Raw genomic sequence first — 91,132 nt, 5'->3', positions numbered from 1 at the left:
CGTGTGGGGGGGGGGGGGGGGGGGGGGGGGGGGGGGGGGGGGGGGGGGGGGGGGGGGGCCCCCCCCGGCCGGGCGGCCCCCCCCCCACCCCTGCATGTCGGTCCTCGGGCGGCGACGCGCGCGACCCGCTCCGCCCGCTCGCTCTTCCAGAAGCCCGAGAAGGTGATCCGGTCCTTCGGCAGGCCCGCGCGGACGAGGTGGCGGCGGCCCTCGGTGGCGAGGGTGGACTCGCCGACGACGTAGGCGTACCCGGCCGCGTCCACGGTGTCGTGGCGGCGGAGCTCCTCCAGGGCGGCGGCGCCGGGCACCGCGATCGCGTCGTCGCGTACGACCCAGGTCACGGAGACGCCGGCCGGTGCGTCGAGCGGGCGGCGGTCCTCGGCGCGCGGGATCTCCTGGATGACCCGTCCCACGGTGTCGCGCGGGAGCGAGCGGAGGATGCCGGCGGTCGACGGCAGGCCGCTCTCGTCCGCGACCACCAGTACCTCGGTGGCGTCGTCCGGGCGGTCGAAGATGCCGCCCTGGTCCAGCAGGGCGACCGGGTCGCCGGGGCGGGCCGCGCACGCCCAGATCGCCGCGCCGCCCTCGGGCTCGCCCCCGGGGCCGCAGTGCACCACGAAGTCGATGTCCATCTCGGCCGCCCCGGGCCGGAAGTCGGCCACGGTGTAGTTGGCGCAGTGCGGCCGTACGTCCTCGGGGAGGGCGAAGTACGGGTCCCACCAGCGCTTCGCGCCGGCGAGCTCCGGCATGACGAACTCTTCCTGGTGCGGCCGGCGCAGGAAGAGCCGGAACCAGTGGTCGTATCCCCGCCAGGGGAAGTCCCCGAGATTGGCGCCGGTGATCGTCACCCGCTGCATGGACGGGGAGAAGCGCACGCTGCGGACCACTTCGCCGCGGAACAGAACGGGATGCTTCGGCATGAGCCTGGGGGTTTTCGCCACGAAGGAAGGTTAGCCTAAGTTAACTCGTCGTCAACAGGGGGCGAGGCCTTTTCCCGCGGCGCGCGCCCACCCCCGCCCGCGCTACGCGTCCGCCCCCGCCTGCCCCGCGCGCCTGCTTTGCCCGCACCCGGCGCCCACTCCGGCCCGCACCTTGCGCCCGCCCCCGCCTGCACCACACGCCCGCCCCGGTTCGCCCTCCGGCGTCCCGGCGTGCTCCTGCCACCTGCAACGAACCATCAAAGCGCCGCAAAAACCCAATGGGTCCATGCGCGTTGAACGAGAACAGACAGAAAAACCTCACGCACGAACCTTGTGGCGGCCCCCGACGGGTCCCTACTGTCGCCTCACCTCACGACGCCCGATCCGCCTCGAACGTCCAGGGCGGTTCGCGCCCGACACGAGAATCGAGCTGGGGATGGCACGGATGGCACGGAGCAGTGGACGAAGGGCGGGGCGGAGAACCATGGCGGCCGTCGCCGCCACCGCGGGGATCTGCCTCGGTCTCGGCGGCGGTACGGTCGCCCAAGCGGACGTCCCCGGCCCTCGCACCGGTACGACCGGAACGGACGCCCCCGGCCCTCGCACCGCTACGACCGGAACGGCCGCCCCCGTGGTGACCCGCGCCGGGTTGGACCCGGCGCTGGTCGCAGGGGCCGGCGCGGACCTCGGTACGGCCGAGCAGGAGGCGGAGAACGCCGTCACCGACGGCCGTCTCATCGGCCCCGACCGGCGCGCGTACACCCTCCCGGCGGAGGCGTCCGGGCGGCGGGCGGTGACCCTGGAGCCGGGCCAGTACGTCGAGTTCACGCTGCCGAGCGCCGCCAACGCGGTCACTGTGCGGTACAGCATCCCGGACGCACCGGGTGGCGGCGGCATCACCGCCCCGCTCGACGTGACCGCGACCGGGGCGGCCGGTCAGGGGCATACACAGGGGCGTACGCCCACGACCAGGAAGACCCTCACGCTCACGTCCCAGTACTCCTGGCTGTACAACCAGTACCCGTTCTCCAACGACCCCGACGCCGGTCTGCTGCACGACGACTGGTGGATCACGGAGTGCGGCTGCGTCCCCGCCGCCACCAGCCCCGCCCCGGTGATCGACAAGCCGTTCCGGCCCAGTCACTTCTACGACGAGCAGCGCCTGGCGCTGGGCCGTACCTACCGGGCGGGCGACACCGTCCGGCTGTCCGTCCCCGTACGTGCCGGGGCGGTGGCGACGACCATCGACGTCCTCGACTCGCAGCTGGTGGCGCCCCCGCGCATCAGGCCCCTCGCGGCGAACGTACTCGCCTTCGGCGCGGACCCGACCGGCCGGAGGGAGTCGGCCGGAGCGATCGACCGCGCCATCGCCTTCGCCCGGCGCGCGCACCTCACCGTCTACATCCCGCCGGGTACGTACCAGGTCAACCGGCACATCGTCGTGGACGACGTCACGATCGAGGGCGCCGGCAGCTGGTACACGATCATCAAGGGACGCCAAGTCGTCCTGGAAGAACCGGCGGACGACGGCTCCGTCCACACCGGGGTCGGGTTCTACGGCAAGGCCGCGGCGGACGGCGGCAGCCGGCACGTACGCCTCTCGGGCTTCGCCATCGAGGGCGACGTGCGCGAGCGCGTCGACACCGACCAGGTGAACGGCGTCGGCGGGGCGCTCAGCGACTCCGTGATCGAAGGGCTGTACGTCCACCACACCAAGGTCGGCATGTGGTTCGACGGCCCGATGTCGAACCTGCGGATCACCGGGAACACCATCACCGACCAGATCGCCGACGGCCTCAACTTCCATACCGGCGTGACCGATTCGGTCGTCCGGAACAACTTCGTGCGCAACTCCGGCGACGACGCCCTCGCCCTCTGGTCGGAGAAGAGCGCCGACGCCCGCAACACCGTCGACCACAACACCGTGCAGTCCCCGGTGCTCGCCAACGGCATCGCGGTCTACGGCGGTACGGACACCACCGTCTCCCACAACCTGGTCGCCGACCCGGTCCGTGAGGGCAGCGCCCTGCACGTCGGCTCCCGTTTCGGCGCCGAACCCTTCGCCGGGTACCTCCACCTCACCGGCAACACCACGGTCCGCTCCGGTACGTACGAGCTGAACTGGAACATCGGGCTCGGCGCCCTCTGGTTCTACGCGCTGGAGCGGAACATCGACGCGGACATCCGGGTCACCGGCGACAGCTACCTCGACTCGACCTACAACGCCCTGATGCTGGTCACCGACTGGCCGGTGAAGGACACCTACAAGATCAGCGACGTGCACTTCAAGGACGTACGGGTGGACGGCACCGGAACCTCGGTGATCAGCGCCCGCGCCGCCGGGTCGGCGACCTTCGAGAACGTGGACGCCCGCAACGTCGGCGCGGTCGGTATCAACAACTGCGGATCGTTCAACTTCCCCTCGACCGGTTCGGAGTTCAGCCTGACCGATCTCGGCGGTAACGACGGCGGCGGCACCACCGGCCCCTGGTTCGGCTCCTGGCAACTGCCCAACACCCTCACCTGCGACGACCGCCCGCCCGTCGTCGCACCCCCGGCACCGTCGGCGTGGTGACCCGCACGCGGTGACCCGGCTTGTCCGGCCCGTCTCCCACCTCCCGCCACCGGCGGGGGGTCGAGCCGGGCCGGACCAGCTCCACGCGCCGCTTCGGACCGAGCGGAGGGGGACACGGACGAGCCACGGCCCGCCGCCCCGGGCGTAGAGCCGGTTACGCCGAGTGAGACGCGATGCGCAGGTGTGCACGCCTCCGCCGCCTCCCGCTCGCCCGGAGCCGGGACCATCGCGGCCGACTCGGCCGTGGATCGCCGCGCACGCGGGGGCGAAGCGCTCTGTCCCTGTCGCGGAACCCCTGCGTTTGTCGCCGCCCCCCTGCAGCATTGTCCGTGATCGGTAACCGAGCTTCCTCGTCCAGCTGTTCGCATGTGTAGATGGGTGCACGGCATCGGACACGGCACCGGCGGACACGGCAAAAGGGGCGGGCGGACATGGCGAAGCACAAGGGAAGGGGATGGCACGGCAAGATCTTCGCGCTGTCGCTCGGAGTGACGGGCGCGGCCGTCGCGGCGTCCATGTGGACGGCGCAGGCCGACACCTCCGTCCAGCGGCAGCCGCAGGCGCACGCCTCGGCTCCCGCCGTCAGCCCCGTCGCGGTGGGCATCGTGCACGCCTCCGACCAGGGCCCCAAGGGCGTCAACATCACCATCGACGACGGGCCGGACCCGGCCTGGACGCCGAAGGTTCTGGAGCTGCTCAAGGAGAACGGCGTGAAGGCGACGTTCTGCATGGTGGGCACACAGGCCAAGGCGTACCCGGACCTGGTCAAGGCGGTCGTGGCGGACGGCCACCGGCTCTGCGACCACACGATCTCGCACGACACCGCCATGGACAAGAAGTCCGAGGCCTACCAGTCGAAGGAGATCCTCGACGCCGAGAAGATGATCACCGAGGCGTCCGGGGGTGTCCGGCCGATGTACTACAGGGCTCCGGGCGGCGCCTTCACCCCTTACAGCCGTCAGCTGGCCGCGTCCCGGGGGATGCGCCCGCTGGGCTGGAACGTCGACACCAAGGACTTCGAGCACCCCGGAGTGGAGACCATCGTCGCGACCGTGAAGAGCGAGATGGCCAACGGCCCGACCGTCCTCTTCCACGACGCCGGCGGCGACCGCGCCGAGACCGTGGACGCCCTGCGCGAGGTGCTGCCCTGGCTCAAGGAGCAGGGGTACACCTTCGGCTTCCCCGTACGGTGACCCGGCGGTGTCCTGCCGGGGCGCGGCGGTCCGGCCGTCCGTCGTGAACGGCGCGGTCGGAGAAAAGGGGCCTGACAGAACTCCACCGCGGTGCCTAAGATGCCGTCGATGACTGACAACCTCTCTTACGGATCGGGGGAATCGTCCGCGCAAGGTGAGTGCTGATGGCACTTCGCCCCGCGAACACGATTCCGGCCCACCTTCTGATGTGGCAACGCGTGCGTGAGTACGCCGTGCCACCGTCCATGATCGAGACCGCGGCCGCTCGGCGTGCCGTCGGCGACTGGGCCGGGGCGTGCGCCGCCGCCCGGATCGACGTCGACTTCGATCTGCGCGCCGTGCGCCACCGCCACGGCACTTCTCTCGCCTCCCGTGTCCGGGCGGACCTGCGCCGCCTGGTGCCGGACCTGCTCCGATGGCACATGCCCCGTACGGCCCCCGACGGGCGACTCCGTGACGGCCTGACCCTCTCCCTCGCCCGGTACCGGGGCGAGGGCTCCCCGCCGCTGCACCTGGTGGTGCGGACACCCCCGGCGCAGGCGGATTTCGGGCAGCGGATGTCCCTGGCCCTGTGGGAGGGGACGGGGAACGGCACGCCCACGCACCATCCGCACCCGCGTCCCGACCGGCGCTTCCGGCTCGACCTCCACCGGCATCTCTGGGACCACGAGCGGATCGGCGAGCTGGCCCGGCGGTGCGGCGCCGACCGGGTGCCGTCCCCGGCCCGGCCCGCCCCGTCCGTATCCGCCCGCCCCGCCCCGTCCGTATCCGCCCGCCCCGCCGTGCCGGAGCTGCCCGCCACCGCCGACGGCTCGTGGGCGGTGGCGAACTGGGCCCCCGAGGCGGAGTTGCTGCTGCGGGCCGAGGGGCTCCCCCGCGGCGCCTTCACCGTGCGGCTCGGTACGCGGAGCCGCGCCGTACTCGAACTCGTCGCCCCCGACGACAGCCACGCCCCGACGCTCCGGCAACTGCGGGAGACACTGCCGCCGCAGGAGATCGCGGCGCTCCCGTTGCTGCCGGAGGCGGCTTCCCGGGTCCTGCCGGATCTGGAACTGCTCCGAGCGGGGCTGATCGCCGTCGACCGGCTGCATCCGCTCGTCGCCGCGGCGCTGGCGGCGTCGGACCCGGTGGCGTCGGACCCGGTGGCGTCTGACCTGGTGGCGTCTGACCTGGTGGCGTCGCCCCGTACGGGACCGGGCGCCGTGCCCGTATCCCCCGCCGGTGATCCGCACCGGGTCGCGTGCCGGGGCGAGGTCCACCGGATCGGGCTGCGGGACGGGGTGCTGACGGCCATCGACCACGGTGCGGAACAACTGCGCCGCGAGGCCCTGCTGGTTGCGCTCGGCGGGCCCCCGCTGCCCTGCCTGCGGGCCATCGACGAGGTGCACCGCGCCCCGGAGGCGCTGCCCGCAGTCCGGGAGCGGCTGGGCCACGGAGACGTCACCGGCGCGCTGGCCGTGGTCGAAGGGCTGCTCGGACCCGGTGCGGTCCTGCGCGAGGGGCCGCCGCGGGACGAGTTGGAGTCGGCCGTGGCCCGCCGTGTCGACCAGGGTCTCTTCCGGTCCGGCCTGGTCGCCGTACACCCGGGGGCCGGGGTGGCGGCGGGCGGAAGGTCCGCGGACCCGAGGTATCCGGAGACGGGCCACCGCCCTCGGCTCGACCGCCGTACACCCCGCGCTGTGCGCTCCAAGCTGAGCCGCCGGGCCCGGCCCCGTACCGGAATGGCCTGAACTCCTCGCCCGACCCGGGTGCCGGCACCGCGCATCCGGTCCCGTACGTCCTCTCGTCCTCTTCCACCCGAGGTGATGCCCATGACCCCCAGCACCCTTCTGCCCACCCATGCCCCCACCCCCGGCCCGTCCGGGTCCGCCACCGCTCCGGCCGGCACCCGCCTCGCCGTGGCCGACGACCTCCTGAACCTCCTGCGCGCGACCACCACCGAGTCCCGCCCGGACGAACAACTCGAAGCCCTCACCCTGGCCGTCTCCGCGGACCTCCCCGTCCTGCTCTGGGGCGAGCCGGGCATCGGCAAGACCGCGGCCCTGACCCAGCTCGCCGGCTCCCTCGGCCTGCCGCTGACGACCGTGATCGCCAGCGTCCACGAGCCGACCGACTTCTCCGGCCTGCCCATCGTCGGCGACGACCCGGAGGTACGGGGAGTGCCGATGGCACCGCCGCAGTGGGCGGTGGAGCTCGTCAGGGCCGGACGCGGGCTGCTCTTCCTGGACGAGCTGTCCACCGCGACCCCGGCCGTCCAGGCCGCGCTGCTCCGGGTCGTCCTGGAGCGGAGGGTCGGCGCGCTGCAACTGCCGGCCGACGTACGCATCGTGGCCGCGGCCAACCCCAGCGCCTCGGCGGCGGACGGATGGGAGCTGAGCCCGCCCCTGGCCAACCGGTTCGTGCACCTGTACTGGACGCACGACCGGGAGGTGGTGGTGCGCGGGCTGGGCGGCGTCTGGCCGCGGGCGGAGCTGCCCCGCCTGGCGCCGGAACGGCTGCCGGAAGCGGTGGCCTTCGCCCGGCGCGCGGTCTGCGGATTCCTGGAAGCCCGGCCGACGCTGATCCACCGGCTGCCCAGTACGGAGACCCGGCGCGGCGGTGCCTGGCCCTCGCCCCGGAGCTGGGAAGCCGCGCTCACCCTGCTCGCCTTCGGTACGGCGGCATCAGCCTCCCGCGAGGTGCTGGCACTGCTGGTGCGGGGCACGGTCGGGGACGGGCCGGGACTCGAACTCCTCGCCCATCTGGACCGGATGGACCTGCCGGACCCGGAAGCGCTGCTCGCCGATCCGCCCTCCGCCGAACTGCCGGAGCGGGGCGACCTGCGGCAGGCGGCCCTGGAAGCGGTGGTCGCCGCCGTCGGGGCGCGGCCCGAGCGGGAGCGCTGGGAGGCGGGCTGGGCGGTGCTGGCCAGAGCCCTGGAGACCGGGGCTCCGGACCTCCTGGTCGCCCCGGCGACGGCGTTGGCCTCGCTGCGGCGCGTCGACTGGGAGGTACCGGAGGCGGTGGAGCGGCTGGTGGCGGTGATCGGGCTCGCCCGGCGGGCGGACCAGTCGGTGCACCGGGTCGCGGTGGCGGACGGCACCGTGCGCACCAGGTCGGCACGCCGATGACCGGGGGTACGGAGCGCCCGCTGCCGCGCCCGGTGGCCCGTCCCGCCCCGCCGCGCCCGGTGGCCCGTCCCGCCCCGCCGCGCCCGGTGGGGGCCACCGCACCCGGGCCGGCGGGCGGATCCGGCACGGTACGCGGCGGCCCGGGGCTCCCGCTGGACAGGGAGAAGCTGCTCGCCGGCCGTCTGCACGCGGTGAAGGTCCGCCCGTACCTGGCCGGCGCCCTGTTCGCGCTGCACGTGGTGGAGGACCGGTCGGTGCCGACCATGGCGGTGGACGCGCACTGGCGCGTCTACGTCTCCCCCGGTTTCGTGGCGCGCACCCCGGTGGAGGAACTGGCGGGCGTCTGGGTGCACGAGGTCTCCCATCTGCTCAGGGACCACCACGAACGGGGCGAACGCTACGGGCGGGAGCACGAGGAGTACGGGCCGGGCGAGCGGCTGCGGCGCAACATCGCCGCCGACTTCGAGATCAACGACGACATCTACGGCGACGGCCTGCCGATGCCCACGGGGGTGGTGCTGCCGTCGCTGCTGAGGCTGCCCGACGGGCTGCTGATGGAGGAGTACCTCCGGACGGCGTCGATGTCGGGGCTCACCGGGAACCTGGCCTGGCTGGACTGCGGAAGTGGTGCCGACGGCCAGGCGCGTCGGTGGGACCTGGGGGCCGACGGCGCACACGGTCTGAGCAGGCAGCAGCGGGACGCCGTCCGTTTCCGGGTCGCCGAGGGGATCAGGGGCCGGCCGGGCAGCGCTCCGGAGGGATGGCGCCGCTGGGCCGACGAGGTGTTCCATCCCCCGCAGCCCTGGCGGCGGTTGCTCGGGGCGGCGATCCACTCCGCGGCAAGTGCACCGGGAGTGGGGGAGAACCACAGCTACCGGCGCCCGTCCCGGCGCTCGGCCGGCCTGCGCGGAGTGCTTCTGCCGAGTCTGCGCCGGATGCCGCCCCGGGTCTGCGTCGTGATCGACACCTCGGGATCGGTGAGCGACGCCGAACTGGGCAGCGCGTTGCTGGAGGTGGCGGCGATCTCCCGTGCGGTGGGCGGCCGACGGGACCTCGTCTCGGTGATCTCCTGCGACGCGGCGGCCGGGATCGCCGTGCCGCTCTGCCGCGCCGAGGGCATCGAGCTGATGGGCGGCGGGGGGACGGATCTCCGCTCCGGCTTCGCCCGGGCGCTCCGCTCGCGGCCCCGACCGGACGTGGTCGTCGCCCTGACGGACGGCCAGACGCCCTGGCCCACCGCGCCTCCGCCCTGCCGCACCGTGGTCGGCCTCTTCCCCCGTCCCGCCCGCGACCCGGAGGGCGACCCCGACTACGTACCGGACACCCCGCCGGCCTGGGCACGTACCGTCACCATCGGCTGAGCTGCCCACTCGCCGGTGGAGCGGTGGAGCGGTGGCGCGGTGGCGCGGTGTTGCAGTGACGCCGTGTCGGGGTGGCGGGGTGGCGGGGTGGCGCGGCGACGCCGTGACGTCGTGGGCGCGGCGACGTCGTGTCGCGGTGTCGTCCGTAGGCCCGTCCGCCCGCCGAAGACCGGGATTCGTCCGGGCGGCAGTTCCACACCCACGGGGCTGCCCTCAGGAGAGACCTTCTTCGCGACGCGGTCCCCCCTCAGCACCCTTCCTCCCGCCCCTCTCCTTTCGCTTTTCCGTGGATGTCGAATTCCTTTTGGGATTCGGCTGGGAGCCGCCCGTACCCCTGGGAGAGCGATCGGGGGAGTGGAGTTTTCATTCCCTGCGGGAAGCTGCATTCAATGGCTTCACCAAAGGCTTCCCCTGTTCGCCCCGGGGTGCGTGTTCGGTGTCTTCCGCGGCGTCTCCCCACCTTGTCCGACGTGCGCCTACGTCCGGCGGGCGGACTCCCCTCCGCCTTGCGGAGCAACGCACTTGGGGCTGCGCTCCGGTATGTCACGGATTATGGAACAGCTCTTGGGTGATCATTTTCGTGGTAGAGTATTAATGAATTCACAGAACGCCGCGAGCAAAAGGGGAATGGCGTGAACACCGAGAAGGTTACGGCTCGACGTCTTACGGCTGACGAGATTTCAGGCCTGGGACCCCAGGACAACATTTTTGTTCCGGCAGGGGTGGACGGCCTCTCTCTCGATTGCTATGCCCCGGCATTCCTGACGGCGCCGGGCAAGGATTTCGAAGGCGGGTCCTTCGTCGCGAAGACGGTCTTCGGTGAAGAGGTCCACGTCCTCCCGGACAACGCCGACGAGGGTGGCATCTGGGCCGCCGACGAAGCGGGGGAAACGATCGAGGTCCTGCAGAGCGCCGGCGTCCTGCTGAACCTCGCCCTCTTCGTGCCCAACGGGAGCAAGGAGTCCCTGGACTCGCTCTACGCCTCCGCGCGTGAGGCGTTCGGCGCGGGTGTCGTCCAGCGCTGGAGCGAGGAAACCGTCGCGGTGCCGGACGTCAAGGTCGACCTGTACGAGGAGCCGGCCCGGGCCCGGAAGGGCTCGAACGGCCAGAACCGGGACCGTCGCGCCCTGGACATCTACCCCACCCGCGTGCGGTTCCTGGAGCCCAGCGACGGCTGGAAGTTCATCGTCGAGCCGCACAAGGAGATTGTCGACGACACGCCGACGATCTGACCTGCTGATCCGGCCGGTTGATCGGATTCGACCAGTTGATCCGGCCGGCTGATCCGACCTGACGCGACCCGGCTGGGATTCTCCCGGCCGGGCGCTCTGCGTTTCGGCCGCTCTGTGTTTTGGCCGCTCCGGCCTACGGCTCCCGATGCCACGACCACTCCACGGGCGCGGGTGGGCAGTCGTCGCCGATGAGGGCGTATGGGCGCGAACACCGGCACACGGACGTCGGCTTCCGAGACGGGGTCCGCGCCGGCTTCCACCGACTCCTCCGACACGGCGGCTCCGGGCCGCGACGCAGGCGCGTCGGGGTCGGCATCCGCCTCGCCCTCGGACCCGAGGCCGCAGCCGTACCCACTCGTCAACCTGCATACGAAGAACTCGGTGGACCTCGACGATCCGACCACGGACGCAAAGGGCCGCACGGGTGAACTCCGCTTCGGATGCACGGTGGCGGGCTGTGAACTGACCTCCCGCACAGCCGCGTTGGAGCTGATGCCCACAGAGACGGCCACGACCCTCGACGATTGCCGTACGTACCTGGAGGACGACAAGAACCACAGCATCCCGCTCGCAGCCGCGGCCAACGGGAGCGAGATCTGCGTCAGGAGCGCCGAGGGTGACATCGCGCTCCTCGTGATCGGGGTGAAGTCGACCGCGATGCCGGAGGCCGGCTTCGTCCAGGCAGACATGACGATCTGGCGCGGAGCGGCCCTGAAGGGTTGAGGCGGCTCCTACGGGGCGGCCGGGGCGACCGGGGCGACCGGTGCCGCCCGCCCCTGCCAGCGCCCCCGCCACCTCGGCGACGGCCTTCGAGTGGAGCCCGTCAGCTTCCGGGAGGGCTCCGATCGGCGGCGCGTACGCGGACGAGTCTGGGGTCTTTTCGCAGCCTGCTGAGTACACGTACTCACGCCGCAGCCACATTCTCCTCAGGATCATGAGGCGATGCCGTCACCCGTCTGGAGTAGCTCATGATCGCGCGCAAGCTTTGCCGTCTGGGTTTTGCCAACCCTGTCTCTGCCTTGTACCTCGGACTTGTCGGAGCGGGGGCCGTGTTCGAGGTGGCTGTCGCCATCATCGAGGGTCCCCAAGAAATGGGAGGGCTGTGGGTCATGCTGCTGACCGCCCCCGTGTCGATAGCGCTCACAGAGGGCGTCGAGATGGTCGGAGGCGGGCTGTCCGACATGGTTCTGACTGTCGTCTTCGCTGTCAGCGCAGTCATCCAGTCACTGGCTCTGGGACTGCTCTGGGAAGGACTGCGAGGGATACGCAGAGAGTCCGGCCACCCTCGCACGCCTTCGTCCAGCAGGGCTTGAGCGCGGTCGATCACGGTCCTGTTCTCGCCGTGGGGTTTCCGTCGCCCAGGGTAGGGACGCCGCCGCGACAGCCGACGGTTCGACGCGGATCCTTGTGCGGGTCACCTGGTGTCCGCGTATCCGGAGAGGCCCCTCCCGGACCGGGACGGAGAGGGGCCGGTCGGGTCCGGAGGGGCCGCGTCGGCCCAGGACGGCCGGAGGATCAGCGCAATCCGGCGAACAGGTCGTTCTCGGGTAGGGCCGCGCCGGTGGCGTCCTTGACCCGCACGAAGGTCTCCACGCCCATGAACTCGGCGAACCTCTCCTTGCCCATTTTCAGGAAGAAGATGTTCTCGCCCTGGCTGGCGTGCGCGGCCAGGGAATCGAACTTCTGACCACTGAACGCGGTGGTGTCCACCCACGTGGTGATCTCGTCGTCCGGGAGGCCGATCTCGGCCAGCGCGGCGGCCTCGGCCGGATCCGGCTCGGGCATGTCCTCCTGGAACTCGCGCATGGTCTCGCCGAAACGCTGCATCATCGAGCGCGGCATGGTCGTCCAGTACACCTTCGGTGTCAGCGCGGTCATCTCCAGCGCGGCCATCGTGATGCGGTGGGCCTGGATGTGGTCGGGGTGGCCGTAGAAGCCGTTCTCGTCGTAGGTGACCACGACATCGGGCCGGTAGTGCAGCATGAGCTGCGCGAGCCGGGCAGCGCCTTCCTCCACGGGGGTCTGCCAGAAGGACCCGGGTGCCTCGTTGCTCGGCCAGCCGACCATCCCGGAATCGGCGTAGTCCAGCATCTCCAGATCGGTGATCTTGAGGACCTCGCGGCTGGCCTCGAGTTCCTGGCGGCGCATCGAGGCGACGGCCGCCGGGTCATGCCCGGGATCGCCCGGTTTGATGCCGCCCGGTCCGTCACCGCAACCGCCGTCGGTACACGTCACGAGCACCGTGCGGATGCCCTCCGCCGCGTACCGCGCGAGGACCCCGCCCGTACTGGTGGCCTCGTCGTCGGGGTGGGCATGCACTGCCATGAGCGTCAACGGCCGGTCAGTCATGAAGAACAGTCCTTCTGCAGAATTACGTGGTGGTCCGAGTGCACGGCGGGGGTACCGCAATGCCGGGGCGGCCGGTCCCTGGTGGTCCGGACGACCTCGTGGCCGCCGTCCGTCCGCCCGTTCGCCGCCGCACTCCCTCTCTCACAACCGTGCCGACCGGACCGGCTGTTCCCGGAACGTCCACCTTGTCCGAGCCGTGTCCGGACAAGCCCGTCGGGCGGGGCCCGCCAGGTGATCGCGTCGACGTACGCCCTGGTGTGGAGCGCGATGCCGTCCGTGCCGTGCCGTGCCGTGCCGTGCCGGGCCGGGCCGTGCCGTGCCGTGCCGTGCCGTGCCGGGCCGGGCCGGGCCGTCAGATGATGACCGGGACGGTCTCGGCCGGGTCGGTGGACCAGTTGGTGACGATGGGCTTGTCCACGGTGGCGGTGTCGGGGAGCTTGAGCTCGGCGGGATCGGGATCGTCGTCGGTGGTGGCGATGATGACGGTCTCGAACTCCTTGCCACCGTCGCCATCGGTGGTCTTGGGACTGATACCGGTGTACGCGACGGCGGAGCCGGTGAGCTTGATGGAACCTTCGCCGCCCTGTCCGACAGGAGAGGCGACGCCGTCGACGCCGGAGCCGAAGGACACGCTGGGAGTGTTGACGTCCAGGTAGCAGGTGATGCCGGACTTGGCCTTGGCGGTGACGAGGTAGTAGCCACCGGCCTGGGACTTGGCAGTGACCGTGAACTCCAGGTCGTTGGTGCCGCAGGACTGCCCGTAGCCGCTCTTGTCACCGTTGCCGGAGGCCGCGGTTCCGTCATCGGACGTGCTTGAGCCGGGCGCGCTGGTACCGGACGCGCTGGTACCGGACGCGCCGGCGGGGGTGCTCGCGCCGGAGGAGCCGGAGCTTTCGGCGGAGGGAGCCGAGGAACCGGCGGCATCCTCGACGTCGGAGGGGCTGCAGGCGGTGGAGGTGGCGGCGAGAGCCGTCACGGCTGCGGCGGCGAGGAAGAGACGAGTGGAACGTGCGGTGAGGCGCGAACGCATCATGATCTCCAGCGGCGATTCGGTGGCGGGGCTTCCTGCTTCCACCGATGACACTAGGACCGAGCCGATCTTGAAATGATCCTGGACACGTCCGGCTTCTGTCCCAGCGGCATCGGCTCCGAGGAATGGCCGGTCTCCCCACCCACCCGTACGGAGGAGAGGCCGACCAGGACCAAGGGCAGCGCCGGTGGCCTCGGCGGTACCGCCGGCCCGGAGAGGTACGGACAGCCGCTGGTCCGGTAGCCCCTCCGGGCCTGACATTCGTGGGCCGCGAGGGTTCGGCGGGGTCGCTCCCGACCGCACACGTCAACTAGGACTGGACCTCCAGCGGCCTGAGGAACCGGCGCTCGTAGCGCTTGATGCAGCGGGTCTCACGAGCCAGTTCGAACGCTTGCAGGCACTCCGGGTCGGACATGCTGTCCGAGCGGTACTGCTCGTACGCGGCCAGACCGGGGAAGGAGAACAGCGCGTAGGCGATATCGCTGTCGCCCTCACTGGGCAGGAAGTAGCCGTGGTGCGTCCCGCCGAACCGGTTGACGAGCCGCACCCAGCGGCGGCCGTACTCCTCGAAATCCTCGAGCTTGTCGGGGTCGATCTCGTACTTCAGGTGAATGGTGACCATGCCCGCATGATTCCGTGTCCCGGGCGGGCACCCGTACGGCGGGGGCCATGGTCGGCGGCTCCGACTCGGACGTGGGCGCCGCGTCCCCTCGCGGTGGAGGAGAGGGTGATTCGGCTGCCGGTGACCCGCTCCGCTGGGCGCGGACGGGGCACGAGGCCGGCAGCGACCGCGACCGTACGACAGGTGAAAGCCCGTGCCGATGGAGCGGCGGGTTCGGCATCATCCCGGTGTGATGGTGATGCGGCCCGTTCTGGAGATCTTCGCTGCCGCCGACGACTTCGCGCTCCGGCCGGTCGGCGAGCGCCCGTCACATGACCGCCTCGTGCTGAACGGGGAGCTCACCTCGGCGGAGGCAGGGACGGCGGTCACGCAGATCGCCGTCTGCCACGACTTCGAGCCGGAGGAGGGGCACAGGCCGTGCCCGACCGGCCCGCTCGGCAGATCCCTCCCCGTGCTGCTCACCATGCCGGACCTGTCGCCGCCGGAGGGTTCCGGCTGAGCGACAGCACCACCGACGCGGTCTTCGTCGGCCTTCGTCGAGCCAGGCAGGTCCTCCGGCCAGTCCCGGCGGGACTGGCCGGAGGTGATCGACGGCACCGGCTGCTCCTGCTCCTGCTTTTTTCTGCTCCTGCTCCGCCCACGATCCGTCGTCGATGGCCGAACGCGTCGGCGACATCGTCCGGCTGACGTCCGACGTTGACGGACGGACGGCAGCCCGGTGACCGAGGTGTCGGTGGGCCGGGTACGCGGACTCGTCGCGGAGGCCCGGCAGGATGTGCGGGACTCCCTCGCTCTCGCCGGAATCCGGACCGGACAACACCTGCCGGCACACGCCGCCGGAATCGCCGACCGAAGTGCTTGGGGCGTGTGGTCGGGCATGGGCGGCAACTACAGGGGTTACCCCTCGTACCCGTCGAAGCGGGGTGCGTGGGCGGGCATGGTTCGTGCTCCTTGATGTGAAGGGTGAAACAGGCCGCCTCGCGTCGGTCCTCGTGCGACTCCTGCCCGCGGGCCGACTGGGAGAGATCCCCATGCCGGCCCAACGAGTGTGGAGTCGGGCTGGTCGCGCGCGGAGCGGCTGCGCACCGGTCACGGGCCGTCAACGCCCCAGTGCCGCCCCACCGTTCACATGCACGATCTGCGCCGTCATGTACGCCGCTTCAGGTGACGCCACATAGTGCACTGCGGCGGCGATGTCCGAGGGGCGGCCGGCCTGGCCCGTCAGTGACTGCTCGGTCCGGGCGGCGACGAACTCGGGCGTGGCCCGGTCGCCGAAGAACTCGGTGTCGGCGACAAAGCCTGGAGCGACCGCGTTCACGGTGATGCCCTGCGGGCCGAGCTTCTGCGCCAGGTCGACGGTGTAGGCGTTGACGGTGGCCTTGGAGCCGCCGTACGAACCGGGGCCGCGCAGCGCGGCGATGGACGACATCTGGATGATCCGGCCGCCGGGCCGGGTGAGGTGCGGCAGCAATCCTTCGGTGAGCAGCACGGCGGTGAGCACGTTGGCCTCGAAGTTGCGGCGGAAGCTGTCCGCGACGCCTTCGAGGGTGCCGTCATGGGCCGGTGCGACGTTGCCGCCGGCGTTGGCGACGATCACGTCGACCTGCGCGCCGCCCGTGGTGCAGAACTCCACGGCTCTGCGGGCCTGGCGGGGATCGCTCAGATCGGCGGCGACCCAGGAGGCCGTTCCCGCACCATGCGCGGCGTCGAGCTCTCCGGCGGCCTTCTCCAGTGGCCCCTCGCGCCGCCCGATGAGGACGACGTGGTCGCCGTCCGCCGCAAAGACCTCGGCCACCGCTCGCCCGATGCCCGTACCGCCACCCGACACCACGACCCTGCGCTGCCCCACGACCTCACCCCATGTCCTCGTTCATGAACGATGGTCACATCTCTGCCCGGCGACGGTACGACCGCCGGTCTTCGGCGTCAACGGGCAGGTGCCGCAAGCTTTTTACCCGGATGACGGAGCCCCGATCCGCTCCAACATGCCCAGGATCCGCCCCTTCGCCTCCAGGTCACCGATCCGGAACGGATCGTAAGCTTGGCGTTTAACGCAGCAGGCCGAGTGACCTGCTGCGTTAAACGCCAAGCTGAGGGCTGAGTAGCCGACGTACACCCTTGCTGAGCGCGTCCGTTCTTCACACGGCCATCAGTCTTTGACTGGAGTCTCCAGCTCTTGGAGTCGTTCGCCGATGTCGGTGACCCATTCCTGTGCCCACTGGCGCAGCCCGGTGGTTGCTTGCTCGTCGAGCCCATAGGCGGCGAATTCCGTGTTGTCGATCCCGGCTCCGCCCCGTCGCGCTTGAAGGTCGCTCAGGTCGAAGGAGTCGCGTGCGTGGCGCCGTCCGAGCTCTTCGAGTTCGACGTGGCTCCAGCGGCTCGCGGCTGCCTGTACGCCGATGAGGTCCCTGGCGAGCCCGCGGTCGGACAACGCGCGGACCTTGGTTCCGACGACATCTTCGAGGGACAACACCAACCCGTGTCGGGTATGGACGGGTGGCCGCCAGAATGCTTCCTTGACCCTACCCCGACCAGTGCCGGGTGCTGGAAGCGATGTTCGGCGTCGGCGTCGATCTCCTTCTCACTTCCGCGTCGCAGGCAGTTGAACGGACCACGTCGGTGTCCGACCCCTCGCTCGTCATCCCGCCGTCACGGTCGGCCCCTGTCCTTCTCCCGACCGAGCAGGCAGCGGCGCTGCCTGTCGGCGGCCCGTTCAGCAGCGAGCCCCGCTTCGACGCGGGCACAACGGAATTGGAAAGGCAGTTCGCGATGGCGGCTCGTCGTGCGCTTCGGTTCACCGCGATGGCAGAGGGCAGCAGCATCGGCCCGGAGACCCTGGGCCAGATCCATGACGAAGTGCGGCGGCTCACCGCCGCGTACCCGAGGCTGGCGTTGCCGACGCTGCTCGGCGACTTGGTCGAGGTGCAGGACCTCACCTTCCGGCTGCTCGAACACGGCCGGGTCAAGCCCTTGCAGGCCCGTGAGCTGTACCTTCTCGCCGGGATCACGTCCGGCATGCTCGCCAAGGCCAGCCACGACCTGGGCAACCCGAGCGCCGCGATGATGCAGGCCCGTACGGCCTTCGTGTGTGCCGACAACGCTGACCACAAGGCCATGCGCGCCTGGGTCCGTTCCCTGCAGTCGCTCATCTCCTACTGGGCCGGACGCCCCGCCGAGGCGGCCGACTACGCCCTCCTCGGCCAGAGCGCGGCGGGCGACGTCCGTGGCACGACCAGCGTCTGGCTGACCTGTCTCTCCGCCCGCGCGCACGCCCTGATCGGTGACGCCGAGGCCACCCGTACCGCCATTCAGCAGGCCGAGGATGCCCGTGCGGCCGTCGAACTCGACGACCTCGACACCTTCAGCGGCATCATGACCTTCCCGGAGCCCCGGCAGCTCTACTACGTAGCCGAGGCCACCGTGCATCTCGGCGAGGATCCTGTGCTCGGCGAGAGCCGTTCCGAGGCTGCCGTCACCGCCTATCGGAACGCCGCCGAGGAGGAGTGGGCTTTCGGCGACAGGCCGGCGCGCAGACCGATCTCGCGCTCGCCCGCATCGCCCGGGGCGAGATCGAGGGCGCCATCGAGGCTGTACGGCCCGTGCTCGACCTCCCCGTCGAGCAAAGGAACTTCGGCATCACGAGCAGCGTGCAGCGCGTCCACGCCGCGCTGCACGCCTCCGGGCGGCGAACCGTCGGCGCGGTGGCCGATCTGCGCGGGGAGATCGAAGCCTTCACCGCCACCCCGACCTCCGTCCTCGTCCGATGAACCCGCGGGTAGGCTCCGCGCCCATGACCCAAGTCCGCCTGACCGGACCCCACCTGGCCCTGCGCGAAGTCGAACCCGAGGACACCGGCGCACTCCTGGCCGTCTACGGCGACCCCGAGGCCACCCGGCACCTCAGCTTCGAGCCCCGTACCACCGAGCAGGTCCAGGCGATTGTCGACCGGTCCATCGCCGCCGCCAGAGACACCCCCAGGACCGAGTACTGCCTCGCCATCACCCGGCTCGGTGAGCACCGCTTGGTCGGCTACGCCCGCCTGGCGACCGAACCCCAACAGGCGGCCACCATCGGCTTCGCCCTGCACCCGGCCGAGTGGGGGAAGGGTCTGGGTACGGAGACCGTCAATCTCCTGTGCGCCCTCGGCTTCCAGACACTCGGGCTTCACCGCATCTGGGCGGCCCGCTCGCCCCTCAACGAGGCGTCCGCGCGGACCCTGCTGCGGGCGGGCATGTCAGAGGACGGCCGGATCCGAGACCATGTCTTCGTCCGCGGAACGTGGCGCGACTCGATCACCTACTCGATCCTGGAGCACGAGTGGTCCCCGATCGATGGTATCGACACCGAAGGCCGCCCGTCCGCCGCCTCGCCCGACACGGACTGCGGGCAGGAGAGCCCACCCCGGTGATCCACGCCGGTGCTCAGGCTCCAACGACAGCTCGACCAAGGTCCTCACCGGACCATCCGCGCACAGCAGGGCATCACTCAGCTCGAACAGCGCATCGCGCCGTCCGGTCAGACAGAAGGAACGGAGCTGCCATTCCCAACTCGACGCCCTGCGAGGGAAGGTGTGGAGAACGTCGCCCAATCATGCCCCGAAGTTGGGAGCGCGCGAGCCCTCGAATATGAGCGGGAGGAATACGACTCCTATCCGTCCAGGTGGAAGCGGTCGGACATGCGTCGCAACTTCTCCCGGGTGGCGGCTCGTTCGGCGTGGGCGATGCTGCGGAGCGTGGAGCGGGCGATGGGGTGGTTACGTACGAGCTGGGGCGCGATCCGCTCCGCTGTCTCCAGCTCGGCCAGGGCCTTGTCGCGGTTCCCGTCCCACAGCCATGCTCGCGCGACGTCCATGTGGTGGTGTCCCTGACGGGAGTTGGGAAGCGCCCCCACCAGCATCGGGCTGGTGCGGCGGTTTATCTCCAGCGCCTGGCTCTGCTTGCCCATCTCCAGCGCCACGCTGATCGCGTGGATCTGAACGTTCCCTGCGGAGAACGTCAGCGAGTGCCGGTCGTAGACCGGTGCGCCGACGTACGCGTCCATGCGCTCGGCGGCATCCTTCGCGTAGCCGATCCGTTCCTCGGCCTCCGAGGAACGGCCGGCTCGGGCCGCGGAGACCGCTGCTCGCAGTTGCAGTGTGCCCCAAGCCCGCACGGCCAGCGGATCACCGCCCTCGTACGGCTGCTGCACCGAGGTGATCGCCTTGTCCGAGAGCGCGAGCGCGTCGGCCCAGTCGGCCGTGGCCCACATGTCCCAGACCCGCATCCAGTCGGCCACCGCCGGCAGCACGGGGTCTCCGGAAAGCCTGGCCGACCACGCCGCCCGCTCGCACGCCATGGCCACCAGTTCGGGGTGCCCGAGGGCGTGGGCGGCGGTGTGCGCGAACTTGCAGCACACCGCGTAGACGGCGTACGCCTCCTCCCGCTCGTGGCCGTCCGACTCCTCCGCCAGGGCCCGTGCCTCGCGGAACAGGTCCGGCAGGACGCGGAGGATCGCCACGTTGGAGGCGGTGTCCCGGAGCCGGTGCAACCGCGTCACCTCACGCCACAGTTGCGACGTCGGCCGGGGAACCCCGTCGAAGACGGGCGCGAGGTCGTAGCGGCGCAGCTCTCGCATGATCGAGGAGGCGGCGATCTGCCACTGGTTGTCGTCGGGCGAGCTGTTGTACGGGCGCCCGATCAGGTCGTTCGGATGGATGTGCAGCTCGGCGGCGACATGGTTGAGCAACCCGACCCTGTCCAGCTCGATCAGGCCGCGCTCCATCTTGGACACCCAGCCCTGCGACTTGCCCAGGGCTGCCGCCAGATCGGCTTGCGGCATGCCCAACCGCAGTCGCGCTCTGCGAGCACGCCGACCGATCTCCTCGGCTTCTTCCAGCATCAGGACACCTCCCGGCTGCCGGAGCGTCTGGCTCGGTGCCGGGACGTCCGTGCAAAGTTCGTCATCAGCAAGGTACCCAGGGCGGCGCGTGTGCGTGGGGCGAGTTTCTGTAGGAATGCGGTCATGCCGTGGAGGGCCAGCACGCCAGCACCAACTTGTCTAGACAACAAGAAAGGCCCCGGTCGATGACCTGGGCCTTCTTCGTGGAGCGGGTGACGAGAATCGAACTCGCGCTCTGAGCTTGGGAATCATGGGTGTTTGAGTGGATGGGATGGCTTTGACCTGCACGGTTGTCGCGAGTAGGGGTAGTCGCCTGTATCCGCTGGGGACCGTACGTGACCGCTGTTCTCCGTTCTGAAGGGCACGGATGGGGCACGTCGACGGCAGGTCATCGGTCTGAGGTGCTTGCCGGAGCGGGGGGCAGGAAACCACCCGTGGTGCAGACACCGCGTAGGCGCAGGCTGCGTGCAGGCGCTGGCAGGACGTCGCGCCTGTGAGTCGTTCGCGTCCCTGGTCGTCGCTGGCCAGAGACGGATCTTCTGCAAAGAGCGCCCAGCGCCAAGGGATCATAGAGATACTGGCCGTATGGCGCGCAACTACAGCGATCTCTCTCCTCACGATTTCGAAGTCTTGGTGAGAGATCTCCTCCAGGCAAGTCATGGCGCGCGCATGGAGACGTTTCCGCCAGGCCGGGACGGGGGAGTCGATATTCGACTTCATCGAGACGGCAAGGAAACCATCATTGCTCAATGCAAGCATTCGCCGGGGCGCGCTTTTGCTCAAATCAGAGGCCAGCTCGAAGCTGAGGCCAAAAAAATTGGCAACCGTTTTTCGTGTCGATACATTTTGGCCACCTCGGCATCGCTGACACGCCAGAACAAGCAGGAAATCGCAACCATGTTCGCCGGGGTCAGGCTGGAAGTCGATGACATTTGGGGCGTGGATGATCTCGATAACCTACTGAGGCTGCACCCCCGTGTGGAGATCAATAACTTCAAGCTATGGATTACTTCGAGCGCCGTTCTGGGGCATCTACTCCACCCTGATCTGTATCGGCGGAGCTCGGGACTCGTAGACCGGATCGTCAAGCGGCGCAGGCTTTATGTTCATAGCGAAGCCTATTCGGATTCGTTGAGGATTCTGGGCGAGCATCATGTCTGCGTTATTTCTGGAGAGCCAGGAATCGGTAAAACGACTCTCGCTGAGACACTACTCATCAAACTTCTGTCGGACGGATGGGAAATTCATTCTGCCTCCAGTGACGTGACGGACATCGAGAAGGTATGGAAACCGGGAGTCAGGCAAGTATTCCTGTATGACGATTTCTTGGGTCAGAATTCATTGCTCGACAACCTGAATAAGAACGAAGACGGCCGGATTGCGAGTTTGGTTGAGCGCATCCGTGATGTGGACGATAAAATTCTCATCATGACCACGCGCGAGTACATTCTTCAGCAGGCGCGGCAAGTCCACGAGCGCCTACAGAGTTCGCGAGCGCTAGTCGATGGCAAGGTGATTCTGGACCTCTCGCATTACACTGCGGAACAAAAAGCCAGAATCTTTTATAACCACATTCACTTCGCTGAGCTCTCTCATGTTGCGCGCGAGTCAGTCTTGCGGGGAAGAAGGTATATGGACGTCATTCAGCATGCCAACTTCAACCCCAGGATCATCGAGCTTGTTACGACGAACTTCGGAAACTCCGGAGTCAAGGATGAACTTTTCTTTGAATACGCGCTGAATTCACTCGACGATCCCCGCGAGCTGTGGGAGAGGATCTTTGAGAGCCAGTTGTCTGTGGCAGAGAGGAGTCTGCTGCTGGTTCTGGCCACCATCCGTACGCGCGTCGAACTCAGAGACCTCCATCGTGCACTAAATTCTTACGAGTACATTAATAGAGGGCAGCCTACGGATCTGCATAGGTTGCGACTACTTCTCAAGAAGCTGGAAGGTACCTTTATTCAGGTCACCGCAAACATGGCACTTGATGATCAGGTGAACGGGTTTCACCCAAAAAATCGGGCGCCGCTCATTGAGCTAGCTAACCCCTCCTTTGTCGACTATATCTCGTCGTACCTATCGACTCACCCTGATGAAATTCATCAGATGGCCTGCGGTTGTCTTTTCTTTGAGCAAGCGGAGACGCTTGCGCTCTGGGAGCTAGGGGAGGCTTCCCATGCTCAAGTCATCAGGATCGCATTTGATGCATTCTTTGGGGCGGCGCCGCGGGGCCGGCAGCTTCCTCGGCTCGCTCCTGGTCACCAGAGAGTGCTGATGGCTGCTTTGACTCGACTGGCATCCGTGGAGTCGTGTACCTGGGTGGATAGTCCTCGGCATTATGGAATTGCAATTCGACGCGAGGTCTCCGCCAGGAATCGACATCTTATTATGCTGATTCTTGACCATAAATATGGTCGAAATCTGCTTGGCGAGGATTCCCTGGTCGGCATCGTGCAAGAGCTGTCCGAGCGTCTAGCTCAGGCAGATGTGGGACTTGTGCAGCGCGAATTCCCACTCATGCGATATCTATCCAGATACGAGACCGTAGAGGGGCGGGTTGTTGCGGCTCGTGACATTGCAGCAGCCAGGCTGCTGAAGATCCTAGAAGATCCTGAGCACTTTCAAGCAGCCCTGTCCGTCTTTAGGGAACTCAACATCAAGCCTTCACGCTGGTCTGAGCGAAGCGAGATAGAACTCCGACAGTGCTTCTCTTCCTTTGCGCCGAAGTGGGACTCGGTGGAGGCCGGGAGGGTCAATGACGTTGTGGAATGCGAGAATTCACTTTCCTTGCTTCAGGAGGCGCTGGTGGATTTCGAACTTCATGAATCAATTGAGCCAGTCGCTCTTGCAGATCGGCTGTCGATGCTTCAAGACGAAGTGGCTCAGGATCTGGATTTCAGCGACGAAGAGTTGGACGAATCGGACCCCGGTGAGCGTGAAAGGGAAGAACGCAATGAGGGGGATGCTCACTCTGGTGGGCAGCCTACTGATCCGATCGATGACCTATTTCAAACGCTTACCTAACGGCGGGCCGGAGGTTGTGGAAGATCTCCGGATGGTCCGGGCCGGCCGGCCCTCCGAGCGGGTGCAACTGATCTATCAGCAGGCCACCAAGGAGCACCAGCGCAGGCTCGCCGCCAACATCGAACCCGATGTACCCCTGCCAGGAGTCGGCTACAGCTTCAGAGAGTGGCAGCGAGACCGTGCACTCGCTGACCCGCGCCCGCTGGAGGAGGTCTCGCGATGCAGGACCCGGCAGTGGAGCGTAGCCCTGCGGGTGACCGCGCGGAGGGCAGGGGTCCTACAGGTGGTCTAGACAACAGCCTAAGGCAACGGGTTCGGCGTCACCGAAGTATGTGTTCTATACCTGCTGCTGCTCGGGGACGAGCTGGTCGATGACGACGTGCGGGATGTCCACGACGAGTTGATCCGCCGCAACCCCTGCGCATCCGGGGCGCCGGATAGGAGAAAAGCATCTCACGACGGAACAAAGACTGCTCGTTCTGTCGCTGTGCACCCTGGGGGTTGAGATGTCGAACATTCGTGGCGCCGTGATCATCCTTGAATATGGCGATGAAAGTCCCCTATGCGACCCGCGGTCTCGAACCACTCCGGGGCGATGGTTCCGATGCCGCCGCCCATGAACAGGACCGTGCTCGGTTCGCCGACCGTACGAGCCAGCCGGTGCCCGGCCTGCTGCACCAGCGTGACCATGGCCTGTACGTCCGCGCTGGTGGGGACGTTGCTGAGCTGTACCGGCCGACGCAGGGCCGCAGCCGCGGCGAGGAGCGGCAGAGCGGCGTTCTTGGAACCGTCGACGGTCACGGCCCCGGCGAGCGGCGGGCCGGGACGGATCGCGATCACCTCGGCCGTGGTGGCAGGGATCTCGGTGAGGGACATGGTCATCTCCTTGGAAGCAGGGCGTGTACGGCCGCGTCGGGACATGCGTGCGGCGCGGGCACCGCGATCTCGGCCCAGCACCGCTTCCCGGAAGCGGTCGCCTCGACGTCGTGACGGGCGGCCAGCGCCGCCACGATGGGCAGGCCGCGTCCGGTCTCGTCATCCGCACCGGGCAGGCCGGCCTTCGGAAGTACGGGACTGGAGTCGCAGACCTCGATGCGCACCCGGCCGTCGTTCAGCTCCGCGGCCACCGAGATGGGGCCGTGTCCGGCATGACGTACGGCGTTGGTCAGCAGCTCGCTGGTCACCAGCGCCACGTCGTCCAGCACCTCGTCGGCGTCATTCAGCCGCCAGTCACGAACCCCTGCGACGACCCGGTGTCTGGAGTCCGTGACGGCGTGCGGCGTGCCGGCTACGGAAAAGCTGAAGCGAAGCGGTTCCACAGGAGTGCCTCCCGGTCGAGTGCGGCCTGACCAGAGAACCGTCCGGGGCGGTGAGCGGGATTGCCCGGCTGCCCGCTCCGCATGGCTCATGCAGTAGCTGCATGACCGCCAAGTGCGCGGTGACTTAGGCTCGGTTGAGAAGGCAGGATCGGGCGCGGCGAAAGGGGCCGTGACACAGATGACCGATGCGCACGACGAGGCGAGACGGCTCGGCGAGGTGCTCCGCCGAGCGCGTGTGCTCGCCAAGCGGTCCCAGACGGACGTTGCTGCCGCGCTCGGCTATCACCAGTCGAAGGTGAGCCGACTTGAACAGGGGAAGGGCACCGAGGACTCCCAGGTATTGCGTTCCATCGCACGGGAGTTGGGTATCCCCTTAACCTCCGTCGGTCTGGCCGACCTCCCCGATGCCAGCGACTCCCACACCGAGACAGACAACATGCATCGCCGCACCTTTCTCGCCACCAGCTTGGCCACGCTCGCAACGCCGCCTTCCTCGTCCCACGGCTACGGCGCGCTTGTGCACGCACTCCTCCCCGGGCCGTTCCCTCCGGCAGGGGGCGAGACGCAAGACCTCTCCCAACTCGGCGAACGTGTATCGGACGTTCGTCGTCTTCTCTACGCCTGCGACTACACGGATCTGGAGCGAACTCTCCCCGCTCTGATCACGGATCTCCGTCACGCTGCGACTGGTTCGGACGAGGCGACGGCTCTGCTGGCCACCGCTTACCAGACCTCTGCCAGTCTGCTTCTCAAGCTCGGCGATCAGGGCAACGCGTGGCTGGCGGTCGGGCGCGCGATGGCCGAGGCGGAACGCAGCGGTGACCCGGTCGTCCTGGCTTCCAGCGTTCGCGTCCACGCACACCTGCTCGCCCGCGAGAAGCACATGTCCCAGGCCATCACCCTGGTTCGGCACACTGCCGACCAGCTCACCGGCGCCTACGACCAGCGGCCACCGCGCTACCTGGCCGCGCTCGGCCTGCTTCTGCTGCGTGGCGTCACCGCCGCGAGCAGCGCGGGCGACCGCTCGGCCACCCGCGACTTCCTCACGGAGGCCAAGGAGGTCTCGCGTTTCGTCACCCTTGACCACTCCGACGCCTGGGCCAACTTCAGCCCGACGAACGTCAGCCTCCACGGCGTCAGCGCCGCAGTGGCCCTCGGTGACGCCGGGCTTGCCCTGGAGGCCGCGCGCCCTCTCATGCGACGGCACATTCCCGCCCCCGAGCGACGGGCTGCTCTCTGGGTCGAGACGGCTCGCGCGTACAGCCAGCAGGGCCGTCTGGACCAGGGGTACCAGGCGCTCCGCATCGCCGAGAGTTGCGCGGCGCAGGACGTTCGCCGCCCGGCCGTCCGGGAGCTGGTCGCGGACATGGCTGCTCGTGACCGTCGTCGTACGCTGCCCGAACTGCACTCGTTCAGCCGTCGACTGGGAGTCCCCGCGTGAGTGAGCAGCCCGACCAGCAGGCCAGGAAGCCCTTTCTTTACATCGTCGTGTGTGGGTCGGGCATCGCGGGTGACGTCGGCCGCCTGATCGCGGCGGCGCAGGAGGCAGGTTGGGGCGTGGGCGTCGTCGCCACCCCGCAGGGCCTGGGCTTCATCGACGCGGAGGCGGTCGAGGTGCTGACCGGGTACCCGATTCGATCGGCATGGCGTTCTCCCGGTGCTCCGCAGCCTCTCCCGGCCCCGGACGCGATCGCCGTCGTCCCGGCGACGTTCAACACGATCAACAAGTGGGCGGCCGGTATCTCCGACACTCTGGCGTTGGGCATCCTCTGCGAGTCGTATGGCCTCGGCATCCCGACCGCCGCCCTGCCGTACGTGAACTCCGCCCAGGCCGCCCACCCCGCGTACGCCGAGAGCCTGCAGAAGCTGCGCGCGATGGGCGTCCTGATCGGTTCCTACGAGCCCCACCGCCCCAAGGCGGGTGGCGGGGCGGACCGCTACCTCTGGGAGGAAGCACTCGACCTGCTCACCCCTGTGGTGGCTGCCAGGCAGTGATCGTGGTTGTCCGAAAACGAAGAAGCCCCGGGTCAGTGACCTGGGGCTTCAAGAGAAGAGCGGGTGACGAGAATCGAACTCGCGCTCTGAGCTTGGGAAGCTCATGTTCTACCATTAAACTACACCCGCAGCGCGCACCGATGATCGGCTGTGCATGCTCGCACACTGTACCTCATGGCAGGGCCCCGGCGAATTCGTCGCGGGCCCTTTCGGTGTTTCGGGGGGCTTGTCGGGGTGTGGGGTGGGCGGGCTCGGGGTGTGGGGGTGACGGGGGTGCGGTGGGCGGGAGTTGGGGGCGTAGGTTGGAGTGGAGCCGCGTGTGGAACCGCGTGTGGAACCGCTGGGAACCGTGTGTGGACTGCCGTGTGGAGCGGCGGGTGGAGTGGGTCCTGTTCATCCCCTAATGTGTGGCTTTCTCGTTCGAGGCCGGTTGGTTGGGGAAGGGACTTGATGGAGTCGTTGAGGGCAGTGGAGTCACGGACGCAGGCGGAGTCGTCGCTCAGGGTCGTGGAGTCGGTGGAGCGCACCGTCGTCCGTTGCGCGGAGGGGCACGTGTTCGCCACCTCGTCGTTCCCGATGCAGCAGCTCGGGCCGGACCGGATCGGGCCCGGGCGGCTGATCCGGTGCCCGCGGTGTGCGCGGCTGAGGAGCTCGGTGCCGGTGGTCGCGGCGAGGCGGTAGCCGGAAGAGGTATCCGGGAGGCGTAGCGCAGGGCGGCGGAGGCCGTCGTCGGTGGTGAGGGCAGGCGCGCGGGTGCGGTCCGGTTGGGGCGGGCTCGCGCGTTCTGCGTATCCTCGGATCGTGCTTCTCTCTGACAAAGACCTCCGGAACGAGATCGACAGCGGTCGGGTCCGTATCGACCCGTTCGATCCGTCGATGGTTCAGCCCTCGAGCATCGATGTGCGGCTGGACCGCTACTTCCGGGTGTTCGAGAACCACCGCTACCCCCACATCGACCCCGCCGTCGAGCAGCCCGACCTGACCCGGACGGTCGAGCCGGAGGGGGACGAGCCGTTCATCCTGCATCCCGGTGAGTTCGTGCTCGCGTCGACGTACGAGGTCGTGACGCTGCCGGACGACCTGGCCTCGCGGCTGGAGGGCAAGAGCTCGCTCGGGCGGCTCGGGCTGGTGACGCACTCCACCGCCGGGTTCATCGACCCCGGGTTCTCGGGGCACGTGACGCTGGAGCTGTCGAATCTGGCGACGCTGCCGATAAAGCTGTGGCCGGGGATGAAGATCGGGCAGCTGTGCATGTTCCGGCTGACCTCGCCGTCGGAGTTCCCCTACGGTTCGGAGCGGTACGGCTCGCGTTACCAGGGGCAGCGCGGCCCGACGGCCTCGCGTTCGTACCTGAACTTCCACCGGACCCAGGTCTGAGACGTGGGGCTCACCCGTAGGACCCAGGTCCGACACGCACGAAGGACGTCGAGGTGACGGGCATGGCAACTGCCGAGGACCGGGAGAACCTGACTTACGAGGGGTTCGGGCTCGCCGTGCGCGAGCTGTCCCAGGCGGTCGCCGACGACGGGTACGAGCCCGACGTGGTGCTGAGCATCGCGCGGGGCGGTGTGTTCGTGGCCGGCGGTCTGGCGTACGCGCTGGACTGCAAGAACATCCACCTGGTGAACGTGGAGTTCTACACCGGCGTGGGCACCACCCTGGAGATGCCGGTCATGCTGGCGCCGGTCCCGAACGTCGTGGACTTCACGCGCAAGAAGGTTCTGATCGCCGACGACGTCGCCGACACCGGCAAGACGCTGAAGCTGGTCCGCGACTTCTGCCTGGACCACGTCGCCGAGGTCCGCAGCGCGGTCATCTACGAGAAGCCGCAGTCGCTCGTGACGTGTGAATACGTGTGGAAGAGGACCGACCGCTGGATCAACTTCCCGTGGAGCGTCGAGAAGCCCGTGGTGCGGCGTACGGGGCAGGTCCTCGACTCCTGAGAAGTCACCCACGCATGACGAGGGGCCCGGACCGCTCAGCAGCGGTCCGGGCCCCTCGTCGTACGCGTACGGCTCAGATGGTGCCGAGCTTGAGGATGGAGAGCAGGCCGATCAGCTGGATCGCCGAGGCGCCCAGGGCCTTGGGCCACGGCAGGTCGTGGGACTTGCTCACCATCGAGGTGAAGAGCGCTCCGGCGGCCAGCAGGGTGATCCAGCCGACGATCTGGACGAACGAGTTCTCGCCGCCCAGGAAGAGGGCGAAGATCAGCCGTGGGGCGTCGGTGATCGACATGATCAGCATGGAGAGGCCCACGGTGGGCTGCCAGGCTCCGTCGCCGCCGAGCTGGCGGGCCAGCGTGTGGGTCACCGCGCCGAGGACCAGTCCGCCGATGACGAAGCCGACCCCGGTGAAGAGGACGTACGGGACCGCGGTGGAGATGGTGGCGTTGATGGCCTCTTCGCGGGCCTGGTCGAAGCCGAACAGCGCCAGCAGCCCGTAGACGAAGGTGACGATCAGGGCGGGGCCCCAGACGGGGTAGTCCCGCATCTGCCAGAACGTCGCGCCCGGCCGCAGCACGATCCCGGAGAGCAGGTCCTTCCAGCCCAGGCGGGGGCCGGCCGGCTGGGCCGGGGCGCTGCCCGCCTGGTAGGTGCCGCCGTCGGTGTACGGGTCGTCGCCGATGCTGAACGCCTGCGTGTGCCCGGGGTTGTTCGCGTACGGGTCGTGGCGCGGGGGCTCCTGGTACGGGTCGCCGAAGTACTCCGGCTCACCGTGCCCGCCCGGCTGCTGACCGCGTCCGTCGTTGCCGCGGGGCGCGGAGGTGTAGCCGCTGCCGTCGCCGTACGGGGTCGCGCGCGGCGCACCGTACTGCGGCGGGGCGGGGCTGCCGCCCGCCTGCGGCCACTGCTGACCGCCGTACGGCGGCTGTGGTGCCTGCCCTCCGTACGACTGCCGCTGCTGCGGGTTTCGCGCTTGCTGCGGTTGTTGCGGGGTGCGGTTGTCCCGGCCGCGTCCGATCCTGAATCCAGCCACGTGATCGAACGTACCTGGTCCGCGGGGCGCCCGGTGAGGGTGCGGGGGGACCGGGACGGCTTTGCGGCTGAGCTGTGACATCCCGTACGGGAGTCCGGCCGCCGCCCCGTACGGGTGAAGGCGGCCACCGGCGCGGGTGAAATCGGATGCCCGTACGGGTGAAATCGAGGGATGGTGCGCGAAAAGCGGCCGGTCCTGCCCCCGAGGCAGGTCCGACCGCTTCTCGCTGTGCGGGTGGTGCGGGTGGCGCGTTTCCCCGTGCGCGTTTCCCCGTGCGCGGGGTGCCCCCTGAGCGGGATGCCCCTGCGCGGGGCGGTTACGCGGCCGGTTCCGGCGCGGGTTCCGGCTCGGGCTCCGGCTCCGGTTCGACGGGCTTCTTCACGGACTCCAGGAGGAGCTGCGAGACGTCGACGACCTGGATCGACTCCTTGGCCTTGCCGTCGTTCTTCTTGCCGTTGACCGAGTCGGTCAGCATGACGAGGCAGAACGGGCAGGCCGTCGAGACGATGTCCGGGTTGAGGGAGAGGGCCTCGTCGACGCGCTCGTTGTTGATGCGCTTGCCGATCCGCTCCTCCATCCACATCCGCGCGCCGCCGGCGCCGCAGCAGAAGCCGCGCTCCTTGTGACGGTGCATCTCCTCGTTCCGCAGGCCCGGAACGCTCTTGATGATCTCGCGCGGCGGTGTGTAGACCTTGTTGTGACGGCCCAGGTAGCAGGGGTCGTGGTAGGTGATCAGGCCCTCGACCGGGGTCACCGGCACGAGCTTGCCCTCGTCCACCAGGTGCTGGAGCAGCTGGGTGTGGTGGATGACCTCGTACTCGCCGCCGAGCTGCGGGTACTCGTTGGCGATGGTGTTGAAGCAGTGCGGGCAGGTGGCGACGATCTTCTTCGTCGCCTTCGCCTTCTTGGTCGAGTCGTCGTCATCGTCCTCGCCGAACGCCATGTTCAGCATCGCGACGTTCTCCTGGCCGAGCTGCTGGAAGAGCGGCTCGTTGCCGAGGCGGCGGGCGGAGTCACCGGTGCACTTCTCGTCGCCGCCCATGATCGCGAACTTCACGCCCGCGATGTGGAGCAGCTCGGCGAAGGCCTTGGTGGTCTTCTTCGCCCGGTCCTCCAGGGCGCCTGCGCAGCCGACCCAGTAGAGGTAGTCGACCTCGGTGAGGTCCTCGACGTCCTTGCCGACGATCGGGACCTCGAAGTCGACTTCCTTGGTCCACTCGACGCGCTGCTTCTTGGCGAGCCCCCAGGGGTTGCCCTTCTTCTCCAGGTTCTTGAGCATCGTGCCCGCCTCGGACGGGAACGCGGACTCGATCATCACCTGGTAGCGGCGCATGTCGACGATGTGGTCGATGTGCTCGATGTCGACCGGGCACTGCTCGACGCAGGCGCCGCAGGTGGTGCAGGACCAGAGGACGTCCGGGTCGATGACGCCGCCCGTGGCGAAGCCACTGTCGGACACAGCCCCGGCGGTGCCGATCAGCGGGCGCTCGGCCTCGGCGAGAGCCGCCGCCGGGACGTCCTTGAGCTGCTCCTCGGTCGCCTTCTCGTTGCCTTCCATGTCCTTGCCGCCGCCGGCCAGCAGGTACGGCGCCTTGGCGTGCGCGTGGTCGCGCAGGGACATGATGAGGAGCTTCGGGGAGAGCGGCTTGCCGGTGTTCCAGGCGGGGCACTGCGACTGGCAGCGGCCGCACTCGGTGCAGGTGGAGAAGTCGAGGATGCCCTTCCAGGAGAACTGCTCGACCTGGGAGACGCCGAAGACGTCGTCCTCGCCCGGGTCCTCGAAGTCGATCTCCTTGCCGCCGCTGGTCATCGGCTTGAGCTCGCCGAGCGCGACGGCGCCGTCCGCGTTCCGCTTGAACCAGATGTTCGGGAAGGCGAGGAAGCGGTGCCAGGCGACACCCATGTTGGTGTTGAGCCCGACGGTGATGGCCCAGCCCATGGTGACGCCGAGCTTGATCATCGCGGTGAGGTACACCAGGTTCTGCAGCGTGGAGAGGCTGAGCCCCTTGAAGGCGGCGACCAGGGGGTACGAGGCGAAGTACGCGGCCTCGTAGCCGTCCACGTGGTGCAGGGCGCCCTCGAGTCCGCGCAGGGTCATGATCGCGAGGCCGATGACGAGGATGACCGCCTCGACGAAGTACGCCTGGCCCATCTTGGAGCCCGCGAAGCGGGACTTGCGGCCCGGGCGGCTCGGCAGGTTGAGCTGGCGGATCGCGATGAGGACGAGGATGCCCACCGTGGTCGCGAGCGCGATGAACTCCGTGTACGCCTCGTACGGCAGCCAGCCGCCGAGGACGGGGAGCACCCAGTCGGCCTTGAACAGCTGTCCGTAGGCCGTGACGATGGTCAGGCCCAGGGTCAGGAAGCCGACGGCGACGAACCAGTGCGCGACGCCGACGATGCCCCACCGGTTCATCCGGGTGTGGCCGACGAACTCCTTGGCCAGGGTGATCGTGCGGTTCTTGGGGTTGTCGGTGCGGCTGCCCGCGGGGACCGGCTGTCCGAGGCGGACGAACCGGTAGATCTGCGCGACGGCTCGGGAAATGAGCGCAACGCCGACCACGGTCAGCACCAGCGACACGATGATCGCGGCGAGTTGCATGTAAGGGCTCCTCGGGCCTGCGAGGGTGGGATTTTGACACTACTAAGCAGTAACTTAATCAGTCTGTGCTGACCCTATCCACTTATTCCAGTGGGCTGTAGCCGGGCAGGCGGTGATCTGTGTCGCTCAGGCCACCCTTGGCCCGGCGGGCCGTTCCGCGGAGAGTCGCGCGCACAGGAGTGTGCACGGATTCCGCCAGGATTGCCAGATCGAGCCTGATTCGCTGGATTTGGGTACGGCTCCGGGCCAGGGTCTGGGCGTAGTGCAGGTCGAGCAGGGCCGTCTCGTCCCACGGCATCCCCGAGCGGGCGCGCACCTGCGCGAGCCCGGTCAGCCCGGGGCGCAGCTCCAGCCGCCAGCGGCGCGGCCCGCCGTCCAGGAGCCGTGGATCGTCCGGCGCGAGCGGCGCCGGACCGACGAGCGACAGCTCTCCGCGTACGACGTGCGCCAGCCGGGAGACCACGTCGAGCCGCAGCCGCCGGGTGCGCAGCGAGCGCAGGACGAACAGGCGTCCGCCGAGCCCCGCCCGGGTGCGCCCGTCGAACACCTGGTGCGGGCCGTGCTGTACGGCGAGGGCGAGGGCGGCGGCCAGCAGGACGGGGGCCGCCAGGAGCAGCAGGGCCGAGCCGAGGGTCACGTCCAGGAGTCGTTTGGCCCCGTCGGCGGGGGGCAGGGTCGGGTCCGGTGGCCGTACGCCGTCGTTCGCCGGGGTGACCACGGGCCTTCGGCGCCATGGGGCGGGCCGCCTCGGGGGCCGGACCGGCTGGAGTGACTGCCACCATGCGCCGCCGCTTCGTCTGTAGCGCCGCTGCCTCGCGTTCCGCATCGCGCCCGCCCGGGGTTCGGAGTTCGGTGGGGGCCGGGGCCGGTGCGTTTTGACCGGCTCACGGCATTTTGTGACAGAACAATCCCACGGTGCGATGGTGGGACGGGGGGAGTGGAGCGCGCCGCGTTCTGCGTGTCTCGCCGAGGGGTGCGGCGGCGGTGGGGATCGTGTCGCGCGAGCGGTGCGCGGGGTGCGCCCGGGGCGTCCGTCCGGGGCGGCGGAGGGGTGCGAACCCGTGTTGAGCTGCGGTTTCACCGTGTGGCGTCGGGGGGCGGCACTTAAGTTGAGTCGGCACGACTCAGGTCTGTTGACTCTTTGGCGGGTGTCATGCATCCTTGAGTCAGATCCGCTCAAGTAGTTCTTCAGGAGGAATCGAAATGGCACGTGCGGTCGGCATCGACCTGGGCACGACTAACTCCGTCGTCAGCGTTCTCGAAGGCGGCGAGCCCACCGTCATCACCAACGCCGAAGGCGCCAGGACCACGCCGTCCGTCGTCGCCTTCGCGAAGAACGGCGAGGTGCTCGTCGGCGAGGTGGCCAAGCGTCAGGCCGTCACCAACGTCGACAGGACCATCCGCTCCGTCAAGCGCCACATGGGCACTGACTGGAAGATCGACCTCGACGGCAAGTCCTTCAACCCGCAGCAGATGAGCGCCTTCATCCTGCAGAAGCTGAAGCGCGACGCCGAGGCGTACCTGGGCGAGAAGGTGACCGACGCGGTCATCACCGTCCCGGCGTACTTCAACGACTCCGAGCGTCAGGCGACGAAGGAGGCCGGTGAGATCGCGGGCCTCAACGTCCTGCGCATCGTCAACGAGCCGACCGCCGCCGCGCTGGCGTACGGCCTCGACAAGGACGACCAGACGATCCTCGTCTTCGACCTCGGTGGCGGCACCTTCGACGTGTCGCTCCTGGAGATCGGTGACGGCGTCGTCGAGGTGAAGGCCACCAACGGTGACAACCACCTCGGTGGTGACGACTGGGACCAGCGCGTCGTCGACCACCTGGTGAAGCAGTTCGCCAACGGCCACGGCGTGGACCTGTCCAAGGACAAGATGGCTCTCCAGCGTCTCCGCGAGGCCGCGGAGAAGGCGAAGATCGAGCTCTCGTCCTCGACCGAGACCACGATCAACCTGCCCTACATCACGGCGTCCGCCGAGGGCCCGCTGCACCTGGACGAGAAGCTCACGCGCTCCCAGTTCCAGCAGCTGACCGCCGACCTGCTGGACCGGTGCAAGAGCCCGTTCCACAACGTCATCAAGGACGCGGGCATCGCGCTCTCCGAGATCGACCACGTCGTTCTCGTCGGTGGCTCGACCCGTATGCCGGCCGTCGCCGAGCTCGTCAAGGAGCTGACCGGTGGCCAGGACGCCAACAAGGGCGTGAACCCGGACGAGGTCGTCGCCATCGGCGCCTCGCTCCAGGCCGGTGTCCTGAAGGGTGAGGTCAAGGACGTCCTGCTCCTCGACGTCACCCCGCTGTCCCTCGGTATCGAGACCAAGGGCGGCATCATGACCAAGCTCATCGAGCGGAACACGACGATCCCGACCAAGCGGTCCGAGATCTTCACCACCGCCGAGGACAACCAGCCCTCCGTGCAGATCCAGGTCTACCAGGGCGAGCGCGAGATCGCGGCGTACAACAAGAAGCTCGGGATGTTCGAGCTGACGGGTCTGCCGCCGGCCCCGCGCGGCGTGCCGCAGATCGAGGTCACCTTCGACATCGACGCCAACGGCATCATGCACGTCGGAGCCAAGGACCTCGGCACCGGCAAGGAGCAGAAGATGACCGTCACCGGTGGCTCCTCGCTGCCGAAGGACGAGGTCAACCGGATGCGCGAAGAGGCCGAGCAGTACGCCGACGAGGACCACCGTCGCCGTGAGGCCGCCGAGTCGCGCAACCAGGGCGAGCAGCTCGTCTACCAGACGGAGAAGTTCCTCAAGGACAACGAGGACAAGGTCCCCGGCGACGTCAAGACGGAGGTGGAGACCGCGATCGTCGAGCTGAAGGAGAAGCTCAAGGGCGAGGACACCGCCGAGATCCGTACGGCCACCGAGAAGGTCGCCGCCGTCTCCCAGAAGCTGGGCCAGGCGATGTACGCCAACACCCAGGCCGACGGTGCGGCCGCCGGTGAGCCCGGTGCGGAGCAGGCCCGTCCGGCCGACGACGACGTCGTCGACGCCGAGATCGTGGACGACGAGAAGGACAGCAAGGGCGGTGCGGCGTGACGGAGGAGACCCCGGGCTTCGAGGAGAAGCCCGACGTCCCCTCCGGCGCCACCGACGACGACGCCGAGCCGAAGGCCGCCTCCGAGGAGGCGGCCCCGGCCGGGGACGCTGACCAGACCGCAGGTCTGACCGCGCAGCTGGACCAGGTACGCACGGCGCTCGCCGAGCGCACCGCGGACCTCCAGCGGCTTCAGGCCGAGTACCAGAACTACCGTCGCCGCGTCGAGCGGGACCGGGTCACGGTGAAGGAGATCGCCTCGGCGAACCTCCTGACCGAGCTCCTCCCCGTCCTCGACGACGTCGGCCGGGCCCGCGAGCACGGTGAGCTCGTCGGCGGCTTCAAGTCGGTGGCCGACTCCCTGGAGTCGATCGTCACCAAGCTGGGTCTCCAGCAGTTCGGCGAGGAGGGCGAGCCCTTCGACCCGACGATCCACGAAGCCCTGATGCACAGCTACGCGCCGGACGTCACGGAGACGACCTGCGTGGCGATCCTGCAGCCGGGGTACCGCTTCGGGGAGCGCACCATCCGCCCCGCGCGGGTGGCCGTCGCGGAGCCGCAGCCGGGCGCCACGCCCGCCGCGGCGAAGGAGGAGAAGGCAGACGACGAGGAGAGCGGTGGAGCTACGGAGGTCTGACATCACGTCGGACCACCCGGTCGCACACCGACCGGCCGGGCGGCCGGCCCCAGGGCCGGCCGCCAGGGCCTTGTCCAGGAACCGGCGTCGACCGGGGAGCGACAGCGCACCCCGTGAGCCGGACATGTCGTACGCGAGAGGCCCACGGCCGATCGTCCGGAAGGAGGGACGTCGATGAGCACGAAGGACTTCGTCGAGAAGGACTACTACAAGGTCCTCGGCGTCCCGAAGGACGCCACCGACGCCGAGATCAAGAAGGCGTACCGGAAGCTCGCCCGCGAGTTCCACCCGGACGCCAACAAGAGCGACGCGAAGGCCGAGGAGCGCTTCAAGGAGATCTCCGAGGCGAACGACGTCCTCGGGGACCCCAAGCGGCGCAAGGAGTACGACGAGGCGCGCGCCCTCTTCGGCAACGGCGGGTTCCGGCCCGGTCCCGGTGCCGGGGGCGGTTTCCCCGGCGGCTTCGACCTGGGCGACCTCTTCGGAGGTGCCCAGGGCGGTCCCGGCCAGGGCGGCGGCGGATTCGGCGGCGGGGGCGGCCTCGGCGACGTGTTCGGCGGGCTGTTCAACCGCGGTGGCGGCGCCGCCGGTACCCGGGTGCAGCCGCGCCGGGGACAGGACATCGAGACCGAGGTGACGCTCAGCTTCACCGAGGCCGTCGACGGGGCCACGGTCCCGCTGCGGATGTCCAGCCAGGCACCCTGCAAGGCGTGCTCCGGCACCGGTGACAAGAACGGTACCCCGCGGGTCTGCCCGACCTGCGTCGGTACGGGGCAGGTCTCGCGCGGCAGCGGGGGTGGGTTCTCACTCACCGACCCGTGCGTGGACTGCAAGGGCCGCGGCCTGATCGCCGAGAACCCCTGTGAGGTCTGCAAGGGCAGCGGACGCGCCAAGTCCGCCCGCACCATGCAGGTCCGCATCCCGGCGGGCGTCTCCGACGGGCAGCGCATCCGGCTCCGCGGCAAGGGTGGCCAGGGCGAGCGCGGCGGTCCGGCCGGCGACCTCTACGTCGCCGTGCACGTCGACGCGCACCCGGTCTTCGGCCGCAAGGGCGACAACCTCACGGTCACCGTGCCCGTCACCTTCCCGGAGGCGGCGCTCGGCGGCGAGGTGAAGGTGCCCACGCTCGGTGGCCCTCCGGTCACCCTCAAGATCCCCGCCGGCACCCCGAACGGGCGTACGATGCGCGCCCGTGGCAAGGGCGCCGTGCGCAAGGACGGCACCCGGGGCGACCTGCTCGTCACCGTGGAGGTCGCGGTCCCCACCGAGCTGGGCGACGAAGCCAGAGAAGCGCTGGAGGCCTACCGCAAGGCGACCGCGGTCCAGGACCCGCGGGCCGACCTGTTCCAGGCCGCGAAGGGAGCTTGAGATGGACGGCCGCCGACGTAATCCGTACGAACTGAACGACGAGACCCCGGTGTACGTGATCTCGATCGCGGCCCAGCTCTCGGGCCTGCACCCGCAGACGCTCCGTCAGTACGACCGCCTCGGCCTGGTCTCCCCGGACCGCACGGCCGGCCGCGGACGGCGTTACTCGGCCCGTGACATCGAACTGCTCCGCAACGTCCAGCAGTTGTCGCAGGACGAGGGCATCAACCTGGCCGGCATCAAGCGCATCATCGAGCTGGAGAACCAGGTCGCCGCGCTCCAGCAGCGCGTCGTCGAGCTGAGTGACGCGGTGGACGGGGCGGCGGTCGCCATGCGGCAGGCCGAGGCCCAGGTGCACGCCTCGTACCGGCGCGACCTCGTGCCGTACCAGGACGTGCAGCAGACCAGTGCGCTGGTCGTCTGGCGGCCCAAGCGGCCGAAGGACTGACGCCGGACGGGCGCGTGCCGCCCGTCCCGTGCGTGCGGCCCGCCTTCCGGTGATCGTGGAAGGCGGGCCCTTCCGTCGTGCGGGGGTGCCGCGCGGTGCCGTGGCGGCCGTCAGCCGTCCTCGTTGAGGATGCCCGACTGGGCTATCAGGAAGCCGAGTTGGGCGCGGCTGCTGCTGCCGAGGGTGGCGGCGAGCTTGGCGATGTGCGCGCGGCAGGTGCGTACGTTCATCCCGAGCCGGCGTGCGATCGAGTCGTCCACGTGCCCCTCGACGAGGAGGTGGGCGATGGACCGCTGGACGGCGCTGATGCCGTCCGGCGTGGGCTCGTACCGGACCTCTTCCAGGAGCGGGGTGGCGCGGGTCCAGAACTTCTCGAAGACCGACGCGAGATAGGCGACCAGGCCCGGGTGGCGGAGTTCCAGCGCGACCTGGCGGTCGTCCTGGGCCGGGATGAAGGCCACGGTGCGGTCGAAGACGATGAGCCGCTCGATGAGCTCCTCGGACGTCCGGATCTCCACGTTCACGTCGGCGATGCGTTCGGCGTAGGCCAGCGTGCTGGGGCTGTAGCGGACCGTGTGCTGGTACAGCGTCCGCATCCGGATGCCGCGGTCCACCACGGAGAGGCCGCGCTCCAGCGCCTTGCCCAGCCGGTCCTCGTTCCGGCCGCCGCCGGGCTGGATGGTGAGGACCTCGGTGCGGCACTCCGCGGTGGCGATGTCCAGTGCGCCGTTGATACGGTTCACGCCCTCCAGCACGGTGATGGCGTGGGTGGCCGGCGGCCCCTGGGCGCTGATCTCCATGAAGGGCTGGAAGGACTGGGTGAGTCGGACCGAGTGCCGTCTGCGCTCCTGTATCTCGCGCTCCAGGGGGTTCACGTGCTGCGCGAGTGCGGTGGACGGCGGTACGGGCCGCAGCCAGTTCGGGTCGTCGGGATCGGCGTGCAGCAGGGCGAACTCCATGAGGCACGGCGCGGGTTCGACCTCGTCGCGCGCGATGCGTCCGGAGCGCAGTGCGCCCGAATAGAGACGCTTTCCGTCCTCACACAGTTCGGCGATCCCGTGAGGATGTGTCGTTTTTGTGTTGCTTGTGATCATTTCTCCACCCCCCAGGTTCCTGAACATGCAAGAACATGATGCATCGACTCTGTGGTGTTCACAGGGTCGCGTGAGACATCGTCTTAGGAGCGGGGGAGATGAATCCACAAGTGAGGACGAAGCCGATTATGGATAAGCGAATGCTTCGCTCGGTGCTTGCCGCCTCGTTCGTCGCGGCCTTGGGTTTCGGGCTGGTGGGCGCGGGCGACATCGGCTGGGACGGTGAGGCGGCTGCTGTCCCGGGGGACATTGGCTGGGACGACGAGGCTCAGAGGACGCCGGGTGACATCGGCTGGGACTCACTGAACAAGGTTCAGGGCGACATCGGCTGGGACTCGCTGGCCAAGGCGCAGGGCGACATCGGCTGGGACTCGTCGAACAAGACGCAGGGCGACATCGGCTGGGACTCGTTGAACGAGGTCCGGGGCGACATCGGCTGGGACTCGCTCGCCGCGGTCCGGGCCGACATCGGCTGGGACTCGTTGACCAAGGTCCAGGGTGACATCGGCTGGGACTCGCTTCCGGCCTCCGTAGACGCATGACCACCCCGCCGGACGACCGGATCTTCCGGCGTGAGATGGCCTCGGCCTATCGCTCGGGGTGGCACTTCGTCGATCTGCTCACCGCTCTGCCGGGCCCGGGTGACTCGTTGATGGTCACCCTGCTCGGTGAACCTGTAGTCGTCGTGATGGAGGAGGGCGAAGAGATTCGCGCCTACCGCTGTCTGCGCAGGCCACGTGGCGCCCCACAGCCCGTCCGCTGCGCGGTCAGGTACGGCATGATCTTCGTCAATCTGGACCAGCGCGACCATGAACTGTTCGACCCCGAGACCATTTCCGCCACCCCCCGAAGCGCTTGAGCGATTCCCCCGAAGTACAGCATCGCTCAAGTGCTGTCCCCCACACAGCGGCGCCACCGTGACCTGACACGGTGGCGCCGTTGTGCTTGCTCCGGGACGTTCCGGTCCCCGTCGGGCGCGTGATCAGGGCCGGCCCGAGCCGTGCCCGGCCCTTCCCGACGGGCGCGCTGCTCCGACGCACGTGGCTCAGGCGCGCGTCGCTCAGGCGCGGCCCAGTGCCCGGTCCAGGGCGATCTCGATCACGACGCGGGTCGGGTTGACCCTCGGTTCGCGTCCGTACCGCTCGGTGTGGCGGCGTTCGGCGTCCTCGACGACCTCCCGCTCCGTACGGATCGTCGCGAGGCCCTCCAGCGTCGCCCAGCGCGCGCGGTGCATCTGGCAGACCGCGACCCGTGCCCCCTCGGGCCCCGCCGCCCGGATGTGGGCGACCTTGCGGCTGGCGCCGTCGGTGATGATGCGGGCCAGCCCCGCCCCGGGGTCGTACGTCACGCAGACGGGCACCACGTGCGGGGTGCCGTCCGGGCGAAGGGTGGTCAGGGTGCAGAGGTGGTACTCGCGCCAGAAGGCGAGGTACTCGGGGCTGGGGTTGCGCACGTCGACGGCCATGGCCGAAGCGTATGAGCCGCCCCGCGACGTGTTCCCCCGCCCCGGCCGGGCCCGGTCCGCTCGATCAACAGCCTTGAGTGGAATAGACTCAACTTTGTGCACGTTGGTCGAAGCATGGGCCAGGTGGAGAGCCTGGACAAGTCGCGATCGTTGAGGAGGAGACAGCGCACGTGGACGCCGAGCTGACGAACAAGAGCAGGGACGCCCTCACCGCGGCCACCGGCAGGGCCGTGAAGGACGGACACCCCGATCTCACCCCCGCCCACCTGCTGCTCGCGCTGCTCGCGGGCGAGGACAACGAGAACATCATCGATCTGCTGGCCGCCGTGGAGGCCGACCAGGCCACCGTACGCACGGAGACCGAGCGGCTGCTCGGTGCGCTGCCCAGCGTCACCGGTTCCACCGTGGCACCGCCGCAGCCCAACCGCGAGCTGCTCGCCGTCGTCGAGGACGCCGCGCGCCGCGCGAAGGACCTCGGGGACGAGTACGTCTCCACCGAGCACCTGCTGATCGCGGTCGCCGAGAAGGGCGGCCGGGCCGGTGAGATCCTCGGGGCACAGGGGGCCGGTGCGAAGAAGCTGCTGGCCGCGTTCGAGAAGAGCAGGGGAGGGCGACGGGTGACCACACCCGACCCGGAGGGTCAGTACAAGGCCCTGGAGAAGTTCGGCACCGACTTCACGGCCGCGGCCCGTGAGGGCAAACTCGACCCGGTCATCGGCCGGGACCAGGAGATCCGCCGCGTCGTACAGGTGCTGTCGCGCCGTACGAAGAACAACCCGGTCCTCATCGGCGAACCCGGCGTCGGCAAGACCGCCGTCGTCGAGGGGCTCGCCCAGCGCATCGTCAAGGGCGACGTGCCCGAGTCGCTGCGCGACAAGCGGCTGGTCTCCCTCGACCTCGGGGCGATGGTCGCGGGTGCGAAGTACCGCGGCGAGTTCGAGGAACGGCTGAAGACCGTCCTCTCCGAGATCAAGGAGAGCGACGGCAAGGTCATCACCTTCATCGACGAGCTGCACACCGTCGTCGGCGCCGGAGCCGGCGGCGACTCCGCCATGGACGCGGGCAACATGCTCAAGCCCATGCTGGCCCGGGGCGAGCTGCGGATGGTCGGCGCGACCACGCTCGACGAGTACCGCGAGCGGATCGAGAAGGACCCCGCCCTGGAACGCCGCTTCCAGCAGGTGCTGGTCGCCGAGCCCAGCGTCGAGGACACCATCGCGATCCTGCGCGGACTCAAGGGGCGCTACGAAGCGCACCACAAGGTCTCCATCGCGGACGCCGCGCTGGTGGCCGCCGCGACCCTGTCCGACCGCTACATCACCTCCCGCTTCCTCCCGGACAAGGCGATCGACCTCGTGGACGAGGCCGCCTCCCGGCTGCGCATGGAGATCGACTCCTCGCCCGTCGAGATCGACGAGCTGCAGCGCGCCGTGGACCGCCTCCACATGGAGGAGCTGGCGCTGAAGAACGAGACCGACGCCGCCTCCCGGCAGCGGCTGGAGAAGCTCCGCCGCGACCTCGCCGACAAGGAGGAGGAGCTGCGCGGACTCACCGCCCGCTGGGAGAAGGAGAAGCAGGGCCTCAACCGGGTCGGTGAGCTGAAGGAACGCCTCGACGACCTGCGCGGCCAGGCCGAACGCGCCCAGCGCGACGGCGACTTCGACACCGCGTCCAAGCTTCTCTACGGCGAGATCCCCGGTCTGGAACGCGAGTTGGAGGAAGCCACCGAGGCCGAGCAGGTGGCGGCCGAGACGCCCAAGGAGACCCTGGTCAAGGACGAGGTCGGCTCCGACGACATCGCCGACGTGGTCGGTGCCTGGACGGGCATCCCGGCCGGCCGGCTGCTGGAGGGCGAGACGCAGAAGCTGCTGCGGATGGAGGAGGAGCTCGGCAAGCGTCTGATCGGCCAGGGCGAAGCCGTCCGCGCGGTGTCCGACGCGGTACGCCGCACCCGGGCCGGGATCGCCGACCCGGACCGGCCCACCGGCTCGTTCCTCTTCCTCGGCCCCACCGGCGTCGGCAAGACGGAGCTCGCGAAGGCGCTGGCGGACTTCCTCTTCGACGACGAACGGGCCATGGTCCGCGTCGACATGAGCGAGTACAGCGAGAAGCACAGCGTCGCCCGGCTCGTCGGCGCGCCGCCCGGCTACGTCGGTTACGAGGAGGGCGGCCAGCTCACGGAGGCGGTCCGCCGCCGCCCGTACAGCGTCGTCCTGCTGGACGAGGTGGAGAAGGCGCACCCGGAGGTCTTCGACATCCTGCTCCAGGTGCTGGACGACGGCCGGCTCACGGACGGCCAGGGCCGGACGGTGGACTTCCGCAACACCATCCTGATCCTGACGTCCAACCTCGGCAGCCAGTTCCTGGTCGACCCGCTGCTCAAGCCCGAGGCGAAGAAGGACCGGGTGCTGGAGGTCGTACGGGCCTCGTTCAAGCCGGAGTTCCTGAACCGGCTGGACGACCTGGTCGTCTTCTCCGCGCTCACCGGAGACGAGCTCGCCCACATCGCGGGGCTCCAGATCGGCCGCCTCGCCAAGCGGCTCGCCGACCGGCAGCTCACCCTCGACGTCACCCCGGCCGCCCTGGCCTGGCTCGCCGAGAAGGGCAACGACCCGGCCTACGGCGCCCGGCCGCTGCGCCGCCTCATCCAGACGGCGATCGGCGACCAGCTCGCCCGGGAGATCCTCGCGGGCGAGATCGCGGACGGCGACACCGTACGCGTGGACGTGTTCGGGGACGGCGAGGCAGGCGGGGACACCGGTCTGATCGTCGGGGCGGCGCGCTGAGGCCGGCTCGGGCTCCGGTCCGGTGCGGCTGAGAGCGGTACGGCCCTTCGGGCCGGTGCGGCTGAAGCGTCGGTCAGACGTCGAAGGGGCGGAAGTGTACGAGGACGGTTCCGCCGTCCTCGTACACGACCGTCAGGTCGGCGGCCACCGCCCCGTACGGTGGCGGGTCGGCCAGGTCCAGCTCCATGCAGGCGTCGACGTCCTCGCCGCAGGACTCCGCGTGGAGCCCGTGTCCCCGGCGTCGGGGAAGGCCGAATCCAGCCAGGCGGTCAGTTCCCGCTTGGGGGCTGCTCCGGCTGCCCCTGTGGGCCGTGCGGGTCCTGGTCTCCCCGCGCTTCCCCGGTTCTCGGGGGCTCCTGGGCTTTCCGGGGTAGGTCCTGTCTGTCTCTGCTGTCCACGATGTGCCTCCCGTGCGCCGGTCCCGGCTCCGGCCCTGGAAGACGTTGGCCGGTGGCGAAGCGTTCCCCGTTCGCGCGGCAGGCGGACCATGTTGTCCGCCGGGAGCGGATCGGCCCCGCCGGGGGTTGCCATTCCCCGCCCGCCATGGGGGAGGATGGCGTACAACCGCACGAAGGGAAATAACGGTGAGCATCGATCCGTCCTCGATTCCTAATTTCGGGGGCCAGCCCGAACCGCAGGCGGCAGGACCGGAGGGCCCCGTCGTCCCTGACCAGGACCTCGTCAAGCAGCTCCTGGAGCAGATGGAGCTCAAGTTCGTCGTCGACGACGAGGGCGACCTCGCGGCGCCGTGGGAAGAGTTCCGCACGTACTTCATGTTCCGCGGCGAGGCGGACCAGCAGGTCTTCTCGGTGCGGACGTTCTACGACCGCCCGCACGCCCTCGACCAGCGGGCCGTCCTGCTGGACGCCATCGACGACTGGAACCGCCGCACCCTGTGGCCCAAGGTCTACACGCACTCCCACGAGGGCGAGGAGGGCGAGGCCGGTTCGGTCCGCCTGATCGGTGAGGCGCAGATGCTCATCGGCACGGGCGTCAGCCTGGAGCACTTCGTCTCCTCCACGGTGAGCTGGGTCCGCGCCTCCATCGAGTTCGACAAGTGGCTCGTCGAGCACCTCGGCCTCGCGCCGGCCGAGGACAAGACCGAGGAGTCCGCCGAGTCCGCTGACGAGACGCCCGAGGGCTGACCCGCCGCGCTCGGCACCCGCACGACGCACCCGCACGGCGCCCGGCCGGGGCGGCGGTCACCACGACCGCCGACCCGGCCGGCGGCGTTTTCGGGGCTGGGGCGGGACACCGTCACACCGCGAGCCTCCCGAGGCGCTCCACGGCCTGCCGGAGCACTTCCTCCCGCTTGCAGAACGCGAACCGTACCTGGGTGCGGCCCGCCTCCTGGTCGTCGTAGAAGACGGAGTTGGGGACGGCCACGACGCCGGCGCGCTCCGGGAGGGCGCGGCAGAAGGCGATGCCGTCCTTCTCGCCCAGGGGGGCGACGTCGGTGGTGACGAAGTAGGTCCCCTGGGGCCGGTACGCCTCGAAGCCGGCGGCGGTGAGGCCGGTGACGAGGAGGTCGCGCTTGGCGCGCAGGTCCTCGCGGAAGGCGGTGAAGAACGCGTCGGGGAGGGCCAGGGCCTCGGCCACGGCGTACTGGAGGGGGCCGCCGCTCACGAAGGTGAGGTACTGCTTCGCGGTGCGGACTGCGGTGACCAGGGCTGCGGAGCCGGTGACCCAGCCGATCTTCCAGCCGGTGAACGAGAACGTCTTGCCGGCCGAGGAGATCGAGACCGTCCGGTCGCGCATCCCGGGCAGGGAGATGAGGGGCACGTGGTCCCCGTCGAAGGCGAGGTGCTCGTAGACCTCGTCGGTGACGACCAGGAGGTCGTGCTCGACGGCGAGTCCGGCGATGGCGGACAGTTCCTCGCGGGTGAGGACCATGCCGGTCGGGTTGTGCGGGCTGTTCAGGAGGAGCAGCCGGGTGCGCGGGGTGATGGCGTCCCGGAGCGCGTCCAGGTCGGGGCGGAAGTCCGGGGCGCGCAGGGTGAGGGGGACGCGGACGCCGCCGGCCATGGCGATGCACGCCGCGTACGAGTCGTAGAAGGGCTCGAAGGCGATGACCTCGTCGCCCGGCTCCAGGAGGGCCAGCATGCTCGCGGCGATGGCCTCGGTGGCGCCCGCGGTGACCAGGACCTCGGTGTCCGGGTCGAAGGTGAGGCCGTAGAACCGGCGCTGGTGGCCGGCGACGGCCGTACGGAGTTCGGGGATGCCCGGGCCCGGCGGGTACTGGTTGCCCTTGCCGTCGCGCAGGGCGCGGACCGCGGCCTCGCGGACCTCCTCGGGGCCGTCGGTGTCGGGGAAGCCCTGCCCCAGGTTGATGGCTCCGGTCGTGAGCGCCAGGGCCGACATCTCCGCGAAGATCGTCGTCCCGTGCCCGTCCAGCCTGCGGTTCAGCAGTGGCCTGCGGCTCATCTCTCCACCGTCCTCGATGCGGGCCGGCGTTTCCGGGACCCGTGGTCATCCTGTCGGCAAGCTCTGGAGTTGCTCAAGTCCGCTTTCGCGCGGATGCGGGCGGGGCATCCCGCAGACATCCGGATCGGTATGCGGAGGCGGCGGGGGCCGCCACGGGGGACGGAAGGATGTGGGGGCATGACGTACGTCCTGATGGCGCTGATCGCGCTGGCGGTGGCGGGGGTCGTCGTGACGGCCGTGAGGTGGTCGGGGAGGAACCTGCCGGCGTCCGGCGGGTCCGTGCTCCGGAGCGGACCGCGCGGGTACACGGTCAGCACGAAGAAGGCGCGCCGTTCGCGGGGGCGCGGGCGGTCGTCCGGGGACAGCTGGTGGGCCGGTGACGGCGGCTCGTCCGGGGACGGCGGTTCCAGCCACTCGGGCGGGCACTCGTGCGGGGGCGGGCACTCGTGCGGCGGAGGGTCCTCGTGCGGCGGCGGTGGGGGCTGCGGCGGCGGCAGCTGACGCGGGTCCGGTACGCCGGGCGGGTACTCACGGGGTGGGAACGCGGGGTCCGGACGGAGTGATCAACTCCGGCCGGGCCCCGTCGTGTTGTGGATCTTCCGTGCCGTCGCCGGCACACGGGGGCTTTCTGGTTGAACAGTTGAGCTGTATTGCCCCCCAGGGGATGGAAACCACGTCAAGTTGGTCAAAAACGCGGTGAGTGCGGCGTAGTTCGTGATTCCCTCGTTTGACAGAACATTTCAGCCCACGGACCCCAGTTGGGCCGGATCTGGCGCCTCCCTCCTCCCCTCGTCCCTCCTCCGGCGGCGCCCCCTGCTCATGTGTCCCTGCGTTTGCGGAGCCGACCCATGCTCACGTCCCTCCAGACGGCCTATTCCGACACCCGCGCTGCCGACCTGGCGTGGGCGCTCGGCAAGGAGCCGCTGCCCGCCCTCGCCGTGCTGGATCTCCAGCTCGGCTGCGCTACCATGCAGTTGAGGCTGCTCGGCGCTTCTCACCAGGTCCTGTTGGAGGAGGGCGGCCGTACCTGCTCGGAGACCGTGGCCTGCCTCCCGGGCACGCGTACCCCGCTGCCGCTGGGGGTGGCCGAGCAGCTCGGCGACCGGGAGTACGAGTTCGCCGCACGCGTGGAGACCCTCAACGAGGGGCAGTTCGCCGCGCGTGCACAGGAGTTGCTCGCCCTGGTGGCCGAGCACCCGCACGGGCTGGCGGGCACCTTTCCGGGCAGCCCGTACGCCTTCACCGCGATGCTGGCCCAGTGTTCGGAGGGGCAGGTCCGGTGGCGTACCTGGCACGCGTACCCGCAGGAAGGGCAGTTGGTCGCCACGCGGACCCGGTTCGGAGTGCGGATTCCGGCGCCGCCGAGCGGTGTGGTGGCGCCCCGGGCAGGGGTGGGCGCGGGGCCGGGGGCGGACGCGGGCAGTGTTCCGGCGTTCGTGGAGCGTGCAACTCCCCTGATGGCTACGGCCTTTCCGGTCGCTTCGGCCGTGTCCGGGGTGTCCGCCGTCTCCACCGGGGCCGGTGCGCCCGCTCTGGTGCGCTGAGGTGACCGAAAAGCGTGCGGCGTGCGGGGTGTTGGCGTGCGCCGGGAGATGGCCGGCACGCGCCGGGCGCTCGCTGCGGAGCCTCAGGTGCACCCTTGCGGGTGACAGGGTGCGAACGAATCGTGACGTAGCGTTCCGAGCATGATCGACCAGCAGGTGCCCCTTCTCGGGGGCGCGGCGCCCCTTCCCGTACGCCCGCGGACCGGCCGCTTCCTCGTGCTGGCCTCCGTGTTCGTCTGCGCAGCCTGCGGTCTGGTGTACGAGCTCGAACTGGTCGCCATGGCTTCGTACTTGATCGGCGACTCCGTGACGCAGGCCTCGGTGGTGCTCTCCGTGATGGTCTTCGCGATGGGCATCGGCTCGCTGCTCGCGAAACGTCTGCGCTGCCACGCGGCCGTCGGCTTCGCCCTGATCGAGGTGGCGCTCGCGCTGGTCGGCGGGTTCTCCGCCCTCGTGCTCTACGCCTCCTTCGCCTGGCTCGGGGAGTCGCGCGTCGCGCTGGTCGGCTTCTCGGTGGCGATCGGCGTCCTGATCGGGGCGGAGATCCCGCTGCTGATGACGCTGATCCAGCGGGTCGACCGGCAGGACGCGGGCGGCACCGTCGCGGACCTCTTCGCGGCGGACTACGTGGGCGCCCTGGTCGGCGGGCTCGCCTTCCCCTTCCTGCTGCTGCCGATGCTGGGGCAGCTGACCGGCGCGCTGTTCACGGGGGCGGTCAACGCGGCGGCGGGCGGGGCCCTGATCCTCTGGCTCTTCCGCCGCGACCTCACCGCCCGGTCCCGGTGGCTCCTCGTCCTCGCCGGGGTCTGCGCGATGGCTCTGCTGGCCACCGCGACCGTGCTGGTGGACGACTTCGAGCGGGCCGCGCGCCGGGCGGTGTACGGGGGCGAGGTGCGGGTCGCGGTGCAGACGGGGGTGCAGGAGATCGTCCTCACCGGCTCCGGGCGCGACACCCTGGACCTCTACCTCGACGGCCGGCTCCGGGTCAGCGCCCGCGACGAGGCCCGGTACCACGAAGCACTCGTGCACCCCGCGATGCGCGGGCCGCACGCCCGGGTCCTGGTGCTCGGCGGCGGTGACGGTCTGGCCGCCCGCGAGGTGCTGCGCTACCCCGACGTGGCCCGGGTGACGGTGGTCGAGCTGGATCCGGGGGTCACCCGGCTGGCCCGCAGGGACCCCGCGCTCTCCTCGCTCAACGGCCGGGCCTACGCGGACCCGCGGCTGACGGCCGTCAACGCGGACGCGTTCGCCTGGCTGCGGACCGCGCACGACCGCTACGACGTGGTCATATCCGATCTGCCCGACCCGGGGATCACCGCGAGCACCAAGCTGTACTCCGCCGAGTTCTACGGCCTGGTCAGGCGGGCGGTCGCCCCGGGCGGCCGGTTCGTGGTCCACGCGGGACCGCCGGGGAAGCGCCCGCGCACCTACTGGACGGTGGACGCCACCGTGCACGCGGCGGGCATGGCCACCCGGCCGTACCGGATCCTCGGGCGGCGTACCGGGTTCGGCGCGAGTCCGGACCGGGTGCCGGGCGACACGGGCGCCGAGGAGGACTGGGGCTTCGTGCTGGCGGCCCCGGGCGGTGCCCCGCCGGTGCTCGGGCTCGGCCCGGGAACCCCGGCCCTGCGGTCCCTCGGCGCGGAGGGCCTGGCGGCGGCCGGCCGGGCCGCGGAGGCGATGCGGCTGCCGGGGCAGCCGCCGTCCACGTTGCTGCATCCGCGCTACGCCTCGGAGACCTGACGCGAGGGGCGGAGCGTGAGTAGGCTCGGATCCATGGAGCATGAGGTGTTCGTTCCGGTTCCGGTCGCGTCCCTGCGGAGCGCGCTCGGCGATCCCGTCAGGGTGGCGCGCTGCGTCCCCTCCCTCCAGCAGGACGCCGCCGCGTCCGAGGCGCTCGCCGGCCGGCTGAGGTTCCGCGTGGGCGGCCACACGATCACCTACCGGGGCGCCCTGGAGCTCACCGCGACGGGCGAGGACACCGTCTCCGTCACCGGGGAGGGCACCGCCGCCCGGGGTGCCGGCGCGGTGAAGCTGGCCCTGACGATCACCCTGCGGGACACCGGGAGCGAGGAAGAGGGCACTTCCGGTACGACGATCCGCTACACGGGCACCGCCACCGGCGACGGCCGGCTGGCGGAGCTGGACGCCGAGGCCGTCCGCGTCGCCGCCCGCCGGCTGCTCGACCGCTTCACCCAGCAGCTCGTCACGGAGAGCCTCGCCGTCCACGAGGCGCACGGGACGCCGGGGGCCGGCGAGGCGGGAGAGGCGTCAGGGCCCACCGGGACGCCTTCCGCCGAGGCGCCTCCAGCCGAGACGCCTCCTGGCCCCGCTTCGTACGAGGACACCGACAGCAGCACCGGTATCGAGGCGCAGGCGGACGCGGAGACGCGTCCCGACGGGGGCGACACCGACGCCCCGGCCGGTGCGGGCACGGGGTCCCTCTTCGACGCCCCGGTGCCGCCCCCCTCGCTCGACGCGGGCGCCGGCATCGAGTTCGCCGTCCCCGACGAACCTCCCGCCGAGGCCGCGCACGCCCGGCGCACCATGATCGGGCGGAGCGCCGAGGAGGTGGACCACGCGCCGCCGCGCGGCCGGTACGCCCCCGTGCCCTCGCCGGAGACCACCACCGCCTCCTCCACCCTGCGGTGGGTGGCCCCGGCGGCGGCTCTCGCCATCGCCTCCGCCGTGGTCGTGGGGCGGGCACTGCGGCGCCGTGGGTGACCGCGCCAGTAGGGTCGTTCCGTGAGTAGTGAGAAGAGCATCCGGCTGACCGCCGGCGACGCCGAGTTGACCATCGACCCCGTCCGTGGGTGCCGGATCACCAGCCTGCGGATCGGGGGCACCGAACTGCTGCGCCAGGGCGAGCGGTACGGCTGCTTCCCCATGGTGCCCTGGGTCGGGAGAACCGCGTACGGCGAGTTCCGCAACGGCGACACGGTGCACACCCTGCCGCTCAATTCCCCGCCGCACGCCATCCACGGCACCGGCCGCGACACCTCCTGGACCACCGCGCGGGAGCTGGAGGGCGAAGCCGCCTTCTACTACGACCTCGCCGAACCGTGGCCGTACCAGGGGCGGGTGACGCAGACCTTCGAACTCTCCGGGGACGCCCTGACGATCCGCATGTCCGTGGAGACGTATGGCGATTCCTTCCCGGCCCAGGCCGGCTGGCACCCCTGGTTCCTGCGCAACATCGGCGGCCAGGACGCCCGGCTCTCCTTCGACGCCGCCTGGCAGGAGGAGCGCGGCGCGGACCACATGCCGACCGGCCGCAGGATCGACCCGCTCCCCGGGCCGTGGGACGACTGCTTCGGGATGCCGGAGGGTGTGAAGGCCACGGTCACCTGGCCGGAGCAGCTGGAGCTGACCGTCACCAGCCGCGACGAGTGGGTCGTGATCTACGACGAGCAGGACGAGGCGCTCTGTGTGGAGCCGCAGTCCGGCCCGCCGAACGGGCTGAATTCCACCCCGCGTCTGGTCACGCCGATCGAGCCGCTGGAGATGGAGACCACCTGGAGCTGGGCTCGGCTCTGAGGAGGCCTGCCCCGCCACGTACTCTCGACGGTATGACTGACGTACGCGCTGACCTGCTCCAGCAGATCAAGGACAAGGCCGTGGTGCACGGCAAGGTGACCCTCTCCTCGGGGCTGGAAGCCGACTGGTACATCGACCTGCGCCGGATCACGCTGGACGGCAAGGCCGCGCCGCTGGTCGGCCAGGTCATGCTCGACGCCACCGCCGAGCTCGACTACGACTGCGTCGGCGGTCTGACCCTGGGCGCCGACCCGGTCGCCACCTCGATGCTGCACGCCTCCGCCGCGCGCGGTGAGTCGCTGGACGCCTTCGTCGTCCGCAAGGCGCAGAAGGCGCACGGGATGCAGCGCCGCATCGAGGGCACCGACGTCAAGGGCCGCCGCTGCCTGGTGGTCGAGGACACCTCGACCACCGGTGGGTCGCCGCTGACCGCCGTCGAGGCCGTCCGTGAGGCCGGTGGCGAGGTCGTCGCCGTGGCCGTGATCGTGGAGCGGGGCGCCGCCCCGGCCATCGCCGAGGCGGGACTGCCGTACCTGCACGTCTACTCGGTCGCCGATCTCGACCTGGCCTGAGCCAGTCAGGGGAAGTTACTCCTCTGACCTGCGGTTTTCTTCGGGGCGCACCGTTTCACGTGAAACGGTGCGCCCCGGCCCCGTTTCTACGGGGGTCCTCCGGGTGGAGTCCCCGCGGGAGTCTGGGAAGATGGGCACGACGATGACGTCGCCCCCAGGTCAGGGACCAGCACTGCACACCCGCACATCCCAAGGAGCGGACAGATGCCCATCGCAACCCCCGAGGTCTACGCCGAGATGCTCGACCGGGCGAAGGCAGGCAAGTTCGCCTACCCGGCCATCAACGTGACCTCGACCCAGACGCTCCACGCGGCTCTGCGCGGTTTCGCCGAGGCCGAGAGCGACGGCATCGTCCAGATCTCCACCGGTGGTGCGGAGTTCCTGGGCGGCCAGTACAACAAGGACATGGTGACGGGCGCCGTGGCCCTCGCCGAGTTCGCGCACATCGTCGCCGCCAAGTACGACATCACCGTCGCGCTGCACACCGACCACTGCCCCAAGGACAAGCTGGACGGCTATGTCCGCCCGCTGCTCGACATCTCCGCCGAGCGCGTCGCCAAGGGCCTCAACCCGCTGTTCCAGTCCCACATGTGGGATGGCTCGGCCGAGACCCTCGCGGACAACCTGGCCATCGGTCAGGAGCTGCTCGCCAAGGCTGCCGCCGCCAAGATCATCCTTGAGGTCGAGATCACCCCGACCGGCGGCGAGGAGGACGGCGTCACGCACGAGATCAACGACGAGCTGTACACCACCGTCGACGACGCGCTGCGCACCGCCGAGGCGCTCGGCCTGGGTGAGAAGGGCCGCTACCTGCTGGCCGCCTCCTTCGGCAACGTCCACGGCGTCTACAAGCCGGGCAACGTCGTGCTCCGCCCCGAGCTCCTGAAGGACCTCCAGGAGGGCGTCGGCGCCAAGTACGGCAAGACCTCCCCGTTCGACTTCGTCTTCCACGGCGGCTCCGGCTCCACCGCGCAGGAGATCGCCACCGCGCTGGAGAACGGCGTCGTGAAGATGAACCTCGACACCGACACCCAGTACGCCTTCACCCGCCCGATCGCGGACCACATGTTCCGCAACTACGACGGCGTGCTGAAGGTCGACGGCGAGGTCGGCGACAAGAAGACGTACGACCCCCGCACCTGGGGCAAGTCCGCCGAGGCGGGCATGGCCGTGCGTGTCACCGAGGCCTGCGCCAACCTGCGCTCCACGGGCACGAAGCTGAAGTAGGCGCGGGTACGGGGCCGCAGGGTCCCGTACCGCGTCGTCGTGGGCCCGATGCTCCTGGGTGATCCCCGGTGAGGTCGGGCCCGTGGCATGTGCGGCCGCCGGTGCGCCCCCGACCGACAGGCGGCGCCTGCGTGCGGCCGTACGAACCGTGAACGACCGAACCATCTGTACGACCGAACCGTGTGAGGCACCGCTGTGAGTCCGTCCTACGATTTCGACGCCGTCGTCGACCGCCGGGGTACCTGGAGCGTGCAGTGGGACGGGGTCGCCGACCGGTTCGGGGTGGACGGGCTGCTGCCGTTCACCATCTCCGACATGGACTTCCGGACCGCGCCCGAGGTGCTGGACGCGCTGCGCGACCGGATCGACCACGGGGTGTTCGGGTACACCGACTGGCAGCAGGACGACTTCCGTTCGGCGATCGCCCACTGGTTCGCCACCCGCTACGGCACCGCCATCGACACCGGGCAGCTCGTCTACGGCCCCTCGGTGCTCAACCAGCTCTCCCAGCTGCTGCGGATGTGGACCGGGGCCGGTGACGCGGTGGTCACCCACACCCCGACGTACGACGGTTTCCGCAAGGCGATCCTCGGCCTGGGGCGCGAGATGCGCGGGGTGCCGGTCGGTGACGACGCGGCCCTGGAGCGGGAACTCGCCCGCCCGGACGCGAAGGTGCTGCTGCTCTGCTCGCCGCAGAACCCCACGGGGCGGGTGTGGACGGAGGCCGAGCTCACACGGATGGCGGAGCTGGCCGCGCTCCACGACGTGCGGGTGATCAGCGACGAGATCCACGCGGACTTCGCGCACGAGGGGCACCACCACGTGCCGTGGACCCGGGTGGCGGACCGGGGCCCCGTGGGCTGGGCGCTCATCACCTCCGGGTCGAAGTCCTTCAACTTCCCCGGGCTGAGCGGCTCCTACGGTCTGATCGGCGACCCGGCGGACCGGGCCGAGTATCTGCGGCGGATGGCCACGGCCGAGGGGCTGGAGTCCCCGGCGGTACTCGCGCTGACCGCCCACATCACCGCGTACCGGGAGTGCGGGCCCTGGCTCGACGAACTGCGCGCGTACATCGCCGGGAACCTCGCCCTGGTCGAGGAGCGGCTGCGCGCCGCCTTCCCGGAGCTGGACTGGCGCCCGCCGCAGGCCGGTTACCTCGCCTGGATCGACCTGAGGCCGCTCGGCCTGGACGACGACGCCCTCCAGCGGGTGCTGATCGAGCGGGAGAAGGTCGCCATCATGCCGGGCGGGGTCTACGGCTCGACCGGCTTCGTACGGCTCAACGTCGGTTGCCCGCGCACCAAGGCGGAGGCAGGCGTCGACGCGCTGGTCCGGGCGATCCGCTCGCTGCGGTAGCCGTCGCGGGCGTAAGGGGAAGGCCGGGGCCCACTGGCCGCCCCGGCGGGCAGCGGCGATGCTGCCCCCATGGGTGAAACCCCCGAAGGACCCCCGACGCCCCGGGACCGTGCCCCCGCGCGGGCGGACGGCGGGGGCGACACCGGTGCGCCGAAGGCCGCCGGGGAGATCCGGGCCGCCTCGGCGCCCGGGCGGTGGATCGTCCTGACCACCGTCCTCGGCTCCGGCATGGCGATGCTGGACTCCACCGTCATCAACGTGGCGCTGCCCCGGATCGGCGAGGACCTCGGCACCGACCTCGCGGCGCTCCAGTGGACCGTCAACGCGTACATGCTGACGCTCGCCGGTCTGATCCTGCTGGGCGGGGCGCTCGGCGACCGGTACGGGCGGCGGCGGGTCTTCGTCGTCGGCGTGGTCTGGTTCGCCCTCGCCTCGCTGGTCTGCGCGGTGGCGCCGAACGCCGCCGTGCTGATCGCGGCGCGTGCGTTCCAGGGCATCGGCGGGGCGCTGCTCACCCCGGGGTCACTGGCGCTCATCCAGGCGAGCTTCCACCCGGACGACCGTGCCCGGGCGGTCGGGCTCTGGTCCGGCTTCGGCGGGGTCGGCGCGGCCATCGGGCCGTTCGTGGGCGGCTGGCTCGTCGACGGGCCCGGCTGGCGGTGGGTCTTCCTGCTCAATCTGCCGGTCGCCGCGCTCTGCGTACCGGTCGCCCTGCGCCATGTGCCGGAGTCCCGGGACCCGCGCGCCCACGGGCGCTTCGACGTCCTGGGGGCGGTGCTCGCGGCGGTGGCGCTGGCCCTGGTGACGTACGCGCTGATCGAGGCGCCGGGGAGCGGCGCCTCGCCCGCCGTGATCGGGGCGGCGGTGGGCGGGGTGGTGGCCGGGGCGGCGTTCGTGCGGGTGGAGCGGCGGCGGCCGGACCCCATGGTGCCGCCGGCGATCTTCCGCTCCCGGCTGTTCACCGTCGTCAATCTGGTGACGTTCTGCGTGTACGCGGCGCTGGGCGGGTTCTTCTTCCTCTCCGCGATCCAGCTCCAGGTCGTCGCGGGGTACTCGGCGCTCGGCGCGGGCACCGCGCTGCTCCCGACGACCGTGCTGATGCTGTTCTTCTCGGCCGCCTCCGGCGAGCTGGGCCACCGCATCGGCCCCCGTATCCCGCTCACCGTCGGCCCGTTGCTGGCCGCCGCGGGCATGCTGCTGATGCTGCGGGTCGGGCCCGGGAGCGCCTCGCCGACCGGGTACCTGAGCGAGGTGCTGCCCGCCGTGGTGGTGCTGGGCCTGGGACTCGTCACTCTCGTCGCGCCGCTCACCGCGACCGTGCTGGCGGCGGTGGACACCGGGCAGGCGGGGCTGGCCAGCGGCATCAACAACGCCGCCGCCCGCGCGGCCGGACTGATCGCGGTCGCCGCGCTGCCGCTGCTGGCGGGCATGGGCCCGGAGGCGTACCGGGAGGCGGGCGAGTTCGCCTCGACCTTCCGGCGGGCGATGCCGATGTGCGCGGGGCTCCTGGTGGCGGGGGCGGTGCTCGCCTTCTGCACGGTACGGACGCCCGCCCCGGGCCCGGGCCCGTCCTCGGACGGCGGCCACGACCGGGCGGAGGGCGGCGGCGCGGAGGGCGGCGGGGCGGAGGGCCGCGGGGCCCATCCGGCCGGGGCGCCCTGCCGGCCCGAGTGCACCGTGCACTGCGGGGTCGTCGCGCCGCCCCTGGAGCCCGCCCGGCGGCCCTCCGAGGAGTGACCGGCCGGCCGCCGAGCGGAGGGACCGGCGGTGCGGCTGCGGGGCCCGGCGGCGGGCCGGGGCGGTGTCCCCGGCGGCGGGCCGGGCGGTGTCCCGGAACGTTGTGGTGCCAGGCACACTGGGACCCATGTCCATCCACGAGAACCTGCTCGGGGGCCCCGCCCCGACCCACCTGCCCGACGACCCGGAGCCGCGCGGGCTGCTCGCCGGCGGCACCCCGCCCGCCGAGGTCGCGGCGAAGTACCCCACCTCCTCGCTCGCCTGGGCGCAGCTGGCCGACGACGCCTTCGAGGGCGGCCGGGTCATCGAGTCGTACGCCTATGCCCGCACCGGCTACCACCGCGGGCTCGACGCCCTGCGCCGGGCCGGCTGGAAGGGCCACGGGCCCGTGCCGTTCGAGCACGAGCCGAACCGCGGCTTCCTCCGCGCCCTGCACGCCCTCGCGCGCGCCGCCGGAGCCATCGGCGAGCAGGAGGAGTACGAGCGCTGCTCGACCTTCCTCCGCGACTCCTCGCCGACCGCGGCCGACATCCTGGGCTGATCCGCACACGGAGCTGATCCGCATCCGAGCTGATCCGCACCCTGGGCTGATCCGCACCCTGGGCTGATCCGCACCCTGAGCTGATCCGCACCCTGAGCTGATCCGCACCCTGAGCCGCTCCCACCCGGAAGCGCCGGACCGCCTGGAGCAGCCCGTCGTGCCTGTCCAACCGGCCCGCAGACCGCTTTGTCGGCTGCGGGCCGGTATGCGCGCGGCGGGCGCGCGCCCGGCGGATCAAGTTCTCCGCGGCCGAGCACCTCGCGGGTTTCCGGTCATAGGATGCGCCGCAGGGGACCGGAGCCCACCCAGCTAGGACGGGGCGGACCGCTACCCGGAAGCTCGTGTCGAGGAGACAGCGATGTCGGCGAAACACCCCGATTCCGAAGAGACCGGTGCGGAGACCCCGTACCTCGATTTCGCGGGAACGACTCCCTACGAGGACTACGTCCAGGCGGACGTTCTCACCCATTTGCAGCAGTTGCGCTCCGACGATCCCGGCGAGATGGTCTTCCTCGTGACCACCCAGGTCATGGAGCTGTGGTTCACCGTCCTGGTCCACGAGTGGGAGACGGCGGCGCTGGCCCTGCGCGAGGACCGGCTGCCGGACGCGCGGGACGCCCTGAAGCGCTCGCTGCGCCAACTGGAGGCCCTGAACGCGTCCTGGCGGCCGCTGGCCCAGCTCACCCCCGCCCAGTTCAACTCCTACCGGGGCGCGCTCGGCGAGGGTTCCGGCTTCCAGTCGGCGATGTACCGGCGGATGGAGTTCCTGCTCGGTGACAAGTCCGCCTCCATGCTCGTCCCGCACCGGGGCTCCCCGCGCGTGTACGCCGAGCTGGAGAAGGCGCTGAGCCAGCCGAGCCTCTACGACGAGACGCTGGCGCTGCTCGCGCGGCGCGGGCACCCGGTGCCGCAGTCGGTCCTCGGCCGCGACCTGCGGCAGAAGTACGAACCCTCGCCGGTGATCGAGTCCGTCTGGGCCCGGATATACGCCGAACCGGAGGAGTACGACGAGCTGGTGCGCCTCGGCGAGCTGCTCACGGACGTCGGCGAGCTGGTCTGGCGCTGGCGCAACGACCACCTGGTGGCGACCCGGCGGGCCATGGGCTCGAAGACCGGAACCGGCGGCTCCGCCGGGGTGGCGTGGCTCGAGAAGCGCGCCTCGAAAAACGTGTTCCCCGAACTCTGGACGGCCCGCAGTCATGTCTGAGACCAACCACCGCCTGCTGGCGGACCGTGCGGCCAAGCTCGACGCCGTCGACGAACTCGCCGGTATGCGCGAGCTGTTCACTCTCGACGACGGCGTCTACCTGGACGGGAACTCGCTCGGCGCGCTCCCCGTCCACGTGCCCGACCGGCTGCACGACGTCCTCACCCGCGAGTGGGGCGAGCTGCGCATCCGGTCCTGGGACGAGAGCGGCTGGTGGACCGCGCCCGAACGGGTCGGCGACCGCATCGCGCCGATCGTCGGCGCGGCACCGGGCCGGATCGTGGTCGGCGACTCCACCAGCGTCAACATCTTCAAGGCGCTGGTCGCCGCGACCCGCCTCGCCCCGGGCGGCCGGGACGAGATCATGGTCGACGCCTCGACGTTCCCGACCGACGGCTACATCGCCGGTTCGGCCGCCCGGATGACCGGCCACCGGATCGTCCCGGTCGACCCCGCCGACGTACCTGGTGCCGTCAACTCGCGTACGGCGGCGGTGCTGTTGAACCACGTGGACTACCGCACCGGGCGGCTGCACGATCTGCCCACGCTCACCGCCGCCGTGCAGCGCGCGGGGGCCGTCGTGGTCTGGGACCTCTGCCACAGCGCCGGTGCGCTGCCGGTCGGCCTGGACGAGCACGGCGTGGACCTGGCGGTCGGCTGCACGTACAAGTACCTGAACGGCGGCCCGGGTTCACCCGCGTACCTGTACGTCGCCGAGCGCCACCAGGGCGTCTTCGACTCCCCGCTGCCGGGGTGGAACTCGCACGCCGACCCGTTCGGCATGACCCTCGGCTACGAGCCCGCCGAGGGCTCCGTCCGGGGCCGGGTCGGCACACCCGACATCCTCTCGATGCTGGCGCTGGAGTCCGCGCTCGACGTGTGGGACGGCGTCCCGATCGAGGCCGTACGCGCCAAGTCCCTTGCCCTGACGGACTTCTTCCTGGAGTGCGTGGAGGCGTACGTCCCCGGGGGGCGGGTCGTCTCCGTCACACCGGCCGCGCACGCCGAGCGCGGCAGCCAGGTCGCGCTGCGGTGCGCCGAGGCCGAACCGGTGATGCGCGAACTGACCGCCCGGGGCGTCGTCGGCGACCTGCGCCGCCCCGACGTGCTCCGGTTCGGATTCACCCCGCTGTACGTCGGCTTCGCCGATGCGGAGCGGGCCGCACGGGTACTGGCCGGGGTGCTGGCGGACGTGCCGGCGGGGGCCGTGGCGAAGGGGTGACGGCGCCGGCGCGGTCGCGGACGGAGCCGGGGCGTACCCGCTCCGTCCGGCGACCGCTCCAGGGCCTGGTACGGTCCCCGCAGGTCGGACAAGTGGGGCAGCCCAAAGGATGGTTGGAGCAACAATGTCGGATTCCGCCGCGCGCGATCGGGACGCCGTAGAGGAGAAGTCGGCGTTCGCCCATGCGGAGATCGCACCCGACCGGACCGTCACCTACGGGGACCACCCCGACCAGGTCATCGACCTCTGGGCTCCGGCGCACGGGCGGACCAACATGCCGCTCGTCGTCCTGCTCCACGGCGGCGCCTGGCGCGCCCCGTACGACCGCCGTCACGTGTCGCCGCTCGCCGCGTTCCTCACCGACCGCGGCTTCGCCGTCGCGAGTGTGGAGTACCGGCGCGGAGCGGACCCGTCCTCGTCGGGGGAGGGGAACGCGGCGGGCCGCTGGCCCGAGACCTTCGACGACGTGGCCGCCGCGATGGACGCCATCCCGGCCGTCGCGGCACGGGAGTTGCCGGAGGCGGACGTGCGGCGGATCGTCGTCACCGGGCACTCGGCGGGCGGCCACCTCGCGCTCTGGGCGGCGGCCCGGCATGTGCTGCCCGCGGGGTCGCCGTGGCGGCTGCCCGAACCTCCGCCGCTGCGCGGGGTGGTGGCGCTGGCACCGATCGCCGACCTGCTGACCGCCGCGAAGCTCGGCATCTGCTCCGGGGCCGTCCACGAACTCCTGGGCGGTGAGGAGGGGTTCGCCGAACGGCGCCCGCACGTCGACCCCGCTGTCCTGCTGCCCACCGGGATCGCCACCCACATCGTGCAGGGATGCGACGACATCGTCGTGCCGCAGTCGGTCGCGGAGGCGTTCGTCGCGGCGGCGGCGACGGCGGGGGAGACGGTAGGGCTGACCCTGCTGGACGAGATCGGCCACTTCCCGCTCATCGACCCCTCGACGGACGCCTGCGCGCTGGTGGCGGAGGAGCTGGAACAGCTCGCCTGGTGACGTGCGCGTCCGGCGGAGACCGGCGGGCAGGCCCCGGACGGAGGATCAGCGCTCCGGGCGCAGATGGGTCCGGCGGCCGTCGCGGTCGAAGATCGCGAGGATCTCCGCCGGGCCGCCGCGCGCGCCGAAGGCGTGCGGGACCATCGTGGAGAACTCCGCAGCCTCGCCCGTCTCGACCGTGATGACCCGCTCCCCCAGCAGCAGCACGACGGTGCCGGAGAGCACGGTGAACCAGTCCTTGCCGCCCGGGTGGACCTTCAGCTCGTCCCGCCCGTGCCGCGGCTCGGGCGCGGTGACGCTCATCCGGACCACGGTGACGCCCGGCTGTCCGCCCTCCCGGTTCAGCAGCCAGGTGGTCGTCCCGCACTCCGTGTCGTGATGCGGGCGGATCACCACGTCCGCGTCCGAGACCGACTCCACCAGCGCGTCCAGGGTCGTCCCCAGGGCGCGCGCGATCGAGCTGAGCTGATCGAGGCCGATCCGCCGGTGGCCGGTCTCGATGCGGCTCAGGGTGGACGGGCTGAGGAAACAGCGCGCGGCCAGATCGTCGAGCGACCAGCCCTGGGCGGTCCGGAGGCCGCGTATCCGTGTGCGGACCAGGGAGTCGAGTGCGCCGTCTTGCGTCATACGCAAGATGCTATGCCTTAGGCGCAAGGCGTGCGTAGGCTCGACGCATGGACGACGACAACGCGCACCAGCACGGGCACGGCCACCGGCAGGCACACCAGGGCGGACACGTCCCGGGCCACCAGCACGGCAACGGTCACGGGCACGGCTCCGGTCATGGGCACGCCTCCGGTCATGGGCACGGCCCGCAGGACGCCGACTTCTCGGTACTCACCGAGATGCTCGACCTCGACGCCGAGGTGCTGCACGAGCACCTGGACGAGCTGACCGGCTGGATCGAGGAGCTGTCCGGCGGGACGGCGGAGCAGCCCGGCGGGCGGGGCCTCCGGGTGCTCGACCTGGGCAGCGGCACCGGCGCGGGCACCTTCGCCCTGCTCCAGCGGTTCCCCGGCGCCGACGTCACCGCCGTGGACGCGTCGCCCGCGATGGCCGCCCGGCTGGAGGAGAAGGCCGCCGCGCTCGGGGTCGCCGACCGCGTCCGTACCGTGGTGGCCGACCTCGACACCGAGGCGCTGCCCGCCGGGCCCTTCGACCTGGTGTGGGCCTCCGCCTCGCTCCACCACCTGGCCGACCCGGCCGGCGCCCTGGCCCAGGTCCGTGAGGCGCTGCGGCCCGGCGGGCTCATGGTCGCGGTCGAGCTCGAAGGCTTCCCCCGCTTCCTCCCCGACGACCTCGGCATCGGCCGCCCCGGTCTGGAGGAGCGCTGCCACGCGGCCCAGGCCGAGGGGCGGAAGGCCGCCGGGATGCACATGAGCGAGGACTGGGGTGCCCGCCTGCGCGGGGCCGGGCTCGACGTGGTGGCCGAGCGGGTCGTCGCCATCGACCTGGCCGCCCCGCTGCCCGCCGCCACCGGCCGCTACGTCCTGGCCTCCCTCACCCGGGTCCGGTCCGCGCTGGAGGACGTACTCGACGCCCAGGACCTCGCCACCCTGGACGCGCTCACCGACGCGGACGGCCCGCACGGGGTGCTGCGCCGCGACGACCTCACCGTGCGCACCGAGCGGAACGTCTGGGTGGCCGCCCGCGGGTGAGTCCGTAGGCGAGTCCGTAGTCCCTGAGACGGAGGCGTGCGGATCCGCTTCCGTGGGGACGACCCGGCCCGGGCCTCCCCCTACCGTGAGCACGTGACCGAGACCCGAGCCCAGACGAAGACCAGAACACCGGAGTTCCAGGCGGCGGCGAGTGCGCTGGGCGGCCTGCGGCAGGATCTCCTGAAGGATGTGTTCGCCTACCGCCCGCTGCCCCCGCTCGACGGCGACGGGCCGCTGCTGGGCCTGCTCCCGGCGCATGTGCGGAAGAAGCTGGTGTGGACCCCGCACGCGCTGGTCCTGGGGGCCGCGCTGATCTGTGTCCTGCTCGGAATAGCCTGGTCCGGCAACGAGTCGGTCGTCGGTGTGGTGCCGGCCATCCCCGTCGCGCTGACGCTGGTCCGGCCCGTGGCCGCTTTCTGGGGTTCCATGGCGGCCACGGTGGTGGTCGCCATGGCCGGTGATGTCTGGCCGTGGGGAGCGAGCAGCCTGTGGGGCCACCTGGTGGTACTCGTGGTCGTCGCGGCCCGTACCCGGCGACGTACCGCGCCCTGGATGTGGACGCTCACGCTGCTGCTGGGCCTCGTGTTGGAGTACCTCGGTGGGTACCACGCCAATTCGACCGCCTTCCCCATGGTCGTCATGTCCGCGCTCGCCCTGCTCGTGGTGACCGTCGTCCAGGTCCGGCGCGACGCGCGGCGCGAGGTGAGCGAGGCCGAGCGGGAGGTGACGGTCCAGCGCACCGTCATGGCCGTCGAGCGTGACCGGCGCACGCTGCTCGAGGAGCGCACCACCATCGCCCGCGAGCTGCACGACGTGGTCGCCCACCACATGTCCGTCGTGGCGATCCAGGCCGAGGCCGCGCCGTACCGGGTGCAGGACCCGCCGCCCGAGCTGGAGCAGGCGTTCGTCACCATCCGCGAGAACGCGGTCGCCGCGCTCACCGAACTGCGCCGTGTCCTCGGCGTCGTACGGGCCGAGGACCAGGAGGCGCCGGACGCCCCGCAGCCCACGCTCGCCCGGCTCGACCGGCTGCTCGACAACGTCCGCGAGGCGGGGCTGGAGACGGAGAAGACGGTCACCGGGGCGGTCCGCGAACTGCCCCGGGGCGTCGAGCTGTCGGCCTACCGGATCGTCCAGGAGGCGCTGAGCAACACCCTGCGTCACGCGCCGGGCGCCACCGCCGTCGTCGAGATCGCCTACGTCCTCGGCGGGCTCGGGGTACGGGTGGTGAACGGGCCGCCCACCGAGCCGGTCGACACCTCGCCGGGCGCCGGGCACGGCATCACCGGAATGCGGGAGCGGGTCGCGATGCTGGAGGGCGAGATGACCGCCGGGGCGACCGAGGAGGGCGGTTACGAGGTCGCCGCCTTCATCCCCGTGCCCCGGGCGGCGGAGCCCGCCGAAAGCGCGGGCGGACCCGCCGACGAGGACCGGGAGGCCGCCGCGTGAGCGACATCCGGGTCCTGATCGTCGACGACCAGATGCTGGTCCGCGAGGGCTTCTCGGTACTGCTCAACGCCATGCCCGGGATCGAGGTCGTCGGCGAGGCGGTGGACGGGCGGCAGGCGGTCGGGCGGACCGCCGAACTCGCCCCGGACGTCGTGCTGATGGACATCCGGATGCCGGAGATGAACGGTATCGAGGCGACCCGCGAGATCGTCGCCGCCGACGCGGACGCCAAGGTACTGGTCCTCACCACCTTCGACCTCGACGAGTACGTCTACCAAGCCCTGCGTGCCGGGGCCTCGGGCTTCCTGCTCAAGGACGCCTCCGCCCGCCAACTGGCGGAAGGAGTGAGGGTGGTGGCCTCAGGTGAGGCGCTCCTCGCGCCCACCGTGACGCGTCGGCTGATCACCGAGTTCTCCAAGCTCGCCCAGGCGCCGAGACCCCCGGCCCTGGCCCGGATCGGGGACCTCACCGAACGCGAGACGGAGGTGCTGGTGCTGGTCGCGCAGGGGCTCTCCAACGCGGAGATCGCCGCCCACCTGGTGGTCGCGGAATCCACCGTCAAGACCCACATGAGCCGGGTCCTGGTGAAGCTCGGACTGCGCGACCGCACCCAGGCGGCGGTCTTCGCCTACGAAGCGCGGCTGGTCACGCCGGGGTAGGGCCGGTCCTCGCGCAGGGGGACCTGCCGGTAGCGTCGGGTCATGCACGTGTCCTTCGACCCCTGGTCACCCGCGTTCGTCGCCGACCCGTACCCCGCCTACGCCGCGCTGCGCGCCGCCGGCCGGGTCCACTGGTTCGAGCCGACCCGGCAGTGGCTGATCCCGCACCACGCCGACGTGTCGGGGCTGCTCCGCGACCGTCGGCTCGGCCGGACGTATCTGCACCGCTTCACCCACGAGGAGTTCGGCCGCACCCCGCCGCCCGCCGCGCACGAGCCGTTCACCACTCTCAACGGCCAGGGCCTCCTCGACCTGGAGGCTCCCGACCACACCCGCATCCGGCGCCTCGTCCAGAAGGCGTTCACGCCGCGTACGGTCGAGCGGCTCGCGCCCACCGTGCGGCGCCTGGCGGCCGAGCTGGTCGACGCGTTCGTCGCCGAGGGCGGCGGCGACCTGCTCACGGCTGTCGCCGAACCGCTGCCGGTGGCCGTGATCGCCGAGATGCTGGGCGTACCGGAGTCCGACCGGGCGCTGCTGCGCCCCTGGTCGGCCGCGATCTGCGGGATGTTCGAGCTGAACCCGTCGGAGGAGACCGCGCGGGCGGCGGTTTCGGCGTCCACCGAGTTCTCCGCGTATCTGCGCGAACTCATCGCCGTACGGCGGGACAAGCCGGGCGAGGACCTGATCTCCGGGCTCATCGCCGCCCACGACGAGGACGAGCGGCTCACCGAGCAGGAGATGATCTCCACCTGCGTGCTGCTGCTGAACGCGGGCCACGAGGCGACCGTCAACACCACCGTGAACGGCTGGCGCACCCTCTTCCGCCACCCCGAGCAGCTCGCCGCACTCCGCGCCGACCACGGCCTGCTGTCCACAGCTGTGGAAGAACTCCTGCGTTACGACACCCCGTTGCAGATGTTCGAGCGCTGGGTGCTGGACGACATCGAGATCGGCGGCACCGTCGTCCCGCGCGGCTCCGAGGTGGCGCTGCTCTTCGGCTCCGCCAACCGGGACCCTGAACGCTTCGCCGCCCCGGACACCCTCGACCTGTCCCGCCCGGACAACCCGCACCTCACCTTCGGCGCGGGTATCCACTACTGCCTGGGCGCCCCGCTGGCCCGCGTCGAACTCCTCGCTTCTTTTGGCGAGTTGCTGCGCAAGGCGCCGAGGATGCGGCTGATCGGGGAGCCGGAGTGGCACCCGGGGTACGTCATCCGGGGGCTGAAGGAGCTCCGCGTGGAGGTGTGATCCGTACGTATGCTGCCGGGACCTGCGGGGCTCACCCCCGCAGGTCCCGGCGGCGCAGGGCGGCGAGGCCCGCTGCGACCAGGACCGCCGCCACGGCGGTCAGCACGAGCAGGGCCGCTGCCCGGAGGCCGCCGCCCGGGAGCTTGGGCAGGTGGGTGACGGGCGAGACGTCCAGCACCGCCTGCGGCAGGCCGACCGCGGGGCCGATCCAGCCGAGCGCGAGGCAGAGCCCGGCCGCGCCCCAGGAAGCGGCGGCGATACTGACTGCTGACCGCTGACCCGTGCACGAGCGCCGTGGAGGCATCGCATGAAGATACGGCCCGTGCGGCCACGTACCGCTGTGGTGGTTGGCGCAGTCCTCGCCGGAGTGCTGGCCCTGGCCGGGGGCGCGGAAGCGGTCGCCCGGCACGTGGTGGACGGGCGGGTGGAGAAGCTGGCCGGCGAGCGGCTGGGTTCCGAGGTGACGGCCGACACCGACGGCTGGGGTCTCGTGGCGCTCGCCCGCGGCGAGTTGGGCACCCTCACCCTGCACGCGGAGGATGCCGCGCTCGACGGGTTCGACGGGGTCACGGTCGACGCGGAACTCCGGGACCTCGTCGTCCCCGACGGGGGCGGCCGGGCCTCGGTGTCCGGCAGCAGCGCCCGTGCCGAGGTGCCGGCCGGCGCCCTGCGCGACCGGGTCACGGCGGCCGGCGGCGCGTTCGCGGCGATGGTCGGCGACGTCGAGCCCCGGCCCGGGGACGGGACGCTGCGGATCATGCTGGGCCCGGGCGGTCTCGGTCAGGCCGACATTCGGCCCGAGTTGCGCGACGGCACCGTCCGCTTCACGCTGGCCGACGCGAGGATGCTCGGCGTGGACGCCCCGAAGTCGCTGACCGGACGCATCGAGTCCGCCCTCTCGGCCCTGTCCCCCGCAGGCGCGGGCGGTACGGCCGGTACGGGCGGTGGCGCGGCCGGTGCCGAGGGCGCGGCGGACGCGCTGGGCCTTCGTCCCGTCGCCGTCACGGTCACCGAGGACGGGCTGCGGGTGGATCTGAAGGGCGGACCGGCCACGTTCGACCAGGACGTCGGGGCTCAGGACGCCGAGGCCGCGGAGGCCCGGGCCGAGGACGTCCGGGCCGAGGACGCCGAGGCGGGAAGCGAGGGCCGCTGACCCACGCGGGCCCCGGCTCTTCCCGGGGGCACCGGCCCCACGCGGGTCCTGGGCACGGCCGGGGGCACCGGCCCCACGCGGGCTCCGGGCATGGCCGGGGGCACCGGCCCCACGCGGGGCGCCCCACCGGTCTCAGGCCGCCGCCTCGGCCGCCGGCACCATCAGTCCCCAGGCGTCCGCCCACACCGTCCACGTCCGCCGTCGGACCGGGCCGTGGAGCTGTATGTCGGCGCGGTAGCGGAAGTCGGGGCCGGAGACCGTCACCGCCTTGGCCTCCGCCGTCACGGTCTCGCCGCTCGACGTGCGTACCACCACCTCCGCCAGGCCTCCGCCGCTCCGCGAGGTCACGGTGACGCCCTCGACGGCACGGTCCAGGTCGTTGAGGAGGACCCCGTCCGCCTCCACGCGGAGGCGGTAGCCGACAGCTCCGGAGGGGGTTGCCGCCGGGACGGGGCGGACGAGGGTGCGGACCAGGGAGAGACAGGTGTCCCAGACGGCCGTGACGCCGCTGTGCGGCGCCGGTCCCGGGCCGTCCGCGGTCTGGCCGGGAGCGGGCGGGGGCGCCGGGACGTCCACGCCGCCCAGGACCACGCCGTCGCTGTCGTCGACGAGCAGGTCGAGCCGGTGCACCGCCCCGTCCAGCGCCGTCCGCGCCGCCGCCACCGCGCCGTGCGGCACGCCGAGGGCGTGGGCGAGCCGGAGGGCGGGCGGGGCGCCGACGGGGACGAGCGCCAGGGCGCTGTCGGTGAGCTCCCGGTCGCGGTGCAGCTGGGCCACCGCGCGGAGCAGAGCGTGGTCGTCGCCGATGACCACCGGCCGCCTGCTGCCCCGCCGGGACAGGGCGCGGGCGAACTCCTCCGGGGTGTCCGGCAGGGAGATCTTGGCGTGCGCTCCGGCGTTCAGCACGTCCTTCGCGATACGGACGGACTCGCCGTCGGTCCGGCGGGCGACCGGGTCGATGACCACCAGCAGCTGGTGGCCGTCGTCGCCGGGGGGCTCTGCAGCCGACACCTCGGTCCTTCCTCGGGTAGCATCTTGGTGCAAGAGCCCCTTGCGCTATTGCGCCAGGGGCTTCGTCTATTCCGGGGCACCCGGTTCGACGGCTCAGGCTTTGTCGTACATCGTCGTATGGCAAGTACGACCTTTACGTACGCCCCTGACCTTGGACATGCCCCGCCCGGAAGGGGTGTACGCCTGTGCCCGCACTTGTGCTGCTCGGTGCTCAGTGGGGTGACGAGGGCAAGGGGAAGGCCACCGATCTCCTCGGTGGATCCGTCGACTATGTGGTGCGATACCAGGGCGGCAACAACGCCGGTCACACGGTTGTCGTAGGCGACCAGAAGTACGCACTGCATCTCCTCCCCTCCGGAATCCTGTCACCGGGTTGTACCCCGGTGATCGGTAACGGTGTCGTGGTCGACCCGGCGGTGCTGCTCTCCGAGCTGAGCGGACTGAACGAGCGAGGCGTCGACACGTCCAAGCTTCTGATCAGCGGCAACGCTCATTTGATCACTCCGTACAACGTCACGCTCGACAAGGTGACGGAACGCTTCCTCGGCAAGCGGAAGATCGGCACGACCGGCCGTGGAATCGGCCCGACGTATGCCGACAAGATCAACCGTGTCGGTATTCGCGTCCAGGACCTCTACGACGAGTCGATCCTCGTCCAGAAGGTCGAGGCCGCCCTGGAGCAGAAGAACCAGCTTCTGGCCAAGGTCTTCAACCGCCGCGCGATCGAGGCCGAGGGCATCGTCGAGGAGATGCTCCAGTACGCGGAGCAGATCAAGCCGTTCGTCGCCGACACGACGCTGATCCTCAACGACGCCATCGACGACGGCAAGGTCGTCCTGTTCGAGGGCGGGCAGGGCACCCTGCTCGACGTCGACCACGGCACGTATCCCTTCGTCACCTCGTCGAACCCGACCGCGGGCGGCGCCTGCACCGGCGCCGGCGTGGGTCCGACGAAGATCACGCGGGTCATCGGCATCCTGAAGGCGTACACCACGCGCGTCGGCTCCGGCCCGTTCCCGACGGAGCTGCTGGACGCGGACGGCGAGGCGCTGCGCCGCATCGGTGGCGAGCGCGGTGTCACCACCGGCCGTGACCGCCGCTGCGGCTGGTTCGACGCGGTCATCGCGCGGTACGCGACCCGGGTCAACGGCCTGACCGACTTCTTCCTCACCAAGCTCGACGTGCTCACCGGCTGGGAGCAGATCCCGGTCTGCGTGGCGTACGAGATCGACGGCAAGCGCGTCGAAGAGCTGCCCTACAGCCAGACCGACTTCCACCACGCGAAGCCGATCTACGAGATGCTGCCGGGCTGGTCCGAGGACATCACCAAGGCGAAGACCTTCTCCGACCTGCCGAAGAACGCGCAGGCCTACGTGAAGGCGCTGGAGGAGATGTCGGGCGCTCCGATCTCCGCGATCGGTGTCGGCCCCGGCCGCACCGAGACGATCGAGATCAACTCGTTCCTGTAGGGGGCCCGCAGGGGCGAAGAAGGGCTCCTGAGGGGCCCTCGTACGACGACGGCCGCGGGCCGGGACACGTTCTGTGCCCCGGACCGCGGCCGTTCCGTTCGTGGCGGCCGTTCCGTTCTCGGCGGCCGTTCCGTTCGTGGACGGTGTCGGGAGGGGTGCCGTCAGGGACGGGGACGGTCGCCGCACAGGGGGTATGCCTGCGGGGCCGAGCAGGGCACGTGGCCGTGGGTGCGCAGGGCCTGCTGGTCGTGGCTGTTCACGTAGTCGAGGAAGCGGGCCGCGAGCGAGTCGGGGGCCGGGTCCCGGTACGTGTACGCGTACTCGACCACCCAGTACGGGTAGCCGTTCGAGGTGATCTTCTCGGGGGACGGTTCCTCGGCGTCGATGGTGATGCGGTGCAGCCCCTTCGGGGCGGCCACGCCGGTGCGCAGCTCGCTGTAGCCGATCGCGCCGGCGACGTTGCCGACGGTGCGCAGCACCTCGTCGGTGCTGCCCAGCTCGCACCGGGTGACCAGCGCCTTCGGGTCGTCCCGGGTGAGGCAGTCGCGGGAGGAGGTGGGGATGGGCTCGTTGCCGCCCAGCACCCGGCGCTGGAACGCCACCCGGGTGCCCGAGTTCGCGTCCCGGCTGACGAGCCGGATCTCCAGGTCCGGGTTGCCGGGGAAGTGGTTCCAGTTGCGGATCTCGCCCCGGTAGATCCGGCGTACGTCGTCGAGCGACAGATCCCTCACACGCACCGTGTCGTTGACGACGAGGGAGAACAGCACGACGGCGACCCGGCTGTTCTCGTGCAGCTCCGGGTAGCCGCCAGGCTTCGCGCCGTCGGCGAAGACGACCGTGGCGGGGGAGGCGCCGCGCTCGTCGAGCAGCCGGACTCCGGCGTCACTGCCGTGCATGTCCACGTCGATCGAGGAGCCCTCGCACGCCTGCGTGTACAGCGTCGCCAGCTCGGTCGCGGCCGGCTGGAACGCGGTGGAGCCCGCCACCCGCAGGGAGCCCCGGGCGCACTCCACCGGCGGCGGCGGGGTGCGGTCGAGCGCCAGGATGATCGTGGAGAGGGTGACCACTCCGATCGTCAGCGCCACGGTGATGGACCGGGCGGCCCTGCTGAACACCGGCGGCTTCTCGTCCGGTCGGGCCGCGCTGTTGACCCGTATGTCCCCGTCCCGGATGCCTCCGACGATCCGGATCGGGCTGCCCACCTCGCCGCCGGTGAGCAGCACGAGGAGCTTGAAGTGCTGGTGGCGGTTGAGGGGCACCCGGGGCAGCCGGATCAGGCCGCCCTCCTGCCGCATCCCGGCGGCGGGGGTGAAGTGCTCCATCAGGTGCCCGGCCTCGACGGGCTGGGTCACCGCTGTCCCGCGCACCGCACGGTCGGTGAACTCCACGGTCAGCCCGTGCCGTTCTATGCCGGTGTAGTCGTCGCGCGAGATGGACTGCGAGCCGTCGTTCTCGATGCGCAGCAGCACGAGGGTGGCGTCCGACATGTCGGGGGTCTCGTCGAACAGCCCCAGCCGGACGTTGACGCCGCTGCCGATCGGGGTGTCCATCTGGACGCGGTACCCGATGCGCCGCTGGGCCGGGATGCGGCGCTCGTACCAGAGCACCCCCACGGAGACCAGCACGCCGACAGCGGCGGTCACGACGGCTACGACGTTTTCGGCGCTCAACCATTCCACGGCTGCCTCGCACTCCTTCGTGCGTCCCGAACCGGGCCCGCTCGGCGCGCCCTTGGGCGGCCCACCGTACGAGCGGGAGGGCGGGGGCGGAGCGGGGGAGAGCGTGTTGTCGGCGGGTGTTCGCCTCTTGTTCAGCTCGCCACTTGTCCAGCTCGGCCCCTGCTCGGCTCGGCCTTTGTCCGGCTCGGCCCCTGCTCGGCTCGGCCTTTGTCCGGCTCGGCCCCTGCTCGGCTCGGCCTTTGTCCGGCTCGGCCTTTGTGCGGATCGAAGCCGGATCGGGCAGGGGCAGGGGCAGGGGCAGGGGCAGGGGTGGGTCGGGCGGGCGGGGTGTCAGAAGGCCCGGTAGTACGCGGTGGGTTCGCCGTCGGCGCCCATGCCGTTGACCAGCAGGCGTTCCTTGCCTTCGGAGGTGTCGATGCGCAGGTACTGCGAGCCGTTGGAGAAGCAGTCGGGGTCGGAGCGGTCCGCCGCCGAGAGCATGTCCGGGCCGACGACCAGTAGTTCGCCCGTTCCTCCGACGACGGCGGTGCTCGCGCAGGCGACGGGGTCGGCGGTCGGCAGCCCGTGGTCGGGGTCCCGTTCGGGGGTCCTCGATACGTACCGGACGAGCGGGGCGCCCACCGGCCCCTGGGTGACGGTCAGGTCGTACTGCTGCAGGTGCCTTTCCCTCGGGCCGGGTTCGGGCATGGGGGCACGCTTCCAGTACCCGAGGAAGGCGGCCGGGACGGCGCGGGAACCGCTCGCGGCCCGCCGGAAGACGGAGTGGACCGCCCCGGAGCTCCACTCCATGACGTCGGGTGAGCGCACGGCCAGCGTCTGGTGGGCGGCCGGGGTGCAGCGGCCGGCGGGGATGCTGATGCGTACGTCGCTCTCGCCGAAGACGATGTGGTCCTCGTCGGCGTCCACGAGGACGGACCGGCCCATGCACAGGCGTTCGCCGAAGACCTGGACGTAGGTGGCGGTCTTGCGGCCTCGGGTGCCCTGTCGGATCTCGATCCTGCCTGTCTCGTGCGGGGCGTTGTCGGCGCCCTTGAGTACGCCTTCCCAGGCGCCGAGGTAGATGTCGGGGACGTCGCCGGGGCCATTGCGCCCCCAGGGGCGGGAACCGTAGCTTCCGTCGCTGGTGCCGGTGTCATCGCCGGTGTCGTCGCTGGTGCCCATGTCGGTGCTCTGCGCGGGGTTGCCGAATCCGCCGAGACCTACGAGGCGGCCGAATCCGCCGAGCCCGCCGGTGGTGTAGTGCTGGAGGGCGAGGCCCGCGCCGAGGAGTCCGCTGACCGCGCAGGCGGCGAGCAGGGCGGTGCGCCGAAGGACGCGGCTGCCCACGTGGGCACGGGTGGCCCTCCGGGAAGGTGCCGAGGGCGTTGTCGGGGACGCCGGTTGGGACGTCGGCGGGGAGCTCGGCGAGGGCGATTCCCTGGGTGGGGCCGAGCACGTCTCCCGGGTTGCCGACGGGGGTGTCCGGGCGGGTGGTGTCGGGCCGCCGGGCGCGGTGTGGCCCGGGTGGGCGCGGGGTGCGGGGTCCTCCGGCGACCGGTGCCGGGGAACGGGGGTTTCGGAGGCGGCGTGATCCGGCGCGGTGGGTTTGGGGACCGAGGGGCCCGGCGTGGTGGATTCCCGGGCGAGGTGGTCCGGGCGTGCGAACTCCGGCCCCGGGGGTTCCGAGCCCGGGGGTTCCGAGCCCGGGGGTTCCGAGCCCGGGGGTTCCGAGCCCGGGGGTTCCGAGCCCGGGGGTTCCGAGCCCGAGTGGTCCAGGCCCGAGTGGTCCGGGGCAGGTGTGTCCGTGTCCAGAGGGCGGGCCGCCTGGGTTCCGAGCAGGGCCAGGAGCTCGGGCGGCAGCCATGCTTGGGGCCGCCTGGCCGACCGGGCGGGGGCCGACTTCGCCAGGGCTGCGGCGGTGGGGCGGCGGTGGGGGTCGCGGTGCAGGCAGGATCGCACCAGGGGACCGAGTTCGGCGGGAAGCGCGGTCAGGTCCGGCTCGTTGTTGGCGATCCTGAACATGATCGCGTGGACACCGCTGTCGGACGCCCCGAAGGGCTGCACCCCGGTCGCCGCGTACGCGAGGACCGCGCCGACGCAGAAGATGTCCGAGGCGGCGGTGACCCTCTCGCCCCGTACCTGCTCCGGCGACATGAACCCCGGCGAGCCGATCACGGCTCCGGTGCTGGTCAGGCCGCCGTCCGTGACCGTCTCCACGGCCCGGGCGATACCGAAGTCGATGATGCGAGGGCCGTCCACGGTGAGCAGGATGTTGGACGGTTTCAGGTCGCGGTGGACGAGTCCTGCCGCGTGGATGTGGGTCAGCGCCCGACCGAGCCCGGCGGCCAGGAAGCGTACGGAGGCCACCGGCAACGGCCGTACCTGCGTCGCGGGTTCGGGTCTGCCGCGCTCGGCGGCTTCCCACCGCCCCTCCGCCCAGGTGCGCTGGGCCCGTCGCGTGCGCCGGTCGCCCACGACGGTACGGAGCGAGGGGCCCGGTACGTACGCGATGGCCACCCACGGAAGGGCGGCTTCCGTGTCCGCCGCGATGACCGGCGCGGTGCCCGCGCTGCCGACGCGCTCCAGTGCGGCGACCTCCCGGGCGAACCGGATCCGGAACTCGTCCACCCCTGCGAACTGGGCGTGCACGACCTTCACCGCCACGGTCCGCCCGTCCTCCGAGCGCGCGAGGTAGACGCGTCCCATCCCTCCCGTGCCGAGGCGTCCGAGAAGCCGGAAGGGGCCTACCCGAGGAGGATCTTGAGGAGTCAGCGGGTCCACGCCGGGATACTCGCATATCGGTCGCCCGGGTGGTGCTCTACCGCGCCCCGACGACCGGGCCCGGTGTGGGCCGGGAGGCTGCCGCGCACGGGAAGATCCTGCCGGGCGCCCAGGGTCCGAGGCCGGTTGCCCCTTCGAACCGAGTCGCGGTGATGAGGTGTCGGGGCAGGGGCGGACCGCGAGGATTTTTTCTCGGGGCGCTGCCCCGTGCACGGGTGTGGACTGCGCAACAGCCGGGGGTTTAGGCCCTGTTGAGAGATTCCTTCGGTCCCTCGCCGACGCGGGGGATTCGGGGCGCGGGCTCCGGCGCGAGGCGAATGAAGCTTGGTCCAGACCTTGACAGGTCCAGACCACTCTCGCTTGAGTGTCCGCACCCCCACAAGACGGCGCGCCTCCGGACCGGTCAGAAGTCCGGGCGCAGCGTCGCACCGAAGGAGTGATCACGTGTTCCGACGCGTCATGGGCCTTCTCGCCGCGGCAGCGGCCGTAGCGGCCACGGTCGTCGTCCTTCCCGCCGGTACGGCTTCCGCCGCGACCTGCGCCGCCGCCTGGAACTCCTCGTCCGTCTACTGGGGCGGCGACTCCGCCTCCCGCAACGGGCACAACTGGACAGCCAAGTGGTGGACCCAGAACGAGGTTCCCGGCACCACCGACGTCTGGGCCGACGCCGGCACCTGTGGCAGCGGCGGTACCACCGACCCCGGCACGCCGAGCACCTCCGGCTTCGTCGTCAGCGAGTCGCAGTTCAACCAGATGTTCCCGAGCCGGAACTCCTTCTACACGTACTCCGGGCTGACCGCCGCCCTGAGCGCCTACCCCGGCTTCGCCAACACCGGCAGTGACACCGTCAAGCGCCAGGAGGCGGCTGCGTTCCTCGCCAACGTCAGCCACGAGACGGGCGGGCTGGTGTACGTGGTCGAGCAGAACACGGCCAACTACTCGCACTACTGCGACACCTCGCAGTCCTACGGCTGCCCCGCGGGCCAGTCCGCGTACTACGGCCGCGGGCCGATCCAGCTGAGCTGGAACTTCAACTACAAGGCCGCCGGTGACGCCCTCGGCATCAACCTGCTGGCCAACCCCAACCTCGTCCAGACGGACGCGGCCGTGGCCTGGAAGACCGCTCTCTGGTACTGGAACACCCAGAGTGGTCCGGGCACGATGACCCCCCACAACGCCATGGTCAACGGCGCCGGGTTCGGTGAGACCATCCGCTCGATCAACGGCTCCATCGAGTGCAACGGCGGCAACCCCGCCCAGGTGCAGAGCCGTATCAACTCCTACCAGTCGTTCACCTCGATCCTGGGGGTCACTCCCGGCTCGAACCTGAGCTGCTGATTTCCTTCCTGCTCCGGGGCCGCTCCTCGACGAGCTGCCTCCGCGCCACCGTCTCCACCTCCTCCGCTCGACCGGTCGGGGGGTGCGACCGGCCCCCGGCCGCGCCGCACCCCCCGCTTCGGCGTTCCGGAGGCCGCGTTGGCAAGATCCGTGTGCATGACATCCGAGACATCCGGCAGCGGCAGCCTGCCCACCCCCACCACGACCGCCGAGCGGATCGTCCTCGTCGACCACGTGCTCGGCCTGCCGTTCCCGCAGGGCGACGAGGCGGAGGACAGCGGGGTACGGAGCAGCGGACCCGGCCACCATCTGCTCATCCTGCGGGCGAGCGAGGACTTCTGGGACGGGCGGGAGGAGGAGACGACGGAACCGGCCGAGGAGGAGATCGAGGCCGAGTTCAGCGCTGTCGCCACGGCGCTCACCGAACGCTGGGGCGAACCCGGGACGGTCGACCTCTGGCCCTGGCTTGCCGGTGACGATGAGACGGAGATGGGCTCTGCGGCCCCCGAACCCCTGGGGCAGCTCTGCAACCTGGCCGGCAGCATGCAGGTCTGGCACGTCCCCGGCACCACCCGCTGGCTCGGCCTCACGGTGGGCCAGGCCGACCCGGAGTTCCCGATCTGGTTGCTTGCCGCGGTCGGTGAGAACGAGGTCCTGGAGGCCGGGGGTCTCCGCGACGGGGGGGCCGGGGACGGCGGGGCCGGGGACGGGGACGGCGGGACCGGGGACGGCTAGGGTTCCCGCCTCTGAGTCCGCGTACGGGACGCCCCGGCGGCGGAGCGCGTCTCCCTGCCCCAGGCCTGCCGGCGGACGCGGTGGTGGTGCCGAGGGGGCCGGGGGGCGAGGCTCAGGGGTGGTACCGGCCGAAGCGCCACAGCACGTGCACGACGCGGAGTAGCGCGAGCAGCCCTCCGACCGAGGCTCCCGTGATGAGCAGAGCCTTGTCGGTGGTGTGGGAGAAATCCCAGACGACTGCGGGCCCCGCGATCGCGCCGAACACGACGGCCCCGAGGAAGCACGCGCTGAGCAGCGCGTAGCCGATCTCGACGGTGATCTCGTCCCGGTCTTCCTGAGTCCTTCGCCCCGTTCCCATGGCCAGAGCGTGGCAGCAGGTGCGGTCCGGGTCCAGTGGGTGGGGCGGAGAGCGAGTCCGGTGCTGGGGCCGGGGTGCGGGTGAGGGAGTGAGCGTGGCGGGGTGGCGGCTCCGGGGTGGGGGAGCGATCCGGGGTGGGGCGAACCCCGGGAGGGCGTCTGCGCTTGCCCCGTAAATTCGGGAAGAAACAGAGGAGTTTGTGTGTGTGGGGCGAAGTTGTAGGGGCAACAGAAGCTCTGGAGGTTGATAATCATGGTTCCCCTGCTTCTCGTTCTTCTTCTGGCCGTCATTCTTTTCGGTGCTGGATTCGCGCTCAAGGCGCTGTGGATCGTCGCAGCGATCGTCCTTGTTCTCTGGCTGATCGGCTTCGTTGCCCGCCCGAAGGGTGGCAGCCACCGCTGGTACCGGTGGTAGTCAGCACGAAGCCGCCGTTTAAAGAATTCGCTGTAGCAAGAGGGTCCGCTCCCGATGGGCGGGCCCTCTTTTGCGTTTCCCTGCCCTTTTCGGAGTGGGTGGCAGAGCTTCTGCCGTACAAGTCAAAGGAATTGGGGTGCATGGGTCGGGCCATGCCGGGCAGGCGAAGGTCAGGACGGAAACCGCACGTACGGTGGAATTCCCGTCCGACTGAGCCTGACATCCATTCCGGCAACGAGAGAGGAAGCCTGGAGATGAGCGAGAACATCTGGGGCTACCAGCCCACGGCCGGCCACACCGCCGGCACCGACCTGATCGGCTACAAGGTCGAAGCGACCGACGGCAGTATCGGCAAGGTCGACAAGCACTCCGACGAGGTCGGCTCCTCCTACCTGGTGGTCGACACCGGGGTCTGGATCTTCGGTAAGCACGTCCTGCTTCCTGCGGGCACGGTGCGCCGGGTCGATCCGGAGGAGAAGAGGGTCTACGTAGACCTCGACAAGGAGCAGATCAAGAGTGCTCCGGAGTTCGACAAGGACTCGCACCTGGGGAACACCGAGTTCTTCGAGACCACGGGTGAGCACTACGGGCGGCACCGTCGCGTCTGACGCAGCCCTGCGTCAGAACGGGCTCCGGCTTCGCGTGACGTCGTCATCCATGGGATGGCGCCCCCGAGGGAACGTCATGACGGAGCCGAGACCGCAGCGCGGGGTCGTGGCGCGCGGTTGGTGGAACCCGGCGGGTCGGGCCAGGCAGAGTCTTTCTGTCAGGCCCGGCCCGCTTTCCGTGTGTCCGGATCTCCGCAGGAACCGTGGCGGTGGCGTATTCGGCGCCCACCTCGATGAACGGAGCCGTCCAGCGACCGGGCCCTCCAGGTGCGGAATGCTGCCGATCCCAGCCGTAGAGGTGTCGGCGAACTTCCTCGTGGCGCGGCGTGCCTCAGGCGGTGGGATTGCGGAGGCGGAGCGATGAGGACCCACACGGTGAGCAATCCGAGCAGGGCGCGGAGGCCGGCCCGGTTGGTGGCCCGGGCGGCGGCTCGGGCGGCGGGTCGGGCGGCGGCTCGGCCGATTGCCGCCGAGATGTGCGCCGGTGTGCGTGAACTCTGCATCAACGAAGTGCCTTTTCTCCGTGCCGGTCCCTTGAGGAGAAGAGCCGGCATCCTTGGTCCGTCACTCCTGTACAGAGCACCGCCGGGCCGGAAAGGTTGATGCCCCCAAGGCCCACATCACACGAACGAGCGATGCGTTCCGGCGTCGGGACGGGTGCTCCCCTCGACTGCGGAATGCCGCGAGCATCACCGGTGCAGCGCCGCCGTGAGCGTCGGGAGAGCGTGGCGCAGTTCTCTGTACCCGTAGGTGCCGGTGTGCCCTCCTGGGTAGAGGTGGGTGGTCACGGGTGCGCCCAGAGTCGTGAGGCGGGCGCCGAGCATCCGTGTCTCCTCACCACACACCGCTTCGGTGACGGATACGACGCCCTTGTCGGCGAGCGCGACCCATTTCTCGGTGCCGGGGATGTGAGGGTCCGGCTCGTCGCTGTCGAGCGGGCCTGGGGTCCCGTCACCGGAGGCGAGGTAGACGGGAGTGTGACGCAGGCCCCGGGCGTGATGGTAGGGATCCCAGTCGAGCCACGTCTTCCACTGCTTCCACGGGTCGCCGAAGATCGCATAGCCGTCCACGCCGACCAACTCGGCGCCGGAGAGCCACATCTCCGGGTGGCGGACCGGGTGAACGGGCGCTCCGAACGCGGCGACGGCGCCGAACAGTCCCGGCACACGGGCAGCGAGTCCCAGGGCGCCGAATCCTCCCTGGGACTCGCCTGCCGCCGCTCTGTCGGGACCTGCGCCGTAATCGCGCTCCACCAGGGGCAGGACCTCGCGGAGGAAGTACGTACGTACCCGGGGCGCTCCTCCTCTTCCGTGGTTCCACCAGTCGGTCCAGAAGCCGAAGAGCGGCATGGCCGGCATCACGACCAGAACGTCGTGCAGTTCCGCCAGGTCCTGCACCCGGAACAGGTTCGTCCACGTCGTGTGGTCGCCGTCTCCGCCTGCGAACAGATACAGGGTGGGCCAGCGGTCGTCGGGGCGGCGCCGGTCCCAGCCCCGTGGCGTCAGCAGGGCCACGGTGCTCCGGCCGCCGAGGGCGGCGGAGTCCATGGTCAGCTCGATCAGCCGGTCGTTCAGGCGGCGTTCGGCGACGACTCTGCCGGTTGCGCCCGCCGGGGCGGGACCGAGGAGTGCGCCGGCGCCCAGGAGGGCGCCGGCGGTGAGAAGGGTGCGGCGTGTGCGTGTGCGCGACATGTCCGAGTCATCGACCTGTGTCCCCGCCCTCTTTAGCCCTGCGGGGCGGGCTCCCTCAGGTGATGATCTGCGACGGGGCGACGGTGTACGAGGCGCTGAACGGCAGGACGCTTCCGGCGGTGACGAGCCCCAGGCAGCTGGCCGACGAAACCGTGAGCGTGGTACCCGCGCCGGTGAACTTGAGGGAGTTGGGGTTGGTCCAGGTGATCAGGGAGATTCCGGAGAGGGCGATCGAGCACCCCACGCCGGTGGCCCTGAGCGAGATGTCGGACACGTTCCCGAAGAACTGGTTCGGGTTGGTGGGGCTCACGCTGGTGAGGTTCACCTTCCACGGCTGGAGCACGGTGAGGCTGAGAGGGATGCCGGGGCCGAGCGTGCAGCCGGAGAAGGAGGTCGGGCTGAGTGTCCCCACCGTGGAACCGATCGGGGAGGGCAGGAAGTTTCCTGCCATCACCGAGGAGGAGCAGGTGATCGTCGCGGGAGATGTGCCGAAGGTGACGGTGCCGGACGAAGTGGCGGTGAACGGGCCGCCGGGGTTGATCGTCACCGCTTGGGCGGTCCCTGAACCGAGCGTGAGCGACAGGCCCAACGCTGTGGCGAGCGCCCCGCCGTGCAGGGCGAGTGTGCGGCGTAAGGAGCGCAAGGAGTACCTCCACGGGGATCGGGGCGTGCCGTTCCGTTGCTCCGAGCCCTCCCCGCCCGCGCGAGGCGTACGGGGCAGGCCCACAGGGCGAAAAGGGCTGTCGGAGCCGGGCCGCATGAGGGCTGCCGGAGCCGGCCCGCAGGAGAGCTTTCGGAGACGGCTACCACGAGGTTACCGGCGGTAATAAAGCAGGGGCAATACCGCTGCCCGGGAGAGCCGGGAGTGAGCTGGGCGGGGTCTTCTCTTCCCGCCCCGCACGTCAACCCCCCGCCCCGCACGTCAACGCCGCCCCGCTCGTCAACCCCCCGCCCCGCGCGCCAACCCCATCCCGCATGTCAACTCCCCACCGCGCAGTCGTGGAACCCCGCGCCCCCAACCCCTACGCTCGCCGACATGACCGCTGAAGCCCTTCGTGGCCCCCGAGACCCGTTCGTCGACCAGGCCGCCGGTGCGGCCGTGAAGGCTGCCGACCGGGCGCACGTCTTCCACTCCTGGTCCGCGCAGGGGCTGCTCGATCCGCTTGCCGTGGCGGGGGCGGAGGGCTCGCACTTCTGGGACTACGAGGGGAACCGCTACCTCGACTTCGCGAGCAGTCTCGTCTTCACCAACATCGGCTACCAGCACCCGGTCGTGGTGGCCGCGATCCAGGAGCAGGCGGGCAAACTCGCCACCTTCGCGCCCGCGTTCGCGATCGAGGCCCGGTCCGAGGCGGCGCGGCTGATCGCCTCCCACACGCCGGGAGACCTGGACAAGATCTTCTTCACCAACGGCGGGGCCGAGGCGGTGGAGAACGCCGTGCGGCTGGCGCGGGTGCACACCGGCCGTACGAAGGTGCTGTCGGCGTACCGCTCGTACCACGGGTCCACCTCGACCGCGATCAACCTCACGGGTGATCCGAGGCGTTGGGCGTCCGACACCGGCTCCGCGGGGGTCGTGCGGTTCTGGGCGCCGTTCCTGTACCGCTCGCCGTTCTACGCGACGACCGAGGCGGAGGAGTGCGCCCGTGCCCTTCAGCACCTGGAGGACACCATCGCGTTCGAGGGGCCCGGCACGATCGCGGCGATCGTGCTGGAGACCATTCCCGGTACGGCGGGCATCATGATTCCGCCGCCCGGCTACCTCCCGGGCGTGCGCGAGATCTGCGACCGGCACGGCATCGTCTTCGTGCTGGACGAGGTGATGGCGGGCTTCGGGCGTACCGGTGAGTGGTTCGCGGCCGATCACGAAGGGGTGGTGCCCGATCTGATGACCTTCGCGAAGGGGGTCAACTCCGGATACGTGCCGCTCGGCGGGGTGGCGATCAACGCCGAGATCGCGGCCACCTTCGAGACCCGCCCCTACCCCGGCGGTCTCACCTACTCAGGGCACCCGCTGGCCTGCGCCGCCGCCGTCGCCACGATCCGGGTGATGGAGGAGGAGAAGGTCATGGAGCGGGCCGCCCGGCTCGGCGAGAAGGTGCTCGGGCCGGGGCTGTGCGAGCTGGCAGCCCGTCACCCCTCGGTCGGCGAGGTGCGGGGCGTGGGCGCGTTCTGGGCGCTGGAGCTGGTACGGAACGGGGAGACGCGCGAGCCGCTCGTCCCGTACAACGCGACCGGGGAGGCCGCGGCGCCGATGGCCGCTTTCGGGGCGGCGGCGAAGAAGCGGGGGCTGTGGCCCTTCATCAACATGAACCGCACGCATGTCGTGCCGCCCTGCACCATCAGCGACGCCGAGGCGCTGGAGGGCCTTGCGGCGCTCGACGAGGCCCTCACGGTCGCGGACGGCTACACAGTCTGAAGCGAATCTTCACAGCCTGTAGAAAAGCCCGCTGTCTTCCATCTGTGCCGGAAGATTTCCTGTTGAAGGTGACGCTTCCTCACGTCTGTCCCTGTATCGGCTCCCTCGCCCGCCCTGCCCGGATCCGGGCAGGGCGGGCCTGCCTTAAGGTGTCCCGAACAGAAAAATGGGGAGGGAACGGGATGAGCCCGCACGGAGGTGTGACCCGCAACACACTGCGCCGCCAGATCTCCGGTGCGCTGCGTGACGAAGTGCTCGCGGGCCGTCTGCCGTCGGGCAAGGAGTTCACGGTCAAGCAGATCGCCGAGCAGTACGGGGTCTCCGCGACCCCCGTCCGCGAGGCTCTCTTCGACCTTGCCTCGCAGGGCCTCCTCGTCTCCGACGAACATCGAGGTTTCCAGGTCCGCGCGTTCTCCGCCGAGGACTACCGTTCCATCGTGCAGGCGCGTGCCGTCATCGTGGAGGGCGTTTTCAGCGGCTGCCACCCGATCGCGGTCCGGGGCGAGGCGATGGTGTCCGTACGGCGCCGCGCCTCCGAGGCCGCTCGTGCCGCGAAGGGCGGCGACCTCGACGTACTGATCGGGTACGACCTGCGGTTCTGGCGAGAGCTGAGCGCCTTCCTCGGCAACCCGAACATCAGCGACTTCCTCGCCACCCTCCGCGTGCAGGGCTGGGTCTTCCTGGTGCACCGGCTCCGTACGAGCGCCGAGCGGAACCGGTTGCTCTGGCTCGACCACGAGGCGCTTGCCGACGCGGTCACCTCCGGGGACCGGGCGGGGGTGCTGGCGATACTGCGCGGGTACTACGCCCGTGAGCAGGAATGGGCGGAACGGCTGCTGGCGGTGGAGCGGCTCGCGACGGACGGCCGCTGAGGCGACCCGCCCGCCCCGGCAGGAAACGTACGCCCCCGGCCACGCAGGACCCCACGCCCCGGCACAGCGTCCGCCAGGCAGGACCCGCGCGCCCCGGCACAGCGTCCGCGAGGCAAGAACCGCATGCCCCGGCGGAGCGGCCGGTGGGACCCGGTGCGCCCCCTGCGCCCCGTGGGGCGCCGTGCCCCCGTCGTGTCCGGATTCGTCCTGGTCCCGTGACCGCCGAGACCCTGTGCGTGGCCCACCTGCCGCATTACGCTGTCCCGACGAGCGCCCAACCCGTGTGAGAGCGAGACTTCGTGGCCTGTGACCTGTGGCTCGTCCCCCTCGTCGATGTGCTGTGCCACAGCCCCGACAACCCGTTCGCCGAAGAGATCGCCGTCTACGACAACGCGCTGGGGGAGGCCGGTCTGCCGCCCGTCCCCGTGTACGCGTACATGCCGGGCCTCACCGGGGACGTGGCCCCGGTCGCGGGCTTCGACTACGAGGCGCTGCACTATCTGCGCCGGGCCTATCTGCTCCAGCTCAGCGGGCTGGCGGTCACGCCCGTGGACGGACTCGGCGGGGACTACGAACAGCTTCTGGAGATGTTCGAGCAGAGCGCGCAGCAGTCACACCTGGTCTGGCACTTCGACCACGCGGGGGCGTACGTCCCGGTGGACTTCCCCGTTCCGCTGTCCAACGACCAGCTGCTGGAGGGCGGCGGTCCGCTCGGGTCCTCGCACGGTCTGCTGCGCGAACTGGAGTTCGTCGCCCCGGCCCTCGGCATCGACCCGGCGAACCCGCCGGCCGCGCCCGCGCCGCCCACCCGGCCCACCGAGCTGGAGGAGCCGGCCGACCCGATCGCGTACGACGCGAGCCCGTTCGCGCGGGAGCGGCACGTCTGGCTGGGCCTGCACGCGGCCGCGACCCGCAGCCTCGCGCAGGGCTCGATGATCATCTTCAGTTGACGGCACGCTCCCCCACCGAAGCGGGAGCCTCCGGAACCCCGCACCCTCCACGACCCCGGAACCCCGCAACCCGAGACGGGCACCGGAGAACCCGGAGACGGGCCCCGGAGACGGCGCCCCGCCACCTCCGCAACCCGGAGACGGGCTCCGGAGACGGCGCCCCGCGCCCCCGGAGACGGGCAGCCCTCAGCGGGGCGGCTCCGGCGGCCGTTGCCGGGGCATGTTCGGCCGGGTCACCGAGGGCATCGAGAAGCGGCCCGGTGGCCCGGTCTGCTCGCCCCGGCCGATACCGGCGCCCGTCACCAGGGACTGCATCCCCATGGGGGCGGGCCCGGCGCGGAACTCCACCATCCAGTCCGCCGTCTCGGACCGTACGAGCTCCGTGACGTCCTCGGAGAAGCGGCGCAGCACCCCGAGGCAGCGTTCGGCCGCCTCGCTCGCGGTGCCCTCGGTAGGGCCGAGCACCTCGCGTACGGATTCCGAGGCCCAGTCGAACTGGAGCGCCTGGAGCCTGCGCTGCACGGCCTGCGCGGTGGCCAGATCCCTTATCCAGCCGGAGGTCAGGCCGAAGTACCGGTCGCAGGCCATGCAGGCCGCCCCGAGCAGCAGCGAGAAGTAGCCGTACCCCGCCGAGCCCTCCAGTGCCCCCGTCAGGTCGAGCAGCGGCAGCGTCGCGCCCGCGACGACCCCGACCGAGGTGCCGACGCGCAGTCCGCGTGCGCCGCGCCGCTTCCAGGTGCGGTCCCTCAAATACCAGGCCGCCGTCTCCAGCGCGCCCGTCTCGACCCACCGGTACAGCTCGTCGAGGCGTTCGGCCGGTTCGCCCCAGTCGCCGAGCGGGAACGGGCGCGCGGCGAGATCGCGTCCCGGTCCCGCCGGGCCGCCCTGTTCCGGGGCGGAATGCGTGACTCCGGTGCTGTCACTGGATGACCCCGCAGCGGATTCCTTGCGGGGCGGCCCCTCGGGCGGCATCTCCGGCTGGCTCACCGGGGCACTCCTCTGCACTCTGCGTGGAACTACGGAGGGTCTGTCTCGGGTATCTCCACTGACTTTCACCGACTCCGCCGTCTGGCTCGCTGCGCCGGCTCCGCCCACGGGCTGCGCTGACTCTGCGTTCCCGGCGGTGCGATCGTGTGTGGCGGTACGCATGCCCTTCCTACCGCCGAATGGTGGGCCGTGGGTGCGAAAACGCGGTATTACAGCGTGCTGTCGGCCTCTGGTCAGGTATAGGGCGTTTTCCAGGGGTCGAGAATCTCACTCGAAAGAGTTGCTTCCGATGGGTGGAGCGGGGCACCCGGCAAGCACGTAGGCTCGTTTTAGCCAAACATCCGCCCTCGAAAAGCCCAGGAGTGACCATGATTCCCGGTGGTGGTCAGCCCAATATGCAGCAGCTGCTGCAGCAGGCCCAGAAGATGCAGCAGGATCTCGCGGTGGCTCAGGAGGAGCTGGCGCGGACCGAGGTGGAGGGGCAGGCGGGCGGCGGTCTGGTCAAGGCCACCGTGAACGGCTCCGGCGAACTGCGCGCCCTCGTGATCGACCCCAAGGCGGTGGACCCCGAGGACACCGAGACCCTGGCCGATCTCGTCGTCGCGGCGGTCCAGGCGGCCAACGAGAACGCCTCCGCGCTCCAGCAGGAGAAGCTGGGCCCGCTGGCGCAGGGCCTGGGCGGCGGCATGCCCGGACTCCCGTTCTGAGCCGTCCCGCCCGCTGAGCCGTCCCGCCCGCCGAGTCGTCCCGCCCGCTGAGCCTCCGGGCCCCTGAGTCGTCCGGGCCCCTGAGCCGTCCCGCCCGCCGAGCCGTCCCGCCCGCCGAGCCGTCCCGCCCGCCGAGCCGTTCCGCGGGCCCGCCCGGCTCGCGGGCCCGCGGGACGGCTCGCGAGCCGAGCGGCCCCGGGGAGTCGGCCGACTCCCCTATTGGTACCCACGCGTACCCACTACGGTACGAGCAGGATTTGAAGGAAAGGCGTTCCGTTGTACGAAGGCGTTGTTCAGGACCTCATCGACGAACTGGGCAGGCTCCCGGGCGTCGGTCCCAAGAGCGCGCAGCGGATCGCCTTCCACGTGCTGCAGGCGGAGCCGACCGATGTGCGGCGCCTCGCCCATGCCCTCCTCGAGGTCAAGGACAAGGTCCGTTTCTGTTCGGTCTGCGGAAACGTCGCGCAGCAGGAGCAGTGCAACATCTGCCGCGACACCCGCCGGGACCTGACGGTCATCTGCGTGGTCGAGGAGCCGAAGGACGTCGTCGCGATCGAGCGGACCCGTGAGTTCCGGGGCCGGTACCACGTGCTCGGTGGCGCGATCAGCCCCATCGAGGGCGTCGGGCCCGACGATCTGCGCATCCGCGAGCTGCTGACCCGGCTCGCCGACGGCTCCGTCACCGAGCTGATCCTCGCGACCGACCCGAACCTGGAGGGCGAGGCCACCGCGACGTACCTGGCGCGGATGATCAAGCCCATGGGGCTCCGTGTCACCCGCCTCGCCAGTGGGCTGCCCGTCGGCGGCGACCTGGAGTACGCGGACGAAGTGACCCTGGGCCGCGCGTTCGAGGGGAGGCGGCTTCTCGATGTCTGACGCGGGTACGTTGCAGAGATCCCAGCAACCGTTCGTGCAGGTGCCCACCGGAGGTTCCCTCGATGTCTGACGCCACGCTGAACTCCGTCACGCAGGACCCGGACGACTTCGCCGTCCAGATCGCGGACCAGATCAAGACGTTCATCGTCGCGGTCACCGAGGTGTCCAAGGTCGACGAACCCGAGGAGGCCGTTCCGGTCCTGCTCCTCCAGGTCTCCCAGCTGCTGCTCGCGGGCGGCCGGCTCGGCGCGTACGAGGACATCCTCCCGGACGAGCGGTACGAGCCCGACCTGGGCGCCGAGCCGGACGCGGACGGCCTGCGGGAGCGGTTCGCGGCCCTGCTGGAGCCCATCGACGTCTACTCCGAGGTCTTCGACCCGTACGAGCCCCGCAAGGCGCCCGTGCCGCACCGGATCTCCGACGACCTGGCCGACCTCGTCACCGACCTCGGCCACGGTCTCGCCCACTACGAGGCGGACCGCACGGCCGAGGCGCTGTGGTGGTGGCAGTTCTCCTACTTCTCCAACTGGGGCTCGACGGCCTCCGCGACCCTGCGGGCCCTCCAGTCGCTGATCGCGCACATCCGCCTCAACCAGCCGCTGGCGGAGCTGGACGGGCTCGACATCGACCAGGACCCGGGCGACGACGACCTCGCCGAGGCCGCGGGCCTGGTCATGGTCCAGGAGATCGCGGGGCCGCTGGGGCTGCGCCCGGTCAAGTAGCGGCCGGTTCCCACGGTCCGTACGGCTCCGAGGGGGCGGGTCAGACCGCCGACCAGCCGTTGTCCACGGCGAGGATCACGCCGTTGATGTTGCTCGCCGCGTCCGAGGCGAGGAAGACGATCGCGGCGGCCTGCTCGTCGGCGGAGGCGGGCTTGCCGACGTTCCCCATGTAGGAGCCGAGGACGGCCGGGCCGAGCGCGTCACGGTCGGCGTTCACCTGGATGTTGGTGAGGGTGCCGCCGGGCGCGATGGCGTTGGTGCGGACGCCCTGGGCGCGGTACATGACGGCGGTCGACTTGGTGAGGCCCGCGATGCCGTGCTTCGACGCGGTGTACGCGGCGCCCGCCGCCGAGCCGCGCAGGCTCGCCTCCGACGCGGTGTTCACGATCGCGCCCTTTCCGGCCGCCAGCATGTGCGGGAGCGCGGCCCGCGTCAGCAGGAACGGCGCGGTGAGGTTGACGCGTATGACCCGCTCCCACTCGGAGTCCGTGACGTCCGCCGCCGCCGACATGGAGTCCATGATTCCGGCGTTGTTGACCAGCACGTCCAGGCTGCCGAGGGTCTCCACGGCGGTGCGCACCACCTCGTCCACCACGGTCTGCTCGCTCAGGTCGCCCACCACCGCGACGGCGGTGCCGCCGTCCGCCGCGATGTCGGCGACGGTCTGTCCGGCCCGTGCCTCGTCCAGGTCGGCGACGAGGACCTTCGCGCCCCGGGCGGCGAACTGGAGGGCGGTGGCCCGGCCGATGCCGGAGCCCGCGCCGGTGACCACGACGCTGCGGTCCTGGAATTCGTCGGTGCTCATGGTGGTGCTCCCTTGCCTTGATGTTCCGCCTCGGACTGTACGGTTTTCTGGCGCGTGGTGCCAAAAAGTCGCTCCGTGCCATGCTGCGGAGATCGTTAGGGTGGAGCCATGGGAGACGCTCCGACCTCTGCCGCGCAGTCCGCCCGCGCAGGCCGCCCGCCGCTGACCGAGCGCCGCAAGGCGGCCACCCGGCTGGAGATCGCGGAGGTCGCGGTGCGGCTCTTCGCCGAGAAGGGCGTCGCCGCCACCTCCGCCGACGAGATCGCGGCCGAGGCGGGTGTCTCGACCCGCACGCTCTGGCGGTACTTCCCGACCAAGGAGGCGTGCGTACAGCCGCTGCTCGCGGTCGGTGTCGACTCGCTCGCCGAGGCGCTCCGGAACAGCTCGGGCGACGAGTCGCTGATCGACGCGCTGGAGGCCGTGCGGCCCGACACCATGCGCCCCACGGCCGGTTCGGAGGACGTACTCAGCCTGGTCAGGCTCACCCGCACGGAACCGGGGCTCCGGGCCGTGTGGCTCCAGACCCACCTGGAGGCCGAGCCGGTGCTCGCGGAAGCCATCGCCCATCGCACCGGGGAGTCCCCGGACGCGCTGGCGCCCCGGGTCGCCGCAGCCATGATCAACGTCGCCCTGCGGGTCGCCGCCGAGGACTACGCGTGGAACCCGGAGCGTTCCGGCCGGGCCCTGGACGAGGTCGCGCATGAGGCGTTGCGGATCGCGGCGGAGGTCCTGCGGCAGGGCTGAGGGTGTGGACCGTCCTCCGGCCCCGGCACGGGTGGCCGCGGCGGCCACGGCGAGGGAGCAGCCGCGCCGAGTCGGTGACAACCCCCCTGCCGTGGCGCGTGTGTCGGTACGCTCGGTGCTCACCGCCGCCCGCGCGCGAGGAGCCGGGGCGCGGTACGAAACCTGAACCGGGGGGAACGGGCATGGCGGACGAGGTGTGGGCGGGGCTCGCGGAGGCAATCGGGGCCATCCGCGACGAACTCCAGCGGGCCGAGATCGAGGGCCGGGACAAGCCGGTCCGGTTCCGCACCGGACCTGTGGAGTTGGAGTTCACGGTCGACGTGCGGAAGGACGCCGAGGGCCGGGCGCGGGTGTCCGTGCTGCCGTTCGGCCTCGGTGCCGAGGCGAAGGCCGCCGCCTCGCGGGGCACGACCAACCGCATCGCCCTCACCCTGCACCCCGTGGACGCGGAGGGCCGGGACAAGCGCATCGCCGACACCGTTCCCGCCCCCGCCGACGGCGCCTCGGGACGTCCTGAGTAGAGCGGGACCGGCTGCCGTGGACGTCCGGCGCGTCGTCGAGATATGGAACCCGTCCGCCCGGAGCGTGGGCACGGGTTACCTCGTCGCGGACCGGCTGGTGCTCACCGCCTTCCACGCCGTGGCGCCGGGAGAGGCGGAGTGCGAGGTGCGTGCGCTGGCCGGGGGCTCCTGGGCCGCCGCCGAACTGCTCTGGCCCGAGACCCCGCCCGACCTCGACCGCGCCCCGCGGGCCGACGCGGCGCTCCTCCGGGTCACCGCCTCCGAGTGGGCACCGCTGGCGGGGGAGCCGGTCCGCTGGGGCGGCTTCGATCCGGGCGCCCCGGCCGGCCGCGAGGAGGAGGAACGGATCGCCTGTCTGGCCGTGGGATTCCCGCGCGCCGAGGTGCGCGACGACATCCGTGACACCAAGCAGATCGCGGGCCACGTCGAGCGGCTGACAGGCTTGAAGTCCGGGCTGTTCACGGTGCACGTGGACCGGGTCGCCACGCCGTCGAGGGGCGGCCCCGGCGCGGGGAGCGCGGACCCGGGCCCGTCCCGCTGGGCAGGGGCCTCCGGGGCCGCGCTCTTCGCGCGAGGACACCTGATCGGGGTCCTCACCGAGGACCGGGCCCGCGACTACGAGGCCGACCAGCTCCGGGCCGTTCCGGTGGCGGCGCTGGCGGACCTCCCCGGGTTCACCATGGCGCTGAAGGCGTCGGGCGTGCGGTTCGCCCTCGCCGACCTCGCGGACCTGCGGGAGCCGGACGCCCCCGGGACGCGGACCGCATACGACGTCGGTGTGCCGCGCGGCATGAACAACCTGCCCGAGCCGCCCTCCCGGCACTTCGTCGGCAGACAGGAGGTGCTCGCGGGGCTCGCGCGAGCACTCTCGGCGGCCGACGGGCCCCGTGCCCGGGTCATCCACGGGCTCGGAGGCGTGGGCAAGTCGACCCTCGCGCTGCACTACGCGTACGACCACCGGGACGCGTACTCACTGGTGTGGTGGATCCGGGCCGACAGCCCCGACCTGATCACCGCGGACCTGGCGGCCCTCGCCCAACGAGTGCGCGGGGAGAGGCGGTCGGGAACCACGGACGACGAGGAGGCGGACTGGGCGACGGGGTGGCTCCAGGCGCACCCCGGCTGGCTGCTGGTCTTCGACAATGCCGAGCGGCCCGGGGACGTCCACGCGGTGACCGGTCAACTCCGCTCCGCCGGGCGGTATGTGGTGACCACCCGCTACCGGCACGGCTGGCACGCCGAGCCGCTCGCGCTCGGCGTGCTGGACGAGGAATCCTCACTGACTCTGCTGACCGAGCTGTCCGGGGATCACGGTTCCGATGAAACGAGTCTGCTGGCGGAGGAGTTGGGCCACCTCCCGCTCGCTCTGGAGCAGGCCGGATCGTACGTCGGCAGGACGGGCACGAGCGTCTCCGACTACCGCGCGCTGGTCGCCACCCACCCGGCACGGATGGCGGACGCCGCACCCGACGGGCCCGGCGCCACCGACCGTACGGTCGCTCGTGTCTGGGGCGTCACCGTGAACCAGCTCGTCCGGCAGTCACCGGACTCCGCCGACGTGCTGCTCCTCGCGTCCTGGTACGCCCCCGAGGGCATTCCCCGCGCGCTGTTCGCACCACTCGTCGGCGATGCCATGCTCGTCGACGAGGCGGTCGCCACGCTCGCCGACTACAGCATGATCACGGTGAACGGCCCGACGTTCTCCGTGCATCGCGCCGTTCAGTGGATGGGCCGTACTCAGGTGGCGGAGGACCCGCAGCGCCCCGGCGAACGGATCGCCGAGCTGAAGGAAATGGCGTTCCTGCTGCTCCTCAAACACTTCCCCGAAGACCCCACCGACGTGCGGGCTTGGCCGGAGTGCGCCGCGTTGCTGCCGCACGTCGAAGCGCTGCTGGACAGGCTCCCGCCGGCCGAGGACGGCGGCCTGATGGTGCTGCTCCTGCACCGGGCGGCCACCTATCTGCTGGAACAGGGTTCATCGGCGCAGACGCTGCGACTCTGCGAGCGGCTGGTCGAGGTGGCCGAGCGGGTGGAGGGCGAGCTGGATCCGATCACCCTCGCCGTCCGGGGCAATCTGGCCATCGCGGCGAGGCGGGCCGGGGACCCCGGCCGCGCACTGCTTCTGGAGGAGAAGTCCGTCGCCGACCACGTCCGGGCGTACGGCCCGGACGATCCGCGCACGCTCAGGGCGAAGGGGGGCCTGGCGGCCGTCTGGCTCGAAGAGGGCGAGGTGCGGCGCGGGGCCGCCTTGGAGGCGGAGATCCATGCGGGGTTGCTCCGGAGCCTCGGACCCGACCACGTCGATACGATCGTGTCACTGGGCAGACTCGCCCACGCCCACAGCATGCTGGGTGAGCACGAGCGGAATCGCGACCTCTGCGAGCAGGCCGTGGAGAGGTGCTTGCGGATCTTCGGACCGGACTCTCCGCGCACGCTGCTGCACCGGGTGAACCTGGCCTCCGCCCACGACCTGGCGGGGGACGCCGAACGCTCCGTCACCGAGCTGCGGCAGGCTCTGGCCGACTGCGTACCCGTGCTCGGAGCGCCCCACGACACCTCCCTGCTCGCCCGGGAGAACCTCGCCCATCTCCTCGCGCGGCTCGGGGAGTTCGCCGAGGCCGTGGACCTGTTCGCGGAGGTGGACGAGCTCACGGCACGGCGTTACGGCCCCGAGAGCCACCGGGCCGTCAGGACACGAGCCACGCTGGAACGGGCGCGGGCGCGCCTGGAATCCGTAGCGACGGCTGACGGGGCGGCCGACGAAACGGGACCGGGGCGGGGCGGCGGTTCTCCGGCACCGGACGCCCGGGGGATTTCCACGGACGAGTGATTTCAGGGGCAGCTGCCTGCCGCTCGACCGGTGCGGTGTTCCCGCAGGTCGGCCCGGGGCTCAAGCCCCGAACTCCGAGACCCGAGTGACGAGCTACGAACCCCGAGCCTCGAACTCCGAGCCCCTTTTTGCAGGAATGGGTGGTCAGGTTGGATCCCACCCACCCACCCTCCCCACCGAGCCGGGCCAAGTCCCGCGCGTCAGCGCGCGGATGGGGGGCGTGTACGCACTTGGAGTGGCTTTCCGTGATCGGCTTGCGCCGGAGCGTGATGGCGCTCTACGTTCGCGTTGAGCAATCTCAAACCTCAGAAAAAGGACGACCCCGGTGGTGTAGGCAAACACCGGCCGGGGTCTGACCGAAGTGAGATCGCAAGACGAAAGAGACGATCCCTCATGGCTTCCGCCAACATTAGTGCTGTCCTGTCCGCCCCCGCCCACCCCATGGCGAAAGCCGGGTACGGCAAGCGCCACGCGCCCGGCCAAGCGCCCCGGCACGCGCGCGACTTCGGGCACCTCGCACCGAGGGAGGCGGCCATCGGCGCGTACATCGACCGGCTGCCCGAGGGCGCCGCCATCGGCTACAAGACCCTCGCCGAAGAGCTCCCCGACTACGGCCAGCAGGCCTGCCGCAGCGCCCTCGACCGGCTGACCCGCGCGGGCCATCTCCGCCGCTTCAAGGTCCACTTGACCGGCGCCAACGGCACCCTGCACTGGGTGACCCGGACCTACTTCTCCCGGACGGCGCGCAACGCCGCCTGGTGGGCGGAGTTCGTGCGGTTCGTGCGCGGCATCGACGTGACCGGCCAGCCGCCCGCCCCGACGGTGGTCCCGGACGCGGGAGTTCCGGGCGCGGGAGTTCCGGACGCGGGAGTTTTGGACGCGGGAGTTCCGGGCGCGGGAGTTCCGGACGCGGGAGTTCCGGGCGCGGACGGTCCGGGCGTGGGCGCGCCGAACCCCGCGGCCCCGGGCGCGCGGGTGCCGGGCGCGGCCCCCTGGCACACGGCCCGGCCGGCGGACGCCGATGCCCCGGCTCAGCAGCCCCCCGAGCCTTCGCCCGCGCCTTCGGCCGA

80 protein-coding genes, 1 tRNA gene and 5 pseudogenes (1 of these 86 running past the window's edge) are annotated in these 91,132 nt (G+C 70.8%); 58 read left to right on the top strand and 28 right to left on the bottom strand.

Translation table 11 applies throughout. The annotated features are described in order from the left end of the window. Window positions 1–119: 119 nt before the first annotated feature. Window positions 120–941 (bottom strand): annotated as a pseudogene (locus ACFZAX_RS04145) (siderophore-interacting protein); the annotation flags it as partial. Between the two features lie 463 nt (window positions 942–1,404). Between ACFZAX_RS04145 and ACFZAX_RS04140 the strand changes: the two are divergent. The 8 genes from ACFZAX_RS04140 to ACFZAX_RS04105 all read left to right on the top strand — a co-directional run bounded on the left by ACFZAX_RS04140 (window position 1,405) and on the right by ACFZAX_RS04105 (window position 11,704). Then, entirely contained in the window at window positions 1,405–3,495 is a 2,091-nt protein-coding gene (locus ACFZAX_RS04140) for a glycosyl hydrolase family 28-related protein (RefSeq protein ID WP_390958881.1), read from the top strand. Between the two features lie 431 nt (window positions 3,496–3,926). Next, window positions 3,927–4,688: a polysaccharide deacetylase family protein gene (locus ACFZAX_RS04135; protein WP_390958880.1), complete on the top strand. Its 762-nt coding sequence runs from the start codon at window positions 3,927–3,929 to the stop codon at window positions 4,686–4,688. A 164-nt stretch (window positions 4,689–4,852) separates the two neighbouring features. Then, window positions 4,853–6,418, top strand: coding sequence for a hypothetical protein (locus ACFZAX_RS04130; protein WP_390958878.1), 1,566 nt, complete (start codon window positions 4,853–4,855; stop codon window positions 6,416–6,418). A gap of 81 nt (window positions 6,419–6,499) precedes the next feature. Further along, a complete protein-coding gene (locus ACFZAX_RS04125) occupies window positions 6,500–7,798 on the top strand; it encodes a sigma 54-interacting transcriptional regulator (RefSeq protein WP_390958876.1) in 1,299 nt (432 codons plus the stop codon). Beyond that, window positions 7,795–9,159 (top strand): VWA-like domain-containing protein, encoded by a 1,365-nt coding sequence (locus ACFZAX_RS04120; protein ID WP_390958874.1) that lies wholly within the window; start codon window positions 7,795–7,797, stop codon window positions 9,157–9,159. The genes ACFZAX_RS04125 and ACFZAX_RS04120 overlap by 4 nt, the downstream gene beginning before the upstream one ends. Window positions 9,160–9,791: 632 nt before the next feature. Beyond that, window positions 9,792–10,391 (top strand): hypothetical protein, encoded by a 600-nt coding sequence (locus ACFZAX_RS04115; protein ID WP_390958873.1) that lies wholly within the window; start codon window positions 9,792–9,794, stop codon window positions 10,389–10,391. A 381-nt stretch (window positions 10,392–10,772) separates the two neighbouring features. Next, window positions 10,773–11,114, top strand: a complete 342-nt coding sequence (locus ACFZAX_RS04110) for a hypothetical protein (protein WP_390958871.1) — start codon at window positions 10,773–10,775, stop codon at window positions 11,112–11,114. A 245-nt stretch (window positions 11,115–11,359) separates the two neighbouring features. After that, window positions 11,360–11,704 carry an SCO4225 family membrane protein gene (locus ACFZAX_RS04105; RefSeq protein ID WP_390958869.1) on the top strand — a complete coding sequence of 115 codons (345 nt, stop codon included), beginning with the start codon at window positions 11,360–11,362 and terminating at the stop codon, window positions 11,702–11,704. A 202-nt stretch (window positions 11,705–11,906) separates the two neighbouring features. Here the strand turns inward: ACFZAX_RS04105 and ACFZAX_RS04100 are convergent, their stop codons facing one another. Then, window positions 11,907–12,740 (bottom strand): PIG-L family deacetylase, encoded by an 834-nt coding sequence (locus tag ACFZAX_RS04100; protein ID WP_390958867.1) that lies wholly within the window; start codon window positions 12,738–12,740, stop codon window positions 11,907–11,909. A gap of 352 nt (window positions 12,741–13,092) precedes the next feature. Further along, the gene (locus ACFZAX_RS04095; RefSeq protein ID WP_390959230.1) at window positions 13,093–13,770 is read right to left on the bottom strand and encodes a hypothetical protein; all 678 of its coding nucleotides are present in this window, start codon (window positions 13,768–13,770) and stop codon (window positions 13,093–13,095) included. 75 nt (window positions 13,771–13,845) lie between these two features. Between ACFZAX_RS04095 and ACFZAX_RS04090 the strand changes: the two genes are divergently transcribed. Continuing rightward, window positions 13,846–14,013, top strand: a complete 168-nt coding sequence (locus ACFZAX_RS04090; protein WP_390958865.1) for a hypothetical protein — start codon at window positions 13,846–13,848, stop codon at window positions 14,011–14,013. Between the two features lie 67 nt (window positions 14,014–14,080). On the opposite strand, the gene ACFZAX_RS04085 is transcribed toward ACFZAX_RS04090, so the two are convergent. After that, window positions 14,081–14,392 (bottom strand): NIPSNAP family protein, encoded by a 312-nt coding sequence (locus tag ACFZAX_RS04085; protein WP_390958863.1) that lies wholly within the window; start codon window positions 14,390–14,392, stop codon window positions 14,081–14,083. A gap of 232 nt (window positions 14,393–14,624) precedes the next feature. Between ACFZAX_RS04085 and ACFZAX_RS04080 the strand changes: the two genes are divergently transcribed. Further along, the gene (locus ACFZAX_RS04080) at window positions 14,625–14,891 is read left to right on the top strand and encodes a hypothetical protein (protein ID WP_390958861.1); all 267 of its coding nucleotides are present in this window, start codon (window positions 14,625–14,627) and stop codon (window positions 14,889–14,891) included. 600 nt (window positions 14,892–15,491) lie between these two features. Here the strand turns inward: ACFZAX_RS04080 and ACFZAX_RS04075 are convergent. From ACFZAX_RS04075 to ACFZAX_RS04065, 3 genes and pseudogenes are all read right to left on the bottom strand, one after another. Beyond that, window positions 15,492–16,241: an SDR family oxidoreductase gene (locus tag ACFZAX_RS04075; protein WP_390958859.1), complete on the bottom strand. Its 750-nt coding sequence runs from the start codon at window positions 16,239–16,241 to the stop codon at window positions 15,492–15,494. A 300-nt stretch (window positions 16,242–16,541) separates the two neighbouring features. After that, window positions 16,542–16,913: pseudogene (locus tag ACFZAX_RS04070) on the bottom strand (hypothetical protein); the annotation flags it as partial. A gap of 128 nt (window positions 16,914–17,041) precedes the next feature. Further along, the gene (locus tag ACFZAX_RS04065; RefSeq protein ID WP_390958857.1) at window positions 17,042–17,818 is read right to left on the bottom strand and encodes a hypothetical protein; all 777 of its coding nucleotides are present in this window, start codon (window positions 17,816–17,818) and stop codon (window positions 17,042–17,044) included. Window positions 17,819–17,895: 77 nt separating this feature from the next. On the opposite strand from ACFZAX_RS04065, the gene ACFZAX_RS04060 reads away from it, so the two are divergent. Next, on the top strand, window positions 17,896–18,159 hold the full coding sequence (locus ACFZAX_RS04060) for a hypothetical protein (RefSeq protein ID WP_390958855.1): 264 nt from the start codon (window positions 17,896–17,898) through the stop codon (window positions 18,157–18,159). Window positions 18,160–18,182: 23 nt separating this feature from the next. Further along, on the top strand, window positions 18,183–18,800 hold the full coding sequence (locus tag ACFZAX_RS04055) for a GNAT family N-acetyltransferase (RefSeq protein ID WP_390958853.1): 618 nt from the start codon (window positions 18,183–18,185) through the stop codon (window positions 18,798–18,800). Here ACFZAX_RS04055 and ACFZAX_RS04050 read toward each other — a convergent pair. Then, window positions 18,759–18,911: pseudogene (locus ACFZAX_RS04050) on the bottom strand (transposase); the annotation flags it as partial. The gene ACFZAX_RS04055 and the pseudogene ACFZAX_RS04050 sit on opposite strands and share 42 nt — an antisense overlap. Before the next feature lie 128 nt (window positions 18,912–19,039). Beyond that, a complete protein-coding gene (locus tag ACFZAX_RS04045) occupies window positions 19,040–20,269 on the bottom strand; it encodes a helix-turn-helix domain-containing protein (protein ID WP_390958852.1) in 1,230 nt (409 codons plus the stop codon). 585 nt (window positions 20,270–20,854) lie between these two features. On the opposite strand from ACFZAX_RS04045, the gene ACFZAX_RS04040 reads away from it, so the two are divergent. Next, window positions 20,855–23,293, top strand: coding sequence for a restriction endonuclease (locus ACFZAX_RS04040; protein WP_390958850.1), 2,439 nt, complete (start codon window positions 20,855–20,857; stop codon window positions 23,291–23,293). Between the two features lie 531 nt (window positions 23,294–23,824). On the opposite strand, the gene ACFZAX_RS04035 is transcribed toward ACFZAX_RS04040, so the two are convergent. Continuing rightward, on the bottom strand, window positions 23,825–24,169 hold the full coding sequence (locus ACFZAX_RS04035; protein WP_390958848.1) for a hypothetical protein: 345 nt from the start codon (window positions 24,167–24,169) through the stop codon (window positions 23,825–23,827). A 2-nt stretch (window positions 24,170–24,171) separates the two neighbouring features. Next, on the bottom strand, window positions 24,172–24,612 hold the full coding sequence (locus ACFZAX_RS04030) for an ATP-binding protein (RefSeq protein WP_390958846.1): 441 nt from the start codon (window positions 24,610–24,612) through the stop codon (window positions 24,172–24,174). 178 nt (window positions 24,613–24,790) lie between these two features. Between ACFZAX_RS04030 and ACFZAX_RS04025 the strand changes: the two genes are divergently transcribed. Next, window positions 24,791–26,053, top strand: a complete 1,263-nt coding sequence (locus ACFZAX_RS04025) for a helix-turn-helix domain-containing protein (protein WP_390958844.1) — start codon at window positions 24,791–24,793, stop codon at window positions 26,051–26,053. Next, window positions 26,050–26,607 carry a flavoprotein gene (locus ACFZAX_RS04020; protein WP_390958843.1) on the top strand — a complete coding sequence of 186 codons (558 nt, stop codon included), beginning with the start codon at window positions 26,050–26,052 and terminating at the stop codon, window positions 26,605–26,607. The genes ACFZAX_RS04025 and ACFZAX_RS04020 overlap by 4 nt, the downstream gene beginning before the upstream one ends. Before the next feature lie 58 nt (window positions 26,608–26,665). Here ACFZAX_RS04020 and ACFZAX_RS04015 read toward each other — a convergent pair. After that, window positions 26,666–26,736 (bottom strand) — tRNA-Gly (locus ACFZAX_RS04015). A gap of 672 nt (window positions 26,737–27,408) precedes the next feature. Here ACFZAX_RS04015 and dcd point away from each other — a divergent pair. Beyond that, window positions 27,409–27,984, top strand: a complete 576-nt coding sequence (dcd, locus tag ACFZAX_RS04010; RefSeq protein WP_390958841.1) for a dCTP deaminase — start codon at window positions 27,409–27,411, stop codon at window positions 27,982–27,984. 62 nt (window positions 27,985–28,046) lie between these two features. Beyond that, window positions 28,047–28,550, top strand: a complete 504-nt coding sequence (locus ACFZAX_RS04005; protein ID WP_390958839.1) for a phosphoribosyltransferase family protein — start codon at window positions 28,047–28,049, stop codon at window positions 28,548–28,550. Window positions 28,551–28,623: 73 nt separating this feature from the next. On the opposite strand, the gene ACFZAX_RS04000 is transcribed toward ACFZAX_RS04005, so the two are convergent. The 3 genes from ACFZAX_RS04000 to ACFZAX_RS03990 form a co-directional block, all read right to left on the bottom strand. Next, the gene (locus ACFZAX_RS04000; protein WP_390958837.1) at window positions 28,624–29,583 is read right to left on the bottom strand and encodes a YIP1 family protein; all 960 of its coding nucleotides are present in this window, start codon (window positions 29,581–29,583) and stop codon (window positions 28,624–28,626) included. Between the two features lie 316 nt (window positions 29,584–29,899). After that, a complete protein-coding gene (locus tag ACFZAX_RS03995) occupies window positions 29,900–32,185 on the bottom strand; it encodes a heterodisulfide reductase-related iron-sulfur binding cluster (RefSeq protein ID WP_390958835.1) in 2,286 nt (761 codons plus the stop codon). Between the two features lie 82 nt (window positions 32,186–32,267). Beyond that, window positions 32,268–32,903, bottom strand: a complete 636-nt coding sequence (locus ACFZAX_RS03990) for a sugar transferase (RefSeq protein WP_390958833.1) — start codon at window positions 32,901–32,903, stop codon at window positions 32,268–32,270. 485 nt (window positions 32,904–33,388) lie between these two features. Between ACFZAX_RS03990 and dnaK the strand changes: the two genes are divergently transcribed. The 4 genes from dnaK (at window position 33,389) to ACFZAX_RS03970 (ending at window position 37,690) form a co-directional block, all read left to right on the top strand. Next, the gene (gene dnaK, locus ACFZAX_RS03985; RefSeq protein WP_390958831.1) at window positions 33,389–35,239 is read left to right on the top strand and encodes a molecular chaperone DnaK; all 1,851 of its coding nucleotides are present in this window, start codon (window positions 33,389–33,391) and stop codon (window positions 35,237–35,239) included. Then, window positions 35,236–35,874, top strand: coding sequence for a nucleotide exchange factor GrpE (grpE, locus tag ACFZAX_RS03980; RefSeq protein ID WP_390958829.1), 639 nt, complete (start codon window positions 35,236–35,238; stop codon window positions 35,872–35,874). Before dnaK ends, grpE begins: the two co-directional genes overlap by 4 nt. Before the next feature lie 174 nt (window positions 35,875–36,048). Continuing rightward, complete coding sequence (dnaJ, locus tag ACFZAX_RS03975) at window positions 36,049–37,242, top strand: molecular chaperone DnaJ (RefSeq protein ID WP_390958827.1); 1,194 nt, start codon at window positions 36,049–36,051, stop codon at window positions 37,240–37,242. 1 nt (window position 37,243) lies between these two features. Continuing rightward, window positions 37,244–37,690, top strand: a complete 447-nt coding sequence (locus tag ACFZAX_RS03970; RefSeq protein ID WP_390958825.1) for a heat shock protein transcriptional repressor HspR — start codon at window positions 37,244–37,246, stop codon at window positions 37,688–37,690. Between the two features lie 110 nt (window positions 37,691–37,800). On the opposite strand, the gene ACFZAX_RS03965 is transcribed toward ACFZAX_RS03970, so the two are convergent. After that, window positions 37,801–38,784 (bottom strand): helix-turn-helix transcriptional regulator, encoded by a 984-nt coding sequence (locus ACFZAX_RS03965; RefSeq protein WP_390958823.1) that lies wholly within the window; start codon window positions 38,782–38,784, stop codon window positions 37,801–37,803. A gap of 140 nt (window positions 38,785–38,924) precedes the next feature. Here ACFZAX_RS03965 and ACFZAX_RS03960 point away from each other — a divergent pair, with 140 nt between their 5' ends. Then, the gene (locus ACFZAX_RS03960; RefSeq protein WP_390958822.1) at window positions 38,925–39,326 is read left to right on the top strand and encodes a hypothetical protein; all 402 of its coding nucleotides are present in this window, start codon (window positions 38,925–38,927) and stop codon (window positions 39,324–39,326) included. After that, window positions 39,323–39,643 (top strand): (2Fe-2S)-binding protein, encoded by a 321-nt coding sequence (locus ACFZAX_RS03955; protein WP_275492963.1) that lies wholly within the window; start codon window positions 39,323–39,325, stop codon window positions 39,641–39,643. Before ACFZAX_RS03960 ends, ACFZAX_RS03955 begins: the two co-directional genes overlap by 4 nt. A 201-nt stretch (window positions 39,644–39,844) precedes the next feature. On the opposite strand, the gene ACFZAX_RS03950 is transcribed toward ACFZAX_RS03955, so the two are convergent. Continuing rightward, a complete protein-coding gene (locus tag ACFZAX_RS03950) occupies window positions 39,845–40,249 on the bottom strand; it encodes a pyridoxamine 5'-phosphate oxidase family protein (RefSeq protein WP_390958820.1) in 405 nt (134 codons plus the stop codon). 170 nt (window positions 40,250–40,419) lie between these two features. Between ACFZAX_RS03950 and clpB the strand changes: the two genes are divergently transcribed. Both clpB and ACFZAX_RS03940 read left to right on the top strand, forming a co-directional pair. Continuing rightward, a complete protein-coding gene (clpB, locus tag ACFZAX_RS03945; RefSeq protein WP_390958819.1) occupies window positions 40,420–43,035 on the top strand; it encodes an ATP-dependent chaperone ClpB in 2,616 nt (871 codons plus the stop codon). 584 nt (window positions 43,036–43,619) lie between these two features. Beyond that, window positions 43,620–44,180, top strand: a complete 561-nt coding sequence (locus tag ACFZAX_RS03940; RefSeq protein WP_390958817.1) for a YbjN domain-containing protein — start codon at window positions 43,620–43,622, stop codon at window positions 44,178–44,180. Between the two features lie 112 nt (window positions 44,181–44,292). Here the strand turns inward: ACFZAX_RS03940 and ACFZAX_RS03935 are convergent, their stop codons facing one another. Beyond that, window positions 44,293–45,459, bottom strand: a complete 1,167-nt coding sequence (locus tag ACFZAX_RS03935; RefSeq protein ID WP_390958815.1) for a pyridoxal phosphate-dependent aminotransferase — start codon at window positions 45,457–45,459, stop codon at window positions 44,293–44,295. Window positions 45,460–45,636: 177 nt separating this feature from the next. On the opposite strand from ACFZAX_RS03935, the gene ACFZAX_RS03930 reads away from it, so the two are divergent. The 13 genes and pseudogenes from ACFZAX_RS03930 (at window position 45,637) to ACFZAX_RS03870 (ending at window position 59,399) form a co-directional block, all read left to right on the top strand. Beyond that, a complete protein-coding gene (locus ACFZAX_RS03930; RefSeq protein WP_390958813.1) occupies window positions 45,637–45,960 on the top strand; it encodes a hypothetical protein in 324 nt (107 codons plus the stop codon). Between the two features lie 347 nt (window positions 45,961–46,307). After that, a pseudogene (locus ACFZAX_RS03925) lies at window positions 46,308–46,820 on the top strand (DUF2617 family protein); the annotation flags it as partial. Between the two features lie 324 nt (window positions 46,821–47,144). Beyond that, on the top strand, window positions 47,145–48,746 hold the full coding sequence (locus tag ACFZAX_RS03920; RefSeq protein WP_390958811.1) for a polyamine aminopropyltransferase: 1,602 nt from the start codon (window positions 47,145–47,147) through the stop codon (window positions 48,744–48,746). A 33-nt stretch (window positions 48,747–48,779) separates the two neighbouring features. Continuing rightward, the gene (locus ACFZAX_RS03915) at window positions 48,780–49,727 is read left to right on the top strand and encodes an SRPBCC domain-containing protein (protein ID WP_390958809.1); all 948 of its coding nucleotides are present in this window, start codon (window positions 48,780–48,782) and stop codon (window positions 49,725–49,727) included. Window positions 49,728–49,748: 21 nt separating this feature from the next. Then, on the top strand, window positions 49,749–50,540 hold the full coding sequence (locus ACFZAX_RS03910; protein ID WP_390958807.1) for an aldose 1-epimerase: 792 nt from the start codon (window positions 49,749–49,751) through the stop codon (window positions 50,538–50,540). 32 nt (window positions 50,541–50,572) lie between these two features. Then, complete coding sequence (gene pyrE / locus ACFZAX_RS03905; protein ID WP_390958805.1) at window positions 50,573–51,112, top strand: orotate phosphoribosyltransferase; 540 nt, start codon at window positions 50,573–50,575, stop codon at window positions 51,110–51,112. Between the two features lie 204 nt (window positions 51,113–51,316). After that, window positions 51,317–52,339 (top strand): class II fructose-bisphosphate aldolase, encoded by a 1,023-nt coding sequence (fbaA, locus tag ACFZAX_RS03900; RefSeq protein ID WP_390958803.1) that lies wholly within the window; start codon window positions 51,317–51,319, stop codon window positions 52,337–52,339. A 195-nt stretch (window positions 52,340–52,534) separates the two neighbouring features. After that, window positions 52,535–53,695, top strand: coding sequence for an aminotransferase class I/II-fold pyridoxal phosphate-dependent enzyme (locus ACFZAX_RS03895; protein WP_390958801.1), 1,161 nt, complete (start codon window positions 52,535–52,537; stop codon window positions 53,693–53,695). A gap of 69 nt (window positions 53,696–53,764) precedes the next feature. Beyond that, on the top strand, window positions 53,765–55,432 hold the full coding sequence (locus ACFZAX_RS03890; RefSeq protein WP_390958799.1) for a DHA2 family efflux MFS transporter permease subunit: 1,668 nt from the start codon (window positions 53,765–53,767) through the stop codon (window positions 55,430–55,432). 127 nt (window positions 55,433–55,559) lie between these two features. Next, complete coding sequence (locus tag ACFZAX_RS03885) at window positions 55,560–55,973, top strand: DUF3151 domain-containing protein (RefSeq protein WP_328720367.1); 414 nt, start codon at window positions 55,560–55,562, stop codon at window positions 55,971–55,973. A gap of 358 nt (window positions 55,974–56,331) precedes the next feature. Then, window positions 56,332–57,180 carry a tryptophan 2,3-dioxygenase family protein gene (locus ACFZAX_RS03880; protein ID WP_390958797.1) on the top strand — a complete coding sequence of 283 codons (849 nt, stop codon included), beginning with the start codon at window positions 56,332–56,334 and terminating at the stop codon, window positions 57,178–57,180. Beyond that, window positions 57,173–58,402 carry a kynureninase gene (kynU, locus tag ACFZAX_RS03875; protein WP_390958795.1) on the top strand — a complete coding sequence of 410 codons (1,230 nt, stop codon included), beginning with the start codon at window positions 57,173–57,175 and terminating at the stop codon, window positions 58,400–58,402. Before ACFZAX_RS03880 ends, kynU begins: the two co-directional genes overlap by 8 nt. Window positions 58,403–58,526: 124 nt before the next feature. Next, entirely contained in the window at window positions 58,527–59,399 is an 873-nt protein-coding gene (locus ACFZAX_RS03870) for an alpha/beta fold hydrolase (RefSeq protein ID WP_390958793.1), read from the top strand. A 45-nt stretch (window positions 59,400–59,444) separates the two neighbouring features. On the opposite strand, the gene ACFZAX_RS03865 is transcribed toward ACFZAX_RS03870, so the two are convergent. Beyond that, on the bottom strand, window positions 59,445–60,026 hold the full coding sequence (locus ACFZAX_RS03865) for a helix-turn-helix domain-containing protein (RefSeq protein ID WP_390958792.1): 582 nt from the start codon (window positions 60,024–60,026) through the stop codon (window positions 59,445–59,447). Between the two features lie 47 nt (window positions 60,027–60,073). On the opposite strand from ACFZAX_RS03865, the gene ACFZAX_RS03860 reads away from it, so the two are divergent. From ACFZAX_RS03860 to ACFZAX_RS03845, 4 genes are all read left to right on the top strand, one after another. After that, the gene (locus ACFZAX_RS03860) at window positions 60,074–61,057 is read left to right on the top strand and encodes a methyltransferase (RefSeq protein WP_390958790.1); all 984 of its coding nucleotides are present in this window, start codon (window positions 60,074–60,076) and stop codon (window positions 61,055–61,057) included. Window positions 61,058–61,150: 93 nt separating this feature from the next. Further along, window positions 61,151–62,506, top strand: coding sequence for a histidine kinase (locus ACFZAX_RS03855; protein WP_390958788.1), 1,356 nt, complete (start codon window positions 61,151–61,153; stop codon window positions 62,504–62,506). After that, complete coding sequence (locus tag ACFZAX_RS03850; RefSeq protein WP_390958786.1) at window positions 62,503–63,165, top strand: response regulator; 663 nt, start codon at window positions 62,503–62,505, stop codon at window positions 63,163–63,165. The genes ACFZAX_RS03855 and ACFZAX_RS03850 overlap by 4 nt, the downstream gene beginning before the upstream one ends. A gap of 42 nt (window positions 63,166–63,207) precedes the next feature. After that, a complete protein-coding gene (locus tag ACFZAX_RS03845) occupies window positions 63,208–64,413 on the top strand; it encodes a cytochrome P450 (RefSeq protein ID WP_390958784.1) in 1,206 nt (401 codons plus the stop codon). Window positions 64,414–64,444: 31 nt separating this feature from the next. On the opposite strand, the pseudogene ACFZAX_RS03840 reads toward ACFZAX_RS03845, so the two are convergent. Next, window positions 64,445–64,669, bottom strand: a pseudogene (locus ACFZAX_RS03840) (ABC transporter permease); the annotation flags it as partial. Between the two features lie 51 nt (window positions 64,670–64,720). Here ACFZAX_RS03840 and ACFZAX_RS03835 point away from each other — a divergent pair. Continuing rightward, a complete protein-coding gene (locus tag ACFZAX_RS03835; protein WP_390958782.1) occupies window positions 64,721–65,566 on the top strand; it encodes a hypothetical protein in 846 nt (281 codons plus the stop codon). A gap of 132 nt (window positions 65,567–65,698) precedes the next feature. Here ACFZAX_RS03835 and ACFZAX_RS03830 read toward each other — a convergent pair whose 3' ends face one another. Then, window positions 65,699–66,577: a diacylglycerol kinase gene (locus ACFZAX_RS03830; protein ID WP_390958780.1), complete on the bottom strand. Its 879-nt coding sequence runs from the start codon at window positions 66,575–66,577 to the stop codon at window positions 65,699–65,701. 185 nt (window positions 66,578–66,762) lie between these two features. Here ACFZAX_RS03830 and ACFZAX_RS03825 point away from each other — a divergent pair, with 185 nt between their 5' ends. Next, on the top strand, window positions 66,763–68,046 hold the full coding sequence (locus ACFZAX_RS03825) for an adenylosuccinate synthase (protein ID WP_390958778.1): 1,284 nt from the start codon (window positions 66,763–66,765) through the stop codon (window positions 68,044–68,046). A 161-nt stretch (window positions 68,047–68,207) separates the two neighbouring features. Here the strand turns inward: ACFZAX_RS03825 and ACFZAX_RS03820 are convergent, their stop codons facing one another. Together ACFZAX_RS03820 and ACFZAX_RS03815 are read right to left on the bottom strand one after the other, a co-directional pair. Continuing rightward, the gene (locus ACFZAX_RS03820) at window positions 68,208–69,725 is read right to left on the bottom strand and encodes a substrate-binding domain-containing protein (protein WP_390958777.1); all 1,518 of its coding nucleotides are present in this window, start codon (window positions 69,723–69,725) and stop codon (window positions 68,208–68,210) included. A gap of 330 nt (window positions 69,726–70,055) precedes the next feature. Next, complete coding sequence (locus ACFZAX_RS03815; protein WP_390958775.1) at window positions 70,056–72,410, bottom strand: protein kinase; 2,355 nt, start codon at window positions 72,408–72,410, stop codon at window positions 70,056–70,058. A 519-nt stretch (window positions 72,411–72,929) separates the two neighbouring features. Here ACFZAX_RS03815 and ACFZAX_RS03810 point away from each other — a divergent pair. Further along, window positions 72,930–73,823: a glycoside hydrolase family 19 protein gene (locus tag ACFZAX_RS03810; protein WP_390958773.1), complete on the top strand. Its 894-nt coding sequence runs from the start codon at window positions 72,930–72,932 to the stop codon at window positions 73,821–73,823. A gap of 156 nt (window positions 73,824–73,979) precedes the next feature. After that, window positions 73,980–74,558, top strand: coding sequence for a hypothetical protein (locus ACFZAX_RS03805; protein WP_390958772.1), 579 nt, complete (start codon window positions 73,980–73,982; stop codon window positions 74,556–74,558). 112 nt (window positions 74,559–74,670) lie between these two features. Here the strand turns inward: ACFZAX_RS03805 and ACFZAX_RS03800 are convergent, their stop codons facing one another. Next, complete coding sequence (locus ACFZAX_RS03800; protein WP_390958770.1) at window positions 74,671–74,916, bottom strand: DUF6332 family protein; 246 nt, start codon at window positions 74,914–74,916, stop codon at window positions 74,671–74,673. A 252-nt stretch (window positions 74,917–75,168) separates the two neighbouring features. Between ACFZAX_RS03800 and ACFZAX_RS03795 the strand changes: the two genes are divergently transcribed. Together ACFZAX_RS03795 and ACFZAX_RS03790 are read left to right on the top strand one after the other, a co-directional pair. Beyond that, complete coding sequence (locus ACFZAX_RS03795; protein WP_266707077.1) at window positions 75,169–75,330, top strand: hydrophobic protein; 162 nt, start codon at window positions 75,169–75,171, stop codon at window positions 75,328–75,330. A 254-nt stretch (window positions 75,331–75,584) separates the two neighbouring features. Then, window positions 75,585–75,938 carry a PRC-barrel domain-containing protein gene (locus tag ACFZAX_RS03790; protein WP_390958767.1) on the top strand — a complete coding sequence of 118 codons (354 nt, stop codon included), beginning with the start codon at window positions 75,585–75,587 and terminating at the stop codon, window positions 75,936–75,938. Between the two features lie 689 nt (window positions 75,939–76,627). On the opposite strand, the gene ACFZAX_RS03785 is transcribed toward ACFZAX_RS03790, so the two are convergent. Continuing rightward, window positions 76,628–77,629, bottom strand: coding sequence for an alpha/beta hydrolase-fold protein (locus tag ACFZAX_RS03785; RefSeq protein WP_390958765.1), 1,002 nt, complete (start codon window positions 77,627–77,629; stop codon window positions 76,628–76,630). A gap of 55 nt (window positions 77,630–77,684) precedes the next feature. Beyond that, window positions 77,685–78,272, bottom strand: a complete 588-nt coding sequence (locus ACFZAX_RS03780) for a hypothetical protein (RefSeq protein ID WP_390958763.1) — start codon at window positions 78,270–78,272, stop codon at window positions 77,685–77,687. Between the two features lie 393 nt (window positions 78,273–78,665). Between ACFZAX_RS03780 and ACFZAX_RS03775 the strand changes: the two genes are divergently transcribed. The 3 genes from ACFZAX_RS03775 (at window position 78,666) to ACFZAX_RS03765 (ending at window position 81,870) form a co-directional block, all read left to right on the top strand. Next, window positions 78,666–80,048 (top strand): aminotransferase class III-fold pyridoxal phosphate-dependent enzyme, encoded by a 1,383-nt coding sequence (locus ACFZAX_RS03775; RefSeq protein WP_390958762.1) that lies wholly within the window; start codon window positions 78,666–78,668, stop codon window positions 80,046–80,048. Between the two features lie 200 nt (window positions 80,049–80,248). Continuing rightward, entirely contained in the window at window positions 80,249–80,920 is a 672-nt protein-coding gene (locus ACFZAX_RS03770) for a GntR family transcriptional regulator (RefSeq protein ID WP_390958760.1), read from the top strand. A 299-nt stretch (window positions 80,921–81,219) separates the two neighbouring features. Further along, the gene (locus ACFZAX_RS03765) at window positions 81,220–81,870 is read left to right on the top strand and encodes a hypothetical protein (RefSeq protein ID WP_390958758.1); all 651 of its coding nucleotides are present in this window, start codon (window positions 81,220–81,222) and stop codon (window positions 81,868–81,870) included. A gap of 186 nt (window positions 81,871–82,056) precedes the next feature. Here the strand turns inward: ACFZAX_RS03765 and ACFZAX_RS03760 are convergent, their stop codons facing one another. Further along, entirely contained in the window at window positions 82,057–82,857 is an 801-nt protein-coding gene (locus ACFZAX_RS03760) for an SLATT domain-containing protein (RefSeq protein WP_390958756.1), read from the bottom strand. A 368-nt stretch (window positions 82,858–83,225) separates the two neighbouring features. Here ACFZAX_RS03760 and ACFZAX_RS03755 point away from each other — a divergent pair, with 368 nt between their 5' ends. The 3 genes from ACFZAX_RS03755 (at window position 83,226) to ACFZAX_RS03745 (ending at window position 85,162) form a co-directional block, all read left to right on the top strand. Then, complete coding sequence (locus ACFZAX_RS03755; protein ID WP_390959228.1) at window positions 83,226–83,564, top strand: YbaB/EbfC family nucleoid-associated protein; 339 nt, start codon at window positions 83,226–83,228, stop codon at window positions 83,562–83,564. 276 nt (window positions 83,565–83,840) lie between these two features. After that, the gene (gene recR / locus ACFZAX_RS03750) at window positions 83,841–84,440 is read left to right on the top strand and encodes a recombination mediator RecR (RefSeq protein ID WP_327177030.1); all 600 of its coding nucleotides are present in this window, start codon (window positions 83,841–83,843) and stop codon (window positions 84,438–84,440) included. 62 nt (window positions 84,441–84,502) lie between these two features. Then, the gene (locus ACFZAX_RS03745) at window positions 84,503–85,162 is read left to right on the top strand and encodes a DUF5063 domain-containing protein (RefSeq protein WP_390958753.1); all 660 of its coding nucleotides are present in this window, start codon (window positions 84,503–84,505) and stop codon (window positions 85,160–85,162) included. Between the two features lie 40 nt (window positions 85,163–85,202). Here ACFZAX_RS03745 and ACFZAX_RS03740 read toward each other — a convergent pair whose 3' ends face one another. Continuing rightward, window positions 85,203–85,967, bottom strand: coding sequence for an SDR family NAD(P)-dependent oxidoreductase (locus ACFZAX_RS03740; RefSeq protein WP_390958752.1), 765 nt, complete (start codon window positions 85,965–85,967; stop codon window positions 85,203–85,205). 108 nt (window positions 85,968–86,075) lie between these two features. On the opposite strand from ACFZAX_RS03740, the gene ACFZAX_RS03735 reads away from it, so the two are divergent. The 4 genes from ACFZAX_RS03735 to ACFZAX_RS03720 form a co-directional block, all read left to right on the top strand. Further along, window positions 86,076–86,711, top strand: coding sequence for a TetR family transcriptional regulator (locus tag ACFZAX_RS03735; protein WP_390958750.1), 636 nt, complete (start codon window positions 86,076–86,078; stop codon window positions 86,709–86,711). A 182-nt stretch (window positions 86,712–86,893) separates the two neighbouring features. After that, window positions 86,894–87,232: a trypco2 family protein gene (locus tag ACFZAX_RS03730; RefSeq protein ID WP_390958748.1), complete on the top strand. Its 339-nt coding sequence runs from the start codon at window positions 86,894–86,896 to the stop codon at window positions 87,230–87,232. Window positions 87,233–87,248: 16 nt separating this feature from the next. Then, window positions 87,249–90,062: an FxSxx-COOH system tetratricopeptide repeat protein gene (fxsT, locus tag ACFZAX_RS03725; protein ID WP_390958746.1), complete on the top strand. Its 2,814-nt coding sequence runs from the start codon at window positions 87,249–87,251 to the stop codon at window positions 90,060–90,062. Between the two features lie 393 nt (window positions 90,063–90,455). Next, window positions 90,456–91,132, top strand: partial view of a hypothetical protein gene (locus tag ACFZAX_RS03720; protein ID WP_390958745.1) — the 5' portion only. The gene runs 643 nt beyond the window's last position; 677 of the gene's 1,320 nt are visible here — the first part of the coding sequence; it begins with the start codon at window positions 90,456–90,458; its stop codon lies off the right edge, out of view.

It is taken from the genome of Streptomyces sp. NPDC008125 (assembly GCF_042957125.1).
Classification (GTDB): domain Bacteria; phylum Actinomycetota; class Actinomycetes; order Streptomycetales; family Streptomycetaceae; genus Streptomyces.
The sequence above is the reverse complement of the archived record's forward strand: the minus strand, read 5'-3'. Positions and strand labels throughout refer to the sequence as shown.

Coding starts and splice junctions, on each gene's coding strand:
- ACFZAX_RS03755 (WP_390959228.1), top strand. CDS start 83,226: ATGATTCCCGGTGGTGGTCAGCCCAATATGCAGCAGCTGCTGCAGCAG.
- ACFZAX_RS03960 (WP_390958822.1), top strand. CDS start 38,925: ATGCTTCGCTCGGTGCTTGCCGCCTCGTTCGTCGCGGCCTTGGGTTTC.
- ACFZAX_RS03730 (WP_390958748.1), top strand. CDS start 86,894: ATGGCGGACGAGGTGTGGGCGGGGCTCGCGGAGGCAATCGGGGCCATC.
- ACFZAX_RS03890 (WP_390958799.1), top strand. CDS start 53,765: ATGGGTGAAACCCCCGAAGGACCCCCGACGCCCCGGGACCGTGCCCCC.
- ACFZAX_RS04055 (WP_390958853.1), top strand. CDS start 18,183: ATGACCCAAGTCCGCCTGACCGGACCCCACCTGGCCCTGCGCGAAGTC.
- ACFZAX_RS03920 (WP_390958811.1), top strand. CDS start 47,145: ATGATCGACCAGCAGGTGCCCCTTCTCGGGGGCGCGGCGCCCCTTCCC.
- dnaJ (WP_390958827.1), top strand. CDS start 36,049: ATGAGCACGAAGGACTTCGTCGAGAAGGACTACTACAAGGTCCTCGGC.
- dnaK (WP_390958831.1), top strand. CDS start 33,389: ATGGCACGTGCGGTCGGCATCGACCTGGGCACGACTAACTCCGTCGTC.
- ACFZAX_RS03865 (WP_390958792.1), bottom strand. CDS start 60,026: ATGACGCAAGACGGCGCACTCGACTCCCTGGTCCGCACACGGATACGC.
- ACFZAX_RS04080 (WP_390958861.1), top strand. CDS start 14,625: ATGGTGATGCGGCCCGTTCTGGAGATCTTCGCTGCCGCCGACGACTTC.
- ACFZAX_RS04105 (WP_390958869.1), top strand. CDS start 11,360: ATGATCGCGCGCAAGCTTTGCCGTCTGGGTTTTGCCAACCCTGTCTCT.
- ACFZAX_RS03950 (WP_390958820.1), bottom strand. CDS start 40,249: ATGGCCGTCGACGTGCGCAACCCCAGCCCCGAGTACCTCGCCTTCTGG.
- ACFZAX_RS03745 (WP_390958753.1), top strand. CDS start 84,503: ATGTCTGACGCCACGCTGAACTCCGTCACGCAGGACCCGGACGACTTC.
- ACFZAX_RS03775 (WP_390958762.1), top strand. CDS start 78,666: ATGACCGCTGAAGCCCTTCGTGGCCCCCGAGACCCGTTCGTCGACCAG.
- pyrE (WP_390958805.1), top strand. CDS start 50,573: ATGACTGACGTACGCGCTGACCTGCTCCAGCAGATCAAGGACAAGGCC.
- ACFZAX_RS04085 (WP_390958863.1), bottom strand. CDS start 14,392: ATGGTCACCATTCACCTGAAGTACGAGATCGACCCCGACAAGCTCGAG.
- ACFZAX_RS03800 (WP_390958770.1), bottom strand. CDS start 74,916: ATGGGAACGGGGCGAAGGACTCAGGAAGACCGGGACGAGATCACCGTC.
- ACFZAX_RS04130 (WP_390958878.1), top strand. CDS start 4,853: ATGGCACTTCGCCCCGCGAACACGATTCCGGCCCACCTTCTGATGTGG.
- ACFZAX_RS03740 (WP_390958752.1), bottom strand. CDS start 85,967: ATGAGCACCGACGAATTCCAGGACCGCAGCGTCGTGGTCACCGGCGCG.
- ACFZAX_RS04100 (WP_390958867.1), bottom strand. CDS start 12,740: ATGACTGACCGGCCGTTGACGCTCATGGCAGTGCATGCCCACCCCGAC.
- ACFZAX_RS03930 (WP_390958813.1), top strand. CDS start 45,637: ATGACGTACGTCCTGATGGCGCTGATCGCGCTGGCGGTGGCGGGGGTC.
- ACFZAX_RS03915 (WP_390958809.1), top strand. CDS start 48,780: ATGGAGCATGAGGTGTTCGTTCCGGTTCCGGTCGCGTCCCTGCGGAGC.
- ACFZAX_RS04090 (WP_390958865.1), top strand. CDS start 13,846: ATGATCCTGGACACGTCCGGCTTCTGTCCCAGCGGCATCGGCTCCGAG.
- ACFZAX_RS04005 (WP_390958839.1), top strand. CDS start 28,047: ATGGCAACTGCCGAGGACCGGGAGAACCTGACTTACGAGGGGTTCGGG.
- ACFZAX_RS03870 (WP_390958793.1), top strand. CDS start 58,527: ATGTCGGATTCCGCCGCGCGCGATCGGGACGCCGTAGAGGAGAAGTCG.
- ACFZAX_RS03795 (WP_266707077.1), top strand. CDS start 75,169: ATGGTTCCCCTGCTTCTCGTTCTTCTTCTGGCCGTCATTCTTTTCGGT.
- ACFZAX_RS04035 (WP_390958848.1), bottom strand. CDS start 24,169: ATGTCCCTCACCGAGATCCCTGCCACCACGGCCGAGGTGATCGCGATC.
- kynU (WP_390958795.1), top strand. CDS start 57,173: ATGTCTGAGACCAACCACCGCCTGCTGGCGGACCGTGCGGCCAAGCTC.
- ACFZAX_RS03805 (WP_390958772.1), top strand. CDS start 73,980: ATGACATCCGAGACATCCGGCAGCGGCAGCCTGCCCACCCCCACCACG.
- ACFZAX_RS03785 (WP_390958765.1), bottom strand. CDS start 77,629: ATGTCGCGCACACGCACACGCCGCACCCTTCTCACCGCCGGCGCCCTC.
- ACFZAX_RS03880 (WP_390958797.1), top strand. CDS start 56,332: ATGTCGGCGAAACACCCCGATTCCGAAGAGACCGGTGCGGAGACCCCG.
- ACFZAX_RS04125 (WP_390958876.1), top strand. CDS start 6,500: ATGACCCCCAGCACCCTTCTGCCCACCCATGCCCCCACCCCCGGCCCG.
- ACFZAX_RS04040 (WP_390958850.1), top strand. CDS start 20,855: ATGGCGCGCAACTACAGCGATCTCTCTCCTCACGATTTCGAAGTCTTG.
- ACFZAX_RS03995 (WP_390958835.1), bottom strand. CDS start 32,185: ATGCAACTCGCCGCGATCATCGTGTCGCTGGTGCTGACCGTGGTCGGC.
- ACFZAX_RS04065 (WP_390958857.1), bottom strand. CDS start 17,818: ATGCACGGTGGCCTCGGCTACGTAGTAGAGCTGCCGGGGCTCCGGGAA.
- ACFZAX_RS03790 (WP_390958767.1), top strand. CDS start 75,585: ATGAGCGAGAACATCTGGGGCTACCAGCCCACGGCCGGCCACACCGCC.
- ACFZAX_RS04095 (WP_390959230.1), bottom strand. CDS start 13,770: ATGCGTTCGCGCCTCACCGCACGTTCCACTCGTCTCTTCCTCGCCGCC.
- ACFZAX_RS03935 (WP_390958815.1), bottom strand. CDS start 45,459: ATGAGCCGCAGGCCACTGCTGAACCGCAGGCTGGACGGGCACGGGACG.
- ACFZAX_RS03860 (WP_390958790.1), top strand. CDS start 60,074: ATGGACGACGACAACGCGCACCAGCACGGGCACGGCCACCGGCAGGCA.
- ACFZAX_RS03815 (WP_390958775.1), bottom strand. CDS start 72,410: ATGGGACGCGTCTACCTCGCGCGCTCGGAGGACGGGCGGACCGTGGCG.
- ACFZAX_RS03845 (WP_390958784.1), top strand. CDS start 63,208: ATGCACGTGTCCTTCGACCCCTGGTCACCCGCGTTCGTCGCCGACCCG.
- ACFZAX_RS03835 (WP_390958782.1), top strand. CDS start 64,721: ATGAAGATACGGCCCGTGCGGCCACGTACCGCTGTGGTGGTTGGCGCA.
- ACFZAX_RS03970 (WP_390958825.1), top strand. CDS start 37,244: ATGGACGGCCGCCGACGTAATCCGTACGAACTGAACGACGAGACCCCG.
- ACFZAX_RS03735 (WP_390958750.1), top strand. CDS start 86,076: ATGGGAGACGCTCCGACCTCTGCCGCGCAGTCCGCCCGCGCAGGCCGC.
- ACFZAX_RS04045 (WP_390958852.1), bottom strand. CDS start 20,269: ATGCTGGAAGAAGCCGAGGAGATCGGTCGGCGTGCTCGCAGAGCGCGA.
- ACFZAX_RS04135 (WP_390958880.1), top strand. CDS start 3,927: ATGGCGAAGCACAAGGGAAGGGGATGGCACGGCAAGATCTTCGCGCTG.
- ACFZAX_RS03955 (WP_275492963.1), top strand. CDS start 39,323: ATGACCACCCCGCCGGACGACCGGATCTTCCGGCGTGAGATGGCCTCG.
- ACFZAX_RS04025 (WP_390958844.1), top strand. CDS start 24,791: ATGACCGATGCGCACGACGAGGCGAGACGGCTCGGCGAGGTGCTCCGC.
- ACFZAX_RS04120 (WP_390958874.1), top strand. CDS start 7,795: ATGACCGGGGGTACGGAGCGCCCGCTGCCGCGCCCGGTGGCCCGTCCC.
- fbaA (WP_390958803.1), top strand. CDS start 51,317: ATGCCCATCGCAACCCCCGAGGTCTACGCCGAGATGCTCGACCGGGCG.
- ACFZAX_RS03885 (WP_328720367.1), top strand. CDS start 55,560: ATGTCCATCCACGAGAACCTGCTCGGGGGCCCCGCCCCGACCCACCTG.
- ACFZAX_RS03965 (WP_390958823.1), bottom strand. CDS start 38,784: ATGATCACAAGCAACACAAAAACGACACATCCTCACGGGATCGCCGAA.
- ACFZAX_RS04140 (WP_390958881.1), top strand. CDS start 1,405: ATGGCGGCCGTCGCCGCCACCGCGGGGATCTGCCTCGGTCTCGGCGGC.